The organism is Pseudomonas sp. WT-JTC (assembly GCF_056711565.1).
The window spans coordinates 3,840,368-3,954,837 of record NZ_CM160042.1 but is presented as its reverse complement, the minus strand read 5'-3'; the positions used below and the strand labels follow the sequence as shown (position 1 = coordinate 3,954,837).

General features: G+C 61.1%; 102 protein-coding genes and 2 pseudogenes (2 of these 104 running past the window's edge). 52 read left to right on the top strand and 52 right to left on the bottom strand.

Annotated elements, in window-relative coordinates; all coding sequences use genetic code 11:
• Together AC06G5_RS17950 and AC06G5_RS17945 are read right to left on the bottom strand one after the other, a co-directional pair.
• A protein-coding gene (locus AC06G5_RS17950; RefSeq protein ID WP_413427789.1) for an MFS transporter crosses the window boundary here: on the bottom strand, window positions 1-152 show its 5' end (the start). It extends 1,471 nt beyond the left edge of the window; 152 of the gene's 1,623 nt are visible here — the first part of the coding sequence; it begins with the start codon at window positions 150-152; its stop codon lies beyond the left edge, outside the window.
• 215 nt (window positions 153-367) lie between these two features.
• The gene (locus AC06G5_RS17945) at window positions 368-2,014 is read right to left on the bottom strand and encodes a GMC family oxidoreductase (protein WP_413427790.1); all 1,647 of its coding nucleotides are present in this window, start codon (window positions 2,012-2,014) and stop codon (window positions 368-370) included.
• Window positions 2,015-2,146: 132 nt separating this feature from the next.
• Here AC06G5_RS17945 and AC06G5_RS17940 point away from each other — a divergent pair, with 132 nt between their 5' ends.
• Window positions 2,147-3,049, top strand: coding sequence for a LysR family transcriptional regulator (locus AC06G5_RS17940; RefSeq protein ID WP_413427791.1), 903 nt, complete (start codon window positions 2,147-2,149; stop codon window positions 3,047-3,049).
• Between the two features lie 105 nt (window positions 3,050-3,154).
• Here AC06G5_RS17940 and AC06G5_RS17935 read toward each other — a convergent pair whose 3' ends face one another.
• Both AC06G5_RS17935 and AC06G5_RS17930 read right to left on the bottom strand, forming a co-directional pair.
• A complete protein-coding gene (locus AC06G5_RS17935) occupies window positions 3,155-4,252 on the bottom strand; it encodes a DNA alkylation repair protein (RefSeq protein ID WP_413427792.1) in 1,098 nt (365 codons plus the stop codon).
• 160 nt (window positions 4,253-4,412) lie between these two features.
• Complete coding sequence (locus tag AC06G5_RS17930) at window positions 4,413-6,221, bottom strand: monovalent cation:proton antiporter-2 (CPA2) family protein (protein WP_413427793.1); 1,809 nt, start codon at window positions 6,219-6,221, stop codon at window positions 4,413-4,415.
• A 156-nt stretch (window positions 6,222-6,377) separates the two neighbouring features.
• On the opposite strand from AC06G5_RS17930, the gene AC06G5_RS17925 reads away from it, so the two are divergent.
• Complete coding sequence (locus AC06G5_RS17925; RefSeq protein ID WP_413427794.1) at window positions 6,378-7,292, top strand: LysR family transcriptional regulator; 915 nt, start codon at window positions 6,378-6,380, stop codon at window positions 7,290-7,292.
• On the opposite strand, the gene AC06G5_RS17920 is transcribed toward AC06G5_RS17925, so the two are convergent.
• From AC06G5_RS17920 to AC06G5_RS17905, 4 genes are all read right to left on the bottom strand, one after another.
• Window positions 7,282-8,058 (bottom strand): substrate-binding domain-containing protein, encoded by a 777-nt coding sequence (locus AC06G5_RS17920; protein WP_480459906.1) that lies wholly within the window; start codon window positions 8,056-8,058, stop codon window positions 7,282-7,284. The two genes, AC06G5_RS17925 and AC06G5_RS17920, sit on opposite strands and share 11 nt — an antisense overlap.
• Before the next feature lie 26 nt (window positions 8,059-8,084).
• A complete protein-coding gene (gene tcuC / locus AC06G5_RS17915; protein WP_413427795.1) occupies window positions 8,085-9,389 on the bottom strand; it encodes an MFS transporter in 1,305 nt (434 codons plus the stop codon).
• Between the two features lie 184 nt (window positions 9,390-9,573).
• Window positions 9,574-10,179: a DJ-1/PfpI family protein gene (locus tag AC06G5_RS17910; RefSeq protein WP_480457843.1), complete on the bottom strand. Its 606-nt coding sequence runs from the start codon at window positions 10,177-10,179 to the stop codon at window positions 9,574-9,576.
• A gap of 120 nt (window positions 10,180-10,299) precedes the next feature.
• Entirely contained in the window at window positions 10,300-11,373 is a 1,074-nt protein-coding gene (locus AC06G5_RS17905) for a diguanylate cyclase domain-containing protein (RefSeq protein ID WP_413427797.1), read from the bottom strand.
• 173 nt (window positions 11,374-11,546) lie between these two features.
• Between AC06G5_RS17905 and AC06G5_RS17900 the strand changes: the two genes are divergently transcribed.
• Window positions 11,547-11,885 carry an FKBP-type peptidyl-prolyl cis-trans isomerase gene (locus AC06G5_RS17900; RefSeq protein WP_413427798.1) on the top strand — a complete coding sequence of 113 codons (339 nt, stop codon included), beginning with the start codon at window positions 11,547-11,549 and terminating at the stop codon, window positions 11,883-11,885.
• Window positions 11,886-11,888: 3 nt separating this feature from the next.
• Here the strand turns inward: AC06G5_RS17900 and AC06G5_RS17895 are convergent, their stop codons facing one another.
• Window positions 11,889-12,920: a D-cysteine desulfhydrase family protein gene (locus AC06G5_RS17895; protein WP_413427808.1), complete on the bottom strand. Its 1,032-nt coding sequence runs from the start codon at window positions 12,918-12,920 to the stop codon at window positions 11,889-11,891.
• 222 nt (window positions 12,921-13,142) lie between these two features.
• On the opposite strand from AC06G5_RS17895, the gene AC06G5_RS17890 reads away from it, so the two are divergent.
• Both AC06G5_RS17890 and dmeF read left to right on the top strand, forming a co-directional pair.
• Window positions 13,143-13,418 carry a metal/formaldehyde-sensitive transcriptional repressor gene (locus AC06G5_RS17890; RefSeq protein ID WP_046037323.1) on the top strand — a complete coding sequence of 92 codons (276 nt, stop codon included), beginning with the start codon at window positions 13,143-13,145 and terminating at the stop codon, window positions 13,416-13,418.
• A gap of 13 nt (window positions 13,419-13,431) precedes the next feature.
• Window positions 13,432-14,364, top strand: coding sequence for a CDF family Co(II)/Ni(II) efflux transporter DmeF (gene dmeF, locus AC06G5_RS17885; protein ID WP_413427799.1), 933 nt, complete (start codon window positions 13,432-13,434; stop codon window positions 14,362-14,364).
• 25 nt (window positions 14,365-14,389) lie between these two features.
• On the opposite strand, the gene AC06G5_RS17880 is transcribed toward dmeF, so the two are convergent.
• On the bottom strand, window positions 14,390-15,499 hold the full coding sequence (locus AC06G5_RS17880) for a cytochrome P450 (RefSeq protein WP_413704607.1): 1,110 nt from the start codon (window positions 15,497-15,499) through the stop codon (window positions 14,390-14,392).
• Between the two features lie 79 nt (window positions 15,500-15,578).
• Between AC06G5_RS17880 and AC06G5_RS17875 the strand changes: the two genes are divergently transcribed.
• Window positions 15,579-16,337: an ArsR/SmtB family transcription factor gene (locus AC06G5_RS17875; protein WP_480457839.1), complete on the top strand. Its 759-nt coding sequence runs from the start codon at window positions 15,579-15,581 to the stop codon at window positions 16,335-16,337.
• Window positions 16,338-16,403: 66 nt separating this feature from the next.
• Here AC06G5_RS17875 and AC06G5_RS17870 read toward each other — a convergent pair whose 3' ends face one another.
• The 5 genes from AC06G5_RS17870 to AC06G5_RS17850 form a co-directional block, all read right to left on the bottom strand.
• Window positions 16,404-17,423, bottom strand: a complete 1,020-nt coding sequence (locus AC06G5_RS17870; RefSeq protein WP_480457837.1) for a branched-chain amino acid aminotransferase — start codon at window positions 17,421-17,423, stop codon at window positions 16,404-16,406.
• A gap of 243 nt (window positions 17,424-17,666) precedes the next feature.
• Window positions 17,667-19,049 (bottom strand): dihydrolipoyl dehydrogenase, encoded by a 1,383-nt coding sequence (gene lpdA, locus AC06G5_RS17865; protein WP_480457835.1) that lies wholly within the window; start codon window positions 19,047-19,049, stop codon window positions 17,667-17,669.
• Window positions 19,050-19,052: 3 nt separating this feature from the next.
• Window positions 19,053-20,327 carry a dihydrolipoamide acetyltransferase family protein gene (locus AC06G5_RS17860; RefSeq protein ID WP_413427804.1) on the bottom strand — a complete coding sequence of 425 codons (1,275 nt, stop codon included), beginning with the start codon at window positions 20,325-20,327 and terminating at the stop codon, window positions 19,053-19,055.
• Complete coding sequence (locus AC06G5_RS17855) at window positions 20,328-21,386, bottom strand: alpha-ketoacid dehydrogenase subunit beta (protein ID WP_413427805.1); 1,059 nt, start codon at window positions 21,384-21,386, stop codon at window positions 20,328-20,330. It abuts the gene before it with no gap.
• A gap of 1 nt (window position 21,387) precedes the next feature.
• Entirely contained in the window at window positions 21,388-22,623 is a 1,236-nt protein-coding gene (locus tag AC06G5_RS17850; RefSeq protein ID WP_480457832.1) for a thiamine pyrophosphate-dependent enzyme, read from the bottom strand.
• A 185-nt stretch (window positions 22,624-22,808) separates the two neighbouring features.
• Between AC06G5_RS17850 and bkdR the strand changes: the two genes are divergently transcribed.
• Complete coding sequence (gene bkdR / locus AC06G5_RS17845; RefSeq protein WP_007976593.1) at window positions 22,809-23,297, top strand: Bkd operon transcriptional regulator BkdR; 489 nt, start codon at window positions 22,809-22,811, stop codon at window positions 23,295-23,297.
• 114 nt (window positions 23,298-23,411) lie between these two features.
• Here the strand turns inward: bkdR and AC06G5_RS17840 are convergent, their stop codons facing one another.
• The gene (locus tag AC06G5_RS17840; RefSeq protein WP_480457829.1) at window positions 23,412-24,275 is read right to left on the bottom strand and encodes an MBL fold metallo-hydrolase; all 864 of its coding nucleotides are present in this window, start codon (window positions 24,273-24,275) and stop codon (window positions 23,412-23,414) included.
• A gap of 103 nt (window positions 24,276-24,378) precedes the next feature.
• Between AC06G5_RS17840 and AC06G5_RS17835 the strand changes: the two genes are divergently transcribed.
• From AC06G5_RS17835 to nahK, 6 genes are all read left to right on the top strand, one after another.
• Window positions 24,379-24,720 (top strand): ArsR/SmtB family transcription factor, encoded by a 342-nt coding sequence (locus AC06G5_RS17835; protein ID WP_413428886.1) that lies wholly within the window; start codon window positions 24,379-24,381, stop codon window positions 24,718-24,720.
• 166 nt (window positions 24,721-24,886) lie between these two features.
• Window positions 24,887-26,131 carry an NAD(P)/FAD-dependent oxidoreductase gene (locus tag AC06G5_RS17830; protein ID WP_413428887.1) on the top strand — a complete coding sequence of 415 codons (1,245 nt, stop codon included), beginning with the start codon at window positions 24,887-24,889 and terminating at the stop codon, window positions 26,129-26,131.
• A 9-nt stretch (window positions 26,132-26,140) separates the two neighbouring features.
• A complete protein-coding gene (locus tag AC06G5_RS17825; RefSeq protein ID WP_413704611.1) occupies window positions 26,141-26,947 on the top strand; it encodes a sulfite exporter TauE/SafE family protein in 807 nt (268 codons plus the stop codon).
• A 208-nt stretch (window positions 26,948-27,155) separates the two neighbouring features.
• Complete coding sequence (locus AC06G5_RS17820) at window positions 27,156-28,340, top strand: porin (RefSeq protein ID WP_413428771.1); 1,185 nt, start codon at window positions 27,156-27,158, stop codon at window positions 28,338-28,340.
• 154 nt (window positions 28,341-28,494) lie between these two features.
• Window positions 28,495-29,652: a nitric oxide-sensing protein NosP gene (gene nosP, locus AC06G5_RS17815; protein ID WP_480457825.1), complete on the top strand. Its 1,158-nt coding sequence runs from the start codon at window positions 28,495-28,497 to the stop codon at window positions 29,650-29,652.
• Window positions 29,582-32,215 carry a hybrid sensor histidine kinase/response regulator NahK/ErcS' gene (gene nahK, locus AC06G5_RS17810; protein WP_413704612.1) on the top strand — a complete coding sequence of 878 codons (2,634 nt, stop codon included), beginning with the start codon at window positions 29,582-29,584 and terminating at the stop codon, window positions 32,213-32,215. Before nosP ends, nahK begins: the two co-directional genes overlap by 71 nt.
• Window positions 32,216-32,327: 112 nt before the next feature.
• Here nahK and AC06G5_RS17805 read toward each other — a convergent pair whose 3' ends face one another.
• The 6 genes from AC06G5_RS17805 to AC06G5_RS17780 all read right to left on the bottom strand — a co-directional run bounded on the left by AC06G5_RS17805 (window position 32,328) and on the right by AC06G5_RS17780 (window position 37,522).
• Window positions 32,328-32,993 carry a response regulator transcription factor gene (locus AC06G5_RS17805; RefSeq protein ID WP_008017467.1) on the bottom strand — a complete coding sequence of 222 codons (666 nt, stop codon included), beginning with the start codon at window positions 32,991-32,993 and terminating at the stop codon, window positions 32,328-32,330.
• Window positions 32,994-33,050: 57 nt separating this feature from the next.
• Window positions 33,051-33,608 (bottom strand): PQQ-dependent catabolism-associated CXXCW motif protein, encoded by a 558-nt coding sequence (locus AC06G5_RS17800; RefSeq protein WP_413428768.1) that lies wholly within the window; start codon window positions 33,606-33,608, stop codon window positions 33,051-33,053.
• A 225-nt stretch (window positions 33,609-33,833) separates the two neighbouring features.
• Window positions 33,834-34,625 (bottom strand): ABC transporter permease, encoded by a 792-nt coding sequence (locus AC06G5_RS17795; RefSeq protein WP_413427953.1) that lies wholly within the window; start codon window positions 34,623-34,625, stop codon window positions 33,834-33,836.
• Entirely contained in the window at window positions 34,622-35,353 is a 732-nt protein-coding gene (locus AC06G5_RS17790; protein ID WP_480457822.1) for an ABC transporter ATP-binding protein, read from the bottom strand. The genes AC06G5_RS17795 and AC06G5_RS17790 overlap by 4 nt, the downstream gene beginning before the upstream one ends.
• Window positions 35,350-36,309 (bottom strand): YVTN family beta-propeller repeat protein, encoded by a 960-nt coding sequence (locus tag AC06G5_RS17785; RefSeq protein WP_480457820.1) that lies wholly within the window; start codon window positions 36,307-36,309, stop codon window positions 35,350-35,352. The genes AC06G5_RS17790 and AC06G5_RS17785 overlap by 4 nt, the downstream gene beginning before the upstream one ends.
• 28 nt (window positions 36,310-36,337) lie before the next feature.
• Window positions 36,338-37,522 (bottom strand): ABC transporter substrate-binding protein, encoded by a 1,185-nt coding sequence (locus AC06G5_RS17780; RefSeq protein ID WP_413704613.1) that lies wholly within the window; start codon window positions 37,520-37,522, stop codon window positions 36,338-36,340.
• A 157-nt stretch (window positions 37,523-37,679) separates the two neighbouring features.
• On the opposite strand from AC06G5_RS17780, the gene AC06G5_RS17775 reads away from it, so the two are divergent.
• The 14 genes from AC06G5_RS17775 (at window position 37,680) to AC06G5_RS17710 (ending at window position 51,487) form a co-directional block, all read left to right on the top strand.
• Window positions 37,680-37,844 (top strand): hypothetical protein, encoded by a 165-nt coding sequence (locus tag AC06G5_RS17775; protein ID WP_480459940.1) that lies wholly within the window; start codon window positions 37,680-37,682, stop codon window positions 37,842-37,844.
• A 56-nt stretch (window positions 37,845-37,900) separates the two neighbouring features.
• Complete coding sequence (pedF, locus tag AC06G5_RS17770; protein ID WP_008017475.1) at window positions 37,901-38,362, top strand: cytochrome c-550 PedF; 462 nt, start codon at window positions 37,901-37,903, stop codon at window positions 38,360-38,362.
• A 3-nt stretch (window positions 38,363-38,365) separates the two neighbouring features.
• A complete protein-coding gene (locus tag AC06G5_RS17765; RefSeq protein WP_480457817.1) occupies window positions 38,366-39,241 on the top strand; it encodes a substrate-binding periplasmic protein in 876 nt (291 codons plus the stop codon).
• Window positions 39,242-39,250: 9 nt separating this feature from the next.
• A complete protein-coding gene (locus AC06G5_RS17760; protein WP_480457815.1) occupies window positions 39,251-40,012 on the top strand; it encodes a quinoprotein dehydrogenase-associated SoxYZ-like carrier in 762 nt (253 codons plus the stop codon).
• Window positions 40,013-40,028: 16 nt separating this feature from the next.
• A complete protein-coding gene (locus tag AC06G5_RS17755; RefSeq protein ID WP_413704616.1) occupies window positions 40,029-40,964 on the top strand; it encodes a quinoprotein relay system zinc metallohydrolase 1 in 936 nt (311 codons plus the stop codon).
• 283 nt (window positions 40,965-41,247) lie between these two features.
• Complete coding sequence (locus AC06G5_RS17750) at window positions 41,248-43,023, top strand: PQQ-dependent methanol/ethanol family dehydrogenase (RefSeq protein ID WP_008017481.1); 1,776 nt, start codon at window positions 41,248-41,250, stop codon at window positions 43,021-43,023.
• A 249-nt stretch (window positions 43,024-43,272) separates the two neighbouring features.
• A complete protein-coding gene (gene exaC / locus AC06G5_RS17745; protein WP_413427946.1) occupies window positions 43,273-44,793 on the top strand; it encodes an acetaldehyde dehydrogenase ExaC in 1,521 nt (506 codons plus the stop codon).
• 263 nt (window positions 44,794-45,056) lie between these two features.
• Window positions 45,057-45,128 (top strand): pyrroloquinoline quinone precursor peptide PqqA, encoded by a 72-nt coding sequence (gene pqqA, locus AC06G5_RS17740; RefSeq protein ID WP_003253598.1) that lies wholly within the window; start codon window positions 45,057-45,059, stop codon window positions 45,126-45,128.
• A gap of 55 nt (window positions 45,129-45,183) precedes the next feature.
• Window positions 45,184-46,098 (top strand): pyrroloquinoline quinone biosynthesis protein PqqB, encoded by a 915-nt coding sequence (pqqB, locus tag AC06G5_RS17735; RefSeq protein WP_413427945.1) that lies wholly within the window; start codon window positions 45,184-45,186, stop codon window positions 46,096-46,098.
• 143 nt (window positions 46,099-46,241) lie between these two features.
• Window positions 46,242-46,994 carry a pyrroloquinoline-quinone synthase PqqC gene (pqqC, locus tag AC06G5_RS17730; protein WP_413427944.1) on the top strand — a complete coding sequence of 251 codons (753 nt, stop codon included), beginning with the start codon at window positions 46,242-46,244 and terminating at the stop codon, window positions 46,992-46,994.
• Window positions 46,991-47,263 (top strand): pyrroloquinoline quinone biosynthesis peptide chaperone PqqD, encoded by a 273-nt coding sequence (gene pqqD, locus AC06G5_RS17725; protein ID WP_111288525.1) that lies wholly within the window; start codon window positions 46,991-46,993, stop codon window positions 47,261-47,263. Before pqqC ends, pqqD begins: the two co-directional genes overlap by 4 nt.
• Window positions 47,241-48,383 (top strand): pyrroloquinoline quinone biosynthesis protein PqqE, encoded by a 1,143-nt coding sequence (pqqE, locus tag AC06G5_RS17720; RefSeq protein ID WP_480457810.1) that lies wholly within the window; start codon window positions 47,241-47,243, stop codon window positions 48,381-48,383. The genes pqqD and pqqE overlap by 23 nt, the downstream gene beginning before the upstream one ends.
• A gap of 220 nt (window positions 48,384-48,603) precedes the next feature.
• Window positions 48,604-49,767, top strand: coding sequence for an alcohol dehydrogenase-like regulatory protein ErcA (ercA, locus tag AC06G5_RS17715; RefSeq protein WP_085718082.1), 1,164 nt, complete (start codon window positions 48,604-48,606; stop codon window positions 49,765-49,767).
• The gene (locus tag AC06G5_RS17710; protein ID WP_480457807.1) at window positions 49,751-51,487 is read left to right on the top strand and encodes a PAS domain-containing hybrid sensor histidine kinase/response regulator; all 1,737 of its coding nucleotides are present in this window, start codon (window positions 49,751-49,753) and stop codon (window positions 51,485-51,487) included. Before ercA ends, AC06G5_RS17710 begins: the two co-directional genes overlap by 17 nt.
• On the opposite strand, the gene AC06G5_RS17705 is transcribed toward AC06G5_RS17710, so the two are convergent.
• The 3 genes from AC06G5_RS17705 to copC form a co-directional block, all read right to left on the bottom strand.
• Window positions 51,463-52,353, bottom strand: coding sequence for an aldose 1-epimerase (locus AC06G5_RS17705; protein ID WP_480457805.1), 891 nt, complete (start codon window positions 52,351-52,353; stop codon window positions 51,463-51,465). The two genes, AC06G5_RS17710 and AC06G5_RS17705, sit on opposite strands and share 25 nt — an antisense overlap.
• Window positions 52,354-52,543: 190 nt before the next feature.
• Entirely contained in the window at window positions 52,544-53,401 is an 858-nt protein-coding gene (gene copD / locus AC06G5_RS17700) for a copper homeostasis membrane protein CopD (protein ID WP_480457803.1), read from the bottom strand.
• 3 nt (window positions 53,402-53,404) lie between these two features.
• Window positions 53,405-53,770, bottom strand: coding sequence for a copper homeostasis periplasmic binding protein CopC (gene copC / locus AC06G5_RS17695; protein ID WP_413427939.1), 366 nt, complete (start codon window positions 53,768-53,770; stop codon window positions 53,405-53,407).
• Between the two features lie 135 nt (window positions 53,771-53,905).
• Between copC and AC06G5_RS17690 the strand changes: the two genes are divergently transcribed.
• On the top strand, window positions 53,906-54,526 hold the full coding sequence (locus tag AC06G5_RS17690; RefSeq protein WP_008017494.1) for a TetR/AcrR family transcriptional regulator: 621 nt from the start codon (window positions 53,906-53,908) through the stop codon (window positions 54,524-54,526).
• 148 nt (window positions 54,527-54,674) lie between these two features.
• On the opposite strand, the gene preA is transcribed toward AC06G5_RS17690, so the two are convergent.
• The 3 genes from preA to hydA all read right to left on the bottom strand — a co-directional run bounded on the left by preA (window position 54,675) and on the right by hydA (window position 58,911).
• Window positions 54,675-55,949, bottom strand: a complete 1,275-nt coding sequence (preA, locus tag AC06G5_RS17685; RefSeq protein ID WP_480457800.1) for an NAD-dependent dihydropyrimidine dehydrogenase subunit PreA — start codon at window positions 55,947-55,949, stop codon at window positions 54,675-54,677.
• On the bottom strand, window positions 55,950-57,317 hold the full coding sequence (locus AC06G5_RS17680) for an NAD(P)-dependent oxidoreductase (protein ID WP_480457798.1): 1,368 nt from the start codon (window positions 57,315-57,317) through the stop codon (window positions 55,950-55,952).
• 154 nt (window positions 57,318-57,471) lie between these two features.
• Window positions 57,472-58,911, bottom strand: coding sequence for a dihydropyrimidinase (hydA, locus tag AC06G5_RS17675; protein ID WP_413704621.1), 1,440 nt, complete (start codon window positions 58,909-58,911; stop codon window positions 57,472-57,474).
• A gap of 553 nt (window positions 58,912-59,464) precedes the next feature.
• On the opposite strand from hydA, the gene AC06G5_RS17670 reads away from it, so the two are divergent.
• From AC06G5_RS17670 to AC06G5_RS17640, 7 genes are all read left to right on the top strand, one after another.
• Window positions 59,465-60,949 carry an NCS1 family nucleobase:cation symporter-1 gene (locus AC06G5_RS17670; RefSeq protein WP_413428881.1) on the top strand — a complete coding sequence of 495 codons (1,485 nt, stop codon included), beginning with the start codon at window positions 59,465-59,467 and terminating at the stop codon, window positions 60,947-60,949.
• A 141-nt stretch (window positions 60,950-61,090) separates the two neighbouring features.
• Window positions 61,091-62,374, top strand: coding sequence for a Zn-dependent hydrolase (locus AC06G5_RS17665; protein WP_480457795.1), 1,284 nt, complete (start codon window positions 61,091-61,093; stop codon window positions 62,372-62,374).
• Between the two features lie 94 nt (window positions 62,375-62,468).
• Complete coding sequence (locus AC06G5_RS17660) at window positions 62,469-62,903, top strand: carboxymuconolactone decarboxylase family protein (RefSeq protein ID WP_413428701.1); 435 nt, start codon at window positions 62,469-62,471, stop codon at window positions 62,901-62,903.
• Window positions 62,904-62,906: 3 nt separating this feature from the next.
• Window positions 62,907-63,800 carry a sigma-70 family RNA polymerase sigma factor gene (locus AC06G5_RS17655; RefSeq protein ID WP_480457793.1) on the top strand — a complete coding sequence of 298 codons (894 nt, stop codon included), beginning with the start codon at window positions 62,907-62,909 and terminating at the stop codon, window positions 63,798-63,800.
• A 100-nt stretch (window positions 63,801-63,900) separates the two neighbouring features.
• On the top strand, window positions 63,901-65,400 hold the full coding sequence (locus tag AC06G5_RS17650; protein WP_413428703.1) for a helix-turn-helix transcriptional regulator: 1,500 nt from the start codon (window positions 63,901-63,903) through the stop codon (window positions 65,398-65,400).
• A 627-nt stretch (window positions 65,401-66,027) separates the two neighbouring features.
• Window positions 66,028-68,133 (top strand): hypothetical protein, encoded by a 2,106-nt coding sequence (locus AC06G5_RS17645; RefSeq protein WP_480457790.1) that lies wholly within the window; start codon window positions 66,028-66,030, stop codon window positions 68,131-68,133.
• 15 nt (window positions 68,134-68,148) lie between these two features.
• On the top strand, window positions 68,149-70,116 hold the full coding sequence (locus AC06G5_RS17640; RefSeq protein ID WP_480457788.1) for a hypothetical protein: 1,968 nt from the start codon (window positions 68,149-68,151) through the stop codon (window positions 70,114-70,116).
• A 73-nt stretch (window positions 70,117-70,189) separates the two neighbouring features.
• On the opposite strand, the pseudogene AC06G5_RS17635 reads toward AC06G5_RS17640, so the two are convergent.
• Window positions 70,190-70,438: pseudogene (locus AC06G5_RS17635) on the bottom strand (SDR family oxidoreductase); the annotation flags it as partial.
• A gap of 231 nt (window positions 70,439-70,669) precedes the next feature.
• Between AC06G5_RS17635 and AC06G5_RS17630 the strand changes: the two are divergent.
• Window positions 70,670-71,653 (top strand): hypothetical protein, encoded by a 984-nt coding sequence (locus AC06G5_RS17630; protein ID WP_480457786.1) that lies wholly within the window; start codon window positions 70,670-70,672, stop codon window positions 71,651-71,653.
• An 88-nt stretch (window positions 71,654-71,741) separates the two neighbouring features.
• On the opposite strand, the gene AC06G5_RS17625 is transcribed toward AC06G5_RS17630, so the two are convergent.
• From AC06G5_RS17625 to AC06G5_RS17605, 5 genes and pseudogenes are all read right to left on the bottom strand, one after another.
• Window positions 71,742-72,509 (bottom strand): SDR family oxidoreductase, encoded by a 768-nt coding sequence (locus AC06G5_RS17625; protein WP_085714718.1) that lies wholly within the window; start codon window positions 72,507-72,509, stop codon window positions 71,742-71,744.
• Window positions 72,510-72,634: 125 nt separating this feature from the next.
• Entirely contained in the window at window positions 72,635-73,702 is a 1,068-nt protein-coding gene (locus tag AC06G5_RS17620) for a phosphotransferase family protein (protein WP_413428137.1), read from the bottom strand.
• A gap of 144 nt (window positions 73,703-73,846) precedes the next feature.
• Entirely contained in the window at window positions 73,847-74,812 is a 966-nt protein-coding gene (locus AC06G5_RS17615) for a 2-hydroxyacid dehydrogenase (protein ID WP_413428136.1), read from the bottom strand.
• 179 nt (window positions 74,813-74,991) lie between these two features.
• The gene (locus AC06G5_RS17610; protein WP_413428135.1) at window positions 74,992-75,579 is read right to left on the bottom strand and encodes a TetR/AcrR family transcriptional regulator; all 588 of its coding nucleotides are present in this window, start codon (window positions 75,577-75,579) and stop codon (window positions 74,992-74,994) included.
• A gap of 29 nt (window positions 75,580-75,608) precedes the next feature.
• Window positions 75,609-75,991: pseudogene (locus AC06G5_RS17605) on the bottom strand (tautomerase family protein).
• 378 nt (window positions 75,992-76,369) lie between these two features.
• On the opposite strand from AC06G5_RS17605, the gene AC06G5_RS17600 reads away from it, so the two are divergent.
• Window positions 76,370-77,650 carry a serine/threonine transporter gene (locus AC06G5_RS17600; protein WP_480457783.1) on the top strand — a complete coding sequence of 427 codons (1,281 nt, stop codon included), beginning with the start codon at window positions 76,370-76,372 and terminating at the stop codon, window positions 77,648-77,650.
• 676 nt (window positions 77,651-78,326) lie between these two features.
• On the top strand, window positions 78,327-79,979 hold the full coding sequence (locus tag AC06G5_RS17595; RefSeq protein WP_480457781.1) for a SulP family inorganic anion transporter: 1,653 nt from the start codon (window positions 78,327-78,329) through the stop codon (window positions 79,977-79,979).
• Window positions 79,980-80,151: 172 nt separating this feature from the next.
• Here AC06G5_RS17595 and acnB read toward each other — a convergent pair whose 3' ends face one another.
• Entirely contained in the window at window positions 80,152-82,752 is a 2,601-nt protein-coding gene (gene acnB / locus AC06G5_RS17590; protein WP_429368506.1) for a bifunctional aconitate hydratase 2/2-methylisocitrate dehydratase, read from the bottom strand.
• A 457-nt stretch (window positions 82,753-83,209) separates the two neighbouring features.
• Between acnB and AC06G5_RS17585 the strand changes: the two genes are divergently transcribed.
• A complete protein-coding gene (locus AC06G5_RS17585) occupies window positions 83,210-83,680 on the top strand; it encodes a DUF1289 domain-containing protein (protein WP_007937731.1) in 471 nt (156 codons plus the stop codon).
• 117 nt (window positions 83,681-83,797) lie between these two features.
• Here AC06G5_RS17585 and AC06G5_RS17580 read toward each other — a convergent pair whose 3' ends face one another.
• Window positions 83,798-84,661 (bottom strand): universal stress protein, encoded by an 864-nt coding sequence (locus AC06G5_RS17580; RefSeq protein WP_413428131.1) that lies wholly within the window; start codon window positions 84,659-84,661, stop codon window positions 83,798-83,800.
• 162 nt (window positions 84,662-84,823) lie between these two features.
• On the opposite strand from AC06G5_RS17580, the gene AC06G5_RS17575 reads away from it, so the two are divergent.
• Window positions 84,824-85,432, top strand: a complete 609-nt coding sequence (locus tag AC06G5_RS17575; RefSeq protein WP_413428130.1) for a MiaE family protein — start codon at window positions 84,824-84,826, stop codon at window positions 85,430-85,432.
• Between the two features lie 114 nt (window positions 85,433-85,546).
• Here the strand turns inward: AC06G5_RS17575 and AC06G5_RS17570 are convergent, their stop codons facing one another.
• Window positions 85,547-86,035, bottom strand: a complete 489-nt coding sequence (locus AC06G5_RS17570; protein ID WP_480457777.1) for a GFA family protein — start codon at window positions 86,033-86,035, stop codon at window positions 85,547-85,549.
• A gap of 234 nt (window positions 86,036-86,269) precedes the next feature.
• On the opposite strand from AC06G5_RS17570, the gene AC06G5_RS17565 reads away from it, so the two are divergent.
• The 3 genes from AC06G5_RS17565 to AC06G5_RS17555 all read left to right on the top strand — a co-directional run bounded on the left by AC06G5_RS17565 (window position 86,270) and on the right by AC06G5_RS17555 (window position 89,479).
• Window positions 86,270-87,154 (top strand): LysR substrate-binding domain-containing protein, encoded by an 885-nt coding sequence (locus AC06G5_RS17565; protein ID WP_103393673.1) that lies wholly within the window; start codon window positions 86,270-86,272, stop codon window positions 87,152-87,154.
• Between the two features lie 100 nt (window positions 87,155-87,254).
• Complete coding sequence (gene aguA, locus AC06G5_RS17560; RefSeq protein WP_413424757.1) at window positions 87,255-88,379, top strand: agmatine deiminase; 1,125 nt, start codon at window positions 87,255-87,257, stop codon at window positions 88,377-88,379.
• A gap of 2 nt (window positions 88,380-88,381) precedes the next feature.
• Window positions 88,382-89,479 carry an extracellular solute-binding protein gene (locus tag AC06G5_RS17555; protein WP_413424755.1) on the top strand — a complete coding sequence of 366 codons (1,098 nt, stop codon included), beginning with the start codon at window positions 88,382-88,384 and terminating at the stop codon, window positions 89,477-89,479.
• A gap of 114 nt (window positions 89,480-89,593) precedes the next feature.
• Here the strand turns inward: AC06G5_RS17555 and AC06G5_RS17550 are convergent, their stop codons facing one another.
• The 5 genes from AC06G5_RS17550 to AC06G5_RS17530 form a co-directional block, all read right to left on the bottom strand.
• On the bottom strand, window positions 89,594-90,211 hold the full coding sequence (locus tag AC06G5_RS17550; RefSeq protein ID WP_413424753.1) for a DNA-3-methyladenine glycosylase family protein: 618 nt from the start codon (window positions 90,209-90,211) through the stop codon (window positions 89,594-89,596).
• A 4-nt stretch (window positions 90,212-90,215) separates the two neighbouring features.
• Window positions 90,216-91,028 carry an isocitrate lyase/PEP mutase family protein gene (locus AC06G5_RS17545; RefSeq protein ID WP_480457774.1) on the bottom strand — a complete coding sequence of 271 codons (813 nt, stop codon included), beginning with the start codon at window positions 91,026-91,028 and terminating at the stop codon, window positions 90,216-90,218.
• 34 nt (window positions 91,029-91,062) lie between these two features.
• Window positions 91,063-92,145: a bifunctional transcriptional activator/DNA repair enzyme AdaA gene (locus AC06G5_RS17540; protein WP_480457772.1), complete on the bottom strand. Its 1,083-nt coding sequence runs from the start codon at window positions 92,143-92,145 to the stop codon at window positions 91,063-91,065.
• Window positions 92,146-92,329: 184 nt separating this feature from the next.
• Window positions 92,330-92,950 (bottom strand): LysE family translocator, encoded by a 621-nt coding sequence (locus AC06G5_RS17535; protein ID WP_480457770.1) that lies wholly within the window; start codon window positions 92,948-92,950, stop codon window positions 92,330-92,332.
• A 91-nt stretch (window positions 92,951-93,041) separates the two neighbouring features.
• The gene (locus tag AC06G5_RS17530; RefSeq protein ID WP_480457768.1) at window positions 93,042-93,938 is read right to left on the bottom strand and encodes a DMT family transporter; all 897 of its coding nucleotides are present in this window, start codon (window positions 93,936-93,938) and stop codon (window positions 93,042-93,044) included.
• Window positions 93,939-94,027: 89 nt separating this feature from the next.
• Between AC06G5_RS17530 and AC06G5_RS17525 the strand changes: the two genes are divergently transcribed.
• Together AC06G5_RS17525 and AC06G5_RS17520 are read left to right on the top strand one after the other, a co-directional pair.
• Window positions 94,028-95,359 carry an aminotransferase-like domain-containing protein gene (locus AC06G5_RS17525; RefSeq protein WP_480457766.1) on the top strand — a complete coding sequence of 444 codons (1,332 nt, stop codon included), beginning with the start codon at window positions 94,028-94,030 and terminating at the stop codon, window positions 95,357-95,359.
• Between the two features lie 91 nt (window positions 95,360-95,450).
• The gene (locus tag AC06G5_RS17520) at window positions 95,451-96,038 is read left to right on the top strand and encodes a LysE family translocator (RefSeq protein WP_413424741.1); all 588 of its coding nucleotides are present in this window, start codon (window positions 95,451-95,453) and stop codon (window positions 96,036-96,038) included.
• A 17-nt stretch (window positions 96,039-96,055) separates the two neighbouring features.
• Here AC06G5_RS17520 and AC06G5_RS17515 read toward each other — a convergent pair whose 3' ends face one another.
• Both AC06G5_RS17515 and AC06G5_RS17510 read right to left on the bottom strand, forming a co-directional pair.
• Window positions 96,056-96,889 (bottom strand): AraC family ligand binding domain-containing protein, encoded by an 834-nt coding sequence (locus tag AC06G5_RS17515; protein WP_480457764.1) that lies wholly within the window; start codon window positions 96,887-96,889, stop codon window positions 96,056-96,058.
• A 33-nt stretch (window positions 96,890-96,922) separates the two neighbouring features.
• Complete coding sequence (locus AC06G5_RS17510) at window positions 96,923-97,426, bottom strand: VOC family protein (protein ID WP_480457762.1); 504 nt, start codon at window positions 97,424-97,426, stop codon at window positions 96,923-96,925.
• A 266-nt stretch (window positions 97,427-97,692) separates the two neighbouring features.
• On the opposite strand from AC06G5_RS17510, the gene AC06G5_RS17505 reads away from it, so the two are divergent.
• The 6 genes from AC06G5_RS17505 to AC06G5_RS17480 all read left to right on the top strand — a co-directional run bounded on the left by AC06G5_RS17505 (window position 97,693) and on the right by AC06G5_RS17480 (window position 103,206).
• Window positions 97,693-97,941 carry a transmembrane sensor/regulator PpyR gene (locus AC06G5_RS17505; protein ID WP_413424735.1) on the top strand — a complete coding sequence of 83 codons (249 nt, stop codon included), beginning with the start codon at window positions 97,693-97,695 and terminating at the stop codon, window positions 97,939-97,941.
• Complete coding sequence (locus tag AC06G5_RS17500) at window positions 97,941-99,095, top strand: NnrS family protein (protein WP_413424733.1); 1,155 nt, start codon at window positions 97,941-97,943, stop codon at window positions 99,093-99,095. Before AC06G5_RS17505 ends, AC06G5_RS17500 begins: the two co-directional genes overlap by 1 nt.
• Window positions 99,096-99,335: 240 nt before the next feature.
• A complete protein-coding gene (locus AC06G5_RS17495) occupies window positions 99,336-99,791 on the top strand; it encodes a (2Fe-2S)-binding protein (RefSeq protein WP_480457760.1) in 456 nt (151 codons plus the stop codon).
• A gap of 7 nt (window positions 99,792-99,798) precedes the next feature.
• The gene (locus AC06G5_RS17490) at window positions 99,799-101,967 is read left to right on the top strand and encodes a xanthine dehydrogenase family protein molybdopterin-binding subunit (RefSeq protein ID WP_413424729.1); all 2,169 of its coding nucleotides are present in this window, start codon (window positions 99,799-99,801) and stop codon (window positions 101,965-101,967) included.
• A gap of 1 nt (window position 101,968) precedes the next feature.
• Window positions 101,969-102,550: a hypothetical protein gene (locus AC06G5_RS17485; protein WP_413424727.1), complete on the top strand. Its 582-nt coding sequence runs from the start codon at window positions 101,969-101,971 to the stop codon at window positions 102,548-102,550.
• Between the two features lie 74 nt (window positions 102,551-102,624).
• Window positions 102,625-103,206 (top strand): GGDEF domain-containing protein, encoded by a 582-nt coding sequence (locus tag AC06G5_RS17480; RefSeq protein WP_413424725.1) that lies wholly within the window; start codon window positions 102,625-102,627, stop codon window positions 103,204-103,206.
• 125 nt (window positions 103,207-103,331) lie between these two features.
• Here AC06G5_RS17480 and AC06G5_RS17475 read toward each other — a convergent pair whose 3' ends face one another.
• Window positions 103,332-103,757, bottom strand: coding sequence for a VOC family protein (locus tag AC06G5_RS17475; protein ID WP_480457756.1), 426 nt, complete (start codon window positions 103,755-103,757; stop codon window positions 103,332-103,334).
• A 113-nt stretch (window positions 103,758-103,870) separates the two neighbouring features.
• On the opposite strand from AC06G5_RS17475, the gene AC06G5_RS17470 reads away from it, so the two are divergent.
• Complete coding sequence (locus AC06G5_RS17470; protein WP_413424721.1) at window positions 103,871-104,731, top strand: LysR family transcriptional regulator; 861 nt, start codon at window positions 103,871-103,873, stop codon at window positions 104,729-104,731.
• A gap of 183 nt (window positions 104,732-104,914) precedes the next feature.
• On the opposite strand, the gene fabI is transcribed toward AC06G5_RS17470, so the two are convergent.
• From fabI to AC06G5_RS17435, 7 genes are all read right to left on the bottom strand, one after another.
• A complete protein-coding gene (gene fabI / locus AC06G5_RS17465; RefSeq protein WP_057398455.1) occupies window positions 104,915-105,709 on the bottom strand; it encodes an enoyl-ACP reductase FabI in 795 nt (264 codons plus the stop codon).
• A gap of 19 nt (window positions 105,710-105,728) precedes the next feature.
• On the bottom strand, window positions 105,729-107,339 hold the full coding sequence (locus AC06G5_RS17460; protein WP_413424719.1) for an ABC transporter ATP-binding protein: 1,611 nt from the start codon (window positions 107,337-107,339) through the stop codon (window positions 105,729-105,731).
• A gap of 1 nt (window position 107,340) precedes the next feature.
• Entirely contained in the window at window positions 107,341-108,360 is a 1,020-nt protein-coding gene (locus AC06G5_RS17455) for an ABC transporter permease (RefSeq protein WP_223461820.1), read from the bottom strand.
• Between the two features lies 1 nt (window position 108,361).
• Complete coding sequence (locus tag AC06G5_RS17450; protein WP_413424717.1) at window positions 108,362-109,435, bottom strand: microcin C ABC transporter permease YejB; 1,074 nt, start codon at window positions 109,433-109,435, stop codon at window positions 108,362-108,364.
• A 4-nt stretch (window positions 109,436-109,439) separates the two neighbouring features.
• A complete protein-coding gene (locus tag AC06G5_RS17445) occupies window positions 109,440-111,281 on the bottom strand; it encodes an extracellular solute-binding protein (RefSeq protein ID WP_413424715.1) in 1,842 nt (613 codons plus the stop codon).
• On the bottom strand, window positions 111,278-113,098 hold the full coding sequence (locus AC06G5_RS17440; protein WP_413424762.1) for an extracellular solute-binding protein: 1,821 nt from the start codon (window positions 113,096-113,098) through the stop codon (window positions 111,278-111,280). The genes AC06G5_RS17445 and AC06G5_RS17440 overlap by 4 nt, the downstream gene beginning before the upstream one ends.
• Before the next feature lie 215 nt (window positions 113,099-113,313).
• Window positions 113,314-114,470, bottom strand: partial view of a transglycosylase SLT domain-containing protein gene (locus AC06G5_RS17435; protein WP_413424713.1) — the 3' portion only. Its footprint extends 274 nt past the window's final position; only the last 1,157 of its 1,431 coding nucleotides appear in the window; its start codon lies beyond the right edge, outside the window — the gene reads right to left on this strand; the stop codon is at window positions 113,314-113,316.

Below are 114,470 nucleotides of genomic sequence, written 5' to 3'. Positions count from 1 at the left end.
TGCTTGCTGATCACCGCCGCGAGGGCGCCATAGAGGAAAAAGTCGTACCACTCGAAGACCGTCCCGAGGGACGAGGCGAAGATGACTTTCTGGGTTTCCTGACTGGTCCCCGCGCTACGCACGGCTTCCAGGGATTGAACGTGTTCTGACATACCGGTATCCCTCACAGTGATTGTTTTTGTTGTTCCACTGTCGGCGCCGGCCTTGTGGGCGGGTGCCGCTACTGCGATGTATCAGGTGTATCCGCTACCTGTAGGAGCGAGCCTGCTCGCGATGGTCGTCAACGATAACGCTGTAAACCTGACACCCACGTGCGCTCTCAGGTTCATCGCGAGCAAGCTCGCTCCTACAGGGGGGGCGTAAGGATTCAGGGGTGTGCGATCAGTTCCATTGTCGGTGTGATGCTCCTTGTGGCGGGGTTGAGGATCAATTGTGCAGCCTTCTCGGCAATCATCAGCGTCGGCGAGCAGGTGTTGCCCGAGGTGATGCGCGGCATGATCGAGGCATCGGCAATGCGCAGGCCGGGGATGCCATGGACCTTGAGTTGCGCATCGACCACGGCGTCGGCGTCGTTGCCCATGCGGCAGGTGCCCACCGGGTGGAAAATCGTGGTGCCGATCCGCGCGGCGGCTTCGTGCAGTTGTTCTTCGCTTTGCAGGCTGTCGCCGGGCAGGTATTCCACCGGGTTGAAGGGGCGCAGGGCCGGCGCGCTGACGATGCGCCGGGTCAGGCGAATGGCGTCGGCGGCCACCCGCAGGTCTTGCGGGTGGCTGAGGTAGTTGGGCTGGATCAGTGGTGCGTCCTGCGGGTTGGCCGAGCGGATGTCTACCCGGCCACGGCTTTGCGGGCGCAAATCACAGACCGAGGCGGTGAACGCCGGGAACGCATGCAGCGGTTCGCCAAAGCGCTCCAGCGACAGCGGTTGTACGTGATACTCGAGGTTGGCCGAAGTCTGTTCCGGCCCCGAGCGGGCAAAGGCGCCCAACTGGCTCGGCGCCATGGACAGCGGGCCGCTGCGGTCATACAGGTAGCGCAGGCCCATGCCCAGCTTGCCCCACAGGCTGCCGGCAATCTGGTTCAGGGTGCGGGCATTTTCCAGCTTGTAGATCAACCGCAGTTGCAGGTGATCCTGCAAATTGCCACCGACCCCGGTTAGCTCATGGGTGACGCCGATGCCCAGCCGCTCCAGCAGCGGACGCGGGCCGATACCGGAACGCTGCAGGATGCCTGGCGAACCGACCGAGCCGGCACAGAGGACGATCTCCTTGCGGGCCTTGAAGGTTTTCGCCTGGCCTTGCCAGCGGGCGCTGACCGCCGAGGCGCGGCCATTGTCCAGCAGCACGCGGTCGACTTCGACCCCGGTCAGTACGGTGAGATTGGGACGCTGGCGCACCGGCTTGAGAAAAGCCTTGGCCGCGTTCCAGCGGACGCCGGCCTTCTGATTGACCTGGAAGTAGCCGCAACCTTCGTTGTCGCCCTGGTTGAAGTCATCGATACTGGCGATGCCGCTTTGTTCGGCGGCACTGCGGAAGGCGTCGAGAATCGGCCACGACAGGCGCTGGCGTTCGACTCGCCATTCGCCCGCGGCGCCGTGGAATTCGGCGGCGCCGGCAAAGTGGTTTTCGCTCTGCTTGAACAGCGGCAACACGTCTTGCCAGCTCCAGCCGGGGTTGCCGTCGGCGGCCCAGCGATCGTAGTCAGCGGCCTGGCCGCGCATGTAGATCATGCCGTTGATGGAGGAGCAGCCCCCCAGCACCTTGCCGCGCGGATAGCTCAGGGCGCGACCTTGCAGGCCGGGTTGCGCTTCGGTCTTGAAGCACCAGTCGGTGCGCGGGTTGCCGATGCAGTACAGGTAGCCCACGGGGATGTGTATCCACGCATAGTTATCGCGGCCGCCAGCCTCGAGCAGCAGCACGCGATGTTGCGCATTGGCCGACAGTCGATTGGCCAGCAGACACCCGGCCGGCCCGGCCCCGACCACGATGTAATCGAACTCATCAAGGGAAGTCTGCATCCCTGACCTCGTTTTGTTGTTCTTGTTGTCTGTCATCCTAGTTGTTAGCTTTCGTCAAAAGAATGTTAGTTTTTGCGCAGCCGCTGTGCGTTTTTAAACAGCATCCCGAACGGCAACGAACAAGGACGATTCATGTTCGACTGGAATGACCTGCGGTTTTTTCTCGAATTGCAGCGCAGCGGGCGTTTGCTCACGGCCGCCCGCCGCCTGAACACCACCCATGCCACCGTGGCGCGGCACATCGAGGCCATCGAAAAGAGCCTCGGCACGGCGTTGTTCGTTCAGCATGCCCAGGGATATGAGATGACCCCGGCTGGCGAGGCATTGCTTAAACACGCCGAAGCGATGGAGAACGTGGCGCTGCTGGCCCAGGAGGAAATCACCCAATCCACCGCGCCGTTGGGCAAGATCCGCGTCGGGGTGACCGAAGGCCTGGGCATCATGTTCCTCGCCAGTCGCATGAACGGCTTGTTCGAGCGCTATCCGGGGCTGGAAGTGGAGCTGGTGGCGGTGCCGCGTTTTGTCAGCATCCTCAACCGCGAGGCGGAAATCAGCATCCACCTTGAGCGCCCGGCCGCCGACATGCTGGTCACGCGCAAGCTCACCGATTATCGCCTGGCGCTCTACGCCAGCCAGGACTATCTCGACCGTTCGCCGCCGTTGCGCAGTCGCGAAGACCTGGGGCGCCACGCCTGGATCGGCTACGTCGATGACTTGCTGTTCAGCCAGGAGCTGATGTTCCTCAACAGCTTCTGCCGCAACCCGCAGGTGGTGTTTCACAGTACCAGCGTGATTGCCCAGCAGCAGGCTGCGCGCTCGGGCCTGGGTATCGCGGTGCTGCCGTGCTACATGGCCAGTGCCGACCCGGACCTGGTGCCGCTGCTGCCGGACGAAAGCATCCAGCGCAGCTACTGGATCAGCACCCGCCGCGAATTGCACAAATCGGTGCGGCTGCGGGTGCTTTGGGATTATGTGGTGGAGTTGTGTGAGCGGGAGCAGGCATTACTGCTAGGGTCAAACTCCCAGGGTGCTTGAACGGACGCCTTCGCGAGCAAGCCCGCTCCCACATTGGAATGCGTCCTCCTGTGGGAGCGGGCTTGCTCGCGAAGGCGGCGGCACATCCAAAATAGATCTTATGGTTTAAGCAAGAATCTCGAACGCCGTGCTGGCCAGCCTTTCGCCATTGACCATGATGTGCACCGCATGGCGCCCCGCGTAATGCCGGCGGGTGGTGAGTTCCTTGATGTGCTGACCCCGGCTGACGGCTTCGCTGGCGTTGCCGGGCAGCGTCAGGGCCTTGAGCTTGAATACCTTCGCCGAAGTGCTGCCATTGGCCTTGACGTAATCGATGGCGTAGTCGATCACCAGGCGCTGACTGCTTTCAACGGTGGATTTGACGGCAAACGACAGGGTGATCTTTTCTCCCAGGCCAATCACCGGCGGTTCGACTTTCACATCGACGATCTCGACTTCAGGCTTGCCGCCCGCGCCGATGATCGCCAGTGCCCGCTGGTTGCCCTGTTTGATCAGGCTGCGCAGGGCGTGTTTGGCGATCCATGCGGTGTGCCTGTTGTCCAGTGACCAGCCTTCGATCAGGTCCAGCACCCATTCGGGATGATCCTTGGTGATGTCGTTGAGGTGATTGGCCACGGATTTGCGCACGTACAGGCTCGTGTCGGCCTTGAGGTTGTCGAGGATTTTCGCGGCGAGTTCCGGATCGGCCTGAATCGGCTCCAGCCGGAATGACCAGGGCAGGCGTGGCCGGCAGCCTTCACTGGCCAGGCGCCGCACATGCTCGTTGTCATCCAGCGACCAGGCGTGCATCAGCTTGAGCGAACGCTCGAGGTCGCTGCGCAGAAAATGGCGGATCGCGAATTCCGAGGAGCCGAAGGCGGTGAAGTACCTCAGGGCGTCCATCGACACCTCGAACGCATGGGCGCCATAAGTGGCGACATAGTGCGGCAGGCACATGCTGACGAAGCCGCTGTTGAGGCGCGGGGCGAGGGCGCGCAGCACCTTGAGTGACGCTTCGTAGTCCAGGGGCAGCACGGCGTGCAGGCATTCGCTGACCCGGGCCATGCGCTGCATGACGCTGAGGTCTGCGAGGCCGGTTTGGGCCAGCTTCAGGAAGCGCCTGGCCTCGAATGCGGGATAGACCGCGGTCATCTCGGAGGCGATGTGCCTGAGGCGTTCGGTGTTGAAGATTTCTTTGAGGGCGGGGGCAGGTTGGTCAGCCATGCTGGTTCCTTTGAAATTGTGGTTATTCCATCACACCGCGTTATCGTTTTTCGCGAGCAAGCCCGCTCCCACAAGGGGGCTCTGTCAGGCTCAATATTTGTGAGCACCCAAGATCCAATGTGGGAGCGGGCTTGCTCGCGAAGGGGCCCTCAAATCCACCTCATTTTGTGCCCACCTGCTCCTGCAGCTGATCCGACTCAAACAACTTCGCCAGTTCGACTCGCGCTTCCTTTGCCGTCTGCATCACTTTCGCGGCGTCGTCATACACCGCATGCTGGGCCTCGAGCACCTCTTCGTCGTGCTGCTTGAAGCGCTTGATCCGCGCATCCGCCTGGGCCTGGGTCAATCCCAACCCGATCAGGGTTTTGCGGCTCATTTCCAGGCTCGAATGAAAGGTTTCGCGCACGGCATGAGCGCCGACGTCCATCAGCCGGTGCACATGCTGACGGTTGCGGGCGCGGGCGATGATTTTCATATGCGGGTAGAGCTTGTGCACCAGCTCGGCGGTCTTGATGTTGGTGTCCGGGTCGTCGGTGGCGATTACGAAAAACTCGGCTTCCCCGACCTTGGCCGCGCTGAGGATCTCCGGGCGCATCGGGTCGCCGTAGAACACCGGCACACCACCAAAGCTGCGGGACAGCTCGATGGTTTCCACCGAGGTGTCGAGGGCCACGAACTTGATGTTCTGTGCGCGCAGGATCCGCGCAACGATCTGGCCCATGCGGCCCATGCCGGCGATCACCACCCGTGGTGCGTCGGTGTCGATTTCGCGGAACTTCTCCGGCACTTCCACCGGTTGCACTTTCGGGCTGACCAGCCGTGCGCAAACCAGTAGCAACAACGGCGTCACAGCCATGGACAAGGTGATGGTCAACACCAGCAAGTCATACAGTTCTGCCGCGAACAGCCCGTGATCGCGACCGATCTTGAACACTACGAAGGCAAATTCACCACCGGCCGCCAACACGATACCCAGGCGGATCGCACTGACCTTCTTCAAGCCGCCGGCCAGTCGACCGACGACAAACAGCAGCGGCAGTTTGATCGCGATCAGCAACAGGGTCAGGCCCAGCACCGCGACCGGCATGCTCAGCAACAGGCTCAGGTTCGCGCCCATGCCGACGCTGATGAAAAACAGCCCGAGCAACAGGCCCTTGAACGGTTCGATCTGGGCTTCCAGTTCATGGCGATACTCGGAGTCCGCCAGCAGCAGGCCGGCGAGGAATGCGCCCAGGGCCATGGAAATACCGGCCAGTTCCATCAGCCATGCGGTGCCGATCACCACCAGCAACGCCGTGGCGGTGGAGACCTCCGGCAACGCGGTTTTGGTCACTATGCGAAACACCGGCCGCAGCAGATAGCGCCCGCCGATCACCACCACGGCGATGCTGACCAGCACTTGCAGGCCATGGTTCAGGTCTTCGCCGGCAGTGGTGGGCTGATCGCCGCCGGCCAGCAACGGCACCATGGCGATCAACGGGATTGCAGCGATGTCCTGGAACAACAGAATCGCGAACGCCAGCCGCCCGTGGGGGCTGGTCAGTTCCTTGCGTTCAGCCAGGCTTTGCAGGCCGAATGCCGTGGACGACAGCGCCAGGCCCAGGCCCAGGACGATCGCGGTGTTCAATGGCTGGCCGAAGATCCACAGCGCCACCGCGCCAATCACCGAGCCGGTCAGCAACACTTGCGCCAGACCCACGCCGAACACTGATTTACGCATGACCCACAAGCGTCGTGGCGACAGCTCCAGGCCGATGATGAACAGCAGCAACACCACGCCGAGTTCGGAAATGTGCGCGACGCTTTGCGGGTTGTCGATCAGGCCCAGCACCGATGGGCCGATGATCACACCGGCAAACAGATAACCCAGGACCGCCCCCAGTTGCAGGCGCTTGGCCAACGGAACGATGAGCACGGCCGCCAACAGGAACACGACCGCGGCTTGTAGCAGGTTGCCTTCATGGGGCATGAGAAAACTCCAGAACTCGGTACAACGGGGAAGACAAGAATAAAGGCTGAGCCCTTCGACGTCAGCAAAGCGCCCGGGTTCAGATGTCACAATTTGCATTAATTAGTTACATTTATAGAATTAGCTGATCAATCAGCTTCGTTTCCGAGCAACTCCATGGCAATCAACTTCGACCTCAATGACCTGCAAGCCTTCCGTGCCGTGGTCGAGCAGGGCAGCTTCCGCAAGGCGGCCGATTCCGTGCGGATATCCCAGCCAGCCTTGAGCCGGCGGATTGAAAAGCTCGAAGACGCCCTGGGCGTGAAGCTGTTTGAGCGCACCACGCGCAAGGTCAGCCTGACCCAGGCCGGACGGGGTTTCATGCCCAGCGTCGAACGCCTTCTGGACGATCTGGACGTGGCATTGCTGGGCATCAGCGAAGTCGCTTCGACCCGGCTCGGTCACGTCACAGTCGCCTGTGTACCCTCGGCGGCTTACTACTTCATGCCGCGGGTGATCGCGCACTATCATCGGCAGTTTCCGAAGATCAAGGTCAAGGTGCTGGACTCCAGCGCCCACGAGGTGTTGAGCGCGGTAGTCAATGGCGAAGCGGATTTCGGCCTGAGTTTCATGGGCACGCTGGAAGCCGAAGTGGATTTCGAGCCCTTGGTGCAAGAGGGGTATGTAGTGGCGTGCCGGCGCGATCATCCGCTGGCGGGGCGAAGCAGCGTCACCTGGAACGAGTTCTACCGGCAGGATTACATCTCGCTGGATAAAACCTCGGGCAATCGCTTTCTGCTGGATCAGGCGTTGACCGGCGTGGTGCCGCAGCGGCCGAGTATCTGCGAAACCCGCCACGTGACCACCATGATCGGTCTGGTGGAGGCCGGGTTGGGTGTGGCAGCGGTGCCGTTGATGGCGATGCCGGCAGCGGATCACCCGATCCTGACGCGGGTGCCATTGACTGATCCGCAAGTGATGCGCAGCGTCGGTCTGATCAAGCGCCGGGGGCGAACCCTGACCCCGGCGGCACTTGAACTGGAACGACTGGTGGTGGAGATGAAAGTCCTGCAGCCGTCGGTCAGCGACTGACCGAGTCCAGTCCGGTCGCTTTTACGTCCGGTTGAGCCTGGGCCGAAGCCATGTATTCCAGCAGGGCTTTGGCTTCGACCGGGTGCTGTGCACCTACCGGGATACCGGCGGCAAACCGGGTCACCGACTGCACTGACTCCGGAATCTTCGCCACGAAACTCACCCCCGGCACCGGCAATAACTCGCTGACTTGCTGGAAGCCCAGTTGATAATCGCCAGTGGCAACCACCGAGCCCACGGGGACTTTCGGAACCATGGTCGACTTGGGCTTGAGTTGGTCTTCGATACCCAGGCGTTTGAACAGCTGCTGTTCGATGTACACGCCGCTGGCGCTGTCGGAGTAGGCCACTGATTCAGCAGCGAGCAGCGTCTTTTTCAGGCCCTCGACGTTGCTGATATCCGGTTTCGGTGCCCCTTCGCGCACGACCAGGCCAATGCGCGAATCTGCCAGCTCGACTCTTGAAGCGGGATCGACTTTGCCTTGTTTGATCAGATCGTCCAGTGCGTAGCCGACCATGATCACCACATCGGCTTGCTCTCCGCGGGCCAGGCGATTGGGAATCGCCTCTGGCGCCTTGCCCATGGATGGACCGAGTGCGGTGTCGAGGGTGTTGCCGGTGGCGGCGGTGAACTTCGGGCCGAGGATCTTGTAGGCCGCAGTGAAGCCGCCGGAGGTCATCACACGGATCTCTTCAGCCCGGGCAATGCCGCTCAAGCCCAGGTTGGCCACCAACGCGAGGGCGGCCAGATTGAACAGTTTTTTCATGGTCATGTTCTCGATAAAGGGCAGGTTCACGACGCAACCGCTTGCAGTCGATTCGAGGCTCGGCGATAGAGCATGAGCGTCGCGCACAACGCGCACAGTGCTGCAAAGCTCATCCAGTAACCCGGCGCAGCCTTGTCGCCGGTGTACTGGATCAGCAAGGTCGATATTGCCGGAGTGAACCCGCCGAACACGGCCGTGGCCAGGCTGTATGCCAGCGAGAACCCGGCGACTCGCACTTCCACGGGCATGATTTCCGTCAGCGCCGGGATCATCGCGCCGTTGTACAGGCCGTAGATGAACGACAGCCACAGCAAGACCAACAGCATGTGGATGAAGCTGGGCGCGTTGACCAGAAAGGTCAGTGCCGGGTAGGTGGTGGCGATGGCCAGCAAGGCCATGACGATCAACACCGGGCGTCGACCGATACGGTCCGAGAGAGCACCGCCAATCGGCAGCCAGATGAAATTGGAAACGCCGACCAGCAACGTCACCAACAGCGCATCGGACGTGCTCAGCTGCAGCACGGTTTTACCGAAGGTCGGTGCGTACACCGTGATCAGGTAGAACGCGGTGGTGGTCAGGGCGACCATCATCATGCCCGCGAACACGATCAGCCAGTTTTGCCCCAGGGTGCGGAACACTTCACCCATGTTCGGACGGTGTTTACGGGTGGCGAACTCTTCGGTTTCTTCCAGGTTGCGGCGCAGCAGGAAGATGAATGGCACGATCATGCAGCCGACGAAAAACGGAATCCGCCAGCCCCAATCGGCAATCACACCCGGTGCCATCCACTGGTTCAAGGCATAGCCCAGCGCGGCGGCGACAATGATTGCCACTTGCTGGCTACCCGACTGCCAACTGGTAAAGAAGCCCTTGTGGCCGGGTGTGGCGATTTCGGCGAGATACACCGACACGCCACCCAACTCCGCACCGGCGGAAAAGCCCTGCAGCAGCCGCCCGATCAGCACCAGGGCCGGGGCGAACAAACCGATGGATTCGTAACCGGGCACCAGCACAATCAGGATGGTGCCGCTGGCCATGATCGACAAGGTCACGATCAACCCTTTGCGTCGACCCACATCATCGATGTAGGCACCCAGCACCACGGCGCCCAACGGGCGCATCAAAAAGCCTGCACCGAACACGGCGAAGGTCATCATCAGCGAGGCGAATTCGCTGCTGGCCGGGAAGAACACGGCGGCGATCTGCGTGGCATAGAAACCAAAAAGGAAGAAGTCGAACTGTTCGAGGAAGTTGCCCGAGGTGACCCGGAAGATTGCGTTGGCCCGGGAGCGACCGGTAGTCGCGGGCCGTTGGATTGATGCTGTCATTGACGTGTACTCCACCGCTTTTATGACGTGCTCCGGCTGGACGCGGCGCACGGTTCTTATTGGGGCGGATAGTGGAGCAGGGGCATCGATATGTTAATTGCATTGTTGGCATGCATTGATGCGCGAAGTGGATCAATGCATCCGGGGACAAGGCCGATACTGCGTCAGGCTGGATGGCTACCGATCAAATAAACGCCTCGATATGCCCCATCCCCCGGGCCACGTACTCATCCTTCTCACCCACAGGGGCGAAATTGTTCAGCACTTCCCGGGCGGTTTCGCGGCCTTTCAAACGGGCCAGGATCCAGGCCGCGAGGTATTGCGACGCCAGGCAGCCACCCGCGGTGGCAACGTTGCCGTTAGCGTAGAAGGCCTGGTTGACGACATTGACCCCGGCTTCCAGCACCCAGGGTTTGCTGATGGCATCGGTGCAGGCCGGGGCATCCCCGAGCAGGCCGAGTCTGGCCAGCAGGAAGGTGCCGGAACACTGGGCCGCCAGCAGCTGGCGTGCGGGATCGAATTGCAGTTGCTCCATGATCCCCGGGTTTGCGGCCACTTCCCGGGTCTTGCGGCCGCTGCCCAGCAGCACCGCATCCGCCTGACAGGCCTCGGCGAGACCGATGTGCGCATCGATGCTCAAGCCATTCATCGACGTGACCCGCGCGGTCGGCGATGCGACGCTCACGCGCCAATCCTTGTCCCCGAGCAGGGAAACCCGGCTGAGCATGCCGTAGGCGATCAGCGAGTCCAGTTCATTGAAGCCGTCAAAGGTCAGGATGGCGATATGCATGGCGAACTCCGATGGTTTTTTGAGCAGCCTACCCGGGTGCCCCTCAACGTTGCCGGTACAGTTCGAGACATTATTATGATAACAGTCATGTAACGAAAGCAGGCACCCGCCGACATCGCGTTACTGGCTGTATGCCCGCACAACGCTCTCGGTGCCCAACCGATACTGGTTGTTCCCGCTGCGCTTGGCCTCATACATCGCCAGGTCGGCAATGTGCAGCAAGCGGTCAATGCTCGGTGCATGGTCGGGGAACATGGCGACGCCGAGGCTGGTGCCGATATGGCGCTGGTCGTTGCCGATGCTGACGGGCGGGGAGAGTTCGACGAAGATTTTCTGGCAGATGGTGCGCGCTTCGTCTTGCAGGCTTTTACCTTGGGGCAAGTCCTGGAGAATGACCACGAATTCGTCGCCACCGATCCGGGCGACGGTGTCGGTGCCGCGCAGAATGCGCTTGAGCCGCGTGGCGGTAGTGACCAGCACCCGATCGCCGGCCGCATGGCCATAGCGGTCGTTGATGGCCTTGAAGCCATTGAGATCGACAAATACCAGCGCCACCCGCGTAGCGCTGGCGCGCGCTTGTTCCAGCGCTTCGGACAGGCGCTCTTCGAGCACCAGGCGATTGGGCAGGCCGGTCAAAGGGTCGTAATGGGCCAGGTGCTTGAGGTAGTTGGCCGAGGCCTTTTCTTCGGTGATGTCGCGTACCACGCCCATCATCTTGATCGTTTCGTCGTGTTCATTCTTGACCACGTTTCCGGTTTCCCGCAGCCAGCGGATCGTCCCGTCGGGCCAGACCACGCGGTATTCCTCATCATGGTTTTCGCCGGTTTGCAGGCAACGCAGTTCGCCGGCCCGAACCCTGAGCCGGTCGTCCGGGTGCACGCAGGAGCAGAACAGGGCATAGGAGGGCGTCACTTCGCCGACCTTGAAGCCGAACATGCCGAAAATGGCTTCTGACCAGTACAGCCGGTCGGTGTCGACATCCCAATCCCAGGTACCGATACGAGCGAAATACTGGCTGCGCTTGAAGCGCTCGGCGTCGTCATCCTGGTGGATGTTCCGGCCTTCGGACAGGCTGTTGATGATCGCGCGATACTCTGCCAGTTGCTTTTGCAGCGAGCGCTCGCGCCAGACCAGCGCGACGATCAGGGTGAGCGTCATTGAGCCAAGGATGACGCTGGTCCAGAGCAGGATCATTCGGGGATGGCCATCAGAGCGGTGAACCGTACGGGTAGTAGTAGATTATTTTAGTTCAGCAAACAGCTTTGAACGCCGTGCGCGGAGGCGGCAATGGTTGCCAATCGAAGGTAAATCTGGGAAAACGGCGCCCATCAGGCCCTTGAGGGCGAGTGAGCATACGAGTGAATTCAATGAATGACGAGCTTCAGGTAATCGATCTCCAGCCGGGTGACGGAAAAGCCGCCGTAAAAGGCGCGCTGATCACCACCCAGTACCGTGGCTGGCTGGAGGACGGGACCGAATTCGATTCCTCCTACAGCCGTGGCAAACCCTTCCAGTGCGTGATCGGCACCGGGCGGGTCATCAAGGGCTGGGACCAGGGCATCATCGGAATGCAGGTCGGCGGCAAGCGCAAGTTGCTGGTGCCGGCGCACCTGGCCTATGGCGAGCGCACCATGGGCAAGATCACGCCGAATTCGAACCTGATCTTCGAAATTGAATTGCTGGAAGTGCTGACGCGGGATGATTGAGCGTCAGGCCTGAAAGGTTTCCCGGTACGCATACAGGCCGGGCGTTCCACCGGTCATGATGAACAGCACATTGTCCCCGGGGGCGAAGCGCCGCTGCTGCAGGTCGGCGAGCAATCCGGCAAACGCCTTGCCGGAGTACACCGGGTCGACCAGCAGGCCTTCGGCACGCGCCATCAGGCGTACCGCGTCCTGCATGGCGACGGTTGGCAGTCCATAGCCGGCACCCAACTGGCTGCCGTCAATCACCAGCTGGTCAGCCCGCACCTCGGCGCTGCTGTCCAGTAGTGCCAATGTCTCGCGGGTCAGTTGCAGGGTTCTCGCTGTTGATGATTCCTGGTCGGACAGCACCGAGAACGACTTGACCAGCGACGCGCCCCGGCCCAGCAATTGGAAACCCGCCGCCAGCCCGGCATGCGTGCCGGCGCTGCCGTTGGGTACCACCACTTGATTGAATGCGACTTGCAGTTCTGCCTCTTGCCGGGCGATTTCCCCTGCGCAGCTGGCATAGCCGAGGCTGCCCAGGGGCGTCGAGCCACCGGTTGGCAGCACCATGACCTTGTGCCCGGAGTCCCGAAGCTGCGCCGCCCTGGCCTCGGCTTTGGCCAGTGAGTCGGTGCCGCCGGCAAACACCTGCATCTGCGCGCCGAACAACTGGTCGAGCAGCACGTTGCCGTTGAGCTCGTAATCCACCTCGGCCTTGGCCACGGCCCGGGTCAGGAACAATTCGCAGGCGATGCCCAGCCGGGCGCACACGGCGGCAGTCAGGCGGGCATGATTGGACTGGATGCCGCCCACGGTAATGATCGTATCGACCCCGGCTTGCAGCGCCGCGCCTATATGGAATTCAAGCTTGCGCAGCTTGTTGCCGCCCGCGCCGATCAACATATGGTCGTCGCGTTTGAGGAATAGGCCGATACCCTGCTTGTCCAGGCCCAGCAGCTGTTCGAGTCGCGCGGCGCGCTGAATGGGGGTGGGACCTTGCAACAGGTCTGCCCGCGCGAAAACACTCAGTGCCTTGTCCAGTTGGGTTTGCATCAGTCGAGCCTCGTTGTTCACCATGATCCGGGTGACTCTATGGAGAAAGGCCGGCGGGATAAACGCACTGTCGGTCATGACTGTTTTAACCCGGTGTAACTAATCAGTCGGGCAGCAGGGGGATTGAACCTGAACGTTTAGCGGCCAATCATCTGGTTGTGCCTTGCCAGGCTCCACTCTATTGGCGATCATAGGTGTCATATAGGGGTAGGGGGTATATATATGTCACACATTCACGAACACAAAGATGACTTGATCAAGCGGGTGAGGCGCATTGCCGGTCAGGTGGAAGCCGTGGAGCGAGCGCTCGAGTCCGATGCCGATTGCGCCAAGACCCTGCATCTGGTGGCCGCCATCCGGGGGGCGGTCAATGGTCTGCTGGAGCAGTTCATCGACGCCCACGCCCGTGAGCACGTGGCCCATCCAGACCTGAGCGACGAAGAGCGCGCCCAGGGCGTGGAAGACTTGTTGCTGGCCATCCGTCGTTATGCCAAATAGAGGCCTGAATCCCATGACACTGACACCACAGGCTTCACGTTTTTCCCACGACCATGTGTTTCTCGGCGCCTCCCATGATGAAAACGCCCGCCGCACCTTATGGGTGGTGGCGCTGACGTTTGTGATGATGATTGGCGAAATTGCCGCCGGTTACATCACCGGTTCCATGGCGTTGCTGGCTGACGGCTTTCACATGGCCACCCACGCCGGGGCCTTGGGCATCGCTGCGGCGGCCTATGGGTTCGCGCGGCGCAATGCCAACAATGCGCGTTACAGCTTCGGCACCGGCAAGGTCGGGGATCTGGCGGGTTTTGCCTCGGCCATGGTGCTGGGACTGGTGGCGATCGGCATTGCCGGTGAGTCGGTTTTTCGCCTGTTTCAGCCCACCACAGTGGCATTCACCGAGGCGACAGTGATTGCGGTGGTGGGGCTGGCGGTGAACATTGTCAGCGCCTTTTTGCTGGCGGGCGACCACGGTCATCATGGCCACGATCATGGGCACAGTCATGATCACGGCCATCATCACCATCACGACAATAACCTGCGTTCAGCCTATGTCCATGTGTTGGCCGACGCCTTGACTTCGCTGCTGGCGATTGCCGCATTGCTGGCCGGGCGGTATCTGGGGTGGGTGTGGCTGGACCCGGTGATGGGTATCGTGGGCGCCATTGTCATCGCGAAATGGGCCGTTGGCTTGATGCGTGACAGCGCTGCGGTGTTGCTCGATGTCACGGATGCACAGGTTGCCGATGAGATTCGACAACTGCTCGAGTCGTCGGACGATGTGCGTATCAGCGATCTGCATGTGTGGCAGGTCGGCCCGCAGGCGCGGGCGGCGATTGTCAGCGTCGTGGCGACGGCCGATGTCAGTGCCGACGCCATTCGCGAACGGCTGGCGCCGGTCCATGAGCTGTCTCACCTGACCGTCGAATATCGCACTGCCTGAGCGGCTTTCAGGACGGGACCTTCGGTCAATCACTGAACAGCGGAATTCGTCCATTCGCGGACGGACGGAATTCCCGCTTCAGGTGCTCCAGTGCTGGCCTCATCGCCAGAAGCTGCTTGAGCGTAGCGCCGGCAATGCTCAATGCCAGCCGTTGCCCCGGACATTGATGGCGCCCCGCACCAAAGGTGAAACTGCGCCGGTTCGGGCGGTCGAGCAGGAATGCGTCGGGGTCGTCGTTGAGTTGCGGGTCGCGATTGGCCGAGGCCAGCAGCACCAGGATCACGTCTCCGGCATCCAGCCTCACCCCGTCAATCTCGCAGACGGCGGCGACGAAGCGGCGGGTGTTCTGTACCGGCGGATCGAAGCGCTGCACTTCGGCCAGCAGGTCTTCAACAGGGGTTGATTCACTGGCCAACGACGGATGTTCAATCAATGCCAGCACGGCATTGCCAATCAGCCCGGCAGTGGCCTCGAAGGTCTGGGAAAACAGGCCGATCAGGTTGGCGATCAGCGTTTGCGGCGCGCCGGACGCGAAGCGCTGGCGGATGCCTCCAAGCAGATGGCTGTGGTTGTCCGGGTCGGCCAGCAGCTCGACACAGTAACCGCTCAATTGCTCGGCGGCAGCGTGGGCGGCGGTCAACTGTGCTGCGGTACTCAAGGGCGACAGGCAAGCCACGAAATCCGCCGTCAGTTCGCTGATGACGCGACCCTGAGCCGGGGTGAATCCCAGCAACGCCGCCACCACGCACACCGGTCCACGGAACATGGCGTTGTACAGGCCGGCGGCGTCGGCGGTGATCAACCGGGCGCTGACCAGGGCCTCGACTTCCCGCGCATCGATCAACTCCAGCCCCGGCGCAATCGCCGACCGTGGACAGCGCTGGCGCTCGCCCTCGTTCATGCGCATCAGTTGGCCGAACACCTGGCCGGCCATGCCATCGGCAATCGCCCTCGGGACGGGCTCCTGTGCGGGGCGAACGTGGCAGTCGGGATGGGCCAGCACGGCAGCCACCGCCCGGGCGTTGCTGGCCACCCACATTTTCAGCCCCGGATGAAAGGCCAGCCCACCCTCGGCACGCAGTTGTGCGTAGTAGGGATAAGGATCGGCATGGGTCGCAGCGATGATCGGGTCCATGGGTCGCGGCCTTTTGTTGTTGGAAAGTGTTGCTACTATCTCCAGTTCGAAAGGACGTTGATTCGTCCGGGAGCGAAATATGAGCGCAGAACAACACGACATTGGCGTCTCGCAGGTGGCGGCAGGCATCGCTGAGCCGGCGCGGACGAAAATCCTCTGTTCGCTGATGGACGGTCACGCCCGCACCAGTACCGAACTGGCAGCGGTGGCCGAAGTCAGCGCGTCGACCGCCAGTGCCCACCTGGCCAAACTCAAGGAACTGGCGCTGGTGCGGCTGCACGTTCAGGGACGTCACCGCTATTACAGCCTGGCGGACAAGCGCGTGGCCCAGGCCCTTGAAGCGCTGATGGTGCTCGGCCGGAATGCCACGCCGGAGTTCCAGTCGCGTACGCCGGATCGCCTGCAATTTGCCCGCACCTGCTACGACCACATGGCGGGGACCCTTGCCGTACTGTTGCATGACCGGATGCTTGAGGCTGGCTGGCTGGAGGAAACCGACGAACAGGCCTATCGCTTGAGTGACAGCGGTACGGCAATGTTTCAGGGGCTTGGGATCGAGGTCCAGGACTTGAGCACATTGCGTCGCCGCTTTGCCTGCCCATGCCTGGACTGGAGCATGCGCCGGCCGCATCTGGGTGGGTCGCTGGGCGCGGCGTTGCTGCAAACGGCACTCAAGCGCAAGTGGGTGACGCAGGATCTGGACAGTCGCGCGCTGGCGCTGACGGCGTTGGGGCGCAAGGAGATCGCGGGGCGGTTTGGGGTTGAGTTGCCGCTGGAACGTGACGGCAAAAGATCGCAGCCTGTGGCCGCTCCTGCGGGGGCGGCGTCCAGTCGCTGAATCGCAACCATGAAAAAGCCCCCCATCGGTCACCCGATGGGGGGCTTTTGTGCGTCTGGCGTCAGGTCAAACCTTGACGATCCAGCCTGCTGGCGCTTCGATGTCGCCGGTTTGCACGCCGGTCAGCTCTTTGTAGAGCTTCTGGGTGATCGGGCCGACTTCGGTTTCGCTGTGGAACACGTGCAGGTTGTCGTTGTAGTTGATGCCGCCGATCGGCGTGATCACGGCCGCAGTACCGCAAGCACCGGCTTCCTTGAAGTCCGCCAGCTTGTCGATGAACACGTCGCCTTCGACCACGTCCAGACCCAGGCGGGACCTGGCCAGTTCGATCAGCGACAGACGGGTGATGCCCGGCAGTACCGATGGCGAGTTCGGGGTCACGAACTTGTTGTCGTGGGTGATCCCGAAGAAGTTGGCCGAACCGACTTCCTCGATCTTGGTATGGGTCAGTGGGTCCAGGTAGATGCAGTCGGCGAAATGCGCCTTCTTGGCCTGGGAGCCCGGCATCAGGCTGGCGGCGTAGTTGCCACCGACCTTGGCGGCACCGGTGCCTTGTGGCGCGGCGCGGTCGTAGCTGGAGATCAGGAAGTTGTGCGGGGTCAGGCCGCCCTTGAAGTAGGCGCCAACCGGGATGCAGAAGATCGAGAAGATGAACTCGGGGGCGGTACGCACGCCGATGTTGTCACCCACGCCGATCACGAACGGGCGCAGGTACAGCGCGCCGCCGGTTCCGTACGGCGGAATGAAGCGCTCGTTGGCACGGACCACTTCTTTACAGGCTTCGATGAATTGCTCGGTGTCGACTTGCGGCATCAGCAGCCGGGCGCAACTGCGTTGCATGCGCAGGGCGTTCTGGTCCGGACGGAACAGGTTGATCGAGCCGTCCTTGCAACGGTAGGCCTTCATGCCTTCGAAGCATTGCTGGCCATAGTGAAGGGCAGTGGAGCCTTCGCTGATGTGCAGCACATTGTCTTCGGTCAGGGTGCCTTTGTCCCATTCGCCATTGCGAAAGTACGACAGATAGCGTTTGTCGGTCTTGATGTAGTCAAAACCCAGCTTGTCCCAGTTGATGCTTTCGTTACCCATGACACCCTCTATCACTTAACAACCGCCGAAACGGTTCAAGGCTTCTGACGTTTTTCCGGATGGGCACAACAATACTTCATTCCGGGCCGGTTTCGCAGCCCGGACTATCGGATGACGGACAGATAATTCGCGTTGACCTTGAGAATTCGCGAGCAAGCCCGCTCCCACAGGGGAATGCATTCCAGATGTGGGAGCGGGCTTGCTCGCGAAGAGGCCAGCACTGCCGCCATCAATCACTCTGAATCACAGATGCAATGCATGCCCCAAAGCACGCAACGCCGCTTCCTGCACCGCCTCACCCAGCGTCGGGTGCGCGTGGATGGTGCCGCCGATGTCTTCCAGCCGCGCGCCCATCTCCAGGCTCTGGGCAAACGCCGTGGACAACTCCGAGACGCCAACGCCCACCGCTTGCCAGCCGACAATCACATGATTGTCGCGACGGGCGACCACGCGCACGAAGCCGCTTTTCGACTCCAGTGTCATGGCCCGGCCATTGGCGGCGAACGGGAAGCTCGACACGATGCAGTCCAGGCCTGCGGCCTTGGCCTCGTCGGGGGTCTTGCCGACCACCACCAGTTCCGGGTCGGTGAAGCACACGGCGGCGATGGCGGTCGGGTTGAACTCGCGGGATTTACCGCTGATCAGTTCGGCGACCATCTCGCCCTGGGCCATGGCCCGGTGCGCGAGCATCGGTTCACCGCTCAGGTCACCGATGGCATACACGTTGCGCATGCTGGTCTGGCAGCGGTTGTCGATCTTGATCGACGAACCGTTCATCTCCAGGTTCAGCGCTTCGAGGTTCCAGTCCTGGGTGTTCGGCTTGCGCCCGACGGCCACCAGCACCTGATCGGTTTCCAGGTGCAGGGTATCGCCGTTCGGATCCAGAACTTGCAAGGTATTCTGCTGTGAATCAAAGCCTTGCACGCTGTGTTTCAAGTAAAGCTTCACGCCGAGTTTTTTCAGTTCGTCGTGCACAGGCTGGGTCAGTTCGGCGTCGTAGGCCGGCAGGATGCGTTCCTGCGCCTCCACCACGCTGACGTCGGCGCCGAGCTTGCGATAGGCAATGCCCAGCTCCAGACCGATGTAACCGCCGCCGACCACAATCAAGCGCTTGGGCACGGATGTCGGCGCCAGGGCTTCGGTGGACGAGATGATCGGCCCGCCGATCGGCAGCATCGGCAGGTTGACGCTTTTGGAGCCGGTGGCCAGCACCAGGTGTTCGCACTGGATGCGCGTGTCGCCGACTTCCACGGTTTTGCCGTCGATGACCCTGGCCCAGCCTTGAATGACCTGAACCTTGTTCTTTTTCAGCAGCGCCGCGACGCCGGTGGTCAGGCGATCGACGATGCCGTCCTTCCATTCCACGCTCTTGCCGATGTCCAGGGTCGGCGCCGAAACGCTGATGCCCAGGGCCGAATGCTGGCTGTGGTGTTGTGTCTGGTGGAACTGCTCGGCGACGTGAATCAGTGCCTTGGATGGAATGCAGCCGATGTTCAGGCAGGTGCCGCCCAGGGATTGACCTTCCACCAGAATGGTCGAAATGCCCAGTTGGCCAGCACGGATCGCCGTCACATAACCGCCAGGGCCGCCGCCGATGATCAGCAGCGTGGTGTTCAGAGTCTGCATGAATTACTCCACAAACAAGGTAGCGGGTTGTTCGAGCAAGCCACGGATGGCCTGGATGAATAGCGCCGCGTCCATGCCGTCGACCACGCGGTGATCGAAGGAGCTGGAGAGGTTCATCATCTTGCGGATCACGATCTGGCCTTTGACCACCATTGGTCGCTCAACGATCTTGTTGACGCCGACAATCGCCACTTCCGGCAGGTTCAGCACCGGCGTACTGACAATACCGCCCAAGGCGCCGAGGCTGGTCAGGGTAATGGTCGAGCCGGACAGCTCGTCGCGGCTGGCCTTGCCGTTGCGTGCGGCGGTGGCCAGGCGGGCGATTTCCGCCGCGCTGTCCCACAGGCTGCGCGCTTCGGCGTGACGCACCACCGGCACCATCAGGCCGACGTCACTCTGGGTCGCGACGCCAACGTGTACGGCGCCGAGGCGGGTGATGACCTGGGCTTCGTCGTCGTAGCGGGCGTTCATTTGCGGGAAGTCGCGCAGGGCGACGACCATGGCGCGGACCAGGAACGGCAGCAGCGTGAGTTTGCCGCGAGTCGCGCCATGTTTTTCGTTGAGGTGCGCGCGCAACTCTTCCACGGCGGTGACGTCGATTTCTTCGACGTAGCTGAAGTGGGCGGCGCGCTGGGTGGCGTCCTGCATGCGCTGGGCAATCTTGCGGCGCATGCCGATCACCGGGATCTGCTGTTCATCGGTGCGCTGGGCATAAGCGGCGGGGGCCGGTGCCGAAGCGTTCGACTGACCTTGGGCCAGATAGGCTTCGAGGTCGTCGTGCAGAATCCGTCCGGCGGGGCCGCTGCCACGTACCAGACGCAATTGAATACCGAGGTCCAGCGCATGCTTGCGCACGGCCGGCGAGGCCAGCGGACGTTCATCGGCTTCGCGAGCCACCATCGGGCCTTGGCATATGGCAGCTTTCGGCGCTGCGGCAGCGACCGGTTTGCTTTCCATCACGGCATCGACTTTCGGTGCTGCAACTGGCGCTTCTTTCACAGGGGCCGGTTGCGCCGACTCCTTAACGTTGCCCGCGCCTTCGACTTCAATGCTGATCAACACGCTGCCAACCGCCATGACTTCGCCCGGCTGGCCACCGAGGGCAATGACCTTGCCATGCACGGGCGACGGAATATCCACCATCGCCTTATCCGTCATGACATCGGCCAGCACCTGATCTTCGACGACCATGTCGCCGACCTTGACGTGCCACACCGACAATTCAACTTCTGCAATGCCTTCGCCAATGTCCGGCATTTTAATAACGTGCGTGCCCATTCAGACCTCCATGACCCGTTTCAACGCCGCGCCCACACGGGACGGCCCTGGGAAATACGCCCACTCTTGCGCGTGCGGGTAGGGGGTGTCCCAACCGGTGACGCGTTCGATCGGCGCTTCCAGGTAGTGGAAGCAGTGCTCTTGCACCAGCGCCGTCAGTTCGGCGCCGAAGCCGCAAGTGCGGGTGGCTTCGTGAACGATCACGCAGCGCCCGGTTTTCTTCACGGACTTGGTGATGGTTTCCAGGTCCAGCGGCCACAGGCTGCGCAGGTCGATGACTTCGGCATCCACGCCGCTTTCTTCAGCGGCGACTTGCGACACGTAGACGGTGGTGCCGTAGGTCAGCACGGTGACGTCCTTGCCCGGACGGGCGATGGCGGCAACGTCCAGCGGTACGGTGTAGTAGCCGTCCGGAACCTGTGCGGCGGGGTGTTTCGACCATGGGGTCACCGGACGCTCGTGGTGGCCGTCGAAAGGGCCGTTGTACAGGCGTTTCGGCTCCAGAAAGATCACCGGGTCATCGTTTTCGATGGAGGCGATCAGCAGGCCTTTGGCGTCGTAGGGGTTGGACGGCATGACGGTGCGCAGGCCACACACCTGAGTGAAGAGTGCCTCGATGCTCTGGCTGTGGGTCTGGCCGCCATAGATGCCGCCACCGCAGGGCATGCGCAGGGTCAGCGGCGCGGTGAACTCGCCGGCCGAGCGATAACGCAGGCGCGCGGCTTCGGAAATGATCTGGTCATACGCCGGGTACACATAGTCGGCGAACTGGATCTCCACCACCGGGCGCAGACCGTAGGCGCCCATGCCCACGGCGGTGCCGACGATACCGCTTTCAGAGATCGGCGCGTCGAACACCCGCGAGGTGCCGTACTTGGCTTGCAGGCCTTCGGTGCAGCGGAACACGCCGCCGAAGTAGCCCACGTCCTGGCCGAAGACCACGACGTTGTCGTCACGCTCAAGCATCACATCCATGGCCGAGCGCAGGGCCTGGATCATGGTCATGGTGGTCGTGGTCATGGCGGTTTCCAGCTCGATTTTGTTGTTGTGATCGTTCATGTCAGATCCCCAACTCTTGACGCTGGCGCTTCAAGTGCTCCGGCATCTCTTTGTAGACGTCTTCGAACATGGTCGCGGCGCTCGGAATCTGGCCGCCGGCGAGGGTGCCGTACTGTTCGGCTTCTTTTTGCGCGGCGATCACTTCGGCTTCCAGTTCGGCGCTGACGGTGGCGTGTTCCTCTTCCGACCAGTGGCCGATCTTGATCATGTGCTGCTTGAGGCGCGCAATCGGATCACCCAGCGGGAAGTGGCTCCAGTCATCGGCAGGGCGGTACTTCGACGGATCATCGGAGGTCGAGTGCGGGCCGGCGCGGTAGGTGACCCATTCGATCATGGTCGGGCCGAGACCGCGGCGCGCACGTTCGGCGGCCCAGGCAGAGGCGGCATAGACGGCGACGAAGTCGTTGCCATCGACCCGCAGGGAGGCAATGCCGCAACCGACGCCACGACCGGCGAAGGTGGTGGCTTCACCGCCGGCAATCGCCTGGAAGGTGGAAATCGCCCACTGGTTGTTGACCACGTTGAGGATCACCGGGGCGCGGTACACGTGGGCGAAGGTCAGGGCCGTGTGGAAGTCCGATTCGGCGGTGGCGCCGTCACCGATCCACGCCGAGGCGATCTTGGTGTCGCCCTTGATCGCCGAGGCCATGCCCCAGCCCACGCCTTGAATGAACTGGGTGGCGAGGTTACCGGAAATGGTGAAGAAACCGGCGTCCTTGACCGAGTACATGATCGGCAATTGCCGGCCCTTGAGCGGATCGCGCTCGTTGGACAGCAACTGGCAGATCAGGTCGACCAGCGGCACGTCGCGGGCCATCAGGATGCTTTGCTGGCGGTAGGTCGGGAAGCACATGTCGTCGATGTTCAAGGCCAGGGCCTGGGCGCTGCCGATGGCTTCTTCGCCAAGGCTTTGCATGTAGAACGACATTTTTTTCTGACGCTGGGCGACCACCATGCGGTTGTCGTAGATGCGGGTCTTGAGCATGGCGCGCATGCCCTTGCGCAGAATCTCCACCGGCACGTTTTCAGCCCAGGGGCCAAGGGCATTGCCCTGGTCGTCGAGCACGCGGATCAGGCCACGGGCCAGGTCGGCGGTGTCGGCGGGTTCAACGTCGATGGAAGGTTTGCGCACCGTGCCGGCATCGGTCAGGTGCAGGTAGGAGAAGTCGGTTTTGCACCCTGGGCGGCCCGAAGGTTCGGGGACGTGCAGGCGCAGCGGTTCATACGCTTGGGTCATGGCTTCTACGCTCGATCTTGTGAATTTCTTGTAGTGAGCTGACAGATTTCATTCGGTAAATGAAATCTTGTCCTACAACAATCATAGGCCCGCCCAAGAAGAATATTTCTCTCTGTTTCGTTGCGTTAAAGATCATTTGCAGATAAAAAAACTGCATAAACATAAAAAGCAGGTGTTTTTGTCTCATGCGCAAACTGGACCGTACCGATATCGGCATTCTCAACAGCCTTCAGGAGAATGCACGCATCACCAACGCCGACCTCGCGCGTTCGGTGAACCTGTCGCCGACACCGTGTTTCAACCGGGTCAAGGCCATGGAAGAACTGGGGGTGATTCGCGAGCAAGTGACGCTGCTGGATGCCGACCTGCTGGGATTGCATGTGAACGTGTTCATTCACGTCAGCCTGGAGAAGCAAGTGGAGGAGGCGTTGCAGCATTTCGAAGAAGCGATTTCCGACCGCCCCGAGGTGATGGAGTGCTACCTGATGGCCGGCGACCCGGACTACCTGATCCGGGTACTGGTGCCGACCATTCAGTCGCTGGAGCGCTTCATGATGGATTTTCTGACCAAGGTGCCGGGGGTGGCGAACATTCGTTCGAGCTTTGCGCTCAAGCAAGTGCGCTACAAGACTGCGTTGCCGTTGCCGGCCAATGGCCTGACTCTGGGCAACTGACACGATCACTCTGTAGGAGCGAGCTTGCTCGCGATGGACGTTAACGATAACGCGAGTCTTCTGGATAAACGCGTTGCCCTCAAGTCCATCGCGAGCAAGCTCGCTCCTACAGGGTCAGAATTTGTTCAGAGGGATTTTCAGGTAAGTCACGCCATTGCCCTCGGCCGGCGGCAAATTCCCCGCCCGCACATTCACCTGGATCGCCGGCAGTAACAGCGTCGGCATGCCCAGCCCTGCATCACGTCGTGTGCGCATTTCCACGAACGCGGCTTCATCGATCCCGTCATGTATATGAATGTTGTTTTTGCGTTGTTCGCCGACGGTGGATTGGCACTGGGGGGAGCGGCCATTGGGCGGGTAGTCGTGGCAGACGAACAGCCGCACGCTGGCGGGGAAGGCCAGCAGTTTGTGGATCGAGGCGAACATCTGGTTGGCATTGCCGCCCGGGAAATCGCAGCGGGCGGTGCCGACGTCGGGCATGAACATCGTGTCGCCCACCAGAATCACATCGCTGTCGACCAGGTAAGCCATGTCCGCCGGGGTATGGCCGGGCACGTGCAGGGCGGTGGCCTTGAGGTTGCCGATCATGAACGATTCGTCGGGGGCGAACAGGTGATCGAACTGGGAGCCGTCGACGCGAAAGGAGGGTTCCAGATTGAACAGCGCCTTGAACACGTCCTGGACCTTGCTGATCGACTCGCCAATGGCGATCTTGCCACCCAGCTCCCGCCGCAGATAAGGCGCGGCGGACAGGTGATCGGCGTGGGCGTGGGTTTCCAGCAGCCATTGCACCTGCAGCTTGTGGGCACGGACGAAGGCGATGATTTTGTCTGCCTGGGTCGTCGCGGTACGCCCGGCGGCACCGTCGTAGTCGAGCACGGGGTCGACGATCGCACACTGCCCGCCATCGGCCTCGTAAACCACATAGCTGTAGGTCGAGGAGGCGGGGTCGAGGAAAGCTTCAATCAGCGCGGGCATGAACATGGACCTGTGCAGGGGTAGAAAAGTCAGTCGTGGGTTGCAACACTTTACATAAAAACATAATGTTCACAGCTTAAGTGACGTTGAAGGCATCCTGCAAATGCAATCCAGTCTGACCGAATGTGAAGTCGCCCAACTGCGCGCCTCGGCCTCCAAGGCCTGTGCGCTGCTCAAGGCCCTGGCCAATGAGGATCGCCTGTTGATCCTGTGCCAGCTGACCCAGGGTGAGCGCAACGTAGGCGAGCTGGAGAAAATGACCGGCGTGCGCCAACCGAGCCTGTCCCAGCAATTGGGGGTCCTGCGCGATGAAGGACTGGTCGCGACCCGTCGTGAAGGCAAGTACATTTTTTACGGTCTCGCCAGTCATGAAGTGATCCAGGTGATGAAAACCCTCTCCGGACTTTATTGCGGGGCGGTGTTTAAAAGCTGGATTCAACCCTGATCCTGTTCAACACCCCGAACCTGTGGGAGCGGGCTTGCTCGCGAAGACATAGTGTCAGTCGACACCTTCATTGGCTGACCCACCGCTTTCGCGAGCAAGCCCGCTCCCACAGTAGTTTTGTGTACTGACTAGAAAAATCCTTGCGTGCAGCAATAAGGAACAAGCAATGAACGATCAACACTGGGGCCCATCCATCAGTGCAGATATCGTGGTCATCGGCGGCGGCACGGCGGGCATCGGCCTTGTCGCCAGCCTGCTCAAGCGTAGCCCGCATCTGAACGTCACCGTGATCGAACCCAGCCCCCGGCACTTCTATCAACCGGCCTGGACGCTGGTCGGCGGTGGTGCATTCAACGTGGAAAACACCGTGCGGCCGACAGCGTCGGTGATGCCGCGCGGGGCCAATTGGGTGCAGGCTGCCGTGACCGGCATCGATCCTGACAAACGCCAACTCACCCTCAGTGACGCGCGCACGGTCAGCTATCTCAATCTGGTCGTCTGCCCCGGCCTGCGCCTGGCCTGGGAGAAAATCGAAGGTCTGGAGGAAACCCTCGGCCAGCATGGCGTGACCTCGAATTACAGCTATCAGCACGCGACCTACACCTGGGATCAGGTGCAGAAATTGCGCGGCGGCAAGGTGCTGTTCACTCAGCCGGCCATGCCGATCAAATGCGCGGGAGCGCCACAAAAGGCGCTGTACCTGTCCTGCGATCACTGGAACAGGACCGGTGTGCTGAACAACATTGACGTCGAATTCAACCTGGCCGGCGCGGCGCTGTTTGGTGTGGCGACGTTTGTCCCGCCGCTGATGAAGTACATCGAGAAGTACAAGGCCCGGTTGGCGTTCAACTCGAATCTGGTCAAGGTCGACGGCCCGGCGAAAACCGCATGGTTCGAGGTCAGGGATGCCGATGGCAATGTCACCCGTCAGGCAAAAGCCTTTGACCTGCTGCATGTCGTACCGCCCCAGGTCTCCCCGGATTTCATCGCCCGCAGCGCGCTGGCCGACACCGCTGGCTGGTGCGAGGTCGATCCGCACAGCCTGCAGCATCCGCGTTATCCCGACGTCTTCGCGCTGGGTGATATCTGCGGCACCACGAATGCAAAAACCGCAGCTGCGGTGCGCAAGCAGATCGTGGTGGTGGCCGAAAACCTGCTGGCCTTGCGCAAGCAACAACCGCTGCCGCTGAAGTACGACGGCTATGGCTCCTGTCCGCTGACGGTGGAGAAGGGCAAGGTGATCCTTGCCGAGTTCGGTTATGCGGGCAAGTTGCTGCCGACCTTTCCCCTTGACCCGACGACCCCGCGCCGCTCGGCGTGGTGGCTGAAGGCGACACTGCTACCGTGGTTCTACTGGAACGGTATGCTCAAGGGCCGTGAGTGGCTGACGCGTGTGTCCAGGGTCGACTGAGAACTCCCTATGTTGCTGGCAAGTCTGTTTGGCGTAGTGATGGGGTTGGTGCTCGGCTTGACTGGCGCCGGCGGCGGTATCCTTGCGGTCCCGGCGCTGGTGTTGGGGTTGGGCTGGAGCATGACCCAGGCCGCTCCGGTGGCGTTGTTCGCGGTGGGCAGTGCTGCAGCGGTCGGCGCCATCGATGGATTGCGCCATGGCCTGGTGCGTTATCGCGCGGCGTTGTTGATCGCAGCACTCGGTGCGGTGTTTTCGCCGGTGGGCATCTACTTCGCCCATCAGTTGCCGGAAAAAATCCTGATGATCCTGTTCAGCCTGTTGATGGTCATGGTGGCCTGGCGGATGTTGCGCCGTGAACGCAAGGATGACGGCCCGAGCGATCATGGGCACGCCAACTGGGGCCAGAAGAACTGCATGCTCGATCAACAGACCGGGCGCTTTTCCTGGACCGCCAAATGCACCGCGACCCTCGCCGCACTCGGTGCGGTGACGGGGGTGGTGTCGGGGTTGCTGGGGGTGGGCGGCGGCTTTCTGATCGTCCCGGCATTCAAGCAACTGACCGATGTGCAAATGCGCGGGATTGTCGCCACCTCGCTGATGGTGATCAGCCTGATTTCCGCCATCGGGGTGATTGGCGCGTTCCATGCCGGCGTGCGCATTGACGGCGTCGGTGCCGCTTTCATCGGCGCCAGCATCGCCGGCATGATCGTTGGCCGCAAGCTGTGCGCGCGGGTACCGGCGCGGGGGTTGCAGGTCGGGTTCGCCAGCATCTGCGTGGTGGTCGCCGCTTACATGCTGTTCAAAGCCAACGCCTGACCGGTACCGGTTCCTGCGGACGCCAGTCAGGTCCGCAGGCCTACACCCTAAGTTGCGAGCCTCGCCGACCAGCGGTCGTACGCCATAGTGGTCACGCACCGCCGTCCAGTCCAAAGCAGCTGAAAACCACCCCCAAGGCAGCGTATGGCGCCGCCGGTCAGGTTTCGATAATCGCCTCCGACACTCAGTCCCCGTTTCGGAGCGCGCCATGCACAACAATAAGAACTTCACGCATCGTTTTCTGCCAGCCTTCATCGCCAGCCTGTCTGCCCTTGGCCTGAGCCCGGTGGCCAAGGCGGAAATCATGCTGTACGACAAGGACCAGACGACGTTCTCCACCGACGGCTACATCAACGCCTTTTACGTGAACAGTGATGTCGACCGGGCCGGCGAGCAGTTCGACCGTCGGCAGTCGCGGGTAAAGATGGGCTTTTTGCCCAACTACCTGGGGTTCAACATGGGCAAGCAGGTAGACGATCTCAAGCTCGGCGCCCGCGCCTCGTTCTGGGTCACCATCAACGACAGCCAAACCAACGGCACCGACACAGCCATCGATGTGCGGCAGTTCTATGGCACCGTAGCCAACCCGGAATGGGGCGAAGTGCTGATCGGCAAAGACTTCGGGCTGTTCGCCCGCTCCAACATCCTGCTCGACGAAATGCTCGCCGGTTACGGTCAGGTCAGCGATACGCTGGGGCTGGTGGATGGCGGCGGGGTGTCGTTCGGCAACATCGGCACCGGTTACCCGTATCCGTTCCCGACCTCGCAGATAACCTATCGCACCCCGGTGATGGACGGCCTGCGTGTGGCGGTAGGCATCATGGACCCGGTAGACACCAACGACAGCAGCCCGACGGGCAAGGCCTATCAGGAAAACCCGCGTACCGAGAGCGAAATCACCTATCAGTTCGACCTGGCCGGGGCAAAGATCTACAGCTGGGTCAACGGCAGCTACCAGACCTCGGACAACACTGATTCCACAGTCGAGACCGTCACCTCCAAGGGTGTCGGTTATGGTGTACAGGCGAAGATGGGCGGCTTGTCCCTCACCGGGTCGGGTTTCCAGGCCAAGGGCATCAACCCGTTTTTCACCAACAATGCCGGCGAGCCGACCCTGCGCAATGTCGACAGCGACGGATACCTGTTGCAGGGCTCCTACAAACTGGGCAAGAACCGCCTGGCCTTGTCCTACGGCAAGACCAATGACGATGGCAACGGCGTGGTCGGCAGCGGCGCGGACTACGAGACCCGCGGCATCGCGTTGTTCCATGACGTGAACGACAACCTCAAGCTGGTGGCCGAGTACAACCAGTTCGAAATCAACGGCCACGACACCAGTGCCCAGAATGAAGACACCGACACCTTTGCCGTGGGCGCGGTGCTGACCTGGTAAACCCGGGAGGTGGCCCTGGCCGTGCGCATCGCGGCGAGGGTCGCCAACCGTCTCATCCCATCGAAGCGGCTACCCGCTACCCAAGTAGCATTCGTCGCCCCCCACAGACTTCGTACACTCGTACCTCATACACACGCACCAGCGGGAGGTAAGGATGCAGCAGAGCGAAGGCGTCGTCAGTGCAATGTCCCAGGCCACCGATGCCCGGCAGGTCGCGCAGGAACTGGCAGGACAGTTGTTGCATCCGCACCTGGGGTTCGTGCTGTTCTTCTGTTCCGCCGAGTACGACTTGCAGGCACTGGGCCAGGCCTTGCAGCAAAGCTTCGGCGGCATTCGCCTGGTGGGCTGCACCAGCGCCGGGGAGATCACCCCGCTGGGCTACGGGCGCAATTGCGTGACGGCGGTGGGCTTCGATCACCGGCACTTTTCCATCGCGATCGAGCTGATCGACCAGATGGAGCACTTCAGCCTGATCGACGCCCAGCAAATGGTCGAGCGCCTGGTCAGTGGCTGTCGCAGCAACACCCTGGCCCCGATCAAGGGCAACAGCTTTGCCCTGACCTTGCTCGATGGCCTGTCCAGCCGCGAAGAAATGGTCCTGGCGGCCTTGAGCGCGGCATTGGGCGACATTCCGCATTTCGGCGGCTCGGCCGGCGACGATAACTACCTGACCCATACCCATGTGTACTTCGATGGCGAGTTTCACAGCGGCGCGGCCGTCGTGGTGCTGGTCAATACCTGGCTGGATTTCGAAGTGTTCACCACCCACCACGTGTTGCCCCGCGCCGAGAAGCTGGTGGTCACCGGGGCCGACAGCACCTTGCGCCGGGTCTTCGAACTCAATGCCGAGCCGGCAGCCGCCGAGTACGCCCGGCACATCGGCGTGCCGGTGGCGCAGCTTGATCACCGGGTCTTCGCCGCGCACCCGCTGGCGGTGCGAATCAACCAGCAGTACTACGTGCGGGCCATCCAGCAGGTGCATCCGGACCTGAGCCTGAGTTTCTACTGCGCCGTGGAAAACGGCATCGTCCTCACCGCGATGACCCCGGGCCCGATGCTGCCGAACCTGCAGAGCCTGTTCGAGGGGTTGCAGGAGCGCCTGGGTGATTTGCTGATGACCATCGGTTGCGACTGTTTCCTGCGGCGTCTGGAACTCGAAGACGACGGCAGTCTTGACCGGATCGGCACGTTTTTGCGTGAGCAACGGGTGATGGGTTTCAACACCTATGGAGAACAGTTCAATGGCATGCACATCAACCAGACCTTCACCGGCGTTGCCATTGCCCGTGGCCGTGCCCCAGGACATCGCTGAGCTGCAGGCCGAACTGGCCAGGCTGCGCCTCGAAAACCATAAACTGCAGCGCATCAACGGCGCGCTGATCGAACGGGTCGAGTCCGGGGTGACCCGCGGCAACGATCCGTACGCCGCATTCCAGCATTCGGTGGTGCTGGCCGAGCAAGTGCGCGAACGCACCGATGCCCTGAACCAGGCCATGGCGGAACTCAAGGCTGGTAATCATTTGCTCAGCGAAGCCCGCCTGCGCGCGGAAACGGCGCATCAACACCTGATCGATGCCATCGAAAGCATTTCCGACGCCTTCGTCCTGTTCGACGCCGAGCAGCGCATCGTGCTGTTCAACAGTCGCTTCAAGGCGTTCTGGAGCAGCAGTCGGATGCGCATCAACGCCGGCATGCGCCTGACCGAGGTCAAGCGCCTGATGATGAACAACGGCCTGTTCACCGAAGAGCCACGCGGGCATGCCGACGAAAACCTGCTTTACCGCCTGCAGGACGGGCGCTGGCTGCAGGTCAGCGAGCGGCCGACCCAGGAAGGTGGGCGGGTGATTCTGTTCACCGACATTACCGACGTCAAACTCAGCGAAACCGTGCGCCGTGAGCAGGCGGTGGCGCAGAAGTCGCATCTGTTGCAACGGGCGGTCGACAACCTGTCCCAAGGGGTGGCAATGGTCAACGCCGAGGGCATTCTGGAGCTGTGGAACCGGCGTTTCCTGGAGTTGAGCGGCCTGGCGCCGGTGGCTGCCCATCGCCCGTTTGCCGAGGTGATCGCCGACAGCGAGTTGAACCTGCTGACCCCGGCCAGTCGCGATGGCAACGGCCGACCGGTAAGGGAATGCGAGCAGCGCCTGTACGATGGCCGGGTCCTGGAAATCCGCACCCATCCTTTGCCCACCGGCGGTTTCGTCAACACCTTCACCGACATTACCGAACGCTACCAGCACGCCGAGGCGCTGAGTGAAAGCGAACACTGGATTCGCCTGATCACCGATCACGTGCCGGCATTGATTGCCTACCTCAATGCCGATCTGGTCTACGAGTTCACCAACAAGGTCTACGAAGAGTGGTACTGCTGGCCCCGGGGCGTGATGCTCGGCCAGAGTCTGCGCGAAGTGCACAGCGAACAGCATTACCAGCGGCTGGAACCCTACGTGGCCAGGGCGCTGGCGGGCGAGAGCGTGACCTTCGAGTTCGCCGAAACCAACGTCAACGACCAGGAGCGCTACATGCTGCGCTCCTATGTGCCCAACCGCCTGGCCAGTGGCGAGGTGGTGGGGATTTTCGTGCTGATCCGTGACATTACCGAACGCCGTCGCACCGCCGAGGCGCTGCATCAGGCTTATCAGAACCTTGAGCTGCGGGTACGCGAGCGCACGGCGGAATTGACCACCCTCAACGATCAGTTGCTGCGTGAGATCGATGAGCGCCGCCTGGTCGAGTCACGCTTGCGCGAGGCCAAGCAGGAAGCCGAGCAGGCCAACCTGTCGAAAACCAAGTTCCTCGCGGCCGTCAGCCATGACCTGCTGCAACCGTTGAATGCCGCGCGACTGTTTACCAGTGCCTTGCTGGAACGGCGCGAGCCGATGTCCAGCGAGATCCTGGTGCGCAACGTGAGCAATTCCCTGGAAGACGTGGAAAACCTGCTGGGCACCCTGGTGGATATTTCCAAGCTCGATGCGGGGGTGATCAAGGCCGACGTCGCGCCGTTCGCCCTCAGCGAACTGCTGGACAACCTGGCCGCCGAATACACCCAGGTGGCGCGCAGTGAAGGCCTGCAACTGCACTTCATCGGTTGTTCGGCGCTGGTGCGCAGCGACATCCAGTTGCTGGCGCGCATTCTGCGCAACCTGCTGAGCAATGCGATTCGCTATACCTGCAGTGGTCGCGTGGTGCTGGGTTGCAGGCGGCATCATCAGTGCCTGACGATCGAAGTCTGGGACAGCGGCATGGGCATTGCCGAGCATCGCCTGGAGGAGATTTTCCAGGAGTTCAAGCGCGGCGATGTGCAGCGACCCGATCAGGATCGCGGCCTGGGCCTGGGCCTGGCGATTGTCGAGAAAATTGCCGGCATCCTCGGGCATCGCATTCATGTGCGCTCGTGGCCGGGTCGGGGCTCGATGTTCTCGGTCGAAGTACCGCTGAGCGCCACTGCGCCGAAACCGCCGCCGACATTGCCGATGAGCGAGCCGATGCTTGAACGCCTGCGCGGTGCCCGGATATGGGTGCTGGACAACGATGCGACCATCTGTGCCGGCATGCGCACCTTGCTGGAGGGATGGGGGTGTCGGGTGGTGACAGCGCTGTCAGAGGAAGATCTGGCGCGGCAAGTGGACAACTACCACGCCGAGGCCGACTTGCTGATAGCCGATTACCACCTGGACAACGACCGCAACGGAGTCGACGCCGTCGCCCGGATCAATGCCCGGCGCGCGTCACCGGTCCCGGCGATGATGATCACGGCCAACTACAGCAATGAACTCAAGCAGCAGATCCGTGAACTGGGCCACACCCTGATGCACAAGCCGGTGCGGCCGATGAAGCTGAAGACGGCGATGAGTCATTTGTTGGGCAGGCCTTGATTTTCCGGGTGTCGGTGCTGGCCCCTTCGCGAGCAAGCCCGCTCCCACAGGATCACCTGAATCTTTGTGGGAGCGGGCTTGCTCGCGAAAGGCGCGCCGCGGTCTTTCTGACTCAACGCCGCAGGTATGACCCGAAATCAATATCCCCGGCACTCAGGATCGCCTGCACCCGGTTGTGCACGTTGAGCTTGCGCAGGATCGCCGAAACGTGGGCCTTGACCGTGGTCTCGGCGATTTCCAGGGTGTAGGCAATCTGCTTGTTCGATTCGCCCTTGGTCATGCGCTCCAATACCTGCAATTGCTTGCGGGTCAGGGCCTGGAGCAGTTCGGGTGGGAAGCTCGGGGTGTCGTTCATCCGCCGCTGGGTGCTGCTTTTGGCGGTGCGGATGATGTCCGGGGGCAGGTAGACATTGCCATTGAGGATTTGCTGGATGGCATCGGTCATCTGTGCGCGGGGTGAAGACTTGGTGATAAAACCCACGGCACCGTAAGTGATGGCTTGCAGCACGATCTGTTTGTCCTGCTCGGCGGAGACAATCACCACCGGAATGGTCGGCGCTTCGTTACGCAGGTTGATCAGGCCATTGAGCCCGTGCATGCCGGGCATGTTCAGGTCGAGCAGGATCAGGTCGAGGTCGTCGTGTTCCTGGGTCAGTGCCAGGGCGCTGTCCAGGTCAGCGGTTTCCATCACTTCGCTGCCGGCAAAACCGTCGCTGATGACGTTGTGAATGGCTTCGCGAAACAGCGGGTGATCGTCGGCAATCAGAATTTTGTACATGGCCTTTCACCTCATTATTTTGATTATGGTGTGGCAACTACACGCACGCGTAAAGCTTCAGGGAAAGGGTTCGGGGCTGGCTGGCGAAACCGGCAGATTGGCCGCTTGCCAGGCGTCCAGGCCATCGCGATACCAATACAAGGTTTTATAGCCCATGATGGCTGCGCGTTTGACCGCGTTCCAGCTCAACCAGCAGTCGGAGCGGCAATAGAAGACCAGCGGTTGCGTCGGGTCGCCGCCCGTCAGTGACTTCAGGTTGCGGGAAAAGTAATCCTGCCAGGCGGGCGTCAGGTCGCCGTCACCGGTATTGGCCAGCCAGTGGCTGCCGGGCAGGTTTTCATGGGGCTGGTCTTCGATGAATTGCCCTTGCAGCCACTGACGGCGGTAGACGTCGATCAGCACCGGGCGCGGGTTTTGGCTGAGCAGCGTCTGCAGGGCGCGGGTGTCGACGATGGTTGCACCTTGCAACTGCTCGGGCGTCGGGCTGCGGTACAGGCCAATGCGATAGCCGTCGGCAGAGAACAGCGCGGTATCGGCCTGCGCAGTACTCAGCAACAGGCTCAGCGACAGGGCGGCGAGAGCAGGGCGCAACAGGCGACGTCGGGCACGCGGCATGGGTTCGGTCCTTATAGTTATGGACCTATTACATGCCAGTCGGGGGACGTTGGGAATGCGACGATAGACAGGGAAACCAGTACTAAAGTAGTAATTTCACCCTGCTCAATGAAGATCCCCCTGTGGGAGCGGGCTTGCTCGCGAAAGCGTTGTGTCAGTCAACTTATTTATTGAATTTGCCGCCGCCTTCGCGAGCAAGCCCGCTCCCACAGTTGACCTGTGTAGTCAGTTGGTTTTGCGCAGGGCGGCGTGCTGGGGGTTGAAGGTCAGCACAGCGAGCAGCGTGAACAGCAGCGTTAGCCCCACGCACACCGCCAGCGCCAGCGGATTGAAGCGCTCGTACAAGGCAAAGCGCACCAGCTCCACCGCATGGCTGAACGGGTTCAGGGTGCACAACCAGTACAACCACTCGCTGGCCTCGCGCATCTTCCACAGCGGATACAGCGCCGATGACAGGAAAAACAGCGGGAAGATCACGAAATTCATCACCCCGGCAAAGTTCTCCAGCTGGCGGATCGCGTTCGACAGCAACAGGCCCAGTGCGCTGAGCATCAACGCCACCAGCAGCAGGGCCGGCAACGCCATCAACAGACCCAAGGCGGGTGGCCGCACGCCGTAAATCCAGGCAATCGCCAGAAACGCATACACCTGCAACAGCGAAATCAGTGACGTGGCCAGCAGCTTGCTGCACAGCACGAAGGTGCGCGGCAGAGGGCTGGTCAACAGCACGCGCATGCTGCCCATCTCGCGGTCGTAGACCATCGACAGTGACCCCTGCATGCCGTTGAACAGCAGGATCATGCAGGCCAACCCGGGAATGATGTAGACCTCATAGGGAATGTAGGTGTCGTAGGGCTCGATGATGGCGATTCCGAGCGCTGCGCGAAAACCGGCCGCGAATACCAGCAGCCACAGCAGTGGCCGTACCAGGGCGCTGAGAAACCGCGTGCGTTGCAGCACGAAGCGCAGCCATTCGCGTAGCACGATGCCGCTGAAGCATTGCCAGTAAGCTGTCATTGCATGGCTCCTGTGGTCGTCAGGCGGGTGAATGCCGAACCGAGGTCGCCGCCGTGTTCCAGGCTCAGGGCAGCCGCCTGTCCGCTGGCCACCAGCCGGCCTTGATGGAGTATCAGCAAGTCGTCACTGGGCTGCACTTCGTCGAGCAGGTGAGTGGTCCAGAGCACGCTGATGCGCTCCTCGCGACACAGGCTGCGCAGGTGCTGATTGAGCGCCAGGCGACTTGCCGGGTCGAGGCCGGCACTGGCTTCATCGAGCAGCAACAGGCACGGCTCATGCAGCAGGGCGCGGGCAATTTCAACCCGCCGACGATGGCCGCCGTTGAGTTCACGCACCCGCTCGCGGCGGCGCTCGGTCAGGGCCTGGCGGGCCAGTTCGGCGTCGACCCGAAGACCGGTCTGGCGCCGGGACAGGCCATGCAATGCCGCGTGATAACGCAGGTTTTGCTCGACGCTGAGGTCCAGGTCCAGCGTGCTTTGCTGGAACACTACGCCCAATTGCCTGAGTGCCGGGCGTGCCGCGCTGCGCAATGAACAGCCCCCGACGCGGATCTCGCCTTGCTGCAGATCATAGAGCCGGGTCAGCAGGGCAATCAGGGTCGACTTGCCCGCGCCGTTGGGCCCCAGCAACGCGGCGAAACGCCCGGGTTGCAGGTTGAAACTCACCTTGCGCAAGGCCTCTCGAGTGCCGTAGGCAAAGCTCAGGTCACTGACTTCAAGGGCGTTCATGGCGTCACCACCACGCCCCAGGGATAGCGCCCGACCTTCACCGACTTGCTGACCTTGAGGCTGTCGACATCGATCACCGAGACATCGCCGCTGACGCCGTTGGTGGCCAGCAATTGCTTCTGGTCCGGGGTGAACGCCATCTGCCAGACCCGTCGGCCCACCAGCACGTAATCAATAATCTCGAAGGTTCTGGCGTCGACCACCGCGACGTGATTGGCCGGGCCGAGGGCGACGAAAGCGTATTTTCCATCGGCGCTGAGCTTGATGCCCACCGGTTGCACCTTGTCCGGGTGCACGCCCTTGATCTGGAAGTTCAGGGTCTTGAGGACGTTGCGGCTGGCCACGTCGAGAATGGTCACGGTGCCGCCGATTTCCGCCGAGGCCCAGAGCTTCGCGCCATCCGGGGAGAACTCGACGAAGCGCGGGCGCTGATCCACCAGGGTGCTGTCGGCCAGGGTCTGGGTGCTGGTGTCGATCCAGTGCAGCATGTTGGTGGTTTCGCTGGTATTGACCGCCCACTTGCCGTCAGGGCTCACCGCCATGCCTTCGGGTTCGACGCCGACGTTGATCTGGCCGAGGACCTTGGAGGTTTCGGTGTCGATCACCGTGACCAGTGCATCGTCTTCGTTGGAGACATACAACCAGCGATTGTTCGGGTGCAGGGCGAATTGTTCAGGGTCTTTGCCCGAGGGCAATTCCTTGATGATCTTGCGCGTGGCCACGTCCATCACCTGGACCCGGTCCGAGTCGCTGGCGCAGATGTACAACAGCTTGTTGTCATGGGACAGCAGCAGGCCGCGGGGGCGCTGGCCGACGGGCAGGGTGTCGGTGACTTGCAGGGTCTGCATGTCGATCAGGCTCAGGCTGTTGTCCTTTTCGTTGGAGACCCAGGCCGTGCTGGCGACGGCTTGGCCAGCGGCGAGCAGCAGGATGCATGAAAGCAGGGTGCGGCGCATGGCAGTGTCCTTGTTGTAGTTGTTGTGTTCAGGGAAAGCGGCAGCTCACCTCGGATTTGTCGTAACCCAGACTATCCATCTCGTTGAACGGGTGCAGAAAGCCGTCCTGGGGTGACGTGCTGACCAGCGCCCGGGGCTGGACAATGGGAATCGGCTGGCGCAACTGGCCGTTCCACGGCCGATAGCTGAGCTTGCGGCCCTTGAAACCGTCGAGCGGCAACTGGTCGCTGATTTCAAGCGCACGGATCGCCATCGGCTCGGCCTGGCGCTGTTTGCTCACGGCGCTGGCGATACTGCGCACGGCAATCCATGCGGCGAAATCGCGGTCGTTCATCCAGCGTCCGGCCAGGGCTTCGAAGCGTTTTTGCAGTTGCGCGGCGCCGTAGGTTTCCACGGTCTTGTGCCAGCCTACCGGGGTCAGGCCCTGGGTGCCGGCGACCGGACGCGGGTACCAGGTCTGGTAGGGCACGTATTCACCGAAGTCACCGCGTTCATCGGCCACCAGTACCACGTCGTACTCGGCGGTCTGGGTGAACAGCGGCATATCCGCCTGGGCACTGCGCCGCTGGTCGTTATCAAAGCTCCAGGGTTTTTCCGCCACCAGTTGCAGGCCGAAGCGCCTGGCGGCGCGGCGCAGGGCGGCGGCGTAGGCTTGATCGTCCGCCGTCGGGCCGACTATCAGCAGCGCGCGCTGCCATTTGCGCAGCACCAGAAACTGTACCAGCGCGTCGGCGAGCATCGCCCGGCTCGGCAAGGTGTGCAGCACGTTCGGCAGGCAATCGGTGGTGCGCAGGTTGTCGTCCGGGCTGCCGGCGTTGAACAGCAGGCTGTCGGGCAGTGCGGCACTGAGCTGCTGCAGGCTGGCTGCAGGTGCGTTCACCACAAACAGGCGCAGACCCTGTTCGTGCTGGGCCTTCGCCGCTTCGAGCAAGGCTTCGGGGCTGTCGACGCTGGCGCTGGTCAGGCTGTAGCCGTGATTGAGAAAACGCCCGGTGCTGTTGCTGTCGGTGATCGCCAGTTCGGCGCCGCGCAGGCCGGCATCGGTGGGTTCGGGAATGACGTTCGACAGCAGCGGGCCAGGGTCGGGGCGATAACCCAGGTAGCCGATGCGCACCTGCAAGGGCGCATCGGCGGCCTGGCTCTGGGTGGCCAGGCCGGCGGCGCAGGCAATCGCCAGCAGATAGATCAGGGCATAAGGGGCAAGCTGGCGCATAAGGCTCTCCATCACCGGTAGCGCCAGCATAGGAAGCCTGTGGTGACGTGAAAATATGCAGAAAGTACCGAAGGGCCAGTACCAAGGTAGTAGCCCGCCACGTTCGGCGCGGTTCTAGCATGGGCAATCACGGCCATTGATCTGGAGGGGATTGACCATGCGTATCGTCAAAACGCTGCTCCTGCCGTTTCTGCTGATCCTGACCCTGATCGGCGTCGACCGGCTCCACGGCCCGCGTCCGGCGTCCACCGATCGCCTTACGACCAAGGGAGTAGGTGGCGACCACCAAAGCAGCATGGGGTCTGTGCGCAGGGCTTTCTAAGATGACCGCCATAGCCTCTGACAAGAGGTTTTGCGTGCAATCCTGAGGGCAGAACAATGACAACAAAACGCAACGCCTTGCTCGTCACCGGGCTGCTGGCCGGTCTTATCAGCGCAGGTTCCGTGTGGGCCCACGGCAACGTGGTACCCCAGGCCGTGGAAACCAAGGGACTGACGCCAGTCAAGGACGCCGGTGTGCAACTCGATGCCGACGGCTGGGCTGCGGTAAACCCTTATCGCACCGCCCCGGAACATGACAAGGCAGTGGAAATCGGCGCCTCGGCCTATACCCAGAACTGCGCGGCCTGTCATGGTCTGGAAGCCAAGTCCGGTGGTATCGCCCCCGACTTGCGCATGCTCGATGTCGGTGAGTCGGGCGATGAATGGTTCGCCGAACGGGTACGCCATGGCGCGGTGCGCGACGGTCGGGTGTACATGCCGAAGATGGCCGACTACCTGAGCCAGGAAGCTCTGTGGGCGGTGCGCACTTATCTGGACACTGTGCACGTCGAGGAGTGACCCATGCGCCTGCTCGCGGTGTTGCTCGGCGCTCTGTGGCTGTGTTGCCAGCCGGCGCAGGCGCAGGTTCGCAACTACGACGAAATGATCGCCGCCGGGGAGCTGAAGGTGGCGGTCTACAAGGACTTCGCCCCCTACAGTTTTGAACGCGCCGGAAAGCCCCAGGGGGTCGATGTCGAGCTCGCCGAGGCCCTGGCCAAGGCGCTCGGCGTGCGCCTGACGCTGATCTGGGCTCCGGCCGGGGAAAAGCTCGATGACGACCTGCGCGACTACATCTGGCGTGCCAGTGCCTTGCACAATCAGCAACTGGCCGACCTGATGATGCGCGTGCCCTACGACCATGACTATGCGCAGAAGCGTAATGAGTTAGGCGAACTGGAAAACGGCCATGTGGTGATGTTCGGTCCGTACCAGAACGAACAATGGCAGGTGGCCTATGACCGTCGGCGGCTGGACAAGGTCGCCAGCGTCGCGGTGTTCGAGCAACACCCGATTGGCGTCGAAGTCGACAGCGTGCCGTCGTTCTACCTGACCTCGGTGTTCAACGGCATGCTCGCCGGCAAGACTCATCACTATCCCGGCGTGCCCCAGGCGTTTGCCGCGATGAAGGCGGGTGAGGTCGACGCGGTGATGGCCATGCGCGGCGAGATCGACTGGCAAGTGCATGAAGCGGCCGACCCGCAAGTGGCACTGGCAGAAAATGCCTACCCGAACATGGGCAAGCAGCTTTGGGAAATCGGCATGGCGGTTCACGAAAGCAACCGTCAACTGGCCTATGCCGTGGAGGAGGCGCTCGAAGGCTTGATCCGCGAGGGCTCGGTGAAGGCCATCTACGACCATTACGGCCTGCGTTACGACGTGCCCGAGATGTATCAATAGGAGCTGGCGATGAAATGGCGAGGGAGTTGTCTGTTGGCCTGCTGGTTAAGCCTGGCGGCCCAGGCCGCCGATATCGATCCCGGCAAGGATCCGGTGCCATCGGTGATGTGGACGTTCTATCACAAGCAGTTTCTTGGCAATGCGCCGTTCGTTTTCGATGATCGGGTCAAGTTGCTGGCGCCGCCGTTTGCCGAAGATGCCCGGCAGGTGCCGCTGGAAATCGACGCCCGGGCGTTCAATGGCGAGGTGGTGAAAATCCTCGCCTGGGCAGAGCTGAACCCTTTGCCGAAAATCGTCGACTTCCAGCCGCTGGATTCCGTTTTACCCTGGCTGTCGTTGCGCATTCGCATCGAACAGGCCACACCCTTGCGCGCGGCGGTGTTGACCCGTGACGGCCTGTGGCACGTCGGTTCGACCCTGATCGACGCGGCGGGTGGCGGCTGCACCGCGCCGAGCGTGGTACGCAGCCAGTCGGGCTGGGAGGAGCACATCGGCGAAGTGTTCGGCGGCCGCTATCCCCGTGGCGAGTTCAGCCGTTTGCGTTTGCAGGTGGCCCATCCCATGGACAACGGCATGGTCAGCGGCATTCCGGAATTCTTCATCAACCATGCCGAGCTGCGCGACCGCAGCGACCAGGTGCTGGCCCGGCTGGAGTTGTTTCCCGCCGTCAGCGAAAACCCCAACCTGGCCTTCGACATCGAAGGGGCAGGGCAAACCAGCCTGTTTTTACGGGACAACAGCGGCAATGTGTTTGATGCATCAATTCCCTGACCATAAGGAGCGTGGCATGCGCTGGATACTGCTGATGGTGTTGTGCGTCAGTCTGCCGACCCTGGCCGACCTCGAGTACTCGCTCAAGCCCCGGCAGATCGCCCAGGACACCTGGTTGCTGGAAGGCAGCACGGATAATTTCGCCAAGGCCAACGGCGGCAACATCGTCAACACCGCGTTCATTGTCACCGAGCGTGGTGTGGTAGTGATCGACAGCGGGCCGTCGAAGCGTTACGGCGAAGCGCTGCGCAAGGCGATTGCCGCCACCACCGACAAGCCGGTGATCCAGGTGTTGCTGACTCACCATCACCCGGACCATGTGCTGGGCAATCAGGCCTTCACCGACGTGCCGATCGGTGCCTTGGCCGGCACCACCGGGCTGATGCACCAGCAAGGCGATGCCATGACCGAGAACCTGTATCGAATGGTCGGCGACTGGATGCGCGGCACTGAAATGGTATTGCCCACCCAGGTGCTGACACCCGGCGTGAAAAGTTTTGGGAATCACGATTTGCGTCTGCTGAGCCTGGGTGGGCATACGGGCGCGGATCTGGCTATTCTCGACCAGCAAACCGGTGTGCTGTTTGCCGGGGACCTGGTGTTTTATCAACGGGCGCTGACCACGCCCAACAGTCCGGGGCTGTCACGGTGGCTGGCGGATATCGCGGCCCTGCAAGACTTGCCCTGGACGCTGGTCGTGCCGGGTCATGGACCGGTGGCAAGCGATCCACGACCCTTCGAGCAGATGCGCGATTACCTGACCTGGCTCGATCAGCTTATGCGCAACGGCGCCGCCAATGGCAGCGACATGGCCGAGATGATCCGCAGCCCCATCCCCGAACGTTTTGCCGGGATCAACCTGAGCCGATACGAACTGATTCGCAGCGTCAGCCATTTGTACCCGCGTTACGAGCGCGGGCAGATGACCCGGGTCGATTCCGCCAGCAAATAGTCGACCCAGATCCCCTGTAGGAGCGAGCCTGCTCGCGATGGACGTTAACGATAACGCGAGCTGCCTGGATGAACGCGGTGGTCTGACGTTTTTCGCGAGCAAGCTCGCTCCTACAGGGGGCGGTGTCGTTCACAAAATCGAGTGTCCATCTCACTCGACCCGCTACCAAGGAACTAGAAAACTCCACACTGCGGGCAATTGTTGCCAGGGCGGCGGCGCCCAAGAATCTGCACCAGACCGGGAAAATTTTCCGGGCATAACAAAAATTGCAGAGGAAGCCGTCATGACTCAACCCGCACGTCGCCAGCCCTTCGTCCTGAGCCTGCTGCTCAGTGCCATGCTGTTGTCCGGCCAGGCATTGGCCGGGGTTTCCGACCAGGACATTCTCCAGGACCCGAAGAATCCCGAGCAGGTCGTGACCAACGGCCTGGGTGTCCAGGGGCAGCGCTACAGCCCGCTGGACATTCTCAATGTCGACAACGTCAAGGAGCTGCGACCGGCATGGGCGTTTTCCTTCGGTGGTGAAAAACAGCGTGGTCAACAAGCGCAGCCGATGGTCAAGGACGGCGTGATGTACATGACCGGTTCCTACTCGCGGGTGTTCGCCGTGGATGCGCGCACCGGCAAGAAGCTCTGGCAATACGATGCGCGCCTGCCGGATGACATACGCCCCTGCTGCGACGTGATCAACCGTGGCGTCGCGCTGTATGGCGACCTGGTGATCTTCGGCACCCTCGACGCCAAGCTCGTGGCACTGAACAAGGACACCGGCAAGGTGGTCTGGAGCAAGAAAGTCGCCGACCACAAGGAAGGCTACTCGATCAGCGCCGCGCCGTTGGTGATCAACGGCAAACTGATTACCGGCGTGGCCGGAGGCGAGTTCGGCGTGGTGGGCAAGATCGAGGCCTACGACCCGAAAAACGGTGACCTGCTGTGGACCCGGCCGACGGTCGAAGGCCATATGGGCTACGTCTACAAGGACGGCAAAGCGGTGGAAAACGGCATCTCCGGTGGCGAGGCGGGCAAGACCTGGCCGGGCGATCTCTGGAAAACTGGCGGCGCGGCCCCTTGGCTTGGCGGCTATTACGACCCGGAAACCAACCTGCTGCTGTTCGGTACCGGTAACCCGGCACCGTGGAACTCGCACCTGCGCCCTGGCGACAACCTCTACTCTTCATCGCGCCTGGCACTCAATCCAGACGACGGCACCATCAAGTGGCACTTCCAGAGCACGCCCCACGACGGTTGGGACTACGACGGCGTGAACGAGCTGGTGTCGTTCAATTACAGCGAAGGCGGTAAAGAGATCAAGGCGGCGGCCACTGCCGACCGTAACGGTTTCTTCTACGTGCTGGATCGTACCAACGGCAAATTCATCCGTGGTTTCCCGTTCGTGGACAAGATCACCTGGGCCACCGGCCTGGATAAAACCGGCCGGCCGATCTACAACGAAGCCAGCCGTCCCGGTGCCCCGGGCTCCGAAGCCAAGGGCAGTTCGGTCTTCGTGGCGCCGGCGTTCCTCGGCGCGAAAAACTGGATGCCGATGGCTTACAACCAAGACACCGGGCTGTTCTATGTACCGTCCAACGAATGGGGCATGGACATCTGGAACGAAGGCATCGCCTACAAGAAAGGCGCGGCGTTCCTCGGCGCCGGATTCACCATCAAGCCATTGAACGAAGACTACATCGGCGTGTTGCGGGCCATCGATCCGAAAACCGGCAAGGAAGTGTGGCGCCACAAGAACTACGCGCCGCTATGGGGCGGGGTGCTGACCACCAAGGGCAACCTGGTGTTCACCGGTACGCCTGAAGGATTCCTGCAGGCGTTCAACGCCAAGACGGGCGAGAAGGTCTGGGAGTTCCAGACCGGTTCCGGTGTGCTCGGTTCGCCCGTGACCTGGGAAATGGACGGCGAACAGTATGTCTCGGTGCTCTCCGGCTGGGGCGGCGCCGTACCGTTGTGGGGTGGCGAAGTGGCCAAGCGGGTGAAGGACTTCAACCAGGGCGGCATGCTCTGGACCTTCAAGCTGCCCAAGGACCTGGTAGCCAAACACTGATCCACCACAAACCTGTAGGAGCGAGCTCGCTCGCGATGAACCCGAGAACGCCGTGGGGTGTCAGGCTTCCAGCGTTATCGTTGACGACCATCGCGAGCAAGCTCGCTCCTACAGGGGGCGGTGCAGAATCTACGACCAAATAACGAGAGCCCCTCCTGCCAACGATGCATTCGTCTGGCACGCGGGGCTCTCTAGTATCGGCTCATCGCCTGTCAGCACGACAGGCTCCGACCCAGACAGAGGCCCATCATGATCTACGCACAACCCGGAACCCCAGGTGCCGTCATTACCTTCAAGCCGCGCTACGGCAACTTCATCGGTGGCGAGTTCGTTGCCCCGATCAATGGCGAGTACTTCACCAACACCTCACCGGTCAACGGCGAAGTAATTGCCGAATTCCCGCGCTCCAGCGCCGCCGACATCGACAAGGCCCTCGACGCTGCCCATGCCGCTGCCGACGCCTGGGGCAAGACCTCGGCCCAGGACCGCTCCCTGGTGCTGCTGAAAATCGCTGATCGCATCGAGCAGAACCTTGAGGTGCTGGCCGTCACCGAAACCTGGGACAACGGCAAGGCCGTGCGCGAAACCCTCAACGCCGACGTGCCGCTGGCGGCCGACCACTTCCGTTACTTCGCAGGCTGCATCCGCGCCCAGGAAGGCGGCGCCGCCGAGATCAACGAGCTGACCACGGCCTATCACTTCCATGAGCCGCTGGGCGTGGTCGGGCAGATCATTCCCTGGAACTTCCCGCTGCTGATGGCCGCCTGGAAACTCGCCCCGGCCCTGGCTGCGGGCAACTGCATCGTGCTCAAGCCTGCCGAGCAGACGCCGCTGTCGATCATGGTCTTCGCTGAGCTCATCGCCGACCTGCTGCCGGCGGGCGTACTGAACATCGTCCAGGGCTTCGGTCGCGAAGCCGGCGAAGCCCTGGCCACCAGCAAGCGCATCGCCAAGATCGCGTTCACCGGTTCGACCCCGGTGGGCGCGCACATCATGCATTGCGCCGCCGAGAACATCATTCCCAGCACCGTCGAACTGGGCGGCAAGTCGCCGAACATCTTCTTCGAAGACATCATGAGCGCGGAACCTGCGTTCATCGAAAAAGCCGCCGAAGGCCTGGTGCTGGCGTTCTTCAACCAGGGCGAAGTCTGCACCTGCCCGTCCCGGGCGCTGGTGCAGGAGTCGATCTACGAGCCGTTCATGGCCGAGGTGATGAAGAAGATCGTCAAGATCAAGCGCGGCAACCCGCTGGACACCGAAACCATGGTCGGTGCCCAGGCTTCCGAGCAGCAATACGACAAGATCCTCTCGTACCTGAGCATTGCCCAGGAGGAGGGCGCCGAACTGCTCACCGGTGGCGCGGCCGAACGCCTGGAGGGCGACCTGTCCAGTGGTTATTACATCCAGCCGACGCTGCTCAAGGGGCACAACAAGATGCGTGTGTTCCAGGAAGAAATCTTCGGCCCGGTGGTGGGTGTTACCACCTTCAAGGACGAAGCTGAAGCCTTGGCCATCGCCAACGACAGCGAGTTCGGCCTCGGCGCCGGCCTGTGGACCCGCGACATCAACCGCGCCTACCGCATGGGCCGGGCGATCAAGGCCGGGCGCGTGTGGACCAACTGCTACCACCTGTACCCGGCGCACGCGGCGTTTGGTGGCTACAAGAAGTCCGGCGTCGGTCGGGAAAACCACAAGATGATGCTCGACCACTATCAGCAGACCAAAAACCTGCTGGTGAGCTACGACATCAATCCGCTGGGGTTCTTCTGATTTCGCACTGATGGCAAGCACTCTGTAGGAGCGAGCTTGCTCGCGATGATCCCGAGAACGCCACGGGGCACCAGGCTTCCCGCGTTATCGTTGACGACCATCGCGAGCAAGCTCGCTCCTACAGTATTTGTGTGTACATGACGATCGCACACCCCCTACCAAATCACCCCCGAAACTCCTTCGAAAGTAGCATTCGGGCACTCGACGCCCCGTGCATTAATGGCATTACCGGAATCACCCGGGCACAAGAAGAGGAATGACCCATGTGGACTAAACCCGCGTTTACCGATCTGCGCATTGGCTTCGAAGTGACGATGTATTTCGCCAACCGTTGATTGATCACCCGGCCAGCCGAAGCGTTGGCCGGGCCTGCCTTGTGGAGCATCTGCCATGTACATTCGCGTTCTTGGTTCCGCAGCCGGCGGTGGCTTCCCACAGTGGAACTGCAATTGCCGCCAGTGCGCCGGTGTGCGCAATGGCAGCCTCCAGGCACAGCGCCGTACGCAGTCGTCGATTGCCCTGAGTGACGACGGTGTGGCGTGGGTGCTGTGCAACGCTTCACCGGACATTCGCGCGCAATTCGAGAGTTTTGCGCCCTTGCAACCGGCGCGGCGACTGCGTGACAGCGCCATCGCCGGCATCGTGCTGCTGGACAGCCAGATCGACCATTGCACCGGTTTGCTCAGTCTGCGCGAAGGCTGTCCGCATGCGGTGTGGTGCACTGAGCGCGTGCATCAGGACCTGAGCAGTGGTTTCCCTTTGTTCGAGGTGCTTGGGCACTGGAACGGCGGATTGCAATGGCAACCGGTCGGTCTCGATCGCCAGCCGTTCGGCATCCCGGCCTGCGAGCATTTGCAATTTCGTGCGATTCCCCTGGTGAGCAACGCGCCACCGTATTCGCCCAATCGCGGCAACCCGCAACCGGGCGACACCATTGGCCTGTTCATTGAAGACCTGCGCAACGGCGCCTCGCTGTTCTATGCACCGGGCCTTGGGCAAATCGACGATGAAGTGCTGGGCTGGATGCAGCGTGCCGATTGCCTGCTGCTGGACGGCACGCTGTGGCGTGACGATGAGATGCGTCTTTGTGAAGTCGGCCAGAGCCTGGGCAGCGAAATGGGGCACCTCGCACAAAGCGGCCCCGGCGGGATGCTTGAAGTGCTGGAGGGTTTCAACCGCCAGCGCAAGGTGCTGATCCACATCAACAACACCAATCCGATCCTTGATGAAAACTCGACCGAGCGGGCGTTGCTGGAGCGGCGGGGGATCGAAGTGGCTTATGACGGCATGGGTATTGAGTTGTAGTCGACGGCCTCTTCGCGAGCAAGCCCGCTCCCACAATGGATCTGTTTCGATCAAAAAATTGTGTTCAACCCTGACCCCTGTGGGAGCGGGCTTGCTCGCGAAGAGGCCAGACCAGACACCGCAGCGCTTCCAGGAGTACCCCAATGACCGAGACCCCGATGTCCCCCAAAGAATTCGAAGCCGCCCTGCGTGCCAAGGGCGCCTACTACCATATCCATCACCCGTTCCACCAGGCCATGTACGCCGGCCGCGCCAGCCGCGAGCAGATCCAGGGCTGGGTCGCCAATCGTTTCTATTACCAGGTCAACATTCCGCTGAAAGACGCCGCGATCCTGGCCAACTGCCCGGACCGCGACGTGCGCCGGGAATGGCTGCAACGGATTCTCGACCACGACGGTGTCCCCGGCAGCGAGGGCGGTATCGAAGCCTGGCTGCGCCTGGGCGAAGCCGTGGGGCTGGATCGCGAGCGGATTCTGTCCCAGGAGCTGGTGTTGCCCGGGGTGCGATTTGCGGTGGATGCCTACGTCAACTTCGCCCGTCGCGCCTGCTGGCAGGAAGCGGCCAGCAGTTCGCTGACCGAACTCTTTGCCCCGCAGATCCATCAATCGCGACTCGACGCCTGGCCCACCCATTACCCGTGGATCGACGTCGCAGGCTACGACTATTTCCGCACGCGCCTGAGCCAGGCGCGGCGCGATGTCGAGCATGGCTTGCGCATCACCCTGGCGCACTACGTGACGGCCGAGGGGCAACGACGCATGCTGGAGATTCTGCAATTCAAGCTCGACGTGCTGTGGAGCATGCTCGATGCCATGAGCATGGCCTACGAGCTGGAGCGTCCGCCGTACCATACGGTCACCGGCGATAACGTCTGGCACCGGGGGATCGCCCTGTGAGCCTGATCAATCGCCAGCAGTCACCGGCCTTGCGTCGCGGTTTTCGCCTGCAATGGGAGCCCCGTCAGGCCTGCCATGTGCTGCTGTACCCCGAAGGCATGATCAAGCTCAACAGCAGTGCCGGACAGATTCTCGACCTGGTGGATGGCCAGCGCAGCGTGGCGGCGATCATTGATCGATTGAGCGCGAATTTCCCCGGCGTACCGGGGATCGACGAAGACGTGCTGGCGTTTCTGGAGGTGGCCCATGCGCAATTCTGGATCGAGTAAGGCGCTGCCCGGACCGCCGTTGTGGCTGCTCGCCGAGTTGACTTACCGCTGCCCGCTGCAATGCCCGTACTGTTCCAATCCATTGGATTTTGCCCGGCACGGCGAGGAACTGAGCACGGAAGAATGGATCCGCGTGTTCCGCGACGCACGGGACATGGGCGCCGCGCAATTGGGCTTTTCCGGTGGCGAGCCGCTGGTACGCCAGGACCTCGCCGAACTGATCAAGGCCGCGCGGGACATGGGCTACTACACCAACCTGATCACCTCCGGCATCGGCCTGACCGAGCAGAAGGTGTGCGACTTCAAGGTGGCCGGGCTGGACCATATCCAGATCAGTTTCCAGGCCGCCGACGAAGCGGTGAACAACATGCTGGCCGGCTCGCGCAAGGCCTTCGCCCAGAAACTCGCGATGGCCAGGGCGGTGAAAGCCCAGGGCTATCCGATGGTGCTGAACTTCGTCACCCATCGGCACAATATCGACCGGATCGCGCAGATCATCGAGTTGTGCCTGGAACTGGACGCGGACTTTGTAGAACTCGCCACATGCCAGTTCTATGGCTGGGCTGAACTCAATCGCGTCGGCTTGCTGCCGACCCGCGAACAACTGCAACGGGCCGAGCGCATCACCAACGAGTATCGCCAGCGGCTTGAGGTACAGGGTCACCCGTGCAAGCTGATCTTCGTCACCCCCGACTACTACGAAGAGCGTCCCAAGACCTGCATGAACGGCTGGGCCAACCTGTTTCTCGACATCACCCCCGATGGCACGGCATTGCCTTGCCACAGCGCCCGGCAATTGCCGGTACAGTTTCCCAACGTGCGCGAACACAGCATCGAGCACATCTGGAACGACTCGTTCGGCTTCAACCGTTTTCGCGGCGATGACTGGATGAAGGAGCCGTGCCGCTCCTGCGACGAAAAGCACAAGGACCTGGGGGGCTGCCGGTGCCAGGCCTTCATGCTCACCGGTGACGCCACCAATGCCGACCCGGTGTGCAGCAAGTCCGCGCACCACGGCGTGATCCTCAAGGCCCGCGAAGAAGCCGAGGCACCGGGGTTGGGCATGGAACACCTGACGTTGCGCAATGAGAAGACGTCGCGGCTGATCTACCGCGGATGAGTCAGGCCACACAGATCCCCTGTGGGAGCGGGCTTGCTCGCGAAGAGGCCCTGTCAGTCAATAGAGAGGGTGACTGACACTCCGCTTTCGCGAGCAAGCCCGCTCCCACAGGGATCTGCGGTGAATCCAAAATCAGTGCTACCCATTGGTCTGATTGCATTCGCAGCTGGATGGTTTAGTGTGGCTTTTACCTTCCAAAACAATAAAAACAGGCTTTCCAATGAGCCAGAGTCTCAACCAGCTGCGTAAATTCGTTTCGCCTGAAATCATCTTCGGTGCCGGTAGCCGGCACAATGTCGGCAACTATGCCAAGACCTTTGGCGCGCGCAAGGTCCTGGTGGTCAGCGATCCCGGCGTGATTGCCGCCGGCTGGGTCGCCGATGTCGAAGCCAGCCTGCAGGCGCTGGGCATCGAATACTGCCTTTACAGCGATGTTTCGCCCAACCCGCGGGTCGAAGAGGTGATGCGCGGCGCCGAACTGTACCGGGAAAACCACTGCGACGTGATCGTCGCCGTCGGTGGCGGCAGCCCGATGGACTGCGGCAAGGGCATCGGCATCGTCGTCGCCCATGGCCGCAGCATTCTCGAATTCGAGGGCGTGGACACCATCCGCGTGCCCAGCCCGCCGCTGATCCTGATTCCGACCACTGCCGGCACCTCGGCCGACGTCTCGCAATTCGTGATCATTTCCAACCAGCAGGAACGCATGAAGTTCTCCATCGTCAGCAAGGCGGTGGTGCCGGACGTTTCGCTGATCGACCCGGAAACCACCCTGAGCATGGACCCGTTCCTGTCGGCCTGTACTGGCATCGACGCGTTGGTGCATGCCATCGAAGCGTTCGTGTCCACCGGCCATGGGCCGCTGACCGACCCTCACGCGTTGGAGGCGATGCGCCTGATCAATGGCAACCTGGTGCAAATGATCGCCAACCCGACCGACATCGCCCTGCGCGAGAAGATCATGCTCGGCAGCATGCAGGCCGGGCTGGCATTTTCCAACGCAATCCTCGGTGCCGTGCATGCCATGTCCCACAGCCTCGGCGGCTTTCTCGACCTGCCCCACGGCCTGTGCAACGCGGTGCTCGTCGAACACGTGGTGGCCTTCAATTACAACTCGGCACCGGAGCGCTTCAAAGTGATCGCCGAGACCTTCGGCATCGACTGCCGGGGCCTGAATCACCGGCAGATCTGCGGGCGTCTGGTGGAACACCTGATCGCGCTCAAGCATGCCATCGGCTTTCACGAAACCCTCGGTTTGCATGGCGTCAGGACCTCCGACATTCCGTTCCTGTCGCAACATGCCATGGACGATCCGTGCATCCTGACCAACCCGCGCGAATCCAGCCAGCGTGATGTCGAGGTCGTCTATGGCGAAGCCCTCTGACGAGCAACAACGGGCCCTGGCCGGGCTGCTGGGGTTAGGCAGCCATTCGGCCCGCAAGAGTCATTACCCGGAACTGGCTGCGCGCCTGGATGATCTGGAGGCCGAGCGTAATCGCTACAAGTGGCTGTTCGAAAATGCGGTGCACGGGATCTTCCAGGCCAGCCTGCACGATGGCATGCGCGCCGCCAACCCGGCGCTGGCACGCATGCTTGGCTACCAGGACCCGCAGGAGGTGCTGTTCTCCCTGACCGACCTGGCCGGCGCCCTGTTTGTCGACGGTGCGCAGGAGCTGGAAAACATCGTCGAGATCCTCAGACACCAGCGCAGCCTGCACGGCTATGAAACCCGCTTGCGCCGCAAGGACGGCAGTTACCTCGATGTGTTGATGAACCTGCTGCTCAAACCCGGCCAGGAAGGGCTGGTGGAGGGGTTCGTTTCCGATATCACCGAGCGTAAACAGGCCCAGCAACGCCTGCAGCAACTCAATGACGAACTGGAACTGCGCGTCGTCGCACGCACCAATGAACTGCTCGAAGCCAACCGCAACCTTCAGCAGCAGATCATCCAGCGTAAACAGATCGCCGAGGCCTTGCGCGACGCCCGCGATGCCGCCGAGGCCGCCAATCACAGCAAGGACAAATACCTCGCCGCCGCCAGCCACGACCTGCTGCAACCGCTGAATGCCGCACGGTTGCTGATTTCGACCTTGCGCGAACGCAAGTTGCCGGAAACCGAACAGGTGCTGGTGGAACGCACTCACCAGGCCCTGGAAGGGGCCGAAGACCTGTTGACGGATCTGCTCGACATTTCCCGGCTCGATCAGGCTGCGGTCAAGCCGGACATCGCGCCATACCGTCTCGACGAACTGCTCGGGCCGCTGGTCTCGGAGTTTCAGTCCGTCGCGCAGGCGGCCGGCTTGAACCTGCGGGTGCGCATGGCCGATTACGCCATCAGCACCGACTTGCGCCTGATGACGCGGATCCTGCGTAATTTCCTCAGCAATGCCTGCCGCTACACCGATGAAGGCAGCATCCTGCTGGGGGCAAGGCGTCGAGGCGAGATGTTGCGCCTGGAGGTCTGGGACACCGGGCGTGGCATCGCCGCTGACCGGCTCGATTCGATCTTCCTCGAGTTCAACCAGCTGGACGTCGGCCGCGCCGCCGATCGCAAGGGCGTGGGCCTGGGGCTGGCGATTGTCGAGCGCATCGCCAAGATCCTCGGCTATAAAGTTGGCGTGTACTCGTTGCCGGGGCGTGGGTCGATGTTCAGCATCGAGGTGCCGATATCCCGCGAGGTTCCGTTACCCGTGAGCCAGACGGTGCCACAGCCGGGCACCGGCAACCCGCTGCCGGGCCGCCGTCTGCTGGTGATCGACAACGAAGTGAGCATTCTCGAAAGCATGAGCGCGTTGCTCGGGCAGTGGGGCTGCGACGTTCTGACCGCCACCGATGAAGCGTCTGCGCTGGCGGCATTACGCGGGCAGGCGCCGGAGCTGATTCTCGCGGACTATCATCTCGATCACGCGGTGGTCGGCTGTGATGTGGTGCGACATTTGCGCGAGCATTTCCACCAGAACATTCCCGCGGTGATTATTACTGCCGACCGCACCGACCATTGTCGGCGTGCGTTACAGCGGCTCAACGCACCGTTGCTGAACAAGCCGGTGAAGCCCGGCAAGTTGCGAGCGGTGTTGAGTCAACTGTTGGGGGCATCTGCCTGAAGCGGCCGATACTGCAGGGTGAACCCCAGCTCGGTGGATTGCCCCTGTTCCAGTAAACGCAACCCCGGTCGACCGGGCACGTGGTGCGCGTTGACCGGGTGGCTCACCGGTTCGATGCAGAAAAAATCCAGGCCAACCGGGCAATAAAGCAGGTAGTAATCGCTACCGATGGCCCGGCATTGCAGTTCATAACCAAGGTCGGGCTGGCGGATCAGGCAATGGCCGTCCCATTCGCAGAAGCCGTTGTCTACCAGCGCTTCTGGCAATGACTTGAGTTGCTGAAAATCCCACTCGACCGGCAACGCGCTGAGTTCTGTCGGCAGTTTTTCCCCGTCGCACAACCACACTTGCCGGGCCCGTGCCTGTAGTCGGGTGTTCGGTGTCCGCGGCAGGTACGGATGCAGTCCCAAGCCATACCACGCAGGGTTTTCAGCCAGGTGCGTGACCTGCAGTTCGATGCTCAGCTTGCCCGCGCTCAAATGCAAACGTTGCCGGGCGCGATAGGCGAAAGGCGTTGCGCTGTCGAGTTGCAGGATCACTTCATCTTCAGATTGGGCAACCACGTCCCACGGCTGCTGCCAGGCGCTGCCGTGAATCGGCAGGGGATCGGTGAGGCTGTTGGGCGTCAGGGCCAGCCAGCCGTCGGGGCAATCGAATCCACCTTCGGCGATGCGATTGGACCAGGGGATCAGGGGAAAGCAGCCAAGTTTGCCGGGCAATCCCGTGTTCAGGGCATCGGCGTCACTGTGGCGCAACAAGGGTTGCCCGGTGCTGCGGACAGTCCAGTTGACGATGCTGGCGCCGAGTTCCGGGGCGAGGGTGAGGTGGGTGAGTTCGTCTTTGAGTTCGAGAAGCGTGGGCATCATGGTCATCACTGGTGGAAATCGATGGAGGGGCGTTTCATGCCTGCCGGGGTCAACTTTCAGATTTGGAATACCTACCCTGTAGGAGCGAGCTCGCTCGCGATGGTCGTCAACGATAACGCTGGAATCCTGATACCCCTCGGCGTTGTCGGGTTCATCGCGAGCGAGCTCGCTCCTACAGGGGATGGGGCGGTCAGCTGGAAATCATTGGCGGCAGGGTGCCCAGCAGTGAAACGGCCGCCACTGCGCCAAGCCCCAGCATCCACTCCAGCATCACACTGGTGCGCAGTGTTTGCAGACGCTGCTCGCAATCATTGATCCGCAAGCGATTGAACAACGCCAGGCCCAGCATCGCCGTCACCAGCAACGCCTTGATCAACAGGATCAAGGCGAACCCGGTGAGCAGCGGCGTTGGCCAGAATGCCCCGGTGAGTACCCGCACATTGATCAGCCCGGTGATCAGCAGCCCGGCGACCAACCCGTAGCCGACGCCGCTGAAGCGCTGCAACATCGCGCGGATCGAATGCCCCTCAGGCTGTCGCAGAATCATCACCAGCAACATCAAGCCGCCGAGCCAGGCACCCACGCACATCAGGTGAATGAGCTGATTGAGTATCAACAATTGCCCGGCGGTGCCGTCGAGCATGGCGCCGTGACCGACCGGGGCCAGCGTGGCCACCAGCAGACCGCTGAGGATCAGACGCGGCGCAAGGCTGGCGCTTAGCGGTGTCAGCAACACCACCAGCAACGCGATGTTAATCAGCAGATGCCAGCGCCAGACCTGACCGAAAAAGGTACTGCCCAGCACCAGGTGCAGGGTCGGCGGATCGAAGGCTGCGTCCCAGGCCCCGGCCATGCTTGCGGTAACCAGCAACAACCAACACACCCCGCTGCCCAGCGCCACTGCGGCCAGCCAATGGGAGGTCCGTGCCAGCCGCTGATCCAGTGCGGTTTCGCCATTTGCCAGCAACGGCCTGAACACCCAGCTTCCGAACAGCATCAACACCACGATGAAATGCAGGAAGCGGCACAGCACCAGCGCGCTCGCCATGAATTACTGGCCAACCTTGAAGGCGTAGGCACCTTCGCTTTTGTGAGTGTCGACCGACACGGCGTGCCATTCGACCTTGTAGGCTCCGGCGGTTAGCGGCGCGGCCGGGGTGACGATCAGGGTCTTCTTGTCGCTGCCTTCGGTGGTCAGCGCTTTGACCGCCACCGGTGCGCCATCCCTGGTCAGCGTGACTTTGGTGAAACTGGCCTCGACACCCTCGGAGAACTCCAGGCGCAACTCCGTTGGCGCGGTCACGGTGCTGTTGGCGGCCGGTGTCTGGCTTTTCAGGTGCGCATGGGCAAACACCGAAGAAGCGGCGAGCAGCGAGCCGAGCAGGGCTGCGACGGTCAGGGTTTTCTTGAGCAGCATCGTGAGTTCCTCAGGCAATTTCCAGGTGCACAGAGTTTAGCGTTACGACAGCGGCTGTACGAAGTTTCGTTTTCCCCTGTCGCCGCGGTCCAGAGCGGATGCTAGTCTTGTTCAACGTTGTTGTCGGGGACCCGCATGGGCAATCACAAGATCGAGATTCGTCGCAGTAACGTCGAAAAGATTCTGCTGGGGGCGGAAAAAGTCTTCGCTGAAAAGGGCTTCGGCAGCACCGCCATGGCCGATATCGCCGCCGAAGTGCAACTGCCGCGTTCCAACCTGCATTACTACTTCAGCACCAAGACCGAACTGTACAGCGCGGTGCTGTTCGATTTGCTGGAGGTCTGGAAGCAGGACGCCCTGTGCTTCGAGATGTTCGATGACCCGCGTGTGGTGCTCAGCAGCTACATCCGCGCCAAGATGAACCATTCCCGCAGCCGGCCTTATGGTTCGAAAGTCTGGGCCAACGAAATCATCCATGGCGCGCCGACCCTCGGCGCAGCGCTGGACGCGAGCCTGTACGACTGGGCCAAGATGAAGGAAGCGAAAATCCGCCAGTGGGTGGATGACAAACGCATCCTGCCGGTGGAGCCGTCGAGCCTGCTGTACATGATCTGGGCCTCGACCCAGCACTACGCCGACTTCGATCACCAAGTGAATATCCTCAACGACCATCAGCCGCTGTCGGACATGCAATTTGAAAAAGCAGTGCAGACGGTGACCAGTGTGATTTTGCGGGGGATTGGGCTGGAGCCTTGAGGCCCGAGATTTGTGGTGTTGCTGCTGGCCTCATCGCGGGCAAGCCCGCTCCCACAGTGACCCATGTCGTACGCAAGTGTTGTGTACACCAGAGATACCTGTGGGAGCGAGCTTGCTCGCGATGGCGTCCGTACAGGCGCCGCTGAACTCAAACTGTGACGTGATACGGATTCCTCGGATCATGATTCCAGTCCAGGAACGGCTTGCCAGTCTCCACCGGCACCATCTCGATGCAGTCCTGTACCGGGCAGGTGATCTGGCACAGGTTGCAGCCCACGCATTCCTCATCGATCACTTGATACTTGTGGGTGCCATCTGCCTGCTTGAGGCTGGCCACAGCCTGGTGCGAGGTGTCCTCACAGGCGATATGGCAACGACCACAGCCAATGCACGCCTCCTGATCGATCTTCGCGATCACCTGGTAGTTGATGTCCAGGTACTTCCAGTCCGTGGTATTGCCCACCGCGCGGCCGGAAAACTCCGAGATGCTGGCGTAGCCCTGACTGTCCATCCAGCGGGACAAACCGTCCTTCATGTCTTCGACAATCCGGAAGCCATGCAGCATCGCCGCCGTGCACACCTGCACCGCGCCGCTGCCCAGCGCGATGAATTCCGCCGCGTCGCGCCAATTGCCGATGCCGCCGATGCCGCTGATGGGCAGGCCTTGGGTCTGCGGATCACGGGCGATTTCGGCGACCATGTTCAAGGCAATCGGCTTGACCGCCGAGCCACAGTAACCGCCGTGGGTACTTTGGCCACCGACCATGGGGTTGGCGACCATGCGTTCGAGGTTGACGCTGGTGATCGAGTTGATGGTGTTGATCAGCGACACCGCATCGGCGCCGCCACGGTGGGCCGCGCGGGCGGCGACACGGATGTCGGTGATGTTCGGCGTGAGCTTGACGATCACCGGCAAAGAGCAATACGTCTTGCACCAGCGGGTGACCTGTTCCACGTATTCCGGCACCTGGCCGACTGCCGCGCCCATGCCCCGTTCCGGCATGCCGTGGGGGCAACCGAAATTCAGTTCGATGCCGTCGGCACCGGTGGCTTCCACCAGCGGCAGGATGTTTTTCCAGGATTCTTCGACGCAGGGCACCATCAATGACACGATCAGCGCACGGTCCGGCCAGTCCTTCTTGACCTGGGTGATTTCCCGCAGGTTGATCTCCAGTGAGCGGTCGGTGATCAGCTCGATGTTGTTAAAACCGAGTACCTCCCTGTTAGCCCCGAAGTGCGCCGAGTAGCGCGACGACACGTTGACCGCCGCCGGGTCTTCACCCAGGGTTTTCCAGACTACGCCGCCCCAGCCCGCCTCGAAGGCGCGGACCACGTTGTAGGCTTTGTCGGTGGGTGGCGCGGAGGCCAGCCAGAACGGATTGGGCGCTTTGATGCCGGCGAAGACTATCGATAGATCGGCCATTTACGCAGCCTCCACGTTGAGCATCAGTTGAGCGTTGATCGCCTCGGCGGCGCGTTTGCCGTGTTGTACCGCTTGCACGGTAAGGTCTTGATCGAGGCTGGTGCAGTCGCCGCCGGCATACACGCCGGGGATGCTGGTGCGCAGCTGTTCATCCACTTCTATGCGCTCGCCCTGACGCTTGAGTTCACGAGCCAGCGGATCGGCGAGGGCGCGGCTGTCGAAGGCCTGGCCGATGGCTTTGAAGATCGCGTCGGCGGCCAGTTCGAAGGTTTCACCGGTGGTTTGCAAGCGACCTTCGACCAGATGGGTGCGGGCGAAACGCATGCCGCGCACGCGGCCGTGGTCATCGAGCAACACCTCTTCGGGCTGCGCCCAGGTCATCAGTCGTACCTGATTGGCCTTGGCAATGTCCTGTTCGTGATGGGTGGCACCCATGTCTTCGGTACCGCGCCGGTACACCAGGTTCACGTCACGGGCACCGAGACGGGCCATTTGCACAGCCATGTCGATGGCGGTGTTGCCGGCGCCGAGGACGATGCAATGGTCGGCCAGGGGCAGTTGGGTCAGGTCATCGGCCTGGCGCAGTTCGCGGATGTAGTCGGTGGCGGCGAGCAGGCCCGGCGCGTCTTCGTGGGCCAGCCCCAATTGTTTGCTGGCATTGAGTCCGAGGCCAAGGAACACCGCATCGAACTGTTGCTGCAGTTCGCTCAAGGTCAGGTTGTCCCCGAGCTTCTGTCCGTGGCGAATTTCGATCCCGCCGATTTCCAGCAGGAACTCAAGCTCCTGTTGCGCGTAGTCATCCACCAGTTTGTATTTGGCGATCCCGTACTCGTTGAGACCGCCAGCCTTTTCCCGTGCCTCGAAAATCACCACGTCGTGCCCGTGCATGGCACTGCGGTGGGCGCAGGACAGTCCGGCGGGACCGGCGCCAACCACGGCGATGCGTTTGCCGGTGGTGGCAGCGCGCTGGAACGGGTGGGCGCTGAAGTGGGCGTTGTCCACGGCGTAGCGTTGCAACAGGCCGATCATGACCGGCGCACACTCGTGGGCGTTATTGCGCACGCAGGCTTGCTGGCAAAGGATTTCCGTCGGGCACACCCGGGCGCAACTGCCGCCGAGGATGTTGGCCGAAAGGATCTTCTGTGCGGCGCCTTGCACATTGTCCTGCGCAATGTTGCGGATGAACGAGGGAATGTCGATTTCGCTCGGGCAGGCATTCACGCACGGCGCGTCGTAGCAATACAGGCAACGCGAGGCTTCCAGGTGAGCCTGGCGCTCGTTGAGCGGCGGCGCCAGATCGGTGAAGTGGCCGGCGAGGGTGGCTGCACTCTCGTAGGGATGCGGGAGATGACTCAGGGTCTTGATCACGGTTTTGGCCTCACGGTGATTTGAGGTGCTGCCTCTGATGGGCATTGTTTTTTTGTTGTCTGTGCGGGCCTCTTCGCGAGCAAGCCCGCTCCCACACTTGGAACGCGTTCCCCTGTGGGAGCGGGCTTGCTCGCGAAGGCCGAAGGCCTCGATTTCAGCGTTTCACAGGAGTTGGCTTGTGCTGCTCCGCCCGCTTGCTCAGCAAATCAAACACCGCCGGGTACGCCGGCCGTTCGATGTAGCGCCCGGCGCCGCGCTCGGCCCGCAGGTCGCCGTCGGCCCAGACCACGCGGCCCTGGCTGATGGTGTGGCTGGGCACGCCGCGCACGGTCTTGCCTTCGAAGATGTTGAAGTCCACCTGCTGATGGTGGGTCTTGGCGGAAATGGTCCGCGTGCCTTGCGGGTCCCACAGCACCAGGTCGGCATCGGCACCGACGCGGATCGCGCCTTTGCGTGGGTAGAGGTTGAAGATCTTCGCCGTGTTGGTGGACGTCAGCGCGACAAATTGCTGCATCGAGAAGCGTCCGGTGTTCACGCCTTCATCCCACAACACCGCCATGCGGTCTTCGATGCCGGCGGTGCCGTTGGGGATCTTGCTGAAGTCGTCGCGGCCAGCGGCTTTTTGCTCGGCGCAGAAGCAGCAGTGGTCGGTGGCGGTGGTGTGCAGGTTGCCCGATTGCAGACCATGCCAGAGTGCTTCCTGATGGCCGCGAGGGCGGAACGGCGGGCTCATCACATAACCGGCTGCGGTTTGCCAGTCCGGATCACGGTAGACGCTGTCGTCCAGCAGCAGGTGCCCGGCCAGCACTTCGCCGTAAACCGGCTGGCCCTTGCCCCGGGCGTAGGTGATTTCATCCAGGGCTTCCTTGGTCGAAACGTGAACCAGATACAGCGGCGTACCCAGGGTTTCGGCGATGCGGATCGCCCGGCTCGCGGCCTCGCCTTCAACCTGTGACGGCCGTGACAGCGGATGCGCTTCCGGCCCGGTAATGCCTTGGGCCATCAGTTTGCGTTGCAGGTGATAGACCAGTTCACCGTTTTCCGCATGAACGGTCGGCACCGCGCCCAGTTCCAGGCAGCGTTCGAAACTCGCCACCAGGGTGTCATCGGCGGCCATGATCGCGTTCTTGTAGGCCATGAAATGCTTGAAGCTGTTAACGCCATGCTGGCTGACCAGCTCGGCCATCTCCTCGCGGACTTGTTCGCTCCACCAGGTAATGGCGACGTGAAAGCCGTAGTCCGACGCTGACTTCTCGGCCCAGCCGCGCCACTGATGGAAGGCTTCGAGCAAGGATTGCTGCGGATTGGGAATCACGAAGTCGATGATCGACGTGGTGCCGCCGGCCAGTCCCGCCGCCGTGCCACTGTAAAAGTCTTCGCTGGCTACCGTGCCCATGAAGGGCAGTTGCATGTGGGTGTGCGGGTCGATGCCGCCGGGCATCAGGTATTGACCGCTGCCGTCGAGCACTTCGGCTCCTGGAGGAACATCGAGGTTTTCGCCGATGGCCTTGATCACGCCGTCTGCGCAATATACATCGGCGCGATAACTTTCATCATGGGTAATAACGGTGGCGCCACGGATCAACAGAGACATTCCGAGTTCCTCGCAGGCATTGACCGGCTTATGCCGGTTCTAGATGTTTTATATAAAAACAGCCCGCACAGAATGATTCCTGTCAGTGCTGTCAGGAATAAACGCTAGCTGCAGTTTCCCGAATCGGCAAGAATATTTTTTATAAGCTTATATTGATATTAACTAATTGATAAATAACGACAAAATGCTGGAATCACCAAAATGGTGAGGCTGCTCACCATTTTGACGCACTTGACAGGTTCGAAATATGGTCAAGATTTCTTACGTGAAATCAGCTGTTTGAGCAGGGTCTATGATCGATGCGCAGCCATTGAAAAAAGATCAATGCACCAGATTGAGTCCTGACTGTTCGGACAACTTGGTTGGCATTCGGCCTGAGTGGCAAGGCAAGTAACCGAGGACTGCATCGATGACCCAATAAAACTGATAAACATCAGTTGTTTACAAAGTGTTTATGGAACTGCCCGATGCGCAAACGGGGCACCCGGCACGTTTATTGATGCCGCGAGCCTGCGATGAGCAAAAAAATAATTCAAAGAACAGTGGAGCGGCCATGCAACAGATCAGATCGCAAGTGACCGAGCGCGACGGCTTGTTTGAGCTGGAAGCCGGGAGCGATGTCCTCGACAGTCCCCGTTACAACCACGACATTGCACCGACCAAGGTGCGCGAACGCACCTGGAACAAATGGCACATCACCGCGCTGTGGGTGGGCATGGCGATCTGCGTGCCGACCTACACCCTCGGCGGGGTGTTGACCGCGTACTTCGGCCTGACCGTCGGTGAAGCGCTGCTGGCGATTCTGCTGGCCAACATCATCGTGCTGATCCCCCTGACACTCAACGCCTTTCCCGGCACGAAGTACGGCATTCCCTTTCCGGTGTTGCTGCGCTCGTCCTTCGGCGTGCTCGGCTCCAACATTCCGTGCCTGATCCGCGCCCTGGTGGCGTGTGGCTGGTTCGGCATCCAGACCATGTTCGGCGGCTTGGCGATTCACCTGTTCCTCGGTTCGGTGTTCGAGGGCTGGAAATCCCTGGGTGGCACCGGCGAGGTCATCGGCTTCATGGTGTTCTGGGCGCTGAACCTGTGGGTGGTGATTCGCGGCGCCGAGTCGATCAAATGGCTGGAAACCCTGTCCGCACCGCTGTTGGTGCTGGTGGGCGTAGGGCTGCTGGTCTGGGCCATGCCGAACGTTTCGATGACCGAGTTGCTGGCGATTCCGGCCAAACGTCCCGAAGGCGCCGGGGTGGCCAGTTACTTCGCCGCCGGGCTGACCGCGATGGTCGGCTTCTGGGCCACGCTGTCACTCAACATTCCGGACTTCAGCCGCTACGCAAAAAGCCAGAAGGACCAGATTGTCGGGCAGATCATCGGCCTGCCGCTGACCATGTTCCTGTTTGCCTCCCTGGGTGTGGTGATGACCGCGGCCTCGGTGAAGCTGGTGGGCGTGACGGTTTCCGATCCGGTGACTCTGATCGGTCATATCCAGAGCCCGGTGTGGGTCGCACTGGCAATGGCGCTGATCATCATCGCCACGCTGTCGACCAATACCGCGGCGAATATCGTGTCGCCGACCAATGACTTCCAGAACATCGCTCCCAAGGTGATCAACCGCACCAACGCCGTGCTGCTTACCGGATTCGTCGGATTGGCGTTGATGGCCCATGAACTGCTGAAAAAGCTTGGCCTGATCGTCTCGGATCTCAGTCTGGAAACCGTTTATTCCAACTGGTTGCTTGGCTATTCGAGCCTGCTGGGGCCGATTGCCGGGATCATGGTGGTGGACTATTTCCTGATCAAGAAACAGCAACTGGACCTTGCCGGCCTGTACCGCGATGACGTGTATCCGGCGTGGAACTGGTGCGGCTTCATGGCCTTCGGCGTGCCGGTGGTGTTGACGCTGCTGTCCCTGGGCAGCGATGCCTTCAACTGGTTCTACAGCTATGGCTGGTTCACTGGCTCGGCGCTGGGCGGGGTTATTTATTACGGGTTGAGTGTGATGCGAGTCGATCCATCGGTAGTGAAATCTCCGGTGTGACGACTGGCCTCTTCGCGAGCAAGCCCGCTCCCACATTTGGAATGCATTCCCCTGTGGGAGCGGGCTTGCTCGCGAAGACGGCCGCGCATACACCACCGAATTGCTTGAAGAAACACACAAGAACTGCCTGAGGAGATCATCATGAACGCTGCCGTCGACGTTCTGCAGTCCAGCCATCAGCACATCAACCGCGACCGCCTGTGGCAGTCGCTCATGGATCTGGCCAGGCTTGGCGCCACGGTCAAGGGGGGCGTGTGTCGTCTGGCCCTGACCGATCTCGACCGCCAGGCCCGGGACATCTTCGTCAAATGGTGTATCGATGCCGGCTGCACCGTCAGCATCGACGCCGTCGGCAATATCTTCGCCCGGCGCCCCGGACGCAATCCCGACCTGCCGCCGGTGATGACCGGCAGCCACATCGACACCCAGCCCACCGGCGGCAAGTTCGATGGCTGCTTCGGTGTATTGGCCGGCGTCGAAGTGCTGCGCACCCTCAATGACCTGAACATCGAAACCGAGGCGCCGCTGGAAGTGGTGGTCTGGACCAACGAAGAAGGCTCGCGCTTTGCCCCGTGCATGATGGGTTCCGGCGTGTTCGCGGAAAAATTCACCCTCGAGGAAACCCTGGCCAAGGTCGATGCCGATGGCGTCACCGTGGGGCAGGCCTTGAACGCCATCGGTTACGCGGGCCAGCGTCAGGTCAGTGGCCATGCGGTGGGCGCCTATTTCGAAGCCCACATCGAGCAAGGCCCGATCCTTGAAGACGAACGCAAGACCATAGGCGTGGTCATGGGCGCCCTCGGGCAGAAATGGTTCGACCTGAAACTGCGCGGCGTCGAAGCCCACGCCGGCCCGACCCCGATGCACCTGCGCAAGGATGCCCTGGTCGGTGCCGCGGTGATTGTCGGTGCGGTCAACCGTGCCGCCCTCGGCCATCAGCCCCACGCCTGCGGCACTGTCGGTTGCCTGCAAGCCTATCCCGGCTCGCGCAACGTCATCCCCGGCGAAGTACGCATGACCCTGGACTTCCGCCATCTGGAACCGGAACGCCTGGACTCGATGATCGCCGAAGTGCGAGAAGTCATCGAAACCACCTGCGAAGAACACGGCCTGACGTTCGAACTGACCCCAACCGCCGACTTCCCGCCGCTGTACTTCGACAAGGGCTGTGTCGAAGCCGTGCGCGGCGCCGCCCAAGGCCTGGGCCTTTCGCACATGGACATCGTCAGTGGCGCAGGACACGACGCGATCTTCCTCGCTGAACTCGGCCCGGCCGGGATGATCTTCGTGCCGTGCGAAGGCGGTATCAGCCACAACGAAATCGAAAACGCCGCGCCGGACGACCTCGCGGCCGGCTGTGCGGTGCTGTTGCGGGCAATGCTGGCGGCTTCGGCGGCGGTGGCGAAGGAGGCGTTGACTGCCTGAACCCTGTGACGTGCGCTGAATTGTTCGGCGCACGTCACAACGGGCAATCCTCAATCGTCATCCTGTTGAATCCCTCAATCAGTGGAGCAACGCGATGTCGTCCAATACCCAACCGGTCAACCTGCTGCAATCGATCCCACAGGTTTTCGAAAGCCTGACTCAGGTCCATGTCGTGCTCGATCAGCATGATCTCGATCCCTCCCTCAAGCACTTGATCCACCTGCGTGCCTCGCAGATCAACCAGTGCGGTTTCTGCGTGAAGATGCACACCCGCGAGGCCCGGGAAGCCAATGAAACCAATGAGCGCCTGGATCGCCTGATCGTCTGGCGTCACGTCAGTGATTTCAGCGCTTCGGAGCGCGCCGCGCTGGCGTGGACCGAAGCCTTGACGCTGCTGGATGAAAAAAACGATTACGCCAGCCTGCGCGGTGAGTTGAGGGCGCATTTCAACGACGAACAGATCGGTGCCTTGACGGCCGAGATCGGCATGATCAACCTGTGGAACCGCTTGCAGGTGTCGAGGCACTGATTGATGAACTGCGCTGAAAACGCCGCCATTGTGTTCGAGCAGCGCCGGCCCTTTTTGCTCGGCCTGGCCTATTGCATTCTTGGCTCGCGCGCCGAAGCCGAGGATGCGGTGCAAGAGTTGTTCATCAAGTGGCTGGAGGCCGACCGGGCCTCCATCGCCACGCCGGCCGCCTGGCTGACCACGGCCTGCACCCGGCACTGCATCGATGTGCTGCGCTCGGCGCACGCATCCCGGGTCGACTACTTCGGCACCTGGCTGCCGGAACCGATTCACACCACCCATCAGGACTCACCCGAGCACCGGCTCGAACTGGCCTCGTCATTGTCCACCGCGTTCATGTTGCTGCTGGAGCGCCTGACACCCAAGGAGCGCGCGGCGTACCTGCTCCACGAAATCTTTGACATGGATTACCCGCAGGTCGCCGATGCGGTCGGGGTGCAGGAAGCCGCTTGCCGCAAGCTGGTGTCCCGGGCCAAGGCGAGCCTGGGTAACGGGCACGCCCGTTACCAACCGGAGCCCGTGCGTCAAACTCAATTGTTGAGTGCGTTTCACGGCGCTATCGCCAGCGGCTCGACCGTTTCCTTGAGTGCCATGCTGAGCGAAGACGTTGAACTCTGCGCCGACAGCGGCGGCAAGGCCCCGGCCATCCGCGAAACCCTGTCGGGTATCGCGCGCGTGCTGGATTTCATCGGTCAGTCGTTGCACAACTATTGGCAGGCGTGCGAATGGCTGCCCATTGAAATCAATGGCGCCCAAGGTGTCGTCATCAAGGCCGACGGCGTTATCACGGCGTCGATGACCTTTGGTTTTGATGAAGCGGGGCGGGTGAGCCGGATTTTCATCATGCGTAATCCGGACAAGCTGGCGGGGCTGGAGGCGGCGCTGAACGTGCACTAGTCAGACATCCCGAAATGATGCAGATCCCACAGGTACTTCGCACGATCAGACAGGTCTGCGGTCTTACTCTTCACGGGTTCCCCCTACTTGTGGAGTCACCATGAGCCAGGACGTTTTGACCACGGAAACCAATCGGCGCCAGTTGCAGCAGATCATCGATGGTCTGTCCGACGGGGTGATACTGCTCGATCTCGACCAGAGCATTCTGTGGGCCAACGCGGCAGCGCTGGCCATGCACGGTGTCGCGCAAGTCAGTGACCTGGGTGCCAACGCCAAGGCGTATGCCAAGCGCTTCGCCTTGCGCTATCGCAACAACCATGTGGTGCCCGTCGACAGCTACCCGATCAACCGGGTGGGGCGCGGCGAGACGTTCAGCGATGTGCTGGTGGAAGTGACGTCGGTGGCGGACGAAGAGCGTACCTGGGTCCATCGCGTGCGCAGCCTGGTATTGGCCGACAGCCGTGGCGAGCCGCAATCGCTGGTGTTGATCATGGACGATGTCACCGACCGGGCCAACGCCGAGCAACGTTTCGAGAAAACCTTCGCCTCCAACCCGGCCCCCGCTGTGATCTGCCGCCTCAGCGACTTGCGCTACATCAAGGTCAACCCCGGGTTCCTCGAGATGACCGGTTACACCCGTGACCAAGTGATCGGTACATCGACCCATGAGCTTGACGTATTGGATCAGGCCGAAAACAAGGAGCTGGCCAGGCAGCGCCTGCGCGAAGGCGCGACCATACCGCAAATGCAGGCCGAGCTGCGCTTGGCCGGCGGTGGCAGCAAGCAAGTGATCGTGGCCGGCCAGCCGCTGGAGCTCAACGGCGAAGCCTGCCTGTTGTTTTCCTTCGTCGACATGGAGCCGCGACGCAAGGTCGAAGCTGCCCTGCGCCAGAGCGAAGAACGATTTGCCAAGGCATTTCGCCTGTCCCCGGTGCCGATCCTGGTCTGTGCGGCCCGCAATCAAGTGGTGCTGGATGTGAATGAAGCCTTCCTCGATACCCTCGGGTATTCCCGCGAAGAGGTCCTCGGCAAGAGCATCGCGCAGATCGATTTCATCGTCGACAAGGGAGTACGCATGCGGCTTTTCGCAGCATTGGAGAAGTCTGCAAGCCTGGACCGCATCGATGTGCGTGTACGCCGAAAGGACGCCGGGCTGATCGATTACGTGGTGTCGGCAGACACCGTGAACATTCAGGACCGCCGGTGCCATCTGCTGGTGCTGATAGACATCACCGAGCGCAAGCGCACTGAGCTGGAACTGGTGGCGACCATCGAAGAGGTGATGAAGGACGCCTCGTGGTTCAGCCGCACGCTGATGGAAAAACTCGCCAACGTGAAGCGTGTCAACTCACCGAAATTGCCCGGCGAGTCCTTCACCGACCTGACCACCCGTGAGCACGATGTGCTGAGCCTGATATGCGAAGGCCTGGCCGACAAGGAAATCGCCGCGCGCCTGAAATTGGCGCCGAACACGGTGCGCAATCGTGTGGCAGCGGTGTATTCGAAAATCGATGTGCATAGCCGCAGCGAGGCGATTGTCTGGGCGCGGGAGCGGGGGCTGTTCTCCAGTGAATGGCGGTGTAAACGGTCGTCACCCTGATCGAAGAATAGCGCTACGAACTGTAGAGTAATTCCCTGCAACGCCCTGACCTGATGATGTAAGAACTGCCAGCTTTTACTGGCATCGCTCGCCGGCCGGGCTATGAGTGATTCGCAGATATTTATTTTTTTTGACAGGTGTGTGGATTTTCCGCACCGGTTCTGTTGTCACAAAAATGTGTCGATCACTCATCGCGGGTCAACCTATGAAAATTCTTGGGAAACGCGTTATCTCACCTGTGTCGCTGGCATTCTGCGTGGCGATTCTCGGCGGTTGTTCCAGTCCGCCACCCCCTCCAGCAGTCACTCCACCCCCTCCTGAACGAACCTGCCAGGCCATGGATAAAACCGATGTGCTGGGCGATGTACGGGCCGAAGACGGGCAAGTGACCCGAATCACCACCACGACTCGGTGCATTACCCAGTAAGCCGGTGTGACGGCCGCGCTGTTGAACGGCGCGGTCATGCTGAATGGTAAATCGGTAAAAGTTGGTATCAGACGGTCGGTTTTTATTGCCGAATGATCTTTGTTGCTGTTATTTCTGACAGTAGTCGCTACCCGGTATTTCTCAGATAGTGAAAAACACACCGTTTTTCACTCTGCTGCAATGATCGGGAGAATGACGTAATGGCAGGCAATCGCAATTCCGAGTTGATGGCCGCTGGACCACTTTATATCTGTCATGGTGCTAAACACGATTTTACGGTCAAGGCTGCGGCGGACAGCCCGTGGAGCAATCAGGGCGTGAGCCTGAACAAAAATCCCGCCGAACCTGAATTGCCCGTCACTACCAACCCGAACATCACTGTTTATCAACATTTTCAGGAACAGGGCGCTACCTGGCTAATCGATTGCCCCCACCAACCGTCCAACGCTGAAGTGAAGGCGTTTCAGCTATGGGCTCAAACCGAGTTCACTTCACCTGCGTACAAGGTTGATGTGTCGCTGGGCCATCACCGAATCGATTTTGTCGATGCCAGCGGCAACGAGCAATTTCAGGTAATTGAGTACGGCGAAGAGGCGATCCTCAAGGCACGGGAAATTTCCTACTACACAAAAGAGTCCGTGCCATTTCCGGCGAAATGGAAGCTGGAAGAGCAAGACCTTCAGCCGGCCGATCCTGATGCAACAGGTTGGGTCACGCCTTACAACTTCAAGCCAACAAAGGCAGGGATTCACCTCATCAACGTCACTGTGCCGAGCCTCTATTACGAGCAAGGCTACTTCCGTAAAGAGATGCCGGTCCATGCCTTGGCGCTCACCCCATGGGGCAATGACGCGCTGATACAGGTCAACGGCAAGACTGAACCCGATGTGCTTGAGCGAGGCGTGGTTTGCACGCGTGGCAAGCCATTGTCGTTAAAGCTGTTGAATCAAAACAAGCTGCTTGAAGGCTCCACGGTGTCACTCAAGTCCGCGGATGCCAAGGCTTTGGGGCTTACGTTCAATCCGGATTTGAATGTCGAACGCCCAATGGAGGGCACCGAGCTGACATGGAATCTGACCTCACCTGTCAGCGCCAAAAGCGGTTTGTTCAAACTGCAGATGCACTGCTCGAAACTCAAGCGCGACTGGGAAATCACCGGGCATCTGCTTTCGGCGAACCTGAAGGACGAAGTCACAAAAATCGAGGTGAGCGCAAGTGAGGTTTCAGACTTCGGCGCGGTGTTCTTCCGCAAGGAAACGCGTCCGCTCACCATAACCTTTGCAGAGTCCATGCGTGGGCTGAGCGTGGCACTGGAAGAAACCGGCAACCCGGGCATGACCTATGACCCGCCCCTCAAAACGCTGCGAATAGTCCCGGACAATCTGAAGTTGGAGTGGCAGGTGACCGGCGGTGATCGTAGTAGTGTGTTTACGTTGCAGGTCGTCTGTGTTGATGTTGAAACGCCATTAAGTATCGAAAGTCGGGTGCTGTCGAAAATCACTGCCGATGAATTTCAATCGCTCAAGATCAATGGTCAGCCTGTCGACCTGGCTCGACCTGAGCTGCTGTTCTTTCGTGCAGACACTTACACAGTAGAACTCGTCCCCAAGGCTGCCAGCTCATTGATAGGGCTGAATGTCGCGCTGAAAAAAGGCAGTGGCGCGGAGTTGGGCATGACGTATAACCCTGCGTTGAACCAGGCACGACCGCTCACACAGGCAGGATTGCAGTGGACGGTAACCGGCGGGCAAACCCAAAGCGGTTTGTTTGAGTTGCTCATAGACGTTCCCCAAGTGGAGCAATCGATGCCGCTGGGGTGTCGGTTGCTGTCGAGCAATCTGGCGGATGAGGCAGACGTGAAGATTGGCGGCGTTGCCGTTCCTGCCGGGGGCAATTGGTTTTACCGGGACAAGGCGCAAACGGTGACGCTGACCCCCAAATCAGGCAGCCCGCTGGCTGGCCTTCCAGTCACCCTGACCTGCGCCATCAGAAACGGACTGGTAATCGCCGACGTGGTGAGTGCACCGGCCTTTGGCAGTGAGCAAACCACGTATAGCTGGGCAGTCACCGGGAAAACCAGAAGTGGTACCTTCCAGCTGGCATTGGCGTGCAAGGGCATGGCGGGCATCGAATGCGAGAGTGATCCCGCTGCCGAGTCAGGCCCTGATTTCATTCTCTACATGATGTTGATAATGAAATTGGGGTTTTTATCACACCTTGTTCTAGCTGCCCCCTCAGTTATGCCAGTTACCGGTGCATCGATTTTTCCTGATAGTTCACGGACTGTTTTTTATGTCCAACGCTGAAAAGGAAACGTCGTCATGACCACCGAATTAAAAGTTGCAACCGCTGCACCAAGCCCATGGGAACAAGCCACGTTGTTTATCAACGGCAAGCAAGTGGAATGGGGGGCGGAGCTCGTTTTGCTCCGCGGGCAGGAGAACGAAGTGACGGTGGAGGCTCCATCCACGATCGCCAGGGAAATCAATCTGGGGCTGGCTGACAATGGCGGTCTGGAAGCTGTTGCATCGCCAAAATTTGGCGATTGGGTGGCTCCCGTCAATGGCAAGTTCATTTGGAAGATTACGCCGGGCGCTGGCAAGAGTGGTCGTATCACTCTGGTGTTTTTCAGCCGGGAAGTGCTGGTGCCGTGGGAGAGCCGAAGCCTGGTGATTTCGGGCAACCTGGCGGATGAGGCAGACGTGAAGATTGAGGGCGTCGCCGTGCCTGCCGGGGGCAATTGGTTTTACCGGGACAAGGCCCAAACGGTGACGTTGACTCCCAAACCCAACAGCCCGCTGGCGGGTCTTCCGGTCACCCTGACCTGTGGGATCAAAAGCGGACTGTCGGCTGGCGACGTGGTGAGTGCACCGGCCTTTGGCAGTGAGCAAACCACGTATAGCTGGGTAGTCACCGGGAAAACCAGAAGTGGCACCTTCCAGTTGGCATTGGCGGGCAGGGGCATGACCACACCGATTGCCTTGGCTGTCAGCAAGTTGCTGTCGAACAACCTGGCGGATGAGGCCGACGTGAAGATTGGCGGCGTCGCCGTGCCTGCCGGGGGTAACTGGTTTTACCGGGACAAGGCGCAAACGGTGACGTTGACCCCCAAAACCAACAGCCCGCTGGCCGGCCTTCCGGTCAAGTTAACCTGTGCAATCAAAAGTGGTCTCGGTGTCACCGACGTGGTGAGTGCTCCGGCCTTTGGCAGTGAGTCACTTATCCATTCCTGGTTAGTGGTCGGGAACACCAGAAGTGGCACCTTCCAATTGGCCTTGTCGGGCAGGGGCATGACCACACCGATTACCTTGGCAGACAGCAAGTTGCTGTCGAACAATCTGGCGGATGAGGTTGAGGTGAGGATTGGCGGGAAAAGTGTACCTTCCCGTGGAAATGTATTCATAAGGACGCAGGCTCAGGAAGTTACACTGGTCCCTAAGCCGGGCAGTCCGATCGCCGGACACAATATTACGTTGAATTGTAAGCTTTTACAGGGGCTATCCGAAGGCGATATACAAAGTGCACCGCCATTTGGGGGGGTAGGAGGACCAAACTGGCGTTGGCAGTTGACTGGATTCAACAGAAGCGGCACCTTCGAAATTTCTGTGGTAGGACAGGGCATGTCTATTCCAATGAAAGTTGCGGTCAGCAAGTTGCTTTCGAGCAATCTGGCGGATGAGGCTGTCGTTAAAATTGATGGCGTTGACGTATCCAATAATGAAGTTCCCTATCTGAAAAGTTCAAAGCGCGTTATTACGTTAATTCCCAAGCCGGGCAGCCCATTGGCTGGTACCAACGTGAGTTTGCGCTGGATCAGGGGTGACGGTATTGTGTCGCAGGATTTAAGCGTGACGCCGAATCTGAATATAGATACAGGGACTTATTATTGGGATGTGAGCAGTCCCTCTGCAAAACACGGGACATTTGAACTCGGACTTGCTATAGCAGGGCTTGATACGATGCTGGCATTGCCCGTCAGCAGGAAAATTATTGCGAAATATTTTTTAGATGGAAAAGAAATTTCCGGGGTTCAGACTGTTCGAACGGCACAGATGTATCGCCTTCATGTGGAGGTTTCAACTGGAGTCTCCCGCATATATGTCGATGGTTCGCAGGGAGAGTATTCTTTTGCTCCAAGTTTAAATACATGGTTTGATGCCTCTGGCGGGATGAAAAGTTGGCAGTTCCTGTCGAGTATTAACAAAAAACCAGAACAGACGGTTCTCTTTGATTATTCATCAGAATATTCGGCAAGGGAGAAGGTTGAGTTTGTTCGCGGGCAAATTTGATTTGATTGCCAAACGACCGCTGGTAATAGTGTGAGCAAAAGGCAGCCAATCGCCCTGATCGGCTGCCTTTCTTTCATTCAAATCTGTGGGGCAGGACACCCCCGTTCACATTCAACGAAACCCCAGTCGTATAACTCGACGCATCACTCGCCAGATAAAACGCAGCCCCCGCCATCTCACTCGGATCCGCTACGCACTTCAGTGGAGTCTATGTCAGCGCAGTGTTTAAAATCGCCTGGTTCTTCACCAGCACCGAAGCAAACCTGATATCGGTCATACCCGGCAACAGGGCGTTGCAACGAATCTCGAACCGAGCGCATTTCGGCTCGATACCTTACCGGGCCGATGCCAAGGCAGGCACCGTATTCGAGAGTGATCCCGCTGTGGAGTGGAGCATTGATTTCATTCTGTACATGCCATTGATAATGACGTTGGGTTTTTATCGCACCTTGTTCTAGCTTTCCTATCAGTTATGCCAGTTTCCGATCCATCGAATTTTCCTGATAGTTCACGGACTGTTTTTTATGTCCAACGCTGAAAAGGAAACGTCGTCATGACCACCGGATTAAAAGCTGCAACCGCTGTAACAAGCCCTTGGAAACAAGCCACGTTGTTTATCAACGGCAAGCAAGTGGAATGGGGGGTGGAGCTCGTTCTGCGCCGCGGTCAAGAGAACGAAGTGACGGTGGAGGCTCCATCCGCGATCGCCAGGGAGATCAATTTGGGGCTGGCCGACAATGGCGGTCTGGAAACTGTTGCATCGCCGGAATTTGGCGCTTGGGTGGCTCCCGTCAATGGCAAGTTCATTTGGAAGATTACGCCGCACGCTGGCAAGAGCGGTCGTATCACCCTGATGTTTTTCAGCCGGGAAGTGCTGGTGCCGTGGGAGCACCGAAGCCTGGTGATTTCGCGTAATCTGGCGGATGAGGCTGTCGTTAAAATTGATGGCGTTGACGTATCCAATAGTGAAGTTCCCTATCTGAAAAATTCAAAACGCACAATTACGTTAACTCCTAAACCGGGTAGCCCATTAGATGGTGCTAAAGTCAGTTTACGCTGGGTTAGAGGGGACGGCGTTGTAGTGCAGGACCTGAATGTGAACCCGGATTTAAATCAAGATACGACGGTTTATAGGTGGGAGGTGACCAGTTCCTCGGAAAAGCACGGAACATTTGAACTCGGACTTGCTGTGGCAGGGCTTGATGCGATGCTGTCTTTGCCAATTAGCAGGAAAATTATTGCGAGATATTTTTTAGATAATAAAGAAATTTCCGGCTTTCAAACTATTGTGCCGGATCATTCCTATAGCCTTCGCGTGGAGGTTTCAGCGGGAGTCTCTCGCATATATGTCGAGAATAGTCCGGGTGAGTTTGATTTTAATCCACCTTTGGAAAGACAGTTTGTTGCCTCTGGCGGCAGGGTGGATTGGACCTTCGTATCGAGGGCTGTCCGTGACGTGCAAGAGACGGTTTTCTTTGATTATTCTCCAGTATATTCGGCAAGGGAGAAGGTTGAGTTTGTTAGCCGGCCAAATTGATTTGATTGCCGAGCGACCGCTGGTAGCAGTGTGAACAAAAGGCAGCCAATCGCCCCGATGGCTGCCTTTCTTTCATCCGGAAACCGGATCAGGACAGGAAACCACCATCCACGTTCAACGAAACACCTGTGGTGTAGCTGGAAGCATCGCTGGCCAGATAAAGCACCGCGCCGGCCATCTCACTCGGATCCGCCACTCGTTTCAACGGAATCTGCTGCAAAGCGGTGTTCAGAATGGCTTCGTTCTTCACCAGCGCCGAAGCAAACTTGGTATCGGTCAAACCCGGCAACAGGGCATTGCAACGAATTCCGAACTGCGCACATTCCTTGGCGAACACTTTGGTCATGTTGATCACCGCAGCCTTGGTCACCGAATAGATGCCTTGGAATACTCCCGGCGAAACACCGTTGATCGACGCCACGTTGATGATGCTGCCGCCACCGTTTTCGCGCATCAGTTTGCCGGCTTCGACCGACATGAAGAAGTAGCCGCGGATGTTCACGTCGACGGTTTTCTGGAAGGCGCCGAGGTCGGTGTCCAGCACGTTGCAGAACTGCGGGTTGGTCGCGGCGTTGTTGACCAGGATGTCGAGGCGGCCGAACTGTTCCTTGATGCCGGCGAAGACCTGGCTGATCTGTTCCATTTCGCCGATGTGGCAGGCGATGGCGGTGGCCTTGCCGCCAGCGGCGATGATCGCGTCGGCCACGTGTTGGCAGCCTTCAAGCTTGCGGCTCGAGACGATCACGTGGGCGCCTTGCTGGGCCAGCAGTTTGGCGATGGCTTCACCGATGCCACGGCTGGCGCCGGAGACGAAAGCGATCTTGCCGTCGAGGTCGAACAACTGAGTCTTGGACATGGGGTTTCCTTGTTATCGAGTCGGTAGAGGGCACTGTGTCGGGTCAGTGAGCGCGCGTTATCGTTAGCGACCTTCGCGAGCAAGCTCGCTCCTACAGGGTTCTGTGTAATCGAGCAGAATCAGGTTCACAGACTGGATTTGCGGATGACTTGCAGGCTCATCTGCTCCAGCAGCTTGTTCATGTGAATGAACTGCGCGAAGCGTTTGTCCTGGGTCTGGCCATGGTAGAAGCGGTAGTAGATCTGCTGCACGATGCCGGCCAGGCGGAACAGGCCGTAGGTGTAGTAGAAGTCGAAATTGTCGATGCGGATGCCCGAACGTTCGGCGTAGTAATCGACGAATTCGCGACGGGTCAGCATGCCCGGCGCATGGCTTGGCTGGCGGCGCATCATCTGCACCGGCGCCGGGTCATCGGCTTCGATCCAGTAGGCGAGGGTGTTGCCCAGGTCCATCAGCGGGTCGCCGAGGGTGGTCAGTTCCCAGTCGAGCACGCCGATGATCTGCATCGGGTTGGCCGGGTCGAGGATCACGTTGTCGAAGCGGTAGTCGTTGTGCACGATGCTGGAGGTCGGATGGTCGGCCGGCATCTTGTCGTTGAGCCATGCCTTGACCACATCCCATTGCGGCGCATCGGGGGTCAGGGCTTTTTCGTAGCGATCGCTCCAGCCTTTGATCTGCCGCGCCACGTAGCCTTCGGGTTTGCCCAGGTCACCCAGGCCGTAGGCGTTGTAGTCAACGCGATGCAGTTCCACGAACTTGTCGATGAAACTCTTGCACAGGGCTTCGGTTTTCGCCGAATCCAGGCCCAGTTCCGGCGGCAGGTCCGAGCGCAGGATGATGCCGTTGACCCGTTCCATGACATAGAACTCGGCACCGATCACCGATTCGTCGGTGCAGTGCACATAGGCTTTCGGGCAGTACGGAAAACCGTTGCGCAGTTGATTGAGGATGCGGAATTCACGGCCCATGTCGTGGGCGGATTTGGCTTTGTGGCCAAAGGGCGGGCGACGCAGGACGAATTCCTGTTCGGGGTACTCCAGCAAGTAGGTGAGGTTTGAAGCGCCGCCCGGAAACTGGCTGATCTGTGGCAAGCCGCTGAGCCCCGGAATATGGGCCTTGAGGTACGGATCGATCAGGCTGACATCGAGCTCTTCGCCGGTGCGGATACGGGTGGACTGGTCATTAAGCGCCATGCTTATCCCTTCTGCTTATTCTGGAGGCCTGAAACTATTGGCTAATCTAATGCGCACACTGCGCACCCACAACCGCGAACCGCTCTTATAGGTGAGCGTGTTGCCGGCCAATCATTGTTTTTGATACAGCTGTTTGAATCGCCTTCAATGGGCGACCCGGCTCATGGCGGGCGGCAAGGCAATCGGCGTCAGCACCGGTTGTCTGGAGAAAAACGCCACGAGGTTCTTGCCCACCAGTTCGACGGTGCCCTGGGTGGCTTCCGGGGACAACCCGGCGACATGGGGTGTGAGGATCACGTTGCTCAGGGCCTTGAGCGCATCCGGCACCTTCGGTTCGGCGTCGAACACATCCAGCGCGGCGCCAGCGATTCGGCGTTGCTCCAGGGCGGTGATCAGGTCGGCGGTGGCAATCACGCTGGCCCGGGCGATGTTGACGATAAACCCGTTGGGACCCAGTGCGTCGAGCACCTGGCGATTGACCAGGTGCTTGGTGCCCAGGCCGCCGGGCGTGGCGACGATCAGGAAGTCCGAGGCGCGCGCCAGTTCGGTCGGGGTCGAGCAGAACGTGTAGGGCGCATCGCTGCGATGCTGGCGGTTGTGATAGCTGATGCTCATGTCGAAACCGGCACCGGCGCGTTTGGCGATGGCCATGCCGACCGCGCCGAGGCCAAGGATGCCCAGGCGTTTGCCGGCGAGGGAAGGGCGCATGATCTTCGGCCACTCGCCGTGCCGTACGGCGGCATCACAGCGCGGCACGTCGCGTACCAGCGACAGCAGCAGCGCCATGGCATGGTCGGCGACGGACGAGGCGTTGACCCCGGCGCCATTGGTGACGGTGATGCCCCGGTCGGCGGCGGCCTGCAGGTCGACGTGTTCATAGCCGGCGCCGATCACGCAGATGATCTTGAGGTTGGGCAGCGCGGCGATTTCATCGGTATACAGCCCCAATGGGCCACGGGTGAGGACGGCGTCGATCTGGCAGGCGTGCCGGGCGATGGCTTCGGCGCGTTCGGCGGGCGTCGGGGCCAGAATCAGGTGGAAGCCCTGATGTTCCAGGATGGGCAGGTAATCATTGATGGTTTCAACCAGTACCAGAACGGTTACAGGCATGCTTGGCTCCCTGTGGGCATCGAAAAATCGGCTCGAACATCGTTTGAGATTGCTGATTTAAGGATAGCTTGGCAACCACCAGTGATCGCAGCCTGCGACAACGCCTGCGCACTGGCGGGCAGCGCGATGTGGTGGTTGGCGAGGCTGGCGATTGTTTTGTTGCGAGGGTTGAGGTCGCTTTACTTCGACGGCGCGAGAGCGGCCCGGGCAGCCTCGAGAATTTCATCCGACAGCGGGTCGCCGCGGGTAGCCCGGGACAGCATCAGCGCGCCGAACATCAACGAATACTGCACCAGTGCCTGCTGTCGTTTGCCGGCTTCGTCCTCTGCCTGCAACAGCGAGCCGAGGGAATCGAGCAGGTTGTTCAGGCCCTGCATATAGGTTTGACGCAAACCGCTCTCGGCGGCCTCGTGGCACATGTCCCCGGCAAAGGCCACCACCGGGCAGCTGTCACCCGGATTGTCCCGGCTTTCGCTGGACAGGTACGGTTCGATCACGGCGCGACGGGCAGCGTCCTTGCTGTCATGCTCGGCCACCCGCGCCTGCCAGCGGTGCGCGGCTTGCTCGAAAGCCCGGCCACTGGCCTCTTGCGCCAGGGCTTCCCTGGATTCGAAGTGCCCGTAGAAGCCGCCGTGGGTCAGGCCCGCGGCAGCCATCACATCGACAACACTGATCCCGTGCAAACCGCGCTCGCGAAACAGCCGTGTGGCGGCATCGACGATGATCTCGCGGTTGAGGTCGGCTTGTTTGCGGGAAACTCGGGGCATGGGGCACTCTCGGGTCTGCAGGTTGAACATCAGAGGGCGTATTGGGCAATCCCGTTGCCGAACGACCAATTCTCTTTTTTCACTTCCACCAGATTGATGAAAACATCCTCCAGGCGCATGGCCAGTTCCGCATGAAGGCTTTCGGCGATGGTTTTATAGAGGAGTTTTTTCTGCTCGACGGTTCGCGCCTCGCTCATGGTGATCGGATCACCACCAACTGGTCCGTGCGATTGATGCCCAGATAGCCGGGATCAAAGATGAAATGCTGCTCATCGTGTTCGGCGAGGATCTGGAAGTTGTCGTCCTCCGGCACACCGATGGTGCTGCGCATGGCGGCGTAGATCAATTGGCCGATGCGTTTGGCGTGGGTGGGGTCCTGATGTTTTTTGATGTCGACGCGAACCAGTGGCATGGGAAGACTCCGGAAAGATACAGGTCAGTTAAAAATACATGACGTTTAACCTTTATCAAGCGCACATCGTCGGCTGGCGTTGATTGCGACCCCTGTAGGAGCGAGCTCGCTCGCGAGAAACCCGAGGGCACCATGGGGTGTCTGGTTTCCAGCGTTATCGTTGACGACCCTCGTCGGAACGCCGCCCGGAGCAAGCTCGCTCCTACAGTGGTAGGGGGCAGAGGTGCAACCTGGTACCACCGTCCCTCACCTAAGTCTTTGCTTCTGTTCAGTAATCCTCCAGAATCGCGCCTCTGTTTCGGCCAGGGCGCCGCCTGTCGGGTATTCCGACGCGTCCCGGCCGGGTGGCAAGTGACCGGAATGTGGAGATCCCACCGGATGAATGATCAGGCCAATAGCGTCAACAAACGCTATGTAGCAGCAACACCAGCGACACTTTCGAGCTGGAATCGCCAAGACACCACCTGGATGCTGGGCCTGTTTGGCACGGCGATTGGTGCGGGTACCCTGTTTTTACCGATCAATGCAGGTCTGGGCGGATTCTGGCCGCTGCTGGTCCTGGCGTTGCTGGCGTTCCCGATGACCTTCTACGCACACCGTGGGCTGACCCGCTTCGTGCTGTCCGGGCGCGAAGGCGCCGACATCACCGAGGTGGTGGAGGAGCATTTCGGGATCAAGGCCGGCGCGCTGATCACCTTGCTGTACTTCTTCGCCATTTTCCCGATCCTGCTGATCTACAGCGTGGCCCTGACCAACACCGTGGGCAGTTTCCTTGAGCATCAACTGCATATCATGCCGCCACCGCGCGCCGTGCTGTCGCTGGTGCTGATCCTCGGCCTGCTGGCGGTGGTGCGTTGTGGTGAGCAACTGATCGTCAAGGCCATGAGCCTGATGGTCTACCCGTTCATCGTCGCCCTGCTGTTTCTGGCGGTGTACCTGATTCCCCACTGGAATGGCGGCATCCTGGCCACCGCCAGCGATGTGCCGGCGCCTTCGGCGTTGTTGCACACCTTGTGGCTGGCGATTCCGGTGATGGTGTTCTCGTTCAACCACTCGCCGATCATTTCGGCGTTCGCCGTGGACCAGAAGCGTCGCTACGGGGAGCATGCCGAGGAGCGCAGTTCGCAGATCCTGTCCCGCGCCCACCTGCTGATGGTGGTGATGGTGCTGTTCTTCGTCTTCAGCTGCGTGCTGACCCTGTCGCCAGCGCAACTGGCTGAAGCCAAGGCGCAGAACCTGTCGATCCTGTCGTACCTGGCCAACCACTTCAGCAATCCGACCATTGCCTTTGCGGCGCCGTTGATTGCCTTCGTGGCCATTTCCAAGTCGTTCCTGGGGCACTACATCGGTGCCAGCGAAGGCCTCAAGGGCCTGATCGTCAAGAGCGGCAAGCGTCCGTCCGCCAAGTCGCTGGACCGCATGACCGCTGCGTTCATGTTGGTGGTGTGCTGGGTCGTCGCTACGTTGAATCCGAGCATCCTCGGCATGATCGAGACCCTGGGTGGTCCGGTGATTGCGGCGATCCTGTTTTTGATGCCGATGTATGCCATCCGCAAGGTGCCGGCGATGACACGTTATCGCGGTCAGGCGTCCAATGTCTTCGTGACGGCGGTGGGTCTGGTGGCGATTTCGGCGTTGGTCTATTCGCTGAGTGCGTGATTGCTGTTTGATTTGGTGAGTGAATGACGGCTGATCCGGGTTTCGGGTTGGCCGTTTTTTTTTGGATGGTGGACATATCCATTGTTGCGGTAATGGCCACTATTGGTTCCGCCTTTACGGCGGGTTACTTGGAGAAGCCTGTAGGAGCGAGCTTGCTCGCGAGGGGTGTCAGGTGCCCAGCGTCATCGTTGACGACCATCGCGAGCAAGCTCGCTCCTACAGGGCCCGCCGCGATCGGCCATCCATGGCCGTACGCGGCTAACCCGGCATCCATGCCGGGTTACCTACTGCGCAGAACCTGCGCTCGGCCTCCCGATGGGGCAGGGCAGATCAAAAGCCAAAGCAAAAGCATGTCAGAGATGACGCGGGGTGTCTGGGTGCCCGTGTTGTCCTGGGATTTTTCGCGAGCAGGCTCGCTCCTACAGGGGAGCGCGTTCACTTCAGTTGTAGCCCGATCAAACTGTAGGAGCGGGCTTGCCCGCGATGGGCGTCAACGATGACGCGGGGGTGTCTGGGTGCCCGTGTTGTCCTGGGATTTTTCGCGAGCAGGCTCGCTCCTACAGGGGAGTGCGTTCACTTCAGCTTCGCTACAGGCGGCGATCTTTTGCTTTTGAGCTACAGTGGCGGCTGTGCGTATCACTCGCGCAGCGGGTTTTTTTCGACTGGAGACACTGGATTGTCGAGCGCCTTACCGCCTAACCCCGTTGAGCCGCCCAATCGCTGGCAGGACCTGCTGGCAGGTTTGTCGATTGCCGGCCTGCTGCTGCCCGAGGCGGTCGCTTACTCAGGCATCGCCGCACTGGCGCCCCAGGCCGGGGTGATCGCCTTGTTCGCCGGATTGTTGTGTTATGGCCTGTTCGGCACCAGCCGCTTCGCCATCGTCTCGGCTACCTCATCTTCCGCCGCCGTGCTGGCCGCCGCGACCGCCACCCTGGCCAATGGCGACCCGCAACTGCGCTCGACCCTGGCCTTCGGCCTGGTGCTGGTGACCGGGATGTTTTTCCTGCTGGCCGGGCTGTTCAAGCTCGGCAGCGTGACGTCGTTCATTGCCAAACCGGTGTTGCGCGGTTTTGCCTTCGGCCTGGCGCTGACCATCATTCTCAAGCAGGTCGCCAACGTGGTCGGTGTGCATTTGACCGATGCCAACCTGGTGCGCTTTCTGCCGCAACTGCTGGAGCAAATGCCGCAATGGAACTGGGCGGCGGCTGGCGTCGGCGCCGTGGCATTGGCCTTGTTATGGCTGTTCGCACGGTTTCGACGCCTGCCAGGTGGTTTGTTGGTGGTGGTCATTGGCGTTGCGGCGGGGCAGTGGCTGGACCTGCCGGCTTATGGCGTGAAGCTGATCGGCGTGATCGACCTGAGCCTGGAGGTGCCGAAGTTGCCGGTACTGCCGTTTGCCGACTGGCTGCGTCTGGGTGAATTGGCGTTCGCCATGGTGATGATTCTGTATGCGGAGTCTTATGGCTCGATCAGTGCCTATGCGCTCAAGCATGGGGACCGCGTCACCTCCAACCGAGATCTGCTGGCGCTGGGGGCTAGCAACCTGTTGTCCGGCCTGTTCCACGGCATGCCGGCCGGCGCGGGGTATTCGGCCACGTCGGCCAATGAAGCGGCAGGTGCCACTTCGCGCCTGGCCGGTATCGTGGCGGCGCTGGTGGTGCTGGTCATTGTCCTGACGGTGCTGCCTTACATCGCCCTGACCCCGGAGCCGATCCTGGCCGCCATCGTTATCCATGCACTGGGACGCGGTCTGAGCCTGCAGCCGCTGGGACGGTATTTCATCTGGCGCCGTGACCGTCTGCTGGTGATCTGCGCCGTGGGTGCCGTGTTGGTGCTGGGGGTGCTGGATGGCTTGCTGGTGGCGGTGGCGATCAGTGTGTTGCTGATGCTCAAGCAGATGTCGGCGGCGGATATTCAGATTCTGGGGCGCATCGATGGCGGTCACGACTTTGTCGATCTGCAACGCCATCCAACGGCGCAATCAGTGCCAGGCGTGTTGATTGTCCGTCCGGGTGAAGCGTTGTTCTTTGCCAACGTCGAGCGGATTCTTGGCGGCGCCTTGCGTCTGGTCCGGCACTCACAGGAACCCGTTCATTCAGTGATTCTCAGTCTTGAGGAATCCCCCGACCTGGATGGCACCAGCATCGAGGCGTTGCAGGCGTTTTTCGTGCGGGTGCATCAGGAAGGCAAGCGCCTGACTCTGGCTCGTCTCAAGGACAGTGCGCAAGCGGCGCTGGCGGCGTTGCCGGAGGTGGAGGCCAACGCTGTGGTGCTGAGCGGGTTGAGCGTGGATGGTGCGGTGCAGCAGGCCCTTCAGTTGAACGCATGACCCCTGTGGGAGCGGGCTTGCTCGCGAAGAGGGAGTGTCAGTCAATATTTGTATGGACTGACACACAGCTTTCGCGAGCAAGCCCGCTCCCACAGGGGATAGTGGTCCATCGTGGGCATAAAAAAACGCCGTCCATCTCACGATGGGCGGCGTTTTTCATTGCGTTGCAACGTTAGGCTTGAACGACCGGAATGTTGGCGTTCGCAGCAGCTTCACGGAACTCGGCGATCTGGTCGAAGGACAGGTAGCGGTAGACATCGGCCGCCATGCTGTCGATCTTGCCAGCGTATTCCATGTACTCCTCGACGGTCGGCAGGCGACCCAGGATGGAGGCCACGGACGCCAGCTCGGCCGAAGCCAGGTAGACGTTCGCGCCGTCACCCAGACGGTTCGGGAAGTTACGGGTCGACGTCGACACTACAGTGGAGTTGGCCTCTACACGTGCCTGGTTACCCATGCACAGCGAGCAGCCTGGCATTTCCATGCGAGCGCCGGCCTTGCCGTAGATGCCGTAGTAGCCTTCTTCGGTCAGTTGGTGAGCGTCCATCTTGGTCGGCGGCGACAGCCACAGACGGGTTGGCAGCTGACCCTTGACCTGTTCCAGCAACTTGCCGGCGGCGCGGAAGTGACCGATGTTGGTCATGCACGAACCGATGAACACTTCGTCGATCTTCTCGCCAGCAACGCTGGAGAGCAGGCGAGCGTCGTCCGGGTCGTTCGGCGCGCAGAGCACAGGCTCCTTGATGTCGGCCAGGTCGATCTCGATGACTTCGGCGTATTCAGCGTCCTTGTCAGCTTCCAGCAGCTCAGGGTTGGCCAGCCAGGCTTCCATCGCTTGAGCACGACGTTCCAGGGTACGCGCATCGCCGTAGCCTTCGCCGATCATCCAGCGCAGCAGGGTGATGTTCGATTGCAGGTACTCGGCGATCGACTCTTTGGACAGCTGGATGGTGCAACCGGCAGCCGAACGTTCGGCCGAGGCGTCGGACAGTTCGAACGCTTGCTCTACGGTCAGTTTAGGCAGACCTTCGATCTCCAGGATGCGACCGGAGAAGGCGTTCTTCTTGCCTTTCTTCTCTACGGTCAACAGGCCTTTCTGGATCGCGTAGTAAGGAATGGCGTGAACCAGGTCACGCAGGGTGACGCCTGGCTGCAGTTCGCCTTTGAAGCGAACCAGGATCGACTCAGGCATGTCCAGCGGCATGACGCCGGTGGCAGCGGCGAACGCTACCAGGCCGGAACCGGCCGGGAACGAAATGCCGATCGGGAAACGGGTGTGGGAGTCACCACCGGTACCGACGGTGTCCGGCAGCAGCATGCGGTTCAGCCACGAGTGGATGATGCCGTCGCCCGGACGCAGGGAAACGCCGCCGCGGGTCATGATGAAGTCAGGCAGGGTGTGGTGGGTGGTCACGTCGATCGGCTTTGGATAAGCCGCGGTGTGGCAGAAGGACTGCATCACCAGGTCGGTCGAGAAGCCCAGGCACGCCAGGTCTTTGAGTTCGTCACGGGTCATTGGACCGGTGGTGTCCTGGGAACCCACGGTGGTCATCTTCGGTTCGCAGTAGGTGCCCGGACGAACGCCGGTCACACCGCAAGCCTTGCCGACCATTTTCTGCGCCAGGGTGAAACCCTTGGTGCTTTCAGCCGGTGCTTCAGGCTTCTTGAACAGGGTCGAAGGTGGCAGACCCAGCTCGGCACGAGCCTTCTCGGTCAGGCCACGGCCGATGATCAGCGGAATACGGCCGCCAGCGCGAACTTCGTCCAGCAGGACCGGGGTCTTCATTTCGAAGGTGGTCAGGACTTCGTCGGTGCCGTGCTTGCAGACTTTGCCAGCATGCGGGTACAGGTCGATCACGTCGCCCATGTGCATGTTGGATACGTCGAATTCGATTGGCAGTGCGCCGGCATCTTCCATGGTGTTGTAGAAGATCGGAGCGATCTTGCTGCCGAAGCAGAAACCGCCGGCACGCTTGTTCGGCACGTAAGGAACGTCGTCGCCGAAGAACCACAGTACCGAGTTGGTCGCCGATTTACGCGAAGAACCGGTACCGACTACGTCGCCGACGTAGGCGATCGGGAAGCCGGCGTTGCGCATTTCTTCGATCTGCTTCATCGGACCGGTGACGCCTTGCTCGTCCGGCACGATGCCGTCGCGAGCCATTTTCAGCATGGCCAGGGCGTGCAGCGGGATGTCCGGACGGGACCAGGCATCCGGAGCAGGGGACAGGTCGTCGGTGTTGGTTTCGCCGGTGACCTTGAACACGCGCAGGCTGATCTTGTCGGCCAGGGTCGGGCGCTTCACGAACCACTCGCCGTCAGCCCAGGATTGCAGCACGCCTTTGGCGTGAACGTTACCTTTCTTGGCTTTTTCAGCGACGTCGTGGAAGGCATCGAACATCAGCAGGGTGTGCTTGAGTTCTTCGGCAGCTACTGGTGCCAGTTCGGCGTCGTCCAGCAGGTTTACCAGAGTCACGATGTTGTAGCCGCCCTGCATGGTGCCGAGCAGTTCAACAGCGCGCTTCTTGTCGATCAGGGGGGATTTGGCTTCGCCTTTGGCGATGGCGGACAGGAAGCCGGCCTTGACATAGGCAGCTTCGTCCACGCCTGGCGGAACGCGATTGGTGATCAGGTCAACGAGGAATGCTTCTTCGCCAGCCGGGGGATTTTTCAGCAGCTCGACCAGGCCTGCAGTTTGTTCGGCGTTTAGCGGCTGGGGAACGATACCCAGTGCTGCGCGCTCTTCGATATGTTTGCGGTAGGCTTCAAGCACAGTTATTACCCTCATCAGTGGTCCCAAATGGGTGTCCGGGACGCTCATCCCGAAATTGCCGTACTCATGCGCTGCATGGCGTTGTGAGCCACTTAGCCAGGATTACCGACAATTCCTTACAGAAGCTGCTTTCAAAGTTTTACGCCTGCAGAACGGGAGCTGATGAGGGTTGGCGTTGGGCTTTTCCCCGCTGGAAAAACCCCTCGCCAACACCGCTCTGAAGGAACGACTGTGCTCGTGACGCTTTGAAAACAGCTTCTAACGGACATTGGCGCCTAAAAAGGCAGGCTGATTCTACGGCAAAAAAAAATTAAAGGTAAGTCAGGTTTTATTGGACTTTGGTGGAGGCGGCCGGTAAACCCCGATTCACCCAAGGCCCTGAACTTTGAGGGGTGATCAATGGCGGACAAAGGGCTAACATGCCGGCCTGTCCTGCTTTCTCGCGTTTTGCCTATCTATGCCCAATCAGACCATCAAGACACCTTGCGTCGGCCTCTGCTCCACTGTTTACGGAGACCTGGTGTGCCGCGGCTGCAAGCGTTTCCACCACGAAGTGATCCACTGGAACGGTTACAACGAGGAAGAGAAGCGCGCGGTATGGCTGCGCCTGGAGCAGTTGCTGTCGCAGGTGATGGCCGCCAAGGTGGAAATTTTCGACCCGGCACTACTGAGAATGCAGCTGGAGCAACGCAAGATCCGTTTTGTGCCCCATCAGTCGGAATACTGCTGGGCCTACCAGTTGATCGCGCGGGGCGCGCGGGTGATCAACAACCTGGAAGCCTACGGCATGGTGTTGCTGCCGGAGTTTCGCGACTGGAACCTGCCGGAATTGCGCGATGCCATTGATCGGGAATTTTTCCTGCTCTCCGAGGCGCATTACCAGCGCTACATTGCGCCGGGGTTCCTGAAAGACGCCTTTGGCGGTTAGATCCTGAAAAGCTTCGCGAGCAAGCCCGCTCCCACAAGGGAATGCATTTCAAATGTGGGAGCGGCGGTGCGACGATTCGACTTGCTCGCGAAGGCGTCCTGACAGTCGCTACAAATCTCAATGATTGTTCGCAATCTCCTCCAGATGATCCTCGATTTCCTGCGGCTTGAGCACCAGCACATCGCTCTCGACCGCATCCAGCACCACTTCCGCCGTATTGCCGATCAGGGTCCCGGACAAACCGCTGCGGGCCACGGTACCGATCACCGTCACCGCCGCCTGCAGCTTGTGCACCATGAACGGGATCAGCACATCCGCCGGGCCTTCCTCGATGTGCAGGTGCTCATCGTCAATGTCGAATTCAGTCTGGAACGACTTGCATTGCTCGCGGTAGCGCGCCTGGATGGTTTCGCTGAGTTGAAACGTCGGGTCGGCCGACGACAGCATCGGTGACGGGTGGGCGCTGATCACGTGCAGGTGGGCCTTGGCCAGGGTTGCGATGTCATAGCCATGATCAATGATCGTGTCGTGCAGGTGGCGGTGTTCGGAGTCGGTGTTGCCGACGTCGACAGCGGCCAGGATCACTTTGTCTTTCCATGAACCGGCGGTTTTCACCAGCAGTACCGGGGAAGGGCATTGGCGCAGCAATTTCCAGTCCTCGGGTGTCAGCAGGGCCTTTTTCAGTGTGCTGTCGGGAAAATGCTGCTTCACCACCAGGCCGCAACCTTCGGCTTGCTGCACATCGGTGATGGTTTGATGCAGGCTATGATTCCAGGCCTGTTCAGTGGTGACGCTGTAACCGTCCGACAGTAAAGCGGCCTTGAGCACACCCAACATGCCACTGTGATCATGCTTGGGATCGCACACCAGCAGATGCAGATGCGCCTGGGTCACACCGGCAATCAGCTTCGCCCGTTTGAGCGCCAGGCTTTCGGAGTGTTCGGGGTCGATGACCACCAGAATGCTGCGTACGGCTTGCATGATCGGGATCTCCTGAAAATGAAAAAGCACGGCGTTGCACAACTATAGTTGCTGTCTGCGATTCGGGGACTTGATGCATATCAACGGTTGGCGACTGGTGGTCTGCGGGCAGGCCGGTATAATCGGCGCCCTTCGTTTTGAACCTATTTTTCCGTGAGCCCCATGATCCTTCCCGAAATTCACGAGTTCCTTGGCTGCCGCACCCCCGACGGCTGGGTTCAAGCCGCGCTGGCCGATCAGGAAACCCTGCTGATCGACCACAAGAACTGCGAATTCAAGGCCGCCAGCACCGCATTGAGCCTGATCGCCAAGTATCACTCCCACGTAGACCTGATCAACATGATGTCGCGCCTGGCCCGGGAAGAGCTGGTGCACCACGAACAGGTCATGCGCCTGATGAAACGCCGCAAGATCGCGCTGCGCCAACTGTCCGCCGGGCGCTATGCTTCGGGGCTGCGCAAGGTGGTACGCAGTCACGAGCCGGTGAAACTGGTGGACACATTGGTGGTGGGGGCATTCATCGAGGCCCGCAGTTGCGAGCGTTTCGAAGCGCTGGTGCCGCATCTGGACGAAGAACTGGGTAAGTTCTATTTCGGTCTGCTCAAGAGCGAGGCCCGGCACTTCCAGGGTTACCTGAAACTGGCCTACCAGTACGGCGACGCCAAGGATATTGCCCAGGTGATCGACAAGGTCCGCGCCGCCGAGCAGGAACTGATTGAGTCGCCGGATGTGGAGTTTCGTTTTCACAGCGGCGTGCCTGCGGCGGTCTGATTATTTGGTGTTGTTCTGGCGGACGCCTTCGCGAGCAAGCCCGCTCCCACAGGGAAATGCATTCCAACTGTGGGAGCGGGCTTGCTCGCGAAGGGGCCATCAGCCAAACAAAAGCTAACGGCTCAAACCCAACCGTTCATGCCATTGCGCGATGGACTCTTCGGGGTACAGGTCGAACTGTTGATCCCTGGGCTGCGCCTGAACCTCCACCCACGGCGCTTTTGAGCCGAGCATCAGGTGCGTGTGCTCCGGCGGCACCGGCAGTGGCGTGTCGATGGCCGACGCGAAGGGGTGAATCAACTCAGACCATTCGGGGCTGAACAGCCATAAACCCGAGCCGCACACCGAGCAAAAATGCCGCTCGGCGGTGCTGCTGTGGGCGCGTTTTTGGCCTTGTTCCTTGAGTCGCGCGTGGTAAATCGCGATGTGCTTGCGCCCGCGAACCTTGAGGCTGGCGGCATCGCCACCGAGGTTGATCGAATAGCCGCCACCGCCCTGGGTCTTGCGGCAGATCGAGCAGTAGCAACGCTGGTAAGGGTAGGGGTGGGCGCTGGTCAAACTGAACGACACCGCGCCGCAATGGCAGGAGCCTTCGAGGTGCATGGTGGTCTCCGGTGGCTTGGGGGATCCGGTATTAGCCTAGAAGACAAGAAGCGAGAGTGCCGACGCCATCGCAGGCAAGCCAGCTCCCACAGGTTATGTACCGGGCACAAGTTTTCTGTTCGCCTGCAATCCTTGTGGGCGCTGGCTTGCCAGCGATGAACGATAACGCGGTCCCACTGGACGCACACTAATGTCCGGGTCAGCATGGGCACCTCGAAACCGGGATCAAGCCCCATGCGACGACTACCCTCCCTGGCAGCCCTCAGAACCTTCGAATGCGCCGCCCGTCACGCCCATTTCGGCCGGGCGGCGGCCGAGTTGTGTGTCACCGACAGCGCGGTCAGCCACCAGATTCGCCAACTCGAAGAGCAACTCGGCGTGTCGCTGTTCGTGCGCGAAGGCCGGCAGATTCGCCCGACCCTGGCCGCCGGGCGCCTGATGCAAAGCCTGCAACAGGCCTTCGAACTGATTGGCGATGCCTGCGATGAACTGCGCGATCCTTCATCCCTGGCGGTATTACGCCTGGCGGTCACCGCCGAGCTGGCGCAAAAGTGGCTGATGAGTCGCCTCACGGATTTCTACGCGCGCTATCCGCACATCACTCTGCATCTGTACGAACAACCGATCGACGCCACGGCGCCCGGGGAAGACATCGACCTGGCGATCACCTACGGCACCGGTCCGGTGGACAGCACGGCGTATTTCGTCAGGCCGCTTCCGGCGTTGCAGTTCTTTCCGGTGTGCAGTCCCGGCCTGTTCAACCAAGGCACTCTGAAAACCCCGAAGGACCTGGTCCGTCATTGCCTGCTGCACGATGATCAGGACGGCAAGACCTGGACCGCGTGGCTCACCAGTCATGCCGGCGACCAGCGTCCGGACCGCCAGTTGTATTTCGCCCATGCCGGGCTGGCGCTGGAAGCGGCCGCTCAAGGGCAGGGCGTGGCCATGGGCGACAACCTGACAGCCCAGGAAGATTTGCTCAGCGGTCGGCTGGTACGGCCGTTTACGTCGAGCATGACCGCCCTGGGCCAATACGCGCTGGTGTGCGAGAGGGTGCGGCTGGAGCGTCCGGCGGTGGCGCAGATGCTGGAATGGTTCAACGATCAGTTGCTCGATTGATGAGTTGAATTCAAGTATTCCGAAATAATCATCGTTGGCGAGCCAGTCGCCAACGCCCTTAGCCTGTGGTCATTCCAATCCCTGCTGAAGAGGTTTGACCATGGCACGTTTGCTCGACACCACTCCCAAACAGGACGGTTTCCGTCTGCCCGGTGAATTCGAAGCCAAGTCCGGTTGCTGGCTCGGCTGGCCGGAGCGCACCGACGTCTGGCGCAACGGTGCCAAGCCGGCGCAGAAAGTCTGGGTGCAGATCGTCACCGCCATTTCCATGAGCGAACCGGTCACCGTATGCGCCTCGGCCGCACAGTTCGCCACCGCGCGCCGGCAGTTGCCACCGCAGGTACGTGTGGTGGAAATGACCTGCAACGACACCTGGTTCCGCGACAGCGGCCCGTGCTTTGTGGTCAATGACCAGAGCGGCGAAGTGCGCGGCGTCGACTTCGAATTCAACGCCTACGGCGGGCTCGACGGCGGCCTGTACTACCCGTGGGACAAGGACGACCAGATCGCCGGCAAAATCCTCGAAATCGAACGCTTCGACCGCTATCGCGCGCCACTGATTGCCGAACTGGGTGGCATCCAGAGCGACGGCCAGGGCAGTATCCTGACCACTGAACAATGCCTGCTCAACCGCAACCGCAACCAGCATCTGGGCAAGGACGAAGTCACCCGTCGCCTGACCGATTACCTCGGCGCCGAGCAGGTCATCTGGCTGCCGCGGGGCTGCAAGTTCGACGAAACCGATGGCCATGTCGACGACCTTGCGTGCTTCGTGCGCCCTGGTGAAGTGGTGTTGCAATGGACCGACAACCGCGATGACCCGCAGTGGGAAATCTATCAGGAAGCCTACGACATCCTGCGCAGCACCCGTGACAGTCGCGGCCGCGAGTTGATCGTGCACAAGCTGCCGCAGCCGGATGTGCTGGAGTGGACAGCTGAAGAGGCCGAAGGGCTGGACCAGCAGGACAGCACTCATACCCGTCAGGCCGGGACGAAAATCTGCGCGTCGTACATCAACTACTACGCCGGCAACCGTTCCATCGTGGTGCCGCTGTTTGGTGATCGCAACGACAAGGTGGCGCTGGCAACCCTGGCCGAGCTGTTCCCGAAACACAGCATCGTCGGCATCGAAAACTCCCGGGAAATCCTCCTCGGCGGCGGCAACGTCGCGTGCATCACCATGCCGCAGTACGCTGGCACTGCTTGCAACAAGATGGGAGTCTGACCATGGGCCTGCACAAACTGACTCAAGCAATACTGCTGGTGCTTGCACCCCTGTGTGTGCAGGCCGCCGATACCGCCAAGCCGGTGGTCAACCTGTACATCTGGGGCGAGTACCTGGCCCCGGATACCCTGAAGAACTTCGAGGAAAAAACCGGCATCCATGTGGTGGCCGATCACTTCGACTCCCTGGAAACCGTCGAGACCAAGCTGCTCACCGGCCGCAGTGGCTACGACCTGGTACTGACGGCGGGGCAGCACCTGTCGCGCGCCATCGAGAGTGGCGGGGTGCAGACGGTGGACAAACAACAGCTGCCGCACTTTGCCGGGGTTGGCGAGGAGTTCCGCCAGCACATGGCGGTGTTCGATCCGGGCAATCGTTATGCCGGGATCTACGCCTGGGGCACTACGGGCGTGGGTTATCAGGAACAGGCCGTGAAACAGCGCCTGCCCGACGCGCCGACAGACAGCTGGGCGATGCTGTTCGATCCGGCCGTGGTCTCGAAATTCGCCGATTGCGGGGTCAGCCTGCTCAACGATCCCAACGAAGTGTATGCGGCGGTCATGAAATACATGGGGCTGGACATCAACCGCCAGAACCTCGACGACCTGAAACTGGCCGAGCAGCAACTGGCGAAGATTCGGCCGTACATTCGCTACTTCGACAACGACCTGAACATCAGCGACCTGGCCAACGGCAACACCTGCGTGGCGATGTCGTGGAACGGCAACGTAGGCATCGCGGCGGGCCAGGCCGAGGCTGCGGGTAAGCCGTACTCGCTGACGTACCGCATTCCGAAGGAGGGCACGTTGATCTGGTTCGATGCCATGGTCATTCCCAAGGATGCGCCGCATCCAAAGGCCGGTCTTGCACTGATGGACTACCTGATGACTCCGGAGGTGATTGCGCCGATCACCGATACCATCCACTACGCCAATGCGATCACGGCGGCGGATGGCTTGATCGACCCGGCGATTCGCAATGATCCGGGGACGTATCCGCCGGCGGTGGTCAGGGCTTCGCTGTACAGCAAGAATGACAATGGCAAGGCGTTCAACCGGGCGTTGATCCGGGCGTTCAGTCGGTTGAAGTCGGGGTTGTGATCTGTTTCGGGTGATGTATTGACTGGACGGACGCCTTCGCGAGCAAGCCCGCTCCCACAAGGATCACGCGAACCCTGTGGGAGCGGGCTTGCTCGCGAAGAACGATAACGCGGTCTACCGCCCAGGCACCCGCCACAAATACCAGGAGGCCACCGTCCGGTAAGGGCTCCACCCCAACCCGATCTCGATCATCTGCTTGCGCGTCGGCTGCACCTCCAGGCCCTTGAGTCGCCTGTAGCCCTCACGCACGCCAAAGTCATCGGCCGGCAGGATGTCCGGTCGGTCCAGGCTGTAGATCAGCAACATCTCCACGGTCCAGCGGCCCACGCCGCGCAACGTGATCAGGCGTTCGATCAGCGCTTCATCGTCCATGGCCAGCGCCGTGGCGTAATCCGGCACCACGCCGTCCAGCGCCGCCTGGGCGATGCCCTGAATGGTCGCGATCTTGCTCGCGGAAAACCCGCAACTGCGCAACCTGTCGAAATCTGTCGCGACGATCTGTTCAGGCCTGGGGAACGAGCCCGAACCGAACAGCGCCAACAGCCGGCCGACAATCGCATCGCCAGCCTTGGCATGCAGTTGCTGATAGGCAATCGCCCGCACCAGCGACTCATACGGATCACGCGCCGCATGCGGCTGGTGCAGGCATGGGCCGATGGCGTCGATGTGGCGGCGCCAGTCGTCATCGATGGCGGCCAGGAACTCACTGGCCGCCCGATAGCCGTCGGACATGGGCTCAGGCTTTCCCGGACGGTTTCAACAGGGCGTTCACTTCGCCATAGGTGAGGGCCTTCAAGTCGTGGGTATCGAGCTTGCCGGTTTGCAGGAAGCTTTTGGCGATGCCGGCCATGGCACCGTAGAGGAATTCGGCGATGCCTGAACCTGCGGACAGGCGGCGCACACCAAGTTCCTCGAGCACTTCGAGTGATGGCAGGCCCGGGAAGCCAAGCACATTCAATGGCAGCGAGGTGCCGTGGCACAGCGCCTTGATCTCGTACTCCGCGGTAACGCCCGCCGCAAACAGGCCATTGGCACCGGCCGCCTGATACAACGCGGCGCGCTTGAGGGTTTCGGCGACGCGATCCTCGGCAGGCACCAGTCCCCGCAGATACACGTCGGTGCGCGCATTGATGAACAAGTTCACCTGACGGCGATCGGCAACCCGGCGCGCGGTCTCAATCTTGCGTGCCAGCAAATCCGGCGGCGAAGAACCGTCCTCGATATTGATCCCAACCGCGCCGGCGGCTATCACGGCGTCAACCACCTGAGCCACCCGTTCCAGATCATCGGAATAACCCGCCTCGATGTCCACGGTCAGCGGCACCGAAATGACCCGGGCAATCGACTCGACGGTCGAGACCAGACGCTCAAGGGGCAGGGTGTTGCCATCCGGGTAGCCATGTACCCAGGCCACCGCCGCGCTGCTGGTGGCCACGGCCTTGTTGCCCAGTTGTTCTACCAGCCGCGCCCCGGCGGCATCGGCGACGTTGGTGAGGATCAGCAAGCCATCGTGATGCAGTTGGTGCAGATGATTGTCGAGCCTGTCCATCGAGTTTCCTTCCTTATGAAAAGTCTGTGGGGGATCAGAACGCCAATTGCTCCGTGAGCTGCACCGCTGCGTTTTCCAGTCTGAGCAGAAACGCCTTGCGCGGTTGGCCTCCAGCGTAGCCGGTCAGCGAGCCGTCGGCACCGATCACTCGATGGCACGGCACGACAATCGATAAGCGGTTATGCCCGTTGGCCAGGCCCACCGCCCGGCTGGCACCGGGCTTGCCCAGAGCCGCCGCGATGGCACCGTAGGTGGTGGTTTGGCTGTAAGGGATCTTCAGCAGTTCAGCCCAGACCCTGCGGGAGAACTCGCTGCCGGGCATGTGCAGGGCAACGCTGAACTCCGTGAGCGTGCCGGCGAAATACGCGGACAACTGCGCTTCGATCTGTTGCAAATGCGGGTTGTGTCCCGGTGCCACGGCATAACCGAAACGGTTTTGCAGCGCTTCGACCGAAGGGTTCAGCGATGGCTGATCGAGAAACTCCAGCAGCACCAGTCCACGCCGTTCGGCCATGGCGATCATCGGCCCCAACGGCGTGGTCAGGCGCGTGAACAGCAGCGACTCGCTGTTGGCCGCACGGCCCGGGGTGATGTGAAACGACTTCTGAAAGGCATCGCGAAAGCCGCTCAGGGACTCGTAGCCGAAATCGAATGCGACGTCGTCGATGGAGTCGCCCTGTTTGATTCCGCCCAACGCCAAACCCAGGCGCCGGGCGCGCAGCCACGCGTGGAAGGTCATGCCGAAATGCTGCTTGAACCAGCGACGCAGCTTCAGAGGTTCGACGCCTTCGGCCAGTAGCCGGGTGTCGGTCCAGCGCTGCTCCGGGGCGGCGTCTACCGACTTGAACAATTTTTGCACCCAGTCCGGCGCGCTGGCAGCGGTGTCCAGTGGTTTGCAGCGCAGACAGGCGCGATAGCCCGCCGACAGGCATTGCTCGGCGCTGGCAAAGAACTCGACGTTCTCCGGCTTCGGGCTGCGGGCGGTGCAACCGGGGCGGCAGAAGATTCGAGTGGTCTTGACCGCCGTGAAAAACACCCCCTCGTAGGAGGTGTCTCGCTCGAGCATGGCGCGAACCATCTCGGCACGGGGCGGCAGCAGCGTTTTTTGTAGGTTCATGGGCGCAGCATAGATCGCCTCATGGGTAGCCTCCACCGGAAAATCGACAGCGAATTTCGCACTGGAAAGTGAGCTCACCCTGTGGGAGCGGGCTTGCTCGCGAAGGCGTCGTGTCATTCGACATCGAGGTGCCTGACACGACGCCTTCGCGAGCAAGCCCGCTCCCACATAACAGCGCAAATTCTCAGGCGCGTCTGGCCATCAGCAACACCGAAGCCGCCGCCGACAGCAACCCGGCGCAGCAGCGGTTGAAGATCCGCTTGCCCGACGGCCTGGCGAACCAGCGGCGCATGTGCAGGCCCATGTAGGCATAGGCGCCGATGGCGATCCACTCCAGCACCAGAAACAGCGCGCCCAACACCACGAACTGCGGCGCAATGGCGTGGGTCGAGTCGACGAATTGCGGCAGGAACGCGGTGAAAATCAGGATTGCCTTGGGGTTGCCGGCCGCTACCAGGAATTCCTGTCGGGCCAGCGCCAGGGTGCCCACGGGCGCTGTAGTGACCACGTTTTCGACGCCAGGATCGGCGCGCCACAATTGCCAGGCGAGGTAGAACAGGTAGGCGGCGCCGAGGATCTTGATGGCATAGAACAGCAGTTCGGAGGTTTGCAGTACCACCGCCAGCCCCGCCGAGGCGAGGGCAATCATCCCGGCAAACGCCAGCAACCGGCCGATGCCGGCCACACACGCGGTGCGGTAGCCATAGCGGGTCGAATTGCTGACCGACAGCAGGTTGTTGGGGCCGGGTGCCATATTGAGGGCGAAGCAGGCCGGCAGAAACAGGGTGAGGGTGGCGAGGTCCATGGTGGGCTCCTGTAGCAAGAGCGCTATTTTTATCACAGCAAAGCGCTGGCCAGACCCATACAGTGACGGGTGTAAACCACCGTACAAGGGGCTATCTGGCGAATTTTTTCGCCCCGGCGACGCAGAGGATCACTGCGACGGTGACACCCAGCATGCCGAGGCTGACCTGCTCATGCAGCAGAGTGGCGGCCAGGGTCAGCCCGAAAAACGGCTGCAGCAGCTGCAATTGCCCAACGGCGGCGATGCCCCCTTGGGCCAGGCCGCGATACCAGAACACAAAACCGATCAGCATGCTGAACAGCGAGACGTAAGCCAGGCTGAACCAGGCCGGCGTGCTGATGCCGCTGAACGAAGCGGGCATGCGCATCCAGCTGAGCACCGCCACGACCGGCAGCGACAGGACCAGCGCCCAGGAAATCACCTGCCAGCCACCGAGTGTGCGCGACAGCTTCGCGCCTTCGGCATACCCCAGGCCGCAGGCGAGGATGGCCAGCAGCATCAGAATGTCGCCTTGCGGGGAGGCGGTCAGCCCTTGGGACAGGGCAAACCCGACCACCAGCAGGCTGCCCAGCACCGAGAAAATCCAGAACGCCGCCCGTGGCCGCTCACCGCCGCGCAGAACGCCAAACACCGCTGTCGCCAAGGGCAACAGGCCGACAAAGACGATGGAGTGTGCGGACGTCACGTATTGCAGTGCCAGCGCCGTCAGCAGGGGGAAACCGATGACCACGCCCAGGGCGACGATCATCAGCGGTATCAGTTGATCGCGCGCCGGACGTTTTTCCTTGAATATCCGCAGCAGGCACAGCGCCAGGAGCGCAGCGATGGTTGCACGGGCGACCGTGAGGAACACCGGATCAAACTCCAGCACCGCCACCCGTGTCGCCGGCAGCGAGCCGCTGAAGATCACCACGCCGATCAGGCCATTGATCCAGCCGCTGGTGCTGTTTTCCAGCGTCCGGTGTTGCAGGTTCGAGGTCCGTTCCATTTGGCTCACGCTCATTGTCTGATTGCACGAAACTCATCGTATGAGCGACTATCGATACAATCAATAAATTGTCATGGATACATCTCGACATGCCTCGATCCCGCTACAAAACGCTGGTGGATGCCTTTGCCGCCGACATCCGTGCCGGGCGTTTGCCGCCGGGCACGCGCCTGCCGACTCATCGGCAACTGGCCACTGAGCACGGCCTGGCACTGGTCACCGCCAGCCGGGTGTATGCCGAGCTGGAGGGCATGGGCCTGGTCAGTGGCGAAACCGGACGCGGGACCTTTGTCAGGGAGACCTCGCTGCCGCCGGGGCAGGGCATCTCGCAGCACGTGGTGGCGGCGGGGATGATTGACCTGAATTTCAACTACCCGTCATTGCCAGGCCAGGCCGACCTGTTGCGCAATGCCTTGCGTCAGTTGGCGTTGTCCGGTGACCTGGAATCCCACCTGCGCTATCAGCCCCACGCGGGGCGCCTGCATGAGCGGGCCTCGGTCGCGCGCCATCTGCTTGAACGCGGGCTGAGCGTGCCGGCCGAACAGGTGTTGATCGTCAGCGGCGCCCAGCATGGCCTGGCGGTGGCAATGATGACGCTGCTCAAGCCCGGCGATGTGATCGCCGCCGATGCGTTGACCTATCCCGGTTTCAAGACGCTGGCCGAAACGCTGCACCTGGAAGTCTTGGCCATTCCGGTCACGGATACCGGGCCTGATCTGCCCGCCCTGGAAAAACTCTGCCGCAGCCGGTCGGTACGGGCCCTGTACTCGATGCCGACCTTGCATAACCCGCTGGGTTGGGTGAAGGATGCCGATCAGCGCGAGCAGTTGGTAGCCATTGCTCGCCGGCACGACCTGACGATCATCGAGGACGCCGCCTACGCGTTCCTGGCTGAAAACGTACCGCCGCCACTGGCCGAACTGGCGCCTGAGAGAACGGTGTACGTGTCCGGTCTGTCGAAGAATGTCGCCACCGGGTTGCGCGTTGGTTTCATGGCCGCACCCGCGCAATGGGTCGCCGCTTTCGAGCGCACCATCATGGCGACCACCTGGAACACCCCCGGCGTGATGACCGCCATCGCCACGGCCTGGCTCGACGATGGCACTGTCACCCAGTTGGAAGCGCAAAAACGGGCGGACGCCCAGGCCCGGCAAAGTTTGGCCCGGGAGGTGTTGGCGGGGCTCAGGACCATCAGCCACCCGAACTCCTACTTCATCTGGCTGCCGTTGGCGGAAGACGCCCGGGCCGACCAGATCGCCATGGCGCTGATGCGCGAGCAGGTGTCGGTGTCGCCAGCCGAGCCCTTTGCGGTTTCGGCCCATGTGCCGCACGCGATACGCCTGGCGCTGGGCTCGGTGGACATGGACTCGTTGCGCGTTGCCCTGAACAAGGTGAAAAGCGTCGTCGGTTATTACTCATAGCGATGCCGGGCAGGGCAGTTTTCTTCAATACGCGAGCCGGTTGGCGCTTTACCTTGAGGGCCTTGTTCAACTCGACGGAAGAAGGTGTGCAATGAGTCTGATGATGTCCATGGCGGCGTTTGCGCTGGTCGCTTCCATCACCCCGGGGCCGGTCAACATTGTGGCGTTGAGCTCCGGCGCGCGGTTCGGCCTGCGGGCCAGCCAGCGTCACGTGGCTGGGGCCACGCTGGGATTTGTCTTGCTGTTGGTGCTGATGGGATTGGGCCTGCATGAGTTGTTGCAACAGTGGCCAGCGCTGACGCAGGTGGTGCAATGGGCGGGCGTAGCCTTTCTGCTGTACATGGCCTTCAAGCTGGCGGCTGACAACGGGCAGGTGCAAGCCAGCGAATCGGCCCAGGCCCCGTCGATGCTGTATGGCGCCATCATGCAATGGCTCAACCCGAAGGCCTGGCTGGCCTGCGTGGCCGGGATGGGCGCGTTTGTCGCCGATGGCGAGGCGCGGCTGGTTTGGCAATTCGCCGCGATTTATCTGGTGATCTGCTATCTGTCGGTCGGTTGCTGGGCTTATGCCGGGACGTTTCTGAGCGGCTTTTTGAACAACCCGGCCGGCATGCGCCTGTTCAATCGCGCCATGGCGTTGTTGCTGGTGGTGAGCGCGGTGTATCTGCTGTTGCCGTAATGGCAGTTACTGGAGATTCACCCCCGATACTGCCCCGGCGTCGCCGCCAAATGCTGTTTGAATGCCCGTTGAAAATGCGCCTGATCGGCGAACCCCGCTTCCAGCGCCACGTCGGCAATCAGCTTGCCGCTGCGCAATTGATCCTGGGCGAACTGGATGCGCCGGTTCACCAGGAAGGCGTGGGGCGTCATGCCGTAATGCTGCTTGAAGGCGCGGATCAGGTAGGACGGTGACAGTTGCGCCGCCTCGCAGATATCTTCGAGCTTGAGGGTCTGCGTGCAGTGGTCGCGGATGTAATCGGCGGCACGCTCCAGCTTGAAATTGGGTTCGCGCAGCGGTGGGTCGATCGGGTTCAATCGCTGCTGCACATCAGTGAAAAACTCCACCGCCACGCTGTGTTTGCGCAGCACATCCTGCTGCGGGTCGACCAACACTTCATACAAGCCCGCGAGGCCGGCAAACAGGTGGGCGTCCTGCGTATGAGTCAGCGAAAAGCGGCGAAACGCCGTGTCATCGCTGAACCCCAGCTGGTGCTGCAAATCGGTCAGCCACGGCGTATCGACGTACAGCATCAGGTACGACCAGGGTTGGTCCTCGATCGGATTGCAGGCATGGACGTCGCCGGGGTTCATCAGTACGACCGTGCCGGCGCTGACCTCGAATGCGCACTGCTCATGGACATAGGTGCTGCGCCCGGCGGTGATCGCCCCGATGGAAAAGTGCTCGTGGGCATGCCGGGTGTAGCAGACTTCGCGCCCGTCGGCGATGGAGCGGGCTTCGATGAAGGGCAGGGCATCATCGCGCCAGAAGCGCGGGGCCTTGTCGGCGTTTTTGGCAACGGCGTGCTTCATGCTCATTCCTCGGCAGGTCAGTGCCCGAGTGTATTAGCTCTCGCCGTCAAAGGCTCGTTGCAGTTCGGCGATATCGAGTTTTTTCATCTGCATCATCGCCTGCATGGCCCGTTGGGATTTTTTCGTGTCCGGGTCTTTGATCATGTCCATCATCGCGACGGGGACGATCTGCCACGACAGCCCGAACTTGTCCTTGAGCCAACCGCATTGCTGGGCCTCGACCGGCCCGCCAGCGGAAAGGTATCCCCAGAAGTGGTCGATTTCTTCCTGGTTCTGGCAGTTGACCTGGAACGAAATCGCTTCGTTGAAGGTGAAGTTCGGGCCACCGTTAAGACCGGTAAAGGTCTGCCCGTCGAGTTCGAAGCTGACCGTCATGACCGAACCGACTTCCCGGCCATGGAACTCTTTTCCGGCCTCGCCGTAGTGAGTGACGGCGGTGATCTTCGCATGATCGAAGATCGCACAGTAGAACTTGGCGGCCTCTTCGGCCTGACCATCGAACCACAGGCAAGGTGTGAGTTTTTGTACGTGTAGCATGGTGCCAACTCCTCTGCAGATTGCGCATGTTCCGGACTTTCAGAGTAGTCAGCCTCTGGTCGTCTGGCCGCACCGTAGATCGAGAAAATTGCCGCAGAGTTGCGATGACGTAGTCTGAATGACTTTCAATAGAGTCTAATTGACTATTTTTGCGGTGGGTCTTTTTGACTCTAATTCGCACAAGTGCCTGGATCTGAAGGGGTAAAAAGCTGGCACGGGACTTGATCAGGTAAACGTACAACTGAACGCCTTCAGGAGTACGCAAAATGTTCAACTTCTTCAGCAACCCGCAGAACGTTCTTGAGTTGTCGAGCCGTGTGCTCGGTGCTGGCCTGGCGATGCTGCTGGCCGGCATCTACGGTGCCTATCTTTACGACGGCCACCTGTCGATCGTCGTACTGGTGACTATGCACGCCATGACCATTCTCGGCCCGACCCTGTTGAAAATCGGCTATGTCATGCGCCTGCTTTCTCAGTATCGACTGAGCCAAGGCCCGGTCCGGGTGGTGGCTTGATGCGCCGGCTTGCCGTTGCACCGGTATTCAGCCTTGGCTTCCGGCCATTCTTTCTCGCCGGTGCCGGTTTCGCCGCCATCGCCGTGGCTATCTGGGCCTTGTGGCTGTACGGGCGTTTGCCCGGTGCGCAACCGGTGGGCGGCATGCTCGCCTGGCATCGGCATGAAATGCCCTTCGGATTTGCCACGGCCATCATCGCCGGGTTCCTCCTGACTGCGGTGCCCAACTGGACCGGCCGGCCGGGGCTCAAGGGCTGGCCGCTGATCGGCCTGCTGCTGGTGTGGCTGCTGGCGCGGCTGGCGTGGTACCTGCCGATACCGGCATCCTTGCTGCTGGCCTTGCAGGTTCCGTTTCTGCCTCTGTTGGCGTGGGTGTTGGGGCGCGATCTGCTGGCTGCGGGCAAGCGCGAGAATTATCCGATTCTATTGATGGTGTCGTTGCTGGCCGGGTGTCAGGCATTGACGTTGCTGGGGTTTGTCGTTGATGACGCCAATCTGCAACGTCATGGCGTGCTGGCCGCTTTGTGGCTGGTGGGCGCGCTGATGAGCGTGATCGGCGGGCGGGTGATTCCGTTCTTCATCCAGCGCGGCTTGAATCGTCCGGCAACGCCTGCAGCCCATCCGTTGCCGGGCAAGGTGTTGCTGGTCAGTGCCATGCTGGCGGCGGTGTCTTTTGCCGCCGGTTTGAACGACGTCCCACGTGTGTGGCTGGCAGTGTTGTTTGCGTTGCTGAGCGGCTTGCATCTGCTGCGCCTGTGGCGCTGGCATGACCGCGGCCTGTGGCGCGTGCCGCTACTGTGGTCGCTGTACCTGGCTTACGCCTGGCTCGCGGTGGCGACGCTGGCCATGGCGCTGTGGCACCTGGGCGTGATGCCGCAACAAAGCCTGGCCACCCATTCGCTGGCCGTTGGCGGTATCGGCGGGTTGATCCTGGCGATGATCGCGCGGGTCAGCCTGGGGCATACCGGGCGGCCGTTGCTGCCCTCGAAAGTAATCGTTGCGGGATTTGCCCTGGTGCTGGTGGCGGGTGTGTCACGGGTGTTGCTGGTGCCGTTTTCCGGGTGGGGATTGGGAATGTCGGCGCTGCTTTGGTGTATGGCATTCGGGCTGTTTCTGTCGCGTTACACCGGTATTTTGCTCAAGCCGAGGGTGTAGGAGCGAAGCTTGCTCGCGACGGCCGTCAACGATAACAACGATAACGCGCCCTGTCTGAAGGACCGCGTTGTACTGGCGTTTTTCGCGAGCAAGCTCGCTCCTACAGGTGACCGGTGGTCGACGCACCACGGCCTGCCGGCAAATTTGCGCTTAGCTGAAGGGATAGCCCGGGGCGCGCACAGGTTGGACAAGACCGCAGCGGCGCCCCTTCAGATCATCGTGAGCCTGAGGAACTGCGCCATGCTGACCCTGAACATCAATGGCCAGGATCAGGAGCTGGATGTCCCCGCCGACATGCCGCTGCTCTGGGTCTTGCGCGATGTGGCCCACCTCACCGGCACCAAATTCGGCTGCGGTATCGCCCAATGCGGGGCCTGCACTGTGCACGTCGACGGCGCGCCGCTACGTGCCTGTATCACACCGGCCACGGCTGTGGCCCAAGGGCAAAGGATTCTCACCATCGAAGGCCTGTCCGCGGACGGTTCGCATCCGGTGCAACAGGCCTGGGCGGAACTTGACGTGGTCCAGTGTGGTTACTGCCAGTCCGGGCAGATCATGTCGGCGGCGGCGTTGCTGGCGAAGATTCCGAAACCGACCGACAGCGACATCGATCAGGCACTGTCCGGCAACATCTGCCGCTGCGGCACTTACCCGCGGATTCGCGCCGCCGTCAAGCGCGCCGCCGAGCTGGGTTGAGGTTGCCATGAACAGCATCGACAGGTTATCGCGCCGTGGTTTTCTCAAGGGCAGTGCCTGGCTGGGCGGTGGGCTGGTGGTCGCGTTTGTCATTCCCGGCGCTCACCGGTTCGCCATGGGCGCGCAGAACCAGGGCAACGTGTTTGCGCCAAACGCCTTCCTGCGCATTGGCAATGACAACAGTGTCACTGTGTTGCTCGGGCACTCGGAAATGGGCCAGGGCATCTGGACCGGCCTGACCATGTTGATCGCCGAAGAACTCGACGCCGACTGGGCGAAAATCCGCGTCGAACATGCCCCGGCATCGGCCGCCGATTACGGCCTGGCCGGGTTTGGCGGGATGCAAATCACTGGTGGTTCGACCTCGACCTGGATGGAATTCGACCGCTATCGCCAGGCCGGCGCAGCGGCGCGCTTGATGCTGATCGAGGCGGCGGCCAAGCGTTTCAATGTTCCGCCGTCCGGGATTCAAACCGAGTCGGGCGTGGTCATCGCTGGCGAGCATCGCGCCACTTATGGCGAATTGGCCGATGACGCAGGTCAGTTGCCTCGGCCGGACCCGGCCTCGATCAAACTCAAGGACGCCAAGGACTGGCGGCTGATCGGCAAACCCACCAGGCGCCTGGACACACCGGAGAAAATCACCGGGCGGGCGAAATTCGGCATGGACGTGCAGTTTGACGGGCTGATGACCGCGATGGTCGCCCGTTCACCCACATTCGGCGGTAGCGTCAGATCCTTTGAAGGCGCCGAAGCGCTGGCGATTCCGGGTGTACACAAAGTGGTGCAGGTGCCGACAGGCATCGCGGTGATTGCCGAACATTATTGGGCGGCGAAGCTGGGCCGCGATGCGCTGAAAATCGACTGGAACCCGGGGCCGAATGCCGGGCTCGATAGCCAGGCGCTGCTGGAAAGCTTCCGCAAACTCGCCGCCACCCCAGGCCTGAACGCCGGTCAGGCCGGCGATACCCAGGCTGCGCTGGCGAAAGCGGCGAAGACCATCGACGCTGAATACAGCGTGCCTTATCTGGCCCACGCGCCGATGGAACCACTGAACTGCACGGTGCGCATCACCAAGGACAAGTGCGAAATCTGGACCGGTACCCAGTTTCAGACCCTGGATCAAATGGTCGCCGGGGAAATCACCGGGCTCAAGCCCGAACAGGTCGAGATCCATACCGAGTTTCTTGGCGGCGGCTTCGGGCGACGGGCCAATCCGACGTCGGATTTCGTCAGCGAAGCGGTGTATGTCGCCAAGGCCGCAGGTGCACCGGTGAAAACCGTGTGGGCGCGGGAGGATGACATCCGTGGCGGCTATTATCGCTCGGCGTTCCTGCACCATGCACGCATCGGGCTGGATGCCGACGGCCTGCCATTGGCCTGGAAGCATGTGATGGTCGGGCAGTCGATCATGGCCGGCACCTCGCTTGAAGCGAGCATGGTCAAGGACGGGATCGACAAGACCTCCGTCGAGGGCGTGGCCGATAGCCCCTACCTCGAAGGGCTGGCCAATCACCAGATTGAACTGCACTCACCGAAGACCGGGATCAGCGTGTTGTGGTTACGTTCGGTGGGGCACACCCACACCGCGTTTGTCATGGAATCGCTGATCGATGAACTGGCCACGGCAGCGGGCAAGGATCCGGTGGAGTATCGGCGCACCTTGCTCAAGGACCATCCGCGCCACCTCGGTGTGCTGAACCTTGCGGTGGAGAAAGCCAACTGGAAGGCGCCGTTGCCGGATGGCCATGCACTGGGTGTGGCGGTGCACGAGTCGTTCGGCAGTTACGTGGCTCAGGTGGCCGAAGTGTCCCAGGACAACCTCGCCATTCGCGTGCACCGGGTGGTGTGCGCGGTGGACTGCGGCATCGCGGTCAACCCGCAGAGTATCGCCGCGCAGATGGAGTCGTGCATTACCTTTGGCCTGGGCTTCACCTTGCACAGCAAACTGACGCTCAAGGACGGGCAGGTGGTGCAGTCCAACTACCACGACTATCAGGTGCTGCGGCTCAACGAAATGCCGGTGGTCGAAGTGCATATCGTACCCAGCAGCGACAAGCCCGGCGGCATCGGCGAAGCCGGTGTGCCACCCACGGCCCCGGCAGTGGCCAACGCGGTGTTTGCCCTGACCGGCCAGCGTCTGCGGGAGCTGCCGTTGCAGCTGTCGGGGGTGTGAGATGAAACGACATCATTGGTTGCTTGGGACGGTGATCCTGATCTGTCTCGTAGCCTACGCATCGCACGTGTTTGCCGATGACCGCGAGGCCTTGCAGGCGTTCGACACCGTGCAGAAGGTCTTCCAGAGCCCCCGTTGCCAGAACTGCCACATTCCCGGTGATTCGCCGCTGCAATTCGATGCCGGGGTGCCGCACGCGATGAATGTCGTGCGTGGCATGGACGGCAAGGGCTCGGCCGGGTTGCCCTGTGCGACGTGCCATGCCCAAAGTAATCCGCCGGCCAGTTATGGGCCTCACGCGCCACCCGGCGCGCCACACTGGAGCCTGCCGCCGGCAGCGCAGCGGATGGCCTGGATCGGCCTGCCGGCCGACCGGCTATGCGCGATGATCAAGGATCGCTCGAGCAACGGCGATCGGGATTTCGCCGCGCTGATCAAACACGTCAGCGACGACAAGCTGGTGCTATGGGGCTGGAGTCCGGGCGGCAATCGCGCGCCGGTGCCGGTGCCCCACGATATCTTCGTCACCCGGTTCAAGCGCTGGGCCGATGCAGGAGGGCCGTGCCCGGTGTCGGGTAGCTGACCAGCGGCACGCAAACAGGGAGCCAATGCAGGTATGAGCGACTCTAACGTGCATACCTGCCAAAGGAGTGAACGATGTTGATCTCAGGAAAAACGGGCAAATCGGGTCAATCCACCAATCAGTTGCTCACGCCACAGCAAGAACGTGAACGGCTGCGCGATCTGGCGCGCCAGGCCGAGCGAGAGTTGGCGGGCGTGCAAATGGCGAGCATGGATGAGCTGACGCTGCTGTCCAATCGCCATGGTTTCAGCGAACTGGCCAAACTCGGACTGGACGCTTGCCGGGAAGTGGCGACGCCGGCGACGCTGCTGTACTTCACCCTCGATGAATTCAAGCGCAACTGTTATCTGTATGGCCGGGCCAAGGGTGACGATGCGCTCAAGACATTCGCCGATGTCCTGCGTATCGGCTTTCGTGAAAACGATGTGGTCGGACGGCTCGAAGGCGACCGGTTCGCGGCGCTGCTGACCGGTTCCAGTGTCGTGGAGATTGCAGCGATCAAGGCGCGACTCGACGAGATACTCGATGAACGCAACGCCACGGCGCATCGCAGTTATGACATTCGGTTCCGCGTTGTCCAGGTCGAGTATGACCCTGAGGTTCATGACTCAATCGAGGACCTGTTGGCCGAGGCCGAGCGGGTGATGAGCCGTTAGGGCTGTGAAGTATTGGCTGGCCTCTTCGCGAGCAAGCCCGCTCCCACAGGGATCTTCAGTGCTACATGGATCCAGTGTGGGAGCGGGCTTGCTCGCGAAGAGGCCCGAACAGGCAACACATACTTTCACTTGGCAAACAGTTGCCCGATATCCTTGAACGCCTTGAACTCCAGCGCATTACCGCAAGGATCAAACAGAAACATCGTCGCCTGTTCCCCCACCAGCCCCTGAAAACGAATCCCCGGCTCGATCACGAAGCGAGTCTCCAGCGACTTCAGCCGCTCGGCCAGCGCCTCCCATTCCGCCATGCCGAGCACCACGCCAAAATGCGGCACCGGCACATCGTGACCATCAACGGCATTGGTGTGCGCGGCTTCTTGCGCAGGATTTTTCGGCGCCAGGTGAATCACCAGTTGATGACCGAAGAAATTGAAATCCACCCAATGATCGCTTGAGCGACCTTCCTCCAGGCCAAACACCTCACCGTAAAAGCGCCGGGCGGCAGGCAAGTCGTAGACGGGAATGGCCAGGTGAAAAGGGGACAGTTGCATCAGGCGTACCTCGGTGGCGGGTGGGAGTGCGTTGAGTTTAGTCCTGTGCTTTTTGATTGAAAGACGATAATTTTTGCATCGAGCTCAAATTATTTCGATCAATCGAGGCCGCTATGCTGCGAGAACTGAAAACCTTTGTCGCCGTGGCGCGTCACGGCACCTTCGCCGCGGCCGGCATGCACATCGGCCTGACGCAATCGGCGGTCAGCGCGCAGATTCGCAATCTGGAACACGCCCTGGGCATCCGTCTGTTCGACCGCACTGGCCGCCAGGCACTGCTCAATGCAGCAGGGCAGCGTGCATTGCCAATGGCCAGGGAAATGCTCGAAACCTTCAGCCGCATGGCTGTCAGTGACGATGTCGGTGAGTACCGTGGCGAGTTGAAAATTGGCGCGGTGGCGACGGCGCAGACCGGGTTGCTGCCACAGGCGCTGCTGCGATTGCGCCAGCAGGCACCCTTGCTGGAGCCCAAGCTGGTGCCCGGTGTATCGCTGAACCTGCTGAGCCAGGTGGACACGGGAGAAGTGGATCTGGCGATCCTGATCAAGCCACCGTTCGAGTTGCCCAAGGAGTTGTTCGCACAGGTGATTCGCCGGGAGCCGTTTGTACTGATCGTACCGGCGGACCTGGAGGACGATGATCCGTTGCAACTGCTGGCTGAGCACCCTCATGTGCGCTACGACCGCAATTCGTTTGGCGGGCGGCTGGTGACGCGTTTTCTGCGTGAGCAACGGATTGAAGTGCGCGTGGCGCTGGAGCTGGATGAACTGGAGGCCATTGTCAAAATGGTCGAGTGTGGGTTGGGGGTTTCGCTGCTGCCGGAGGCGGGGCTGTGGCTGGAGCATGGGGCGAAGGTCAGGGTGATTCGGTTGGGTGAGTTGACCTTCTACCGCGAGATCGTGCTGTTGCAGCGCTACAGCCAGCGCAATCAGCCGATTCAGCAGTTGTTCGCCAAATGCCTGACACAACACTGACCCTCTGTAGGAGCGAGCTGGCTCGCGAAGGTCGTCAACGATAACGCGCGCAGTCTGGATGAACACGGCGTGCCCGGGTTTTTCGCGAGCAGGCTCGCTCCTACAGGGGGTGCTACATCGGCCGGAAATCGCAGGCATAAAAAAACCGCCTGAAAAGGCGGTTTTTTTGTAGCCGACCGAAGATTACTCTTCGAGGCTGCCCATGGCGGTGGTGTTGAAGCCACCGTCCACGTACATGATTTCACCGCTGATGCCGGACGCCAGGTCCGAGCACAGGAAGGCGCCGGCGTTGCCGACCTCTTCGATGGTGACGTTGCGGCGCAGCGGAGTTTGCGCTTCGTTGGCGGCCAGCATCTTGCGGAAGTTCTTGATGCCGGAAGCGGCGAGGGTGCGGATCGGACCTGCCGATACACAGTTGACGCGAGTACCGTCCGGGCCCAGGGAGCCGGCCAGGTAGCGTACGCCCGCTTCCAGGGAAGCCTTGGCCATGCCCATTACGTTGTAGTTCGGCATGGTGCGCTCGGCGCCCAGGTACGACAGGGTCAGCAGGCTGCCGTTGCGGCCTTTCATCATTTCACGGCCGGCCTTGGCCAGTGCCACGAAGCTGTAGGCGCTGATGTCGTGAGAGATGCGGAAACCTTCACGGGTGGTGGCTTCGGTGAAGTCGCCGTCCAGTTGGTCGCCCGGGGCGAAGCCCACGGAGTGCACGATGCAGTCCAGGCCATCCCACTTCTTGCTCAGTTCTTCGAAGACCTTGGCGATTTCTTCATCGCTGGCCACGTCGCACGGGAAGCACAGCTCAGGGCTCGAACCCCAGCCTTGTGCGAACTCTTCGACACGACCCTTGAGTTTGTCGTTCTGATAAGTGAAGGCAAGCTCAGCGCCCTCGCGATGCATGGCGGCAGCGATGCCGGATGCGATGGACAGCTTGCTGGCGACACCGACGATCAGTACGCGCTTACCGGCGAGAAAACCCATGTGTTGCTCCTCTTTCAGGTTATTGCGCAGTGGCCGGAGCCAGAAAAGCGGCTTCCAGCAACTGCTGTGTATATGGATGTTGGGGGGCGGCAAAAATGCTTTGCGCGTCTCCCTGTTCGACCACTTGGCCATGCTTGACCACCATCAACTGGTGGCTCAGCGCTTTCACCACAGCCAGGTCATGGCTGATAAACAGATACGTCAGGTTGTACTTGGTTTGCAGCGAACGCAAAAGCTCCACCACTTGGCGCTGTACGGTGCGGTCGAGAGCCGAGGTCGGCTCGTCCAGCAAAATCAACGCCGGTTTTAACACCAATGCCCGGGCAATGGCGATTCTCTGCCGTTGCCCGCCGGAAAATTCGTGGGGGTAGCGATGCCGGGTTTCCGGATCCAGGCCTACCTCCTTGAGTGCTGCAATGATCGCTTGTTCCTGTTCCGCCTCGGTGCCCATCTTGTGGATCCGCAGGCCTTCGCCAACGATGTCATTCACGCACATCCGTGGGCTCAGGCTGCCGAACGGGTCCTGAAACACCACTTGCATCTCCCGTCGCAGCGGCCTGACTTGTTGCTGCGTCAGGCAGTCTAGCGGCTGGCCTTCAAAGCGAATGGCGCCTTTGCTGGCGATCAACCGCAAAATCGCCAGGCCCAGCGTCGACTTGCCGGAACCGCTTTCACCCACGATCCCCAGGGTCTGGCCCTGGGGCAGGCTGAAGTTGATGCCGTCCACCGCCTTGACGTAATCCACCGTGCGCTTGAGCAAGCCTTTCTTGATCGGAAACCAGACTTTCAGGTCTTCGACCGCCAGCAAGGGCGGGCCGATCACGTTGCTTGCAGGCTTGCCGCCGGGCTCCGCTGCCAGCAGTTCCCGAGTGTACGGATGCTGCGGCGCGCGGAACAATTCTTCGCACGATGCCTGTTCGACGATGCAACCTTGCTGCATGACACATACGCGATGCGCAATTCTTCGCACAAGGTTCAAATCATGGCTGATCAGCAGCAGGGCCATGCCCAATCGGGCCTGCAGCTCCTTGAGCAACTCGAGGATTTTCAGCTGAACGGTCACGTCCAGCGCAGTGGTCGGCTCGTCGGCGATCAGCAGTTCCGGCTCGTTGGCCAGGGCCATGGCGATCATCACCCGTTGACGCTGGCCGCCGGACAATTCGTGGGGCAGGGCCTTGAGGCGTTTGTGCGGCTCGGGGATGCCGACCATCTCCAGCAGTTCCAGCGTGCGTTTGGTCGCGACCTTGCCGGTCAGCCCTTTGTGGATGCCCAGCACCTCGTTGATCTGCTTTTGAATCGAGTGCAGGGGATTGAGCGAGGTCATCGGCTCCTGGAAGATCATCGCAATGCGGTTGCCGCGAATGTGGCGAATGGTCTTTTCTTTCAGGTTCAGCAGGTTCTGCCCGGAATATTCGATCGTGCCGGACGGATGCCGGGCAAGGGGGTAGGGCAGCAGGCGCAGGATCGAATGGGCGGTGACCGATTTGCCGGAACCGCTCTCGCCGACCAGGGCCAGGGTTTCGCCGCGCTTGATGTCGAAGCTGACGCCTTCGACGGCCCGCTGGCAGCGATTGCCGACGACAAAGTCGACGGACAGGTCGCGCACTTCGATCAGATTGTGCTGATTCATTTCACTTCCTCGGGTCGAAGGCATCGCGAGCGGACTCACCGATGAACACCAGCAAACTCAACATCAAGGCCAGCACCGCAAAAGCACTGATGCCCAGCCACGGCGCCTGCAGGTTGGATTTGCCCTGGGCCACCAGTTCCCCCAGCGAAGGGCTGCCCGCCGGCAGGCCGAAGCCGAGGAAGTCCAGGGCGGTCAATGTGCCGATGGCGCCGGTGAGGATGAACGGCATGAAGGTCATGGTCGAGACCATCGCGTTGGGCAAGATGTGGCGGAACATGATCGCACCGTTCTGCATGCCCAGGGCGCGGGCGGCGCGTACGTATTCCAGGTTGCGACCGCGCAGGAACTCGGCGCGCACCACATCCACCAGGCTCATCCACGAGAACAGCAGCATGATCCCCAGCAACCACCAGAAGTTGGGCTGCACGAAGCTGGCGAGGATGATCAGCAAGTACAACACCGGCAGCCCGGACCAGATCTCCAGGAAGCGCTGCCCGGCCAGATCCACCCAGCCACCGTAGAAACCCTGCAAGGCCCCGGCGATCACGCCGATGATCGAGCTGAGCACCGTCAGGGTCAGGGCAAACAGTACTGAAATGCGGAAGCCGTAGATCACCCGGGCCAGCACATCGCGGCCCTGATCGTCGGTGCCCAGCAGGTTGTCCGTCGAGGGCGGGGCCGGGGCCGGGACTTTCAGGTCGTAGTTGATGCTCTGGTAGCTGTAGGGGATCGGCGCCCACAGCACCCAGGCGTCCTTGGCCTTGAGCAGTTCGCGGATGTACGGACTCTTGTAGTTGGCTTCCAGCGGAAATTCGCCGCCGAAGGTGGTTTCCGGGTAGCGCTTGAGCGCCGGGAAGTACCAGTTGTTGTCGTAATGCACCGCCAGCGGCTTGTCGTTGGCAATCAGCTCGGCGCCGAGGCTGGCACCGAACAGGATCAGGAACAGCCACAGCGACCACCACCCGCGCCTGTTGGCCTTGAACAGTTCGAAGCGCCGGCGATTGAGGGGGGACAGGTTCATCTCAATGCTCCCGGCTTTCGAAGTCGATGCGCGGATCGACAAGGGTGTAGGTGAGGTCGCCGATCAGTTTTACCACCAACCCGAGCAGGGTGAAGATGAACAGCGTGCCGAACACCACCGGGTAATCGCGGTTGATCGCCGCCTCGAAACTCATCAGGCCGAGGCCGTCAAGGGAGAAGATCACCTCTACCAGCAACGAGCCGGTGAAAAAGATGCCGATCAAGGCTGAAGGGAAACCGGCGATCACCAGCAGCATGGCGTTGCGGAACACGTGGCCGTACAGCACGCGGTGATTGGTCAGTCCCTTGGCCTTGGCGGTGATCACGTACTGCTTGTTGATCTCGTCGAGAAAGCTGTTCTTGGTCAGCAGGGTCATGGTCGCGAAGTTGCCGATGACCAGCGCGGTCACCGGTAGCGCCAGGTGCCAGAAGTAGTCGAGGACCTTGCCGCCCATGCTCAGTTCATCGAAGTTGTTCGAGGTCAGCCCGCGCAACGGGAACCAGTCCAGGTAACTGCCGCCGGCAAATACCACGATCAACAGGATGGCGAACAGGAACGCCGGGATCGCATAGCCGACGATGATCGCCGAACTGGTCCAGACGTCGAAGTGGCTGCCGTGCCGCTTCGCCTTGGCGATTCCCAGCGGGATCGACACCAGGTACATGATCAGCGTGCTCCACAGCCCGAGGGAGATCGAGACCGGCATCTTTTCCTTGATCAGGTCGATGACCTTGGCGTCACGGAAGAAGCTGTCGCCGAAATCCAGCGACGCATAGTTCTTGACCATGATCCACAGGCGTTCCGGCGCCGATTTGTCGAAGCCGTACATGTGTTCGATTTCCTTGACCAGCGCCGGGTCCAGGCCCTGGGCGCCGCGATAGGCCGAGCCTGCCACCGACACTTCGGCACCACCGCCAGCGATGCGGCTGGTGGCGCCTTCAAAGCCTTCGAGCTTGGCGATCATTTGCTCCACCGGCCCGCCCGGAGCAGCCTGGATGATCACGAAGTTGATCAGCAGGATGCCGAACAGGGTGGGAATGATCAGCAGCAGTCGCCGAAAAATGTACGCCAGCATCTGATTACTCCGTGCCCGCAGGACCGGCCTGCAGTGTGGTTTCGACTTCTATCGCAGGCTTGATATCAGGCTTGACCCACCAGGTGGCCGTGCCGATGTCGTATTTAGGCGAGACCTTCGGGTGGCCGATGTGGTTCCAGTACGCCACGCGCCAGGTCTTGATGTGCCAGTTTGGTATTACGTAATAGCCCCATTGCAGAACGCGGTCCAGCGCGCGGGCATGGGCCACCAGGCTCTTGCGCGAATCGGCGTTGATCAGTTGCTCGACCAGTTGATCGACCACCGGGTCTTTCAGGCCCATGGAGTTGCGGCTGCCGGGTTTGTCGGCGGCGGCCGACATCCAGAATTCCCGTTGTTCGTTCCCCGGCGAGTTGGATTGCGGGAAGCTGCCGACGATCATGTCGAAGTCCCGGGAACGCACGCGGTTGATGTATTGCGAGACGTCGACCCGGCGAATCACCAGGTCGATACCCAGGTCGCTCAGGTTGCGCTTGAACGGTAGCAACACCCGTTCGAATTCGGTCTGGGCCAGCAGGAACTCGATGGCCACCGGTTTGCCGGTGGCGTCGACCATCTTGTCATCGACAATGCGCCAGCCGGCCTCCTGCAACAGTTGATAGGCTTCCCGTTGCTGGGTGCGGATCATGCCGCTAGCGTCGGTGCTCGGGTTCTGGAACGCTTCGCTGAATACTTGCGGTGGCAGCTTGCTGCGCAACGGATCGAGGATCGCCACCTGATCGGCATCCGGCAGGCCGGTGGCGGCCATTTCCGAGTTTTCGAAGTAGCTGCGGGTACGCACATAGGCGCTGTTGAACAGCTGCTTGTTGGTCCATTCGAAGTCCAGCAATAGCGACAAGGCCTGGCGCACGCGCACATCCTGGAACACCGGGCGGCGCAAATTGAACACGAACCCTTGCATGCCGGTCGGATTGCCGTTGGGAATCTGCTCCTTGACCAGCCGACCTTCGGTGACCGCTGGAGTGTTGTAGGCGTTGGCCCAGTTTTTCGCGGTCATTTCCAGCCAGTAGTCGAACTGCCCGGCCTTGAGCGCTTCCAGGGCCACGGTGTTGTCACGGTAGTAATCGGTGGTCATCACGTCGAAATTATAGAAACCCCGATTGACCGGCAGGTCCTTGCCCCAGTAATCCTTGACGCGCTCATAGCGCACCGAGCGCCCGGCCTTCACTTCGCCGACCTTGTACGGGCCGCTGCCCAGCGGAATTTCCAGGTTGCCCTTATTGAAGTCGCGGTCGGCCCACCAATGCTTGGGCAGCACCGGCAACTGGCCAAGGATCAGCGGCAGTTCGCGGTTGTTGGTGTGCTTGAACTTGAACAGTACGGTGAGCGGGTCTTCGGCGACCGCTTCCGCCACGTCGTTGTAGTAGCCGCGGTACATCGGGGCGCCGTCCTTGGTCAGCATCTGGAAGCTGAACACCACGTCTTCGGCACGCACCGGATGGCCATCATGGAAGCGCGCTTCGGGGCGCAGGTAGAAGCGCACCCAACCGTTGTCCGGGGCTTTTTCGATCAGCCGGGCGATCAGGCCGTACTCGGTGAACGGTTCGTCCAGGCCTTGCTTGGCCAGGGTGTCGTAGATCATGCCGATATCGTCCGCCGGCACGCCTTTGCTGATGAACGGGTTAAGGCTGTCGAAGCCGCCGAAACCGGCCTGACGGAATATTCCGCCCTTGGGCGCGTCCGGATTGACGTAGTCGAAGTGCTTGAAGTCGGCCGGGTATTTCGGCGGCTCGTTGTACAGGGTCACTGCGTGTTGCGGGGCGGCGCAGGCCAGCCCGGCGAACAACAGGCCGCTGGCCTGCAGGAGCAGGGTGCGGATGGGCTTCATTGATCTTTCTCCGAAGATTTCAGCCACCACGCGTTCAGGCCCAGGGTATAGGGCGGCGTGGTGACGAAGGCGAGCCGGTTGCGGTACGCCAGGCGGTGATAATTGAGGTACCAGTTGGGGACGATGTAGTGCTGCCACAGCAGCACGCGGTCAAGGGCCTTGCCGGCGGCGACTTGCTCGTCGCGGTTGCGGGCGGCCAGCAACTGTTCGAGCAAATGGTCGACCACCGGGTTGGCGATGCCCGCGTAGTTCTTGCTGCCCTTGACCCCGGCCTGGCTGGAGTGAAAGTACTGCCACTGCTCCAGGCCGGGGCTGAGGGTCTGGTTGAGGGTCATCAGAATCATGTCGAAATCGAACTGGTCGAGGCGCTGCTTGTATTGTGCGCGATCGACCGTGCGCAGCCGCGCATCGATGCCGATGCTGGCGAGGTTCTCGACATAAGGCTGGAGGATGCGTTCCAGGTTTGGATTGACCAGCAGCAGCTCCAGCCGCAAGGGTTGCCCGGCGGCGTTTTGCAGGTGCTGGCCATTGAGCTTCCAGCCGGCTTCGGCGAGCAGGCCGAGGGCATTGCGCAAGGTCTCCCTGGGGATGGCGCGCCCGTCGGTCTGCGGCAGGCTGAACGGCTCGGTAAAGAGCCTGGCCGGCAGCTGTTCACGATAGGGCTTGAGCAACAGCCATTCATGCCCGACCGGTAAACCGCTGGCCGAGAATTCGCTGTTGGGGTAGTAGCTCATGGCGCGTTGGTAGGCACCGCCGAACAGCGTGCGGTTGGTCCACTCAAAGTTGAACATCAGCCCCAGTGCTTCACGGACCTTGGCGTCCGAGAAAGTCGGACGACGGCTGTTCATGAACAGGCCCTGGGTCTGGGTCGGGATCTGGTGGGGGATCTGCGCCTTGACCACTTCGCCGCGGCGTATGGCGGGAAAGTTGTAGCCGGTGTCCCAGTTCTTCGCCTGATGTTCGATGTAGATGTCGAATTCACCGGCCTTGAACGCCTCGAAGGCCACGTCACTGTCGCGGTAGAACTCGACTTCCATGCGGTCGAAGTTGTACTTGCCGCGATTGACCGGCAGGTCCTTGCCCCAGTAATCGTTGACCCGTTCGAAGACGATCTGTCGCCCTGGCGTGACCGACGTGATGCGATACGGTCCGCTGCCCAGCGGCGCCTCGAAGGTGGTGGCCTTGAAGTCGCGACCTTTCCAGTAGTGCTGTGCCAGCACCGGCATTTCGCCCAGGCGCAGGATCAGCAGTGGATTACCGGCGCGCTTGAACACGAAACGGACCCGCTGCGGGTTGAGGATGTCGACCCGTTGCACTTCCTGAAGGCTGGTGCGGTACAGCGGATGGCCTTCCTTGAGCAGCAGGCGATAGGAGAACGCGACGTCGTAGGCGGTGATCGGCGTACCGTCATGGAAGCGTGCTTCGGGACGCAGGTTGAACACCACCCAGCTGCGGTCCTCGCTGTACTCCACCGACTGGGCAATCAGGCCATAGCTGGACGCGGGCTCGTCACCCGAAGGCGCGTACTGCCCGGTGCCGACCATCAGCGGCTCGTTGAGCTCGTTGATGCCGTATTGCAGGAAGTTCGGTGTGGTGACCGGGCTGGTGCCCTTGAAGGTGTACGGGTTGAGCGTATCGAAGGTGCCAAACGCCATCACCCGCAACGTACCGCCCTTGGGCGCTTGCGGGTTGACCCAGTCGAAGTGGGTAAATCGGGCCGGATACTTGAGCGTGCCGAACTGCGCATAACCATGGCTTTCGCTGATCGTCGCGCTTGCGGTGGAGCTCAAGGCCAGGCTGATCAGGAGCAGGGGCAGGGGACGCTTCAAATAGGGGATCCGATCCAGGCGGCTTGGGCATTATGGATCGTACAGTAACAGCTTGTATGGGCAGGAAAAAGACGGGGGATCCGGGCGATCACAATCCTGTAGGAGCGAGCTTGCTCGCGATGGTGGTCAACGATGACACGGGGCGCCTGAATCAACTCGGTGCCCTTGGGTTTTTCGCGAGCAAGCTCGCTCCTACAGTAGTTTTAATGCGGATTGGCCACCGTCAACATCTGACCGGGCTTGAGCGCCTGGCCGACACGCGGGTTCCAGCGCTTGAGGTGCTGCATCTCTACATTGAAGCGCTTGGCCACGATGTACAGCGAGTCGCCTTGCTGGACCTTGTACGTGGTCTGCTGCTTCTTGTTGTTTGCCGCAATCACGGTGTTGACCCGCCCGGAATTGCGTTTGCCGTTGTCCTGCATGACCAGGGTCTGGCCGGGCTTGAGATTCTTGCCGGTCATGTTGTTCCAGCGTTGCAGGTCCTTCACGTCAACGTTGTTGGCCTTGGCGATGGAGCCGAGGTTGTCACCCCGTTTGACCCGGTAGGAGCGCCTGGCGCTGGCGACCTGGGTGTCGTCGGCGCCTTCGAAGACCGGCTTGAGCGATTTCTTGCTGATCAACTCTTCAGGACGCATGGTCTGCAGGCTGCTGGTCAGCAGTTGCGCCTTGGAGGTCGGCACCAGCAGGTGCTGCGGGCCGTCGATGGTGGTGCGCTGCTTGAATGCCGGGTTGAGCTGGAACAGTTCGTCTTCGTCGATGTTGGCGACTTCAGCGACCTTGGACAGGTCCATGCGCTGGTTGATTTCGACGACCTGGAAGTAGGGTTCGTTGGCGATCGGATTGAGGTTCACGCCGTAGGCTTCCGGTGCCATCACCACTTGCGACAGTGCCAGCAGCTTCGGTACGTAGGCCTGGGTTTCGGCCGGCAACGGCAGGTTCCAGTAGTCGGTCGGCAGGCCGAGGCGCTCGTTGCGCTCGATGGCCCGGCTGACGGTGCCTTCGCCTGCGTTATAGGCCGCCAGGGCCAGCAACCAGTCGCCGTTGAACATGTCGTGCAGGCGGGTCAGGTAATCCATCGCGGCGGTGGTCGACGCGGTGATGTCGCGCCGGCCATCATAGAATCGGGTTTGACGCAGGTTGAAGTAGCGCCCGGTGGAGGGGATGAATTGCCAAAGACCCACCGCGTCGGCCCGGGAATAGGCCATCGGGTTGTAGGCACTTTCAATCACTGGCAGCAGTGCCAGTTCCAGCGGCATGTTGCGCTCTTCAAGGCGTTCGACGATGTAGTGAATGTAGAGGCTGCCACGTTCGCCGGCGTTTTCCAGGAACGATGGATTGCTGGCGAACCAGAGGCGCTGTT

Coding starts and splice junctions, on each gene's coding strand:
- AC06G5_RS17905 (WP_413427797.1), bottom strand. CDS start 11,373: ATGATCCTGCTCTGGACCAGCGTCATCCTTGGCTCAATGACGCTCACC.
- AC06G5_RS17835 (WP_413428886.1), top strand. CDS start 24,379: ATGCAATCCAGTCTGACCGAATGTGAAGTCGCCCAACTGCGCGCCTCG.
- AC06G5_RS17650 (WP_413428703.1), top strand. CDS start 63,901: ATGAGCCAGGACGTTTTGACCACGGAAACCAATCGGCGCCAGTTGCAG.
- AC06G5_RS17825 (WP_413704611.1), top strand. CDS start 26,141: ATGTTGCTGGCAAGTCTGTTTGGCGTAGTGATGGGGTTGGTGCTCGGC.
- AC06G5_RS17480 (WP_413424725.1), top strand. CDS start 102,625: ATGTTGATCTCAGGAAAAACGGGCAAATCGGGTCAATCCACCAATCAG.
- AC06G5_RS17660 (WP_413428701.1), top strand. CDS start 62,469: ATGTCGTCCAATACCCAACCGGTCAACCTGCTGCAATCGATCCCACAG.
- AC06G5_RS17935 (WP_413427792.1), bottom strand. CDS start 4,252: ATGGCTGACCAACCTGCCCCCGCCCTCAAAGAAATCTTCAACACCGAA.
- nosP (WP_480457825.1), top strand. CDS start 28,495: ATGCAGCAGAGCGAAGGCGTCGTCAGTGCAATGTCCCAGGCCACCGAT.
- AC06G5_RS17475 (WP_480457756.1), bottom strand. CDS start 103,757: ATGCAACTGTCCCCTTTTCACCTGGCCATTCCCGTCTACGACTTGCCT.
- AC06G5_RS17615 (WP_413428136.1), bottom strand. CDS start 74,812: ATGCCTGTAACCGTTCTGGTACTGGTTGAAACCATCAATGATTACCTG.
- hydA (WP_413704621.1), bottom strand. CDS start 58,911: ATGTCTCTGTTGATCCGTGGCGCCACCGTTATTACCCATGATGAAAGT.
- AC06G5_RS17515 (WP_480457764.1), bottom strand. CDS start 96,889: ATGAAGCACGCCGTTGCCAAAAACGCCGACAAGGCCCCGCGCTTCTGG.
- preA (WP_480457800.1), bottom strand. CDS start 55,949: ATGGCCGATCTATCGATAGTCTTCGCCGGCATCAAAGCGCCCAATCCG.
- AC06G5_RS17940 (WP_413427791.1), top strand. CDS start 2,147: ATGTTCGACTGGAATGACCTGCGGTTTTTTCTCGAATTGCAGCGCAGC.
- AC06G5_RS17910 (WP_480457843.1), bottom strand. CDS start 10,179: ATGCATATCGCCATCCTGACCTTTGACGGCTTCAATGAACTGGACTCG.
- AC06G5_RS17760 (WP_480457815.1), top strand. CDS start 39,251: ATGAAATGGCGAGGGAGTTGTCTGTTGGCCTGCTGGTTAAGCCTGGCG.
- copC (WP_413427939.1), bottom strand. CDS start 53,770: ATGCTGCTCAAGAAAACCCTGACCGTCGCAGCCCTGCTCGGCTCGCTG.
- AC06G5_RS17565 (WP_103393673.1), top strand. CDS start 86,270: ATGCGACGACTACCCTCCCTGGCAGCCCTCAGAACCTTCGAATGCGCC.
- AC06G5_RS17890 (WP_046037323.1), top strand. CDS start 13,143: ATGTCACACATTCACGAACACAAAGATGACTTGATCAAGCGGGTGAGG.
- AC06G5_RS17530 (WP_480457768.1), bottom strand. CDS start 93,938: ATGGAACGGACCTCGAACCTGCAACACCGGACGCTGGAAAACAGCACC.
- ercA (WP_085718082.1), top strand. CDS start 48,604: ATGAGCCAGAGTCTCAACCAGCTGCGTAAATTCGTTTCGCCTGAAATC.
- AC06G5_RS17525 (WP_480457766.1), top strand. CDS start 94,028: ATGCCTCGATCCCGCTACAAAACGCTGGTGGATGCCTTTGCCGCCGAC.
- AC06G5_RS17510 (WP_480457762.1), bottom strand. CDS start 97,426: ATGCTACACGTACAAAAACTCACACCTTGCCTGTGGTTCGATGGTCAG.
- pqqB (WP_413427945.1), top strand. CDS start 45,184: ATGTACATTCGCGTTCTTGGTTCCGCAGCCGGCGGTGGCTTCCCACAG.
- AC06G5_RS17840 (WP_480457829.1), bottom strand. CDS start 24,275: ATGCCCGCGCTGATTGAAGCTTTCCTCGACCCCGCCTCCTCGACCTAC.
- copD (WP_480457803.1), bottom strand. CDS start 53,401: ATGGCGAGCGCGCTGGTGCTGTGCCGCTTCCTGCATTTCATCGTGGTG.
- AC06G5_RS17535 (WP_480457770.1), bottom strand. CDS start 92,950: ATGGACCTCGCCACCCTCACCCTGTTTCTGCCGGCCTGCTTCGCCCTC.
- AC06G5_RS17775 (WP_480459940.1), top strand. CDS start 37,680: ATGCGTATCGTCAAAACGCTGCTCCTGCCGTTTCTGCTGATCCTGACC.
- AC06G5_RS17930 (WP_413427793.1), bottom strand. CDS start 6,221: ATGCCCCATGAAGGCAACCTGCTACAAGCCGCGGTCGTGTTCCTGTTG.
- AC06G5_RS17925 (WP_413427794.1), top strand. CDS start 6,378: ATGGCAATCAACTTCGACCTCAATGACCTGCAAGCCTTCCGTGCCGTG.
- exaC (WP_413427946.1), top strand. CDS start 43,273: ATGATCTACGCACAACCCGGAACCCCAGGTGCCGTCATTACCTTCAAG.
- AC06G5_RS17855 (WP_413427805.1), bottom strand. CDS start 21,386: ATGAACGATCACAACAACAAAATCGAGCTGGAAACCGCCATGACCACG.
- AC06G5_RS17460 (WP_413424719.1), bottom strand. CDS start 107,339: ATGAATCAGCACAATCTGATCGAAGTGCGCGACCTGTCCGTCGACTTT.
- AC06G5_RS17545 (WP_480457774.1), bottom strand. CDS start 91,028: ATGGACAGGCTCGACAATCATCTGCACCAACTGCATCACGATGGCTTG.
- AC06G5_RS17450 (WP_413424717.1), bottom strand. CDS start 109,435: ATGCTGGCGTACATTTTTCGGCGACTGCTGCTGATCATTCCCACCCTG.
- AC06G5_RS17580 (WP_413428131.1), bottom strand. CDS start 84,661: ATGCAAGCCGTACGCAGCATTCTGGTGGTCATCGACCCCGAACACTCC.
- tcuC (WP_413427795.1), bottom strand. CDS start 9,389: ATGACAGCATCAATCCAACGGCCCGCGACTACCGGTCGCTCCCGGGCC.
- AC06G5_RS17645 (WP_480457790.1), top strand. CDS start 66,028: ATGGCAGGCAATCGCAATTCCGAGTTGATGGCCGCTGGACCACTTTAT.
- AC06G5_RS17920 (WP_480459906.1), bottom strand. CDS start 8,058: ATGAAAAAACTGTTCAATCTGGCCGCCCTCGCGTTGGTGGCCAACCTG.
- AC06G5_RS17710 (WP_480457807.1), top strand. CDS start 49,751: ATGGCGAAGCCCTCTGACGAGCAACAACGGGCCCTGGCCGGGCTGCTG.
- AC06G5_RS17575 (WP_413428130.1), top strand. CDS start 84,824: ATGATCCTTCCCGAAATTCACGAGTTCCTTGGCTGCCGCACCCCCGAC.
- AC06G5_RS17750 (WP_008017481.1), top strand. CDS start 41,248: ATGACTCAACCCGCACGTCGCCAGCCCTTCGTCCTGAGCCTGCTGCTC.
- pqqC (WP_413427944.1), top strand. CDS start 46,242: ATGACCGAGACCCCGATGTCCCCCAAAGAATTCGAAGCCGCCCTGCGT.
- AC06G5_RS17585 (WP_007937731.1), top strand. CDS start 83,210: ATGCCCAATCAGACCATCAAGACACCTTGCGTCGGCCTCTGCTCCACT.
- AC06G5_RS17470 (WP_413424721.1), top strand. CDS start 103,871: ATGCTGCGAGAACTGAAAACCTTTGTCGCCGTGGCGCGTCACGGCACC.
- AC06G5_RS17805 (WP_008017467.1), bottom strand. CDS start 32,993: ATGTACAAAATTCTGATTGCCGACGATCACCCGCTGTTTCGCGAAGCC.
- AC06G5_RS17520 (WP_413424741.1), top strand. CDS start 95,451: ATGAGTCTGATGATGTCCATGGCGGCGTTTGCGCTGGTCGCTTCCATC.
- fabI (WP_057398455.1), bottom strand. CDS start 105,709: ATGGGTTTTCTCGCCGGTAAGCGCGTACTGATCGTCGGTGTCGCCAGC.
- AC06G5_RS17790 (WP_480457822.1), bottom strand. CDS start 35,353: ATGAACGCCCTTGAAGTCAGTGACCTGAGCTTTGCCTACGGCACTCGA.
- AC06G5_RS17870 (WP_480457837.1), bottom strand. CDS start 17,423: ATGGGTAACGAAAGCATCAACTGGGACAAGCTGGGTTTTGACTACATC.
- AC06G5_RS17830 (WP_413428887.1), top strand. CDS start 24,887: ATGAACGATCAACACTGGGGCCCATCCATCAGTGCAGATATCGTGGTC.
- AC06G5_RS17455 (WP_223461820.1), bottom strand. CDS start 108,360: ATGAACCTGTCCCCCCTCAATCGCCGGCGCTTCGAACTGTTCAAGGCC.
- AC06G5_RS17860 (WP_413427804.1), bottom strand. CDS start 20,327: ATGGGCACGCACGTTATTAAAATGCCGGACATTGGCGAAGGCATTGCA.
- AC06G5_RS17690 (WP_008017494.1), top strand. CDS start 53,906: ATGGGCAATCACAAGATCGAGATTCGTCGCAGTAACGTCGAAAAGATT.
- AC06G5_RS17795 (WP_413427953.1), bottom strand. CDS start 34,625: ATGACAGCTTACTGGCAATGCTTCAGCGGCATCGTGCTACGCGAATGG.
- AC06G5_RS17540 (WP_480457772.1), bottom strand. CDS start 92,145: ATGAACCTACAAAAAACGCTGCTGCCGCCCCGTGCCGAGATGGTTCGC.
- AC06G5_RS17625 (WP_085714718.1), bottom strand. CDS start 72,509: ATGTCCAAGACTCAGTTGTTCGACCTCGACGGCAAGATCGCTTTCGTC.
- AC06G5_RS17555 (WP_413424755.1), top strand. CDS start 88,382: ATGGGCCTGCACAAACTGACTCAAGCAATACTGCTGGTGCTTGCACCC.
- AC06G5_RS17875 (WP_480457839.1), top strand. CDS start 15,579: ATGAGCGCAGAACAACACGACATTGGCGTCTCGCAGGTGGCGGCAGGC.
- AC06G5_RS17630 (WP_480457786.1), top strand. CDS start 70,670: ATGACCACCGGATTAAAAGCTGCAACCGCTGTAACAAGCCCTTGGAAA.
- AC06G5_RS17640 (WP_480457788.1), top strand. CDS start 68,149: ATGACCACCGAATTAAAAGTTGCAACCGCTGCACCAAGCCCATGGGAA.
- lpdA (WP_480457835.1), bottom strand. CDS start 19,049: ATGCAGACTCTGAACACCACGCTGCTGATCATCGGCGGCGGCCCTGGC.
- pedF (WP_008017475.1), top strand. CDS start 37,901: ATGACAACAAAACGCAACGCCTTGCTCGTCACCGGGCTGCTGGCCGGT.
- AC06G5_RS17490 (WP_413424729.1), top strand. CDS start 99,799: ATGAACAGCATCGACAGGTTATCGCGCCGTGGTTTTCTCAAGGGCAGT.
- AC06G5_RS17895 (WP_413427808.1), bottom strand. CDS start 12,920: ATGCAAACCCAACTGGACAAGGCACTGAGTGTTTTCGCGCGGGCAGAC.
- AC06G5_RS17785 (WP_480457820.1), bottom strand. CDS start 36,309: ATGCGCCGCACCCTGCTTTCATGCATCCTGCTGCTCGCCGCTGGCCAA.
- AC06G5_RS17610 (WP_413428135.1), bottom strand. CDS start 75,579: ATGCCCCGAGTTTCCCGCAAACAAGCCGACCTCAACCGCGAGATCATC.
- dmeF (WP_413427799.1), top strand. CDS start 13,432: ATGACACTGACACCACAGGCTTCACGTTTTTCCCACGACCATGTGTTT.
- AC06G5_RS17880 (WP_413704607.1), bottom strand. CDS start 15,499: ATGGACCCGATCATCGCTGCGACCCATGCCGATCCTTATCCCTACTAC.
- AC06G5_RS17705 (WP_480457805.1), bottom strand. CDS start 52,353: ATGATGCCCACGCTTCTCGAACTCAAAGACGAACTCACCCACCTCACC.
- bkdR (WP_007976593.1), top strand. CDS start 22,809: ATGCGCAAACTGGACCGTACCGATATCGGCATTCTCAACAGCCTTCAG.
- AC06G5_RS17500 (WP_413424733.1), top strand. CDS start 97,941: ATGCGCCGGCTTGCCGTTGCACCGGTATTCAGCCTTGGCTTCCGGCCA.
- pqqE (WP_480457810.1), top strand. CDS start 47,241: ATGCGCAATTCTGGATCGAGTAAGGCGCTGCCCGGACCGCCGTTGTGG.
- aguA (WP_413424757.1), top strand. CDS start 87,255: ATGGCACGTTTGCTCGACACCACTCCCAAACAGGACGGTTTCCGTCTG.
- AC06G5_RS17765 (WP_480457817.1), top strand. CDS start 38,366: ATGCGCCTGCTCGCGGTGTTGCTCGGCGCTCTGTGGCTGTGTTGCCAG.
- nahK (WP_413704612.1), top strand. CDS start 29,582: ATGGCATGCACATCAACCAGACCTTCACCGGCGTTGCCATTGCCCGTG.
- AC06G5_RS17755 (WP_413704616.1), top strand. CDS start 40,029: ATGCGCTGGATACTGCTGATGGTGTTGTGCGTCAGTCTGCCGACCCTG.
- AC06G5_RS17445 (WP_413424715.1), bottom strand. CDS start 111,281: ATGAAGCCCATCCGCACCCTGCTCCTGCAGGCCAGCGGCCTGTTGTTC.
- AC06G5_RS17495 (WP_480457760.1), top strand. CDS start 99,336: ATGCTGACCCTGAACATCAATGGCCAGGATCAGGAGCTGGATGTCCCC.
- AC06G5_RS17900 (WP_413427798.1), top strand. CDS start 11,547: ATGAATGACGAGCTTCAGGTAATCGATCTCCAGCCGGGTGACGGAAAA.
- AC06G5_RS17945 (WP_413427790.1), bottom strand. CDS start 2,014: ATGCAGACTTCCCTTGATGAGTTCGATTACATCGTGGTCGGGGCCGGG.
- AC06G5_RS17570 (WP_480457777.1), bottom strand. CDS start 86,035: ATGCACCTCGAAGGCTCCTGCCATTGCGGCGCGGTGTCGTTCAGTTTG.
- AC06G5_RS17485 (WP_413424727.1), top strand. CDS start 101,969: ATGAAACGACATCATTGGTTGCTTGGGACGGTGATCCTGATCTGTCTC.
- AC06G5_RS17620 (WP_413428137.1), bottom strand. CDS start 73,702: ATGGCGCTTAATGACCAGTCCACCCGTATCCGCACCGGCGAAGAGCTC.
- AC06G5_RS17800 (WP_413428768.1), bottom strand. CDS start 33,608: ATGCCGCGTGCCCGACGTCGCCTGTTGCGCCCTGCTCTCGCCGCCCTG.
- AC06G5_RS17670 (WP_413428881.1), top strand. CDS start 59,465: ATGCAACAGATCAGATCGCAAGTGACCGAGCGCGACGGCTTGTTTGAG.
- AC06G5_RS17600 (WP_480457783.1), top strand. CDS start 76,370: ATGAATGATCAGGCCAATAGCGTCAACAAACGCTATGTAGCAGCAACA.
- AC06G5_RS17820 (WP_413428771.1), top strand. CDS start 27,156: ATGCACAACAATAAGAACTTCACGCATCGTTTTCTGCCAGCCTTCATC.
- AC06G5_RS17550 (WP_413424753.1), bottom strand. CDS start 90,211: ATGTCCGACGGCTATCGGGCGGCCAGTGAGTTCCTGGCCGCCATCGAT.
- AC06G5_RS17850 (WP_480457832.1), bottom strand. CDS start 22,623: ATGACCCAAGCGTATGAACCGCTGCGCCTGCACGTCCCCGAACCTTCG.
- AC06G5_RS17505 (WP_413424735.1), top strand. CDS start 97,693: ATGTTCAACTTCTTCAGCAACCCGCAGAACGTTCTTGAGTTGTCGAGC.
- AC06G5_RS17655 (WP_480457793.1), top strand. CDS start 62,907: ATGAACTGCGCTGAAAACGCCGCCATTGTGTTCGAGCAGCGCCGGCCC.
- AC06G5_RS17780 (WP_413704613.1), bottom strand. CDS start 37,522: ATGCGCCAGCTTGCCCCTTATGCCCTGATCTATCTGCTGGCGATTGCC.
- AC06G5_RS17665 (WP_480457795.1), top strand. CDS start 61,091: ATGAACGCTGCCGTCGACGTTCTGCAGTCCAGCCATCAGCACATCAAC.